This window comes from Bradyrhizobium sp. Kon10 (genome assembly GCF_055807395.1).
The window spans coordinates 111,728-227,070 of sequence record NZ_JBVVOZ010000007.1; the positions used below are offsets into that span (position 1 = coordinate 111,728).

Genomic DNA, 115,343 nt, shown 5'->3' on the forward strand with positions numbered 1-115,343 from the left:
GCTTCGCAGTATCCGGCTTTGCCGCCGCCGTCTTGCCGTCCGTTTTGCCATCCGGCTTGGTGTCGCTGCCGGCGTCTTGCTTCTTGGCGACGCGCGACTTCTTGCCACGCGCTTTCGGGGTGGCCTGCTGGTCGGCGTCGGCGGCGACCGCCGCGATCAGGGCTGTGCCGGTGCGGGTCGGCCCGGTGTAGACCAACACTGGCTCTGCCGGAGCGGGGGCCGAGGCCATCAGCTCGGAGGCCTTCATCAAGGGCGGCTGCAGCCCCGCGGTGAAGAACGTCACCTGGGCTGCGCCGCCGGTGGTCGATCCGGTGGTGCCGCCATTGGTCGCGATCAGCGCATCGTCGTCGTCGCTGGCCGGCCGCTTGCGGTGACCGCCGCACATCTCGTCGCGCAGATTCGGCGGCGAGGCGTCGACCGGCACCAGGTTTTCGACCGTGCCGAGCGAGGGACGCAGCCACGACAGCGTGTCCTGGCTGAAGCCGCGCTCGAGCAGCTGCGCCGCCTTCACCGCGCGCGCGGTGCCGGAGTTGGCGCCGAGCACCACCGCGATCAGCCGGCGGCCGTTGCGCGTGGCCGATGCGACGAGATTGTAGCCGGAGGCGCAGATGAATCCGGTCTTGAAACCGTCGGCGCCGGGGTAGCGGCCGATCAACTTGTTGAAATTGCCCGTGACGCGCCTGCCCAAGCGGATCGCCGGGATGTGCACGAAATACTCGTATTCCGGCAGGTCGCGCAGGAACGAGCGTGCGAGAATGCCGAGGTCGCGCGCGGACGTGATCTGGCCGTCGGCGGGCAGCCCGTTGGGATTGACGTAGCTCGTCTGCGTCATGCCGAGCTTCTTCGCGGTGTCGTTCATCATCGCCGAGAAGCCGTCGATCGAACCGCCGACGCCTTCGGCCAGCACCACCGCCATATCGTTGGCCGACTTGACCAGCATCATCTTCAGCGCGTTGTCGACGGTGACCTGTGTGCCCGGACGGAATCCCATTTTCGATGGCGATTGGGAGGCAGCGGTCGGCGACACCGTGACCAGCGTGTCGAGCGTGATCTTGCCGTCCTTCACCGCCTTCAGCGTCACATAGGCGGTCATGATCTTGGTGACCGACGCGGGATACCAGGGAATGGTCGCGTTCTCCGCCTGCAACACCTTGCCGCTGTCGGCTTCGATCAGAAGCAGCGCTTCGGCATCCGCCGTGCGCGGTGCGAGCAGCGCGGCGACCGCGAGGGTCGCAGCGAACAGGTTGAACAGGGATTTGCGAAGCAACGGGCGAAATGCGTGCACTATCCGATTCCGGTCCTTGGAGACCCGCCGGTTCCGGACGGCTCTCGTGATCTGATGTTCGGTTCTGAAATCCAGCGCCGCTTGCGGCGTCGCAAACCTATACCGGCTCTTGCGTCGAGAATAGGGGTTTCGGGCTGGTATTCCGCAATGAAATAGGCCGAATTTCGACGATCTTACGGGGACTTGCTAAGGGGATTCGGCCGCGGTCGCGATAGCCTCGGTCGCCGTCACGCTGGCCCGTGCATTCGCTTGTGCCTGTTCCTGCACCATGAACTGGGCCTTGGCGAGCTCGGCGAAATGGCCGCCCTTGGCCACGAGTTCATCGAAAGTTCCGCTTTCGATCACGCGTCCGTTGTCGAACACCAGGATCCGCGTGGCATTGCGGATGGTGGAGAGGCGGTGCGCGATCACGAAAGTGGTGCGGCCCTTCATCACTTCATCGAGAGCGGCATTCACCTTGGCTTCCGTGACGGCGTCGAGCGCGCTGGTCGCCTCGTCGAGGATCAAAAGCGGCGGATCCTTCAGCAGCGCGCGGGCGATCGACAGCCGCTGCCGCTCGCCGCCGGAGAGCATGCGGCCGCGCTCGCCGGCATTGGTCTCGAAGCCGCCGCTGCGTTCGATGAACTCGAGCGCCTGCGCACGCTCGGCCGCCTTGCGCATCTCGGCTTCGGTCGCGTCCGGCTTGCCGACGCGCAAATTCTCCGCGATCGAACGGTTGAACAACAGCGCTTCCTGGAACACGACGCCAATGTTCCGCCGCAACGAGGTCAGCGTGACGCCGCGCACGTCCATGCCGTCGATCCTGATGAAGCCGGATTGCGGATCGAAGGCGCGATGCAGCAGCGCGATCGCAGTCGACTTGCCGGCGCCGGTCGCGCCGACCAGCGCGATGGTCTGGCCGGGCAGGGCGGTGAAGGAGAGATCCTCGACCGCCGGCCGCTTGCCGTCATAGGAGAAGGTAACGTCGTTGAACTCGACCAGGCCGGACAGTCGTCCCGCATCGATCGCATCGGACCGGTCGTGCACCGCGGGCACGGCATCGAGCACGTTGAAGAACTCGCGCAGCCGCGGCGCTTCCATGAACACGTTGTTGATGAAGCTTACGACCTGCTCGAGCTTCTGGATCAGCAGCGTCGCAAAGCTCACGAACATCACGATCTCGCCGACGGATGTGAGCCCCTGGTCGTGCAAGGCGATGCCGAGCGTAAAAATCGCGAGCACCGTGATGGTGGTGGACGCGCGCGTGATGACGGTGACGAGCGCCCACCATGACAGCACCGGCATTTGCGCGGCGAGCAATTGGTCGGCGATGGAGCGCAAGCCCTGCACCTCGGATTCCACGCGCACGAAGCTCTGCACCAGCGCGACGTTGCCGAGCGCATCGGAGGCGCGGGCGGAGAGCTCGCTATACTGCTCTTCGACTGCCATCTGCATGCCGAACGTCCTGCGCACCACGAACGTGGTCAGCGCGGTGAAGACGATGCAGAGCACGAACAGCAGGATCGCGAGCCGCCAGTTCAGATAGAGCGACAGCGGCAGCAGCACCACGACCGACAGGATCGCGGCAAAATGCTCGCGGAAGAAGCCGAGCCAGAGCCGCCACAGCGCATCCGTGCCATTGAGCATCACCTTCATCAGCCGGCCCGAATGGGTGCCGGAGTGGAAGGTGAGCGGGAGTTGCAGGATGTGCTCGAAATAGCTCGTCAGCACTGCCTGACGCTGCCGGTGGGAGAGCCGGTCGGCCTGCCAGGCAACGAGCGCGCTGCAGGCTATCGTGAACAGGCCGAACGCCACCCACGCCATCAGGAACGGCCACGCCGAGTTCGAGCCGGCCACCGTCTTGCCGGACAGCACATCGACGATGCGGCCGAACAATACGGGCTCGGCGAATTGCGAGGCGGCAAGCAGGAGGTTGGCGAACGCCAGCAACCAGCCCAGCCGCGCCTCCTTGCCGAGCAACTCGAGAACACGGGTGTACAGTCTGAACATGGACATGCGGGCGAGGAGCTCGGGCGGATCGAACGAGATGAGCCTGTATCTTAAGCAGGGATCGCCCGCGAGATACAGCGGAAGCTCTCAGTTTTACTCAATTGATCAGCCGCCCTTCGAGCGGCGGCAGAAACCGATCGTCGAAAATGTCGCTTGCTGTGGGCCGCCTGCTGAATTTGAACACCGCCTCGACGAGCGGCGCATCCACTTTGTCACGAATCGAATGAGCTCGTTGACGTCGACCAATGCGAGCTCGCTGTCGCCTTTGGCCGCGGCCGGCGACGACGCTCTCCGCGTCAACATGAACGGCAGATGAGCGGCGGTTGCGTCATGATCACGCAGCGCCGTTCAGCTTCTGTTGGGGTTCGGGAACCCAACATGGGATGCGGTGGTTGAGAGACATGAGCCTGTCTCAAGGCACCATTGAAGGTCCCAAGGAGGGTCCAGCACATGTTTGACAGATTTTCCAAGCGTGCCGGCCGCAAGGCCGTTCTCGCCACCGCGGCGGTGCTGGCGCTGACCAGTGTCGCCCCCACCGCATCGTTTGCCGGCGGCCGCCATTGGCATGGCGGCGGCGGCGCGGCCTTCGCCGGCGCGGCGATTGCCGGCATCATCGGCACCGGGCTTGCGATCGCCGCGACCCGTGACGCCTACGCCTATGATTCGGGTCCGGGTTACTATTACGACAGCGGCCCGGCCTACTACAGCGGCCCCGGCTATGGTCCCTACTATTACGGCTCGGACTACCCTGAGCGCTATGGCGGCTACACCAAGGTCTGCTCCCACGGCCATTCCGGTTACCGCTGCTATTAGCCGATCGGCCTAACCCATCGACCAACAGGCCGTCGCGCTTGTCGCGCCGGCCTGTTTTTCGCTTCTATGCAGGCGTTAACGCGCTCTCCACGGGTTTGGAGTAGTTTTGAGGACATGAGTGATTCGCTTGAGCGGCTATATTTGGCTGTGCTCGCGGCCAGGGACCTAGATCCGGCAACGTCGCGTACTGCCCGGCTGTTTCAGCGTGGGCCCTCCAAAATGGCGAAGAAGCTCGCCGAAGAGGCCATCGAGGTCGTGATCGACGCGGTCAATGGCGACAGCCAGGCCGTGATCCGGGAAAGTGCCGATCTGCTCTATAATCTGACCGTGCTCTGGGCCTCGGCCGGCGTGCGTCCCGAAGACGTCTGGCGCGAGATGGCGCGGCGGGAGGACATGCTCGGCATCGCCGAGAAGCTACCGAAATCGGCGATGAAGCTGCCCAAAGTCGCCTCGCCACGCGTTGCCGCGAGGCGGCCTATTGTCGCCCACGAAGGCCGCACTGCGCGCAAGCGCCACTAGAAGCGGCGCAAATCGGTCCCATCTCGGCATGGACAAATCCGCCCCATGGTGCTTCATCGCGGCGCCATGCTGAAACGTATCTACGATTGGTGCATCGACGCCGCCCACAAGCCCTACGCGCTCTGGATCATGGGTGCCGTGGCTTTCGCCGAAAGCTCCTTCTTTCCCGTCCCTCCGGACGTGATGCTGATCCCGATGTCGCTGGCGCGCCCGCAGCGCGCCTGGCTCTATGCCGCGATCTGCACCGCGACATCGGTGGTGGGCGGTCTGCTCGGCTATGCCATCGGATCGCTGCTGTTTGACTCGGTCGGCCATTGGCTGATCCAGGTCTACGGGCTCGGCGACAAGGTGGATGCTTTCCGCGCCTCCTATGCGGAATGGGGCGCGGTGATCATCCTGCTCAAGGGCCTGACGCCGATTCCCTACAAGCTGGTCACCATCACCTCGGGCTTTGCCGGCTATAACCTCGGCCTCTTCATCCTGTGCTCGATCGTTGCGCGCGGTGGGCGTTTCTTCATCGTCGCCATCCTGCTCAACCGCTATGGCGACTGGATCCGGGTCAGGATCGAGAAGCATCTTGGATTGTGGGTGGCGATCGGCGCAGCGGTGCTCGTGCTGGGCTTCGTGGTGGCGGTCAAGCTGATCTAAGTCCCAATGCTTTGACGCTGGGCCGGCTTCGGTTACGGTTGCCGTCATGATGGTTCGGTCCGGCAATCCGGCGGTACGGCTGAGCAGGCTGACTTCAGCGGTGCTCCTGCTCCTGTTCGGCTCCAGCACGGCTGGATGGCCGCAATCGGCACCGCCGGCGCTTGGCGTCCAGGAGCCGGGGCCGCAGGTCGCGCCGCCGACATCGACGCCTGCACCGCCGGCGCGCGAGGACAATCCCGGGCTGATCAACGAAATGGGCAAGCTGTTCGACAAGCTGCCCTCCATCCTGCCGCCGCTCAAAAGCCCGAGCGAAACCATGAACGATTTGTCACGCCTGGCGAAGCCATCCAGCATGGTGTCGGGGCGCGTGGCCTGTCCGGCCTCGTCAAACGGCGGCCCTGACTGCAAGCAGGCCGCCGACCTGTTGTGCCAGAGCAAGGGCTACAAGGAAGGCAAGGGCCTGAATGCCGACTCCGCCGAAAAATGCTCGGCTAAGGTCCTGATCCCGGGCCGGGCCCGCAAGCCGGACGACTGCCGCACCGATACTTTCGTGACCAGCGCGCTGTGCCAGAACTGACGCGATGATTCCGCGCGCGAGCAACAAGGAGCGCCTATGAGCCGTACAGAGCAGGATTTCCTCGGACAGCGCGAGATCGCCGACGACATCTACTACGGCGTCCAGACCATCCGCGGGAAGGAGAACTTCCACATCACCGGCATTCCGATGAACCAGGAGCCTTACTTCGTGAAGGCGCTTGGTTACGTCAAGAAGGCTGCCGCCATGGCCAACCGCGACCTCGGCGCGGTGGACACAAAGATCGCCGAGGCGATCATCCTGGGCTGCGACCGTGTCATTGCCGGCGATATGATGGATCAGTTCGTCACCGACTTCATCCAGGGCGGTGCCGGCACCTCGACCAACATGAACGCTAACGAGGTGATCGCCAATCTCGCGCTGGAATCGCTTGGGTTTGCGAAGGGCGACTACCAGCACGTCAGCCCCAATGACCACGTCAATTACGGTCAGTCGACCAACGACACGTACCCGACTGCGTTTCGGCTGGCGCTGATCCTGCGGCTCGAAAGCTACATGACGGCGCTGCGGCAGCTGCAGGAGGCCTTCTTCGCCAAGGGGCGCGAGTTCGAGCGCGTGCTCAAGATGGGCCGCACGCATTTGCAGGACGCCGTGCCGATGTCGCTCGGCGCCGAATTCCGCGGCTGGGGTACCACGATGGGCGAGGAGGTCGACCGCATCTCGGAGGCGCGCGCGCTGCTGCGCGAGATCAATCTCGGCGCCACCGCGATCGGCACCTCCGTCACCGCGGCGCATGGTTATCCGAAGCTGGCGGTCCGGCATCTGAGCGCGCTGACCGGCGTCGACTTCATTCTCGCCGGCGATCTCGTCGAGGCGACCTCGGACACCGGCGCCTATGTGCAATTGTCCGGTGTGCTCAAGCGCACCGCGAGCAAGCTCACCAAGATATGCAACGACATTCGCCTGCTGGCCTCCGGTCCGCGCGCCGGCTTCAACGAGATCAACCTGCCGCAATTGCAGCCGGGCTCCTCGATCATGCCGGGCAAAGTCAACCCGGTGATCCCGGAGGTCGTCAATCAGACGAGCTTCCTCGTCATCGGCCTCGATACCACGGTCACGCTGGCCGCATCCGCCGGCCAGCTCCAGCTCAACGTGATGGAGCCGGTGATCTCGTTCGCGCTGTTCTTCTCGATCCGCACCATGGAGCGCGCCGTCAACAGCCTGCGCGAGAATTGCGTGGTCGGCATCACCGCCAACCAGGAGCACACCCGCAACATGGTGCTGAACTCGCTGGGTATCGTCACGGTGCTGAAGCCGCTGCTCGGCTACAAGCAATGCGCCGAGATCGCGCGCGAGGGCTACAAGAGCGGCAAGTCGCTGCACCAGATCGTCGTGGTCGAGCGCAAGCTGCTGACGCAGGAGACCTGGGACGAGATGTTCTCGTTCGAGCGGCTGATCAATCCGGATCTGCTTGCGTGAACACAGTGGCTCGTCATTCCGGGGCGCGCGGAAGCGCGAGCCCGGAATCCATTGTGCCATATGTGCTGGCGCCCGATGGATTCCGGGCCTGCGCCTGTCGGCGCATCCCGGAACGATGGACGACGAGTTGCGCGCGCCGCGTGTCTCGACTGGCGAATTCCGCGCGTTGGAATTGCGGTAATGACATCCGCACGGCGCCAAAACGCAATACTTGACAGTGGAAAGATTGCCTTGTTGGTATGGCTGCCAACCTGCAATGCGTCTGACCAACCAAGGATCGCTTCCCAATGTCCATGCCTGCCTTGTTCAAGGGGCGCCTCTCGATCCCAGTGATCGGTTCGCCGCTCTTCATCATCTCAGTGCCCGATCTCGTGATCGCGCAGTGCAAGGCGGGGGTGGTCGGCTCGTTTCCGTCGCTGAACGCGCGGCCGCCGGAGCTGCTGGACGAATGGCTGGCGCGGATCACCGAAGAGCTCGCGGCCTATGATCGCGCGCATCCCGACAAGCCGTCGGCGCCGTTCGCAGTCAACCAGATCGTGCACAAGTCGAACAACCGGCTCGACCAGGACATGCAGCTCTGCGCGAAGTACAAGGTGCCGATGATCATCTCCTCGCTCGGCGCCCGTGAGGAGCTCAATCAGGCGGTGCACGGTTGGGGCGGCATCGTCTTCCACGACGTGATCAACCAGAAATTCGCGCATAAGGCGATCGAGAAGGGGGCCGACGGCTTGATCCTGGTCGCCGCCGGCGCCGGCGGTCATGCCGGCACGATTTCGCCGCTCGCTTTCGTCGCCGAAACGCGAAAATGGTTTGACGGCCCGATCGCGCTCTCGGGCGCCATCGGCAACGGCAAGGCGATCCGGGCCGCGCGCATCCTCGGCGCCGACTTCGCCTATATCGGCTCGGCCTTCATTGCCACCAAGGAGGCCAACGCGGTCGAGAACTACAAGGAGATGATCGCGGGCGCGACGGCCGACGACATCGTCTATTCCAACCTGTTCACCGGCGTGCATGGCAATTACCTGAAGCCGTCCATCCTCGCCGCCGGCATGGATCCCGAAAACCTGCCGACCTCCAACCCCTCCAAGATGAATTTCGGCACCGACGCCTCCGGCGAGCGCGCCAAGCCGAAGGCCTGGAAGGAGATCTGGGGCAGTGGGCAGGGCATCGGCAGCGTCGACAAGGTCCTGCCCGCCGCCGAACTGATCGCGCGCTTCAAGAAGGAATACGACGAGGCGATCGATCCGCCGCTGTGAGCCCCGCTGTCGTCCCGGCGAAGGCCGGGACCCATAACCCCGACGGGTCGTTGCTGCGCTCGATATCAACCACGATCTCGTTTCACCAACTGCTGCCTGTGGGTATGGGTCCCGGCCTTCGCCGGGACGACACTTTTGCTGAGCTCCGAATGTGCATCACGGAGAAGCGATGACCGCCATCTACCGCGTCGACGGCAACAGCGTGATCACCAGCCCGGAAGCTGCGGGGCCGTGGGACCGGCGCATGCAGCACGGCTCGGCGCCCTCGGCGCTGGTGACGTGGGCGGCGGAACGCATTCCGACGCCGGTGCCGATGAACGTCGCGCGCGTCACGATCGACCTGATGCGTCCCGTCCCGGTGGCGCCGCTCACGATTGCCACCGCGGTGCTGCGCGAGGGCCGCAAGATCCAGCTCTGCGAAGTGAAGCTGTCGGCCGACGGCGTCCAGGTCGTCGGCGCCACCGTGCTCAAGATCAAGCGGCAGTCACACCCGCTGCCCGATAATGTCAGCGACTTGCCGGTCACCTTGCCCTCGGCCGAGGATTCGCTGGTCGAGGACGGCCACGGCGCGAGCAGTCCGTTCGCGGGCATGGTGTCGATGCGTGCCGCGCGCGGCCGCTTCGGACAGGCCGGTGCGGGCGCGATCTGGTTTCGCCTCGACCATCCGCTGGTCCAAGGCGAAGCAGTGTCGCAGGCGATGCGCGCCGTGATCGCCGCCGATTTCTCCAACGGTACCGCCTCGACGCTCGACTTCCGCGCCTGGACCTTCATCAACGCCGACCTCACGGTGAGCCTTGCGCGCCAGCCCGTCGGCGAGTGGATCCTGCTCGACGGCGAATCCTGGATCGGGCCTGACGGCGCGGGGCTGGCGATGTCGCGGCTCGCCGACCGGCAAGGCTATTTCGGTCGCGCGGTGCAGAGCCTGGTGATCGAGAAGCGCCAGGCGTGACGGCAAGCGCTGCGGTTGCTCCTGGGGCCAATTGAACGGCAGGCTTCCGCCGCCGCGGAAGTGGATGCTCGGCATCCTGCCAGTTCACGCGCCGTAGAAGATCTTGATCTCCCACAGCACCACGACGATAGCCGTGATCAACGTGACCGCGGCGACTGCACTTTCCAGGGAAGCGACTCGCATTTCACTCTCCGCTTCCCAGCCCCGTCAGCGGTCTAGTTGATTCCCGGATTCGCCGGCAATCGGGCGGCCGGGGCGGACGCGCACTCCGCCGCCCATTGTGGCGCCGGGGCCACAAACGCACCGTAAAACCCCGGGGTATTTACCCCACCATCCGGTCCCGGCCGCTCCAGAAGCTCGCGCGCAGCACCTTCTTGTCGACCTTGCCGACGCCGGTCATCGGCAGCTGCTTGACGAACTGGATCTGCTTGGGCGCATGCGCCGAGCCCTTTCGCATCCTCACCAGATCGATCAGCTCGTCCGGATCGGGCTTTGCGCCCTCGCGCGGCACGATGATCGCGGTGACCGCCTCGCCCCATTTCTCGTCCGGTATGCCGACGACAGCGACCATCGCCACGTCCGCGTGCTGCGACAGCACGTCCTCGACCTCGCGCGGAAAAATGTTGAAGCCGCCGCTGACGATCATGTCCTTCTTGCGGTCGAGGATGAACATGTAGCCGCGCTCGTCCTGGCGCGCGATGTCACCGGTGTGGACCCAACCGTTCCTGAGCGTCTCGGCCGTGATGTCGGGCCGCTTCCAATACTCCGCCATCACATGTGGCGCGCGCACGCAGATCTCGCCGGCATCGCCCGTCTTCACCTCGTGGTCGTCGTCGTCGAGGATTTTGACCTCGCAGGCCGCGATCGGGAAGCCGCAGGACAAAAACAGCTCCGGCGTTCGGGGATCGTGATCTTTTCTGCGCAACACCGAGACCGGGTAGCATTCGGTCTGGCCGTAGAGCTGCGAGAACACCGGCCCGATGCGCTCGATGGCTTCGACCAGCCGGCTCGGCGACATCGCCGAGGCGCCGTAGAGCACGAGATCGAGCGAGGAGAGATCGGTCTTGTTCAGTGCCGGATGATCGAGCAGCACGTAGATCATCGTCGGCACGAACAGCGTGAAATTGATGCGCTCGCGCGCGATCGTCGCCAGCACCGCCTCGGGATCGAAACCTTTCAGCATGTGCACGGTGCCGCCGCGCATCAGCGTTGGCAGCACTTTCGTCCCGGCGACGTGGCTGATCGGGGCGACCGTGAGATAGCGCGCAGCGTCCGGGATTTCGAAGTCGGCGAGGATCGCGGCGGCAGCTCCGGCGTTTTCGCGGTGGTAGCGCAGCGCGCCCTTGGACTTGCCGGTGGTGCCGCCGGTGTAGTTCAGCGTGGAGAGATCGTCGAGGCTTGCGAGGCACCGCGCGCCGGCATGGCCTGCGTTCTCGATCGCCTGCAGGAGATCGACGCCGTAGTCGGCCGGTCCCATGGTGAAAACCGCCTTGAGCCGGGTCGCTTGCGCAGCGAGCTCGCCGCCGCGATCGCGGAAGGCGGCGACGTCGACCACCAGCACTTCGGACTCGGAATCCTCGAGCTGAAACAGCTGGTCGGCCTGCGATCCGAGCGGGTGCAGCCACGTGACGCAGCATCGCGACAATTGCGCGGCGACGCCGGCGCACCAGGTGTCGGCGCGGTTCGCGGTGAGAAAGGCCACGCGCGCGCCGGGCTGCAAGCCGAGCCGCATGAACACGCCCTGGATGCGTCCGATCAAATCGACGGTGCCCTGGTAGCTCAGCGATCCACTGGGCCACGCGAAAGCGGTGCGGCCGGGATAGCGCGCCAGCGCCCGTAGCGTCTGCGCACAAGTCGGGGACGATGCATGGAGCGGATCGGACATATGTTTCCTCGCAGCTTTCTCATCGGCGTTGCGCGTGCCAATGTTTGTGCGCAACGCTAGCACAGGGCGGGAGGCTTGGGTGACATCCGATCGACTGCAACATGTCCGCGATCGTCTGGCCTTGCCGCTGATCGCGGCGCCGATGTTTCTGGTGTCGGGCGTCGAACTGATGGTCGCGGCCTGCCGCAACGGCGTGATCGGCAGCTTCCCCACAGTGAATTGCCGCAGCCCGGAACAACTCGACGAATGGCTTGCCGAGATCGCGACCCGCTTGCGGCAGCACGAAGATCAGACCGGACGCAAGGCCGCGCCACTCTGTCCGAATTTGATCGTGCATCGCTCCAACGCGCGGCGGGAGCAGGATCTCGCGGTGCTGCTGCGGCATAAGCCTGAGTTCGTCATCACCTCGGTCGGATCGCCCGCACCGGCGCTGAAGCCGTTGCACGAGGCCGGCGCGCTGGTGCTGGCGGATGTCGCCTCGATCCGCCACGCCGAGCGCGCGGCGGCAGCGGGCGCCGATGGACTGGTGCTGCTCACCGCGGGCGCCGGCGGACAGACCGGTTGGCTCAATCCGTTCGCCTTCGTCCGTGCGGTGCGCGCGTTCTACGACGGCATCATCGTGCTTGCCGGCGGCGTCAGCGACGGTCACGCGCTGCGCGCCGCCGAAGTGCTCGGCTGCGATCTCGGCTACATGGGCACGAAATTCATCGCGACGCGCGAGAGCATGGCGGATGATCGCCACAAGCAGATGCTGGTCGAGAGCAGCGCCGACGACATTCTGCTCACCACCGCGTTCACGGGCTTGCAGACCAGCATGCTGAGGCCGTCGATCGTCGCGGCCGGTCTCGACCCCGACGACCTTCCGCCGCGCGGCGTCATCGACATCGGCAAGGACATCGACGTCGGCGCGCGCGAGAACCGGCCAAAGCGCTGGCGCGATATCTGGAGCGGCGGGCATTCGACTTCGGGCGTGACCGACGTGATGGCGGTCGATGGTCTCGTTGCGCGAACGGCAGCTGAGTACCGCAAGGCGGCTGGGCGGTAGCGCTCTGCGCCGCCCGCCACGGTTAATCCCGCATGGCTCCGCAGCGCCGTCCTTAACGGCAGATTAACCATCGTTCGCCCAGAATCCCCTCGGGCCGCCAATCAGGACCGAGAGGGATAGGCGATGGATTTCGATTTTCTCAATTCCAAGACACAGGCTTCGCTCGACGAAATCCGGCTCCGCGTGGCGCATGCGCTGGCCCGCCACCCGCTCTGCCGCACCGTGCGCTTCGACGTGGTCAGCGTCCCCCGCACCCGTCGTGGCGGCAATTGGACCGTGACGCTGCAATCGGTCGAGCCACGTGCAGTCTGGGAAGCCTCCGAGATCGTCGCCGACATCCAGGATGCCTATGATCTCGCGCTAGCCGCCTGATTTCATTTGGTTTTTCGGGCGCTGTCGCGGTAGTCCGCGCGATTGCCGCCCCGATGGCCCGGTTAGGCCTTAATTTTCGCCCAGTTTCCGGGCAGTGATCACGTGGACTTGAAAGTTGGAAGCGGAGAGGCGTTTGTCGAGAGCCATCACCATCGTCGTGCTGACCTGCTTCCTCGTCCTCGGTGCCGCCACCACCGCCATTCTTGGCCGCGACAGCGTGCCCAGCGTCAGCCCCGAGATGATCACGCAGGCCCCGCCGCCGAAACCACTCGCCGCCAACCGCGCCGCCAAGGCCGACCGGTTGGTTCCGACGCTGGCGCTGGCCTCGGCCGCGATCGACCCGGTGCAGGTTCCGGCCGACAAGCTCTCGCAGGCCCCGCTGCTGACCGAGCCGCTGCGCCAGGCCTTTGCCGCGGCTACCCCATCCGATTTCCCGCCGGCCAAAGCGAGCGTGAACGAGGCCCCGCAGGCGCCCGCCGCCGTCGAGGCTCCGGCCAAGCCGAAGGTCGTCGCCAAACCCCAGCCGCAAAAAACCTATTCCTTGCTGTCCGACGTGCAGATCTCCGGGATCAGGGATCGCCTGAAACTGTCGTCGTCGCAGGAGTATTACTGGCCCTCGGTCGAGACCGCGCTGCGCAATGTCGTCCGCAAGATCTCGGCGAACAAGTTGTCCAACCCCAACGCGCCGGGCGTGCCGATCGATCCGAACTGCGACGAGGTCCAGCAGTTGAAGTCGGCTGCGATGCCGCTGCTGTTCCAGCTGCGTGACGACCAGAAAGAAGAAGTGCGCAAGCTCGCCCGCATCATCGGGCTGGAACAGGTCGCGCAGCAGATCTGACGCGCCCTTCCGTTAGGAACCTTCTCAACATCAGGAACATCCGGCAATCCTCAGGCGTTGCCCGCTCCGAATAGGGAGTGGACCAATGCGGGCATTGACAGCTTATTTCGTCGGTGCCGGATCGATCGTCGCCGCCATCGCCATTGGTCTCGGTGGCGGCATCGTCGCCGGCAACATCATGCATCCGATCGCGCCCAAGCAGGGGCCCGACACCAGCAAGATGGAGCGGCAAGCTACGACCGGCGCGGCCACGACAAATGCGCCATCGGAGCACGTGCAATATCTCAACGGCTCGCAGGCCTTCAGCGCGACGGTCGCGCCCGCACAGGCGCAAGGCGACGCCAAGTCTGAAGGCAGCAAGTCGGAAGGCAAGTCTGAGACGAAGCCCGACACGCAGACCAATCAGGCGAACGCCGAACCGGCGACCCCACCCACTCCGCAGACGGCCGCGGTCGAGCCGCCCAAGCCAGCACCAGCCTCGCCGCCGACGCAAGCCGCAAAGCCCGCCGAACAGCAGGCCTCCACGCAGCCCTCGTCCTCGTCCGACAACGCTTATGCCAAGGCCAGGGATTCTGACGTGAAGCGCGCCGCGTCCGAGCGGCGACGGGCGGAGCGGCGCGAGCGCTGGGCCGAGCGCCGACACTATGAGGCGCGCAATTCGCGCAGCATGCGCGATCAGCCCGATTGGGACGATGTCGCGCGCAACATCCGCGAAGATTCCGATGCGCGCGATGTTCCGAGCCGTCCGCGTGGCAGCTTTCCGCAGATCAGGCTGTTCGGTCCCGACGACGACGATTAGCGCCTGAGGGATCTCGCCCCAGCCGTATCAGCCGCCGCGCGACTCGACGACCTTGCGGCAGGAATCCGAGAGCTTCGCCTTGTTCTCGCGCAGGCAGGCATTCATCTCAGGCGGCTTGCCGACATGTTGGGCGCAGAACTTGCTGGCGTCGCCGCGGCAGGCCATCTGCTCCTGTAGGGTGGGACCGGATTGCGCTGCCGCCGGCAGGATGGCTGTGGCGAGCAGCAGGACGGCAAGAACCGAAATTTTCATGAAACACCTCTGGCAGATTCGGCTTGGGATCAAACGGGCCGAACCATGTCGCGGACGTGTGTCGCCGGTCCATGCCATGTTCATGGCACCGAGAGGCCGGCCTTCGTGCGGCGATGCCTGCCGCACCCCATCTTCATGGCATGTATCCGCGCACCGTCTTTTGCCATTGAGGCTGCACGTCGGCTGCGAGACCCGGTGATTGCACTGGGGCGCCGAACGGGAAGCAGGAGAGCGAGATGTCGAAAAGATTGCGAGCGCTGAGTGCCGGGCTGACGATCATGGCGCTGGCGGGTACCGCGATGCTGTCGCTGGGCACGGGTCCGGCCCAGGCCGCGGTCTATTGCAAGACAGTCGGCGTGCCCAAGGGGTGCGTGGTACGGCCGGACGCAACGGTGGTGGTCGCGCCGGGAGCGCCTGTCGCCGCGGCCGTGGTCGCGACCCCCGGTGTCGGCGCCCCGGGCGTCGGCGTGCGTGCCGGCACGCCGATGAATCGCGGCGGTCCGGTCAATCGCGTCGGCGTGCGCTGATATGCGTTCGATTGAATAGATTGCAGTTTTCGGGCGAAGGGATGACTTGCGAACGCCCCCCCGTCCTCCGCAGGCCAAGTCCCACCCCGGCCCCTCTCTCCGTGCGCCCCATCTGCGCGGAGAGAGAGGGCTTTTTCAGCCCACGGCCGCGTCGCTGTCGGGAAATATCTGCGGCAATTGCAGCCGCACGCGGGTACCCGTCTTGTCCGAGTTCAAAATGAGCACCGCGCCGCAGCGTGCGGCGCGGTTTCTCATGTTGCGCAAGCCTCGTGCCGTCTGGCTCGCGTCTGCGGCATTGCCCGCGTCACAACGCGCAAAACCACAGCCGTCGTCCGCAACGCTGATCACCCCGTACGGCCCCCGGCCGTCATCGAGCGTCTCGATCGTGACAGCGATGTGGCGCGCCGCGGCGTGCTTGACCGCATTGGTCACGGCCTCGTCGAGAATGCGCACGATCTGGATCACATGCCATGGCCGCAGTTCGGGATGCAGCGGCAGTCCTTGCGGCGTCGCCACGCGCCAGTCGAGCACGATGTCGTGCGGCCGCAACTGCATCGCCGCGCGCTCCCGCCAGGAGCCGAGCGCGAGCATGAGGTCGCCGCCGATGTCGTCCATGGAATCGATGACGAGCCGAAGGTCCTTCAGCGCGGCGCGCGCGGCGTCCGTGATGGTCGTGCCCTCATGCCCGCGTTCGGAGAGTGCGACGATGCTGACGAGCTGGCCGCCGAGGCCGTCATGCAGGTCGCGCATCAGCCGTGTGCGCTCGTTGGCGAGCGCGGCGGCCCGTGCCCGTTCCTGCTCCCGGGCGAAGCTTGCCTTGAGCCGCTCCTCGGCTTCGCGGACGCGCGCGACGAGCCGGCCGGCAAAACTGTCGACCTGGTTCAGCGCGCGGGCGAAGCGCCAGGTCAGTCCGGCGCCGATGGCCACCAGCATCGCCGAATAAGATAGCCGAGAGACGAAAGTACGCTCGTTGGGCATGATGTCGAACACCGAGAGCATGTCGTGGGCCCAGCAGGTCAGTACGATGGTGACCGCGCAGCCGATCGTGAAGCTTGCCGCATCCTGCCGCCGCACCACTGCCGCCGCCGTGACACCAGCCATCAGCAACAGGCAGATGCCGACCGTGGGAATGCCGAGCACCAGGAAGAGGATGCGCGGCAGCGGCGGGCCCGCAACCAATCCGACTGCGAACACGACGAGGCCCGGTACGAACAGCAGCGTTCCGTAGCGAGGCCAGCGTTGCCGGAAGAACAGCACGCCGAACACCACGATCAGCGCGCTCTCGGTCGGCGCAGACGCGAGCAGCACCGCGGCGAGCCGCGACGAGGTGGCGGGAGGCACCGGCGCTGGCAGGAAAGCCTGCACGACGCCGAGCACCATTGCTGCCGCGAGCACGCCATAAACCGGCTCGCGGCGCCGCATCAGCCACATGATGGCGAGAATCACGGCGAGGATCGATTGCCAGGCCGAGAACACCACCGGCAGCGTGACGAACAGCAGCGTGCGGGTCTCGTATGCTCCGCGCAACGCATCGTCCGGGCCGACATAGACGGTGTCGAGGAAACCTCGCAGCGGCCCCCACACCAGCAGCCGCACCGTGATGTCGTTGCTGCCCTCGCGCAGCAGCGACGACGGGATCACCGCGATCTCCGGCGTGTTGCGGTCCGGCCTGTTGGCGCTGGGATCGCGGCGGGAGTCCAGGATCGCGACGCCGTTCACCGCGACCTCCACGCCGTTGCTGAAGCGCGGCAGGAAAACCGACCAGGCCGCATCAGCCGCATCGGGCGTGAAGACGAAGCGACCCGAATAGAGCGGCGGATCAGCGAGCGAATAACGCGAGGCGGTGAAATGCGGCAGCGTCACTGGCCGCACCATGCCACCTTCTCGCAAGGAAAATTCGCTCACGGCAAAGTCGTCGGGATCGCTCGGCTGGAGCAGCCGCAGGGCGAGGATGGTGCCGATCACGATCAGCAGCTGGAGCAGCAGATACGGCACCAGGCGGGCAAGCCGCAGCCGGCGCCGCGGACGCGTGATCACGACTTTCGCGGCGATCTCGCTCACAGTTTGATCAGGCCCTGCTGCACCGCCTCGAACACCGCTTCGCCGCGCGTGTGAACCTCGAGCTTGCGATAGATGTTCTTGATATGCCCGGGCACGGTCTGGCGCGACAGGCCGAGATGGTTCGCGATCTCCGCATAGCTGAACCCCTTGGCGATGCCCCAGAGGATGTCGATCTCGCGCGGCGTGAGCCTTGCGGTGTTGAGCGCTGGCCCGGGCGGCGGCTCGGCCGGGCTCTGCGCGCTACCTTGCGTCCTGCGCACGATGAAGCGCGCGATCGAGGCCGAGATCGGCGAATGTCCGGCGACCAGATCTCGCACCGTGGTGGCGATGTCGCTCGGGAACGCGTCCTTCAGGAGGTAGCCGGTCGCCCCGACCGTGATCGCGGAGATCACGCTTTCCTCGTCGCCGAGGGCGGAGATCACCATGATTTCGGTGGCCGGAAAGCGCTGCCTGGTCTCGCGGATCAGCTCGACGCCATGGCCGTCGGGCAGCCGCAGATCGGTCAGCAGAACGCGCGGCGCCGCCTCGCCGAGCGCGCGACGGGCTTCGCCGAGCGTGCCGGCGGTGCGTACACCGTAGCCGGCCTTCACCAGCGCGTCCTGAAGACGCCAGCAGGTCGGGGCGTCGTCTTCGACGAGGAGGATGGTGATGGCCTCACCCGTCTCGCCCTGTTCGGTCATGATCAAGGTCCCGGCCGCGTGTCCCCCGCGGCGCGCGAAGCCAAGCTTAATCGCGGCGCAGAGATCGCGACAGCCATAATCATGGGGCGCCTTACTTCTGCAGGGGACGGTCACAAGGTGCGATAGCGAGGCCGCATTAACCCGACCGCGGCGCGGGGACGTGAGAGATCGTATCTGCGGGTGGGTGGCTTAGCGTCAGCGTAACCCACCAGCTTCGTCCGAGATCAGGGAAACACGGTGGATTACGCTGTCGCTAACCCACCCCTATAGGCTCTCCACCCGCGGCGGCGGATATCGCCCCGCCAATACTGATAACGGCAGGCGCCGCTCGTCCTCCGGCAGTTCCAGCCAAGCCAGCACAACCGGCCGTTTCCAGTCACCGTCGCCGAAATCCATCGCCAGCCATTTCTGCGGCTCGGGTCCCTCGAGACCGCGGACCCAGACGAAATAGCGGGGGAGGTCGTCGAGGTCCGTCTCGGTCGTGCGTCTCCTGGCCATCACATGCTCGCTACATCGACACGCGTTGCCGTCAGGATATAGGCATCGGCTTCGGTGAAGTCGAACAGGCGGTGCATGCGTGGCCCAAAGGATATGAACGAACCCGCGATCGATGGCTGGGGTGACGCCTCGGACGGGACGACGAGGCTGATCAACTTGTGGTCCTTCAACCGCGTTATCGAAGGTCGAGCCACGATGCAGGGCATTGCGACGGGTCTTCTTCAAGGAGGAATCGCCGCGGGCTGTTTCACGAAATCTCGCTGTGCGCCTGGCTTGGGGGAGCGTTGAGCGGAAGCGCGGGCCATGTGTGCGATCTCGACAATTAACGGCTCATGCGCGGATCTCGTGACGGGGTAGCCGCTTTGCGTCGCGCCACCAACAACACGATCCTCAATGACAGCTCGCTGCCTACATGGCCCGTTGCAGTGTCGAGCAGAGCGAACGGTAGTCGGCTTTGACGGCGCCCGCAAAGCGATTTCCGTAAAATTGTTGCGCGATGTCGAAAAACTTGTCGGGCGTAAACGTGGGCGCCAATTTCCTGAGCACCTTCGCAGCCGCCTTTGCTTCAGCGTTCTTGCGCTGAAGGCCGAGCGCGCAAGTCAACTCGACCCACTGCGCGGGCGCATCGCTATAGAGTTCGATCGCATTGCGGGCGGCCGCTTCCATCTTCTCGAGTTCGCCCAGTTTCCAATGACACCAGCCCGCATAGTGAAACCAGCGGTGGCTTCGGGGGTCGCGCGGGCTGATCCGAATCGCCCGCGCGATCATGCGCAGGCTGTCGGCCGGATCGGCCCCCGCAACGCGATTTGCGTTCGCCAGCAGCGCCAACCCTTGCGGATCATGGGGGCTTCGCTCCACGGCATCGTTCAGCAGTTCGAGTGCCAGGTCGATATTGCCCGCACTGTAGATGGCGGCGTCGGCGCAGTTGACCAGAACAAACGAGTTCTTGGGATCGGTCTTGCGTGCCAGGGCCGCATATTCGAGAGCGAGCACGCGCTCCCCGGCCATTCGCGTGGACGCCGACCAGGTCGCGCGCCAGGTATAAACGGCGGCGAGGAGCGATTGCGCCATGGCATAGTCGGGGTCGATGGCGAGCGCCTGCTTGAGTTCGCCGATCGCACTGAAAAGACCTTGAGCGCTGCGATTGAACAGAACATACGCATTGGCGCGCTGCAGGCGGGTCCAGGCATCCAGGTTGTTGGGGCCCGCATCGAGCGCCCGATCAAGGTCCGCCATCATCAGAGCCGGCTGAAGCTGGCCCGCAACCGCCAGAACGATCCGGTTTCGGACCGCAAAGAATTCTCCAAGCTGCTCTTCGTAGCTGTTTGCCCAGATGTGAAGCCCGGAGCGACCGTCGATCAGGCGCGCATTCACCCGGACCGATTTGCCCCTTACCTCGACGCCGCCTTCCACGAGATACCTTACGCCGAGATCCGATGCGATCGTTCGCGCGTCGATCGTGGTGCCCTTGTAGACCATGCAGGATTGACGAGCGGTGACGAACACGGCTGGAATACGCGCCAGCGCGGTCGTGGTCTCTTCGGTCAGTCCGTCCGCCATGGCGACCTTTGAGGCAGCGCCGGGGCTGAGATCGACGAACGGAATGACGGCAAGCGTTGTAGCGGTCTCGATCGGGAGAGGACGCGTCGGCTGCGGTGCTGCGGCCGTACGATGCTGACGGTTGATCTCCGCGATCCAGTGTGTCGAAAAGCCGGACTGCGCCGAAGTGCCCTTGCGCGACCTCGCCGCTATCGTCTGGTCCAGCAGCCGCTTCATCGCGGCAGAAGGCTCCCCGCGGACATTCGTGGCATACACGCGATATCGTTCGATCGCCTCCGCGAGATCTTGCCGAAGCGCAGAGCTGCGCAGGAGACAGAGGTGCGCCTCTTCATTCCCCGGAGCGAGCGCAACCTGTTTCAGTGCCACTGCCTCGAGGTGAAGCGGATCGTCATCATCTTCCATGGCGCGCAATGCGTTGGCGAAACATTCGCTCGCCGCCTCGCGCAATCTCGACCGCGACAGCGCCAGCCAGTCGGCAAATGGCCCTTGCGTCAGAGCGGTTTCCTGCAGCAACTCGCCCCGCCAGATCGACGCGGCTTGCAACGCGTCGCCACCGGCTAGCGCTGCACGGAACAGTGCGACATCGGTCAGGATTTGCTCCGGCAGGCAGACGAAAGGGTCATTGCCCCAATCGCTGGGCGATGTGACGCCGATATCTTTCCTGAGCTGAACGAGTTCCTGACGAAGGCTCGAACGTCCCTGCTGTTCGGAGCGCTTGTCCCACAGCAATGTCGCGAGCCGCGCTCGGGTCCAGCTTTCGCCGGTCTCCATGGCCAGGCACGCGAGCAGCGCGCGCGAACGCCGGCTGCGAACCTCCAGTCTGCTCCCTTCGGCGTCAAGCGCCTCGAATGGACCCAGTATGTTTATCGTTAGAGGCCGCGCCATTTGGGTTTTGCTCGTCACTGCGGTGAATAATTCATCATGCAGCCGGATTTTGCAGCAGGTCCGGCGGGCGAACTGCGAAACATTATACCTGCACCTCCCGATCCGCCGATACAATCACCGTCAAAATCGCTGCTTCGGTTATTGACGCTGATTGGCGGCGACGCTTGCCGACTCCCGGACTAGACTCATTTCGAGCCAGGAACACGCGACCACGAACACGCGAGCAGAGTGGGCGAGACTGTAGTGCTCTTTGCTTGTCGGGCCACCGGATTTTTCCGCGCACCCGATTCCAGGGGTAAATTGGGACCAGTGATGATCAATGAAATGCGGACATCGATGTCGCCGGGCAGCTCTGATTGGCTTTATTTCCATCGGCGAGCGCAATGGCTGCCCAATAGTACATCATTGAGGCGCGCGCTACGGGGGCTGGCTTCGGTCGCGGCGATATTGTCGCTCGGCTGTGGCTCCGCCTCGGCTGCCGACTACACTGCCGGAGGCGGCGTCATTACCGCGCCCTCGGGTTTTGCGACGGCGGTCGGCTCTGGGGCCACTACGCTCGGAATCAGAGCGAGCGCGTTCGGCGCAAGCGCAACCGCATTCGGTGACGATGCCACGGCGGTGGGCGCCAACAACATCGCATCCGGCGCGAGCGCAACCGCTCTTGGTGCCGGCAGTAACGCCAATGGCGCTCAGGCAACGGCGACGGGAGTGAATAGCTTTGCGGCTGGCGTCAATGCAACCTCGAACGGAGTGAGCAGCTTCGCCAATGGCGACTTCGCGACTGCGATCGGTAAGTCCAGTAGCGCCGCCGGCGTCAGCGCCACCACGTTGGGTGCATTCAGCTCGGCAACCGGTACCTTTGCGACCGCAATCGGCGAGAGCAGCATTGCGAACGGCGCCCAGGCCACCGCGCTAGGCGTAAGCAGCAACGCCGCCGGCGCCAACGCCACCGCAACCGGCGTCAACAGCACTGCCAATGGTGACTTCGCCACCGCCATCGGCAAGTCCAGCAACGCCGTCGGTGTCAGCGCAACCACCTTGGGCGCGTTCAGTTCGGCCACGGGTACGTTTGCGACCGCGATCGGCGAAAGCAGCAATGCCAACGGCATCCAGGCAACCGCGGTCGGCGTCAGCAGCATCGCCAATGGCGCCAATGCGACTGCGACCGGCGTCTTGAGCAATGCCACCGGCTTTAATGCGACAGCAACCGGCGCCAACGCCATCGCCAACGGGCAATTCGCGACCGCGACCGGCGCCGGCGCAAACGCCACTGGGGCCGCCGCGACCGCCACGGGCCTGGGCAGCACTGCGACTGGCACCTTCGCGACCGCCACCGGCTTTAACAGCAGCGCCACCGGCGATACCGCGACTGCGACCGGCGCGGGGAGCGTTGCGAACGGGACCAATGCCACAGCCACGGGAGCGGCCAGCATCGCTGTCGGCGACGCCGCCACGGCATCAGGGGCATTGAGCAATGCGCACGGCAGCAATGCAAGCGCGACCGGCACGTTCAGCAATGCGGCAGGCGATTTTTCGACCGCGACGGGCTCGAACGCCACCGCAACTGGCGCCAATGCGACCGCGACGGGTGAGTCCAGCACCGCGACGGGCGCCAGCGCAACGGCCATGGGCCAACGCAGCGTCGCAAATGGCACGACAGCGAGCGCGTATGGTCAGCAGAGCTTGGCCAACGGCGATGCCACCACCGCCCTCGGCCAAGGCAGTACCGCCAGCGCGACCGGCGCGACGGCGATCGGCCGGGGCGCCTCGGCGCTGGCAGCAAACTCGGTCGCGATCGGCGCCGGGTCGGTGGCGACGCTGGCCAACACTGTGTCGTTCGGCACGCCCGGCAACGAGCGGCGGCTGACCAACGTCGCGGCCGGCGTCAATCCGACCGATGCGGTCAATATGAGCCAACTCTCGGGCCTTACGTCAGGCTTTCAGTCTCAGGTCAGTTCGCTGCAATCGCAGATCGGCGAGAACCGCACCGAAGCGCGGCGCGGCATTGCCGCCGCGGTTGCGACCGCGAGCGCTCCGATGCCTTCGGCACCGGGCAAGACGACGTGGCAGGTTCGCGGCTCGACATTTCAGAGTGAGGCCGGATTCGGATTTGGATTTGCCCATCGTCTCAACACCAGCATGCCGCTCAGCGTTGTCGGCGGGTACGGCAACGGCGGCGGTACCCAGCACACCGCTTATGTCGGGATCGGCGGCGAGTTCTGACGGCGGGTCTGTTGTGACCAGGATTCATCGTTGCGGAAAAGCAAGCCGATGATGCGGATGGTTTCGTATTCGATGGCGTCGCCGTCTGGCTTCGCGCACGGTGGCTTCGGCGAAGGGGCTGGAACGGCGATTGCGTGGTGACGGCAACGTGGTGAATGGCAGGCAATTTGACTGGCGGGCTTTGATGTTTGCGGTCGCGCTGACCGCGGCTGCTGCCGGTCACGCGGAAACGCCTCCGCCCGGGCCAAAACCCGCGCAGATCGACCGCAACGGCGTGCTGATGCTGGTCCGCTCCTCGCTGCTCGCACTCGACCACGCCAACAAGACCGGTAATTACACCGTGCTGCGCGATATCGGCGCCCCCGGCTTTCAATCCAACACCGCAGCCCGGCTCGGCGAAATCTTTGCCAAGCTGCGCAACGACAACCTCGATCTCTCCGGTGTCGCCGTGATTGATCCGCAGCTCAATCTGCTGCCGCAGATCGAAGCCAACGGCCTGATGCATATGGCTGGATTCTTTCCCTCGGTCCCGAGCCAGGTCAATTTCGACTTGGCGTTCGCGCCGGTGAACGGCCAGTGGCGCTTGTTCGGCATCTCGGTGTCGATCGGGCAGAGCGGGCCCGCGGCGCCCGACACGCCTCCCGTTGCGCAACAGCACCCACCGACAAACGGGGCCAAGCAAGCTCACGAAAATGGAGCCAGGCCGGCAGCAAAGCCAGCGCCTGCGACCAGGCTCGCGCCGGCGGAGAAGCCAGCCGACAATCCGCCGCCCAAATAGAATGGAGGTGGTTTCCGAGCGTCCGCCCGACGCGCAAAACACCTGCATTGGCTTTCGTCGACTTGATGATTCCGGCCGCTATCTGTCGGAGCGTGATTCTGCGAATGCGCGGGAAGCCTGCAGCTGCGGGGCCGCGAGTGAACCGACGAACAATCGATTCCACACGCCCGAGAATTGAAGACGATCACCGTCAAAATTGTCGCCTCAACTATTGACGCCAATTGGTGGAGACGTCCGCCGTCGTCACGGACTATTCTGGTGCGCTCTATGAATGAGCTCACACAACGAAATAGCCGAGCCTGCTACTGTCGAAACTAATTTCGCCGTTCACGGCCGCTTGAGAAGACGACAGCAATGCGAGGATACCATGCCCACCTTCATCAGAATTGCCGCCGACATCGAGGAGCCCGCGAAGCTTCTCAGCGATGAGCTGCGTGCAGTGGCGCTATTCGGCGGCATCGGATTATTGGTGTTGCTGATCGCAGTGAGCACCGGTGTGCAAGGTGTATGGCTCTGAGATGATCGGGTGCGAGGCGCGACCAATCTGATTGGCAATTTGGGCGCAGCGCCGGATTCCAGGCTTTCGAATCACAACGAAGATCGGAGCGCGTGCCATGTTTGAAGCAAATCGCCGGATCGTCCTTCAGTCCATCGCCATCGGTGCCGGCACCTTCGCCGCCTCGCAATCCCTTGCCGCCGGACCTGACGGCCATGCAGCCGGATACGAGGTCTCCGCCGCCTCGGAAGACCTGAAGACGATTCCGCGCAAGTCCGGCGATCCCGTGGTGTTTACCGCCTCGCTCGACAAGGGGCCGATCAAGGCAACATCCGGAGGGTGGGCGCGGGAAGTCACCACACGTGGACTGCCCATCGCCACCGATATCGCCGGAGCGCATCTGTTCATGAATGCGGGCGGTGCCCGCGAGATGCATTGGCACAATTCAGCCGAGTGGGCCTATGTCGTCGATGGTCATTGCCAGGTTACCGTGGTTGACCCGGAGGGTGTCGCCGAGGTCGTCAATCTCGGGCCGGGCGATCTCTGGTACTTCCCCAAGGGCCACGGCCACGCCATCCAGACGCTCGGGCCGACGCCCTGTCACGCCATCCTCGCGTTCGACGATGGCCTGTATTCGGAACATGGCACGTTCGGCATCAGCGACTGGATGAGCCGTTACGACACAAGGGCCCTTTCGCAAGCATTCGCCGTTGCGGACGAGGCTTTCGCACAAATTCCCAAGGCAGAGACCTACATCATGCAGGGCGAGGTGCTGGCGCTCGATGGTCCGCAGGCGCGTTCGGCGCGCGAATTGGATCACTCGCGCACCCATCGCCACGCCATGATGGCTCAGAAGCCGAGAGTGAGCACGCCGGGAGGCGCACTCTATGTGGCGTCTTCCAGGGAATTTCCGATGTCGACGACGTTGACGGGAATGGTTCTAAAACTGAAGCGCGGTGCGATGCACGAACCGCATTGGCACACCGATGCCAATGAATGGCATTATGTGCTGAAGGGACGAACGCGGGTCACGCTGTTCGCGCCCGACAAGCGCGTCGCTGTGGCCGAGCTTGCGCCGGGCGAGTGTGCCTACATCCCCCGCAATTGCGGACACTCGATTCAAAACGTCGGCCCGGAGAATGCTGAAGTCGTCGGCGTGCTTGACAGCGGCACCTATCACGAAAGCTCTCTGTCGGATTGGCTGTCGAAGGCGCCGCGCCATCTGCTCGCCAACAATTTTGGCCTTGCGGAAAAGGATGTTGCCAATTTCAACAGGAAGCGGCTGGTGATTGTCCCGCCGGTCACCCCCGCCTGATTTCCGCAGGCCGCGTGAACAGTTGCCTGTTTCAGCCGAACTTGTACGGAAGCAGGCGTTCGCCAAAAGGTTCGCCTCGCCAGATCGATTGAAGGCCCGCGACGATTTCCGCCCCGTAGACGGCGTATGGAATTTCGATCGACTTCAGCCAGGGGGCGACCCACTGGTTCAGCGGCGTGCCGTCGATGCTGACCACATCGCAATCGCCAGGGATTTTCAGGCCGCGTTCGAGCGCGCTCCGGTTCACGCCATAGGCGATTTGGTCGCTCAAACAGAGAATGGCGTCTGGCGTGTGGCTGCCGCCGAAAATGCGGGTGCCGGCGTCATAGCCGACCTGGAGATGCGATCGACCTTCCCCCTCCGCCCGGATGATCCCCTCGTCGGACCAACCACGCTCCCGCAGTCTGGCCAGGAAGCCTGATAGGCGATCCCGCGATGCGGACGAGCCCAGCCGCGGAAAAACAACAGCGGGCGTTCGCCGCCCAAGATTGGCGAAATAGTCGGCCGCAGCAGCACCTGCTGCGCAATCGTCGATTCCGACGAACAGGCCGTTGCCGATCGGATTGCGGCGGCTCACGAACACCGTCGGGGCGCCGGACGCGGACAACTCGCTCAACGCCGGGCTTGGCACCGCCGCAACGAGGATATAGCCGCACACCATCTGGGCCCGCATCGCGTAGAGATATTCGTCCTGAAGTTCGGGGCGGTCGTGCGTATCGCACAGGATCATCACGTAGCCGGCCTCGCGCAGCGCAGCCTCAGTGGAGCCTGCAATGGTCGCCATGGCCGGATTGTCGAGGTTGGCCGCGATCATCGCCACAAGCTGGCTTTGGCCACGCTGGAGTGCCCGTCCCACTGGATTTGGCCGGTAGCCGACGGCCTCGATCGCGTCGAGCACCCGCGCCACCGTGGCCGGGGAGGCGCGGCGCATCTCGCCGTTGACGATCCGCGAGACGGTCGACACCGAAACGCCGGCGCGGGCCGCGACCGTGGCAAGTGAGACGTGTTCCCGCATCGGATTCCGTTCGGGCTGATTCGGTCGTCTTGTCATAGTCATCCGAAGCGGTCGCTGTCGAGTTTCTCCGGGACGGTTGCGGGACAGTTTGGAATCAGATTGACAACTTGGCAAACGTTTGCCAAAGCTGTTTTTTGAAGGAAACGTCCGCGCTGAGAATCCGGCCGAGAACGGACCCAGCGCCTATCTCGCACAGCCCGACCGGGCTTGCGCGAGCCGAGAGGAGACTGACCATGCGTGTCGTTACGCCCCTTATCGCGTCTTGTGCGCTGTCCCTGCTGGCCGTCACCGCGTTCGGCGGGCCGGCCACGGCAGAGACCACCACGCTGCGCATGACCTGGTACTCGGACGGCAACGAGGGCGAGGTCATGGCCGACCTGCTCAAGCGATTCCATGAGCAGAACAAGGACATCGAAATCGTCCTCGATCAGGTGCCCTACAAGGCGGTCAACGAGACCTTGCCGGTACAGCTGGCCTCCGGCCAAGGCCCCGATATGGCGCGTATCGTCGATATGGGCGGTCTGTCGCGCTTCGCGCTTGATCTGCGCCCCTTCCTCAAGGATCCCGCCTACTGGGAAACCAACTTCGGCCCCTTCCTCGAATGGATGCGTCCGGCGGGCGATACGCAGGCAATTCCCGGCTTCATGACCCAGCTCACCGTCACGGGTCCCTTCGTCAACAAGACCCTGTTCGAGCAGGCCGGCGTCGCGATGCCGGGCGAGAAGTCGACTTGGGAGGACTGGGCCAAGGCGGCGAAGCAGGTCGCGGACAAGGTCCAGGTGCCGTTCCCGCTGGCGCTCGACCGCTCGGGCCACCGCTTCTACGCGCTCGCGTTATCGCAAGGCACGCAGGGGTTCGGCGCGAATGGCGAGCCGCAAGTCATCGACGACGGCCTCAAACGCGCGGCGCAGCTCGTTTACGACTGGCACAAGTCCGGCGTGATGTCGAAAGAGCTGTGGGGCTCGGTCTCCGGCACGGCCTATCGCGGCGCCAACGACGAATTCAAGAACGCGCAGGTCGTCATGTATCTGTCCGGATCCTGGCAGACCGCTCAGTTCGCCAAGACCATCGACAACGCCTTCGACTGGGTGGTGGTGCCCAATCCCTGCGGCCCGGGCGGCTGCAGCAGCATGCCGGGCGGCGCCGGTCTTGTCGCTTTCAAGACGACCCAGCATCCCAGGGAAGTTGCGCGGGTCATGGAATATCTCGCCAGCGAACCGGTGCTGGCGGAGTTCTATTCGCGCTCGCTGTTCGTGCCCGGACACCTTGGGCTCGCGAAGAAAGGCATCGACTATCCGACAGCGAGCCCGGATGCGGCCGCCGCGCTGAAGGTCTTCACCGCAAGCGCTGCCCAGATTTCTCCGATCGCCTACCGCATCCAGGGCTATAGCGACAGCCGGATCATCCTCAACGCCGTCATCAGCCGTCTTGGGCAGGCGGTCTCCGGCGAGACGACGCTCGAGGATGCCTACAAGCGCATCCCCGCCGACGTCGCGCAGCAGATCGCCGAGCGCAACAAGAAGTGACGATCACTCGGTCACCGGGCCGGAGGACCAGCGCGATGTCCGACATTCCATCCATTTCTCGACCGGTGCACTGCATGGCAGCGAGCGCGCTGGCACGGCTGGGCGGCGCGGCGGTCCTGCCGGCCGGTGCGGCGTTGCGACTGCTCGATGCGCCGATGCGCTGGCTGCAGCGCATGGTCGGCGCGCGGCGCATGGCGTATGTGTTCCTGCTGCCCAACTTCGTTTTCTTCGGCCTGTTCGTGTTCCTGCCGATCGGCATCAACGTCGTGTTCTCGGTGACCGGCGGCACGGCGCTGTTTCCATCGCAACGCCCCTACGTCGGGAGCGAACAGTTCGCCTATCTGTTCGACTGCGGCTCCTATATCGATCCGGCGAGCTGCCGCGAGGACCATTTCTGGCGCGGCGTCGCCAACACCGCGAAGTTCATCGTGTTTCAGGTGACGGCGATGGTGCTGTTTTCGCTCCTCACCGCGCTTATCCTCAACATGAAGATCCGTGGACGTGGCTTTTTCCGCGCGGTCTATTTCTTTCCCGTGCTGCTGTCACCGGTGGTGGTCGCGCTGATCTGGAAATGGATCCTGCAGCGCGACGGGCTCCTCAATGCCGCGATAACCACGCTCGGCGGCCAGAAGATCCTGTTCTTCGTCGATCCCGGCTGGGCGATGTTCTGGGCGGTGTTCGTCTCGGTGTGGGCGCATATGGGTTTCTACACCCTGATCCTGCTCGCTGGCCTGCAGGCGATCCCGGCCGATCTCTACGAGGCGGCCGAAATGGACGCGACGCCGCGCTGGCGCGTGCTGCTGCGCATCACCCTGCCGCTGCTGTGGCCGAACATGATCGTCGTGATCGTGTTGGCGTTGATCAAGGGCGCGCAGACGTTCGACGAGGTGTTCGTGCTGACCGGCGGCGGTCCCGGCACCGCGACGCTGATGGTGGTGCAGTACATCTACGAGACCGGCTTCTCCAACCAGGTGCAGAATTTCGGCCTCGCCGCTGCGGCCTCTGTCGTGCTCGGCGTCGTCCTTTTCGCCCTGACACTGCTGCAATTCGCCGCCGCGCGACGCAAAGAGGTCTGAGATGGCAACCATGCGCCTTTCAAATATGCTTCGTCAGCGTCGCAACGGGCAAGGTCGGCCGCTGCATTGGACCGACATCGCGGCCTACGTCTATCTCGCGCTCGGCGTCGTCCTCATGTTCGGCCCCGTGCTGTGGCTCGTCCTGTCGTCGTTCAAGACCCAGAGTGCATTGCTGGAATTTCCGCCGTCACTGCTGCCGTTCGCACAGGTCGAAGTCGCGGTGCCCGGTCAGTCGCAGAAGCTGCCGCTGTTCCGCGCCACGCTTCCCGACGGCACGGTCCGCGAACTGGCGCAGGTTCGGCGCATTGGGCTGATCGCCCAGATGGTCGACCCCGCCGATCCGTCGCAGCAATTCCGCGTCGCGATCGACAAGCGCGAACCGGTGCGCGGCATCGCGCTCGCGACCGAGAATTACAGTGAACCGCTGCAGCGCTTCGCCTTCATGCGTTTCCTGTCCAACTCGGTGTTCGTGACGGTGGTCGCCACGCTGATCACGCTGCTGATCAATTCCATGGCGGCCTATGGGCTTGCCGTCTACCAATTCCCCGGCAAGCAGGCGGCGACCCTCGCGGTGATCGGGACGTTGATGATCCCGATGACCATCATTCTCGTGCCGGTCTATCTGGTCGTGACCGAGCTCGGCCTCGCCAACTCGCTTTGGGCGGTGATCCTGCCGGGTGCGGCGACGCCGACGGGCGTCTTCCTGCTCCGGCAATACATGCTGACCTTGCCGAAGGATCTGATCGAAGCTGCGCGGATGGACAAAGCGTCCGAGTGGCAGATCTATTGGCGCATCGTCCTGCCGCTGACCCTGCCGGCGCTCGCGGTTCTGGCGATTTTCTCGATCATGTGGCGGTGGAACGAATTCCTCTGGCCGCTCGCGGTATTGACCAAAACCGAGGTTTACACCCTCCAGATCGCGCTGAACGCGTTCCAAGGCGAACTCCAGACCCAGTGGCATTTCCTGCTCGCCATGACGGTGGTGACGCTCATTCCCGTCGCGCTCGTCTTTGTATTCCTCCAGCGCTTCATCACGACGGGCATCGGCTCGACGGGAATGAAATGACCGATCGGGGCTAACGACCATGGCTGAACTGAAGCTCACGGGCGCACGCAAATCGTTCGGCACCATCAACGTGCTGCACGGCATCGATCTCGCGGTGAAGGACGGCGAATTCGTCGTCTTTGTCGGCCCTTCCGGGTGCGGAAAATCAACGCTGCTGCGCGTCATCGCCGGCCTCGAAAACGTCACCAGCGGTGAGGTCCATATCGACGGCGAGCGCGTCACCCATCTGCCGGCCTCCGAGCGGGGGCTCGCAATGGTGTTCCAGTCCTATGCGCTTTATCCGCACATGAGCGTGCGCAAGAATATGGGCTTTGCGCTCGAGAACATGGGGCTGAAGCCTGCCGACATCGAGGAACGGGTTGAGCGTGCCGCCGCCATGCTGCGGCTCACGGACTATCTCGACCGCAAACCCAAAGCGCTGTCCGGGGGACAGCGCCAGCGCGTCGCCATCGGCCGGGCCATCGTGCGCGATCCGAAGATATTCCTGTTCGACGAGCCGTTGTCGAACCTCGACGCGGAGTTACGCGTTGCGACGCGCAAGGAGCTTGCGGCGCTGCATGCCAAGCTCGGCGGCACGATGATCTATGTCACTCACGATCAGGTCGAAGCCATGACGCTCGCCGACCGGATCGTGGTGCTCAAAGCCGGCCGGATCGAGCAGATCGGCACGCCGCTTGAACTCTACAACCGACCCGCGAACGCCTTCGTCGCCGGCTTCATCGGTTCGCCTCGCATGAACCTCCTTCCCGCTACGGTGATTTCCGACGACGGCACGTTCCGCGTCACCATCGGCGACCGCGAAGTCGTGCTGCCTCGCGCGGCATCCGGGCTCACTGCCGGGGCGGGCGTGACGCTCGGCATCCGCCCCGAGCATATCGACGTCGTGCCCGAGACGGGCATGCTCGCAATAACGGTCGATCTCGTCGAACGGCTTGGCGGTGAGACCTTCATCTATGCCTCGGCGCCCGGGCTGCCGCAGATCACGCTGCGCCAGGATGGCCAGTCGCAATTGTCCCGCGGCGATGCGGTCGCAATCCAGTTCGCCCCCGACCACCTTCACGTCTTCGACGCAACCGGCGCGGCCATCGCGCGACCCTCATAGAATCCTGAGCCTCATGAAAGCCCTGACCCACGGCCGCTTCCGCGGCCTCGACGGCCACGCCGCGCTGTTTGATCTTGCAACCGGACCGGCGGCAGCCCCGCTCGCCACACTCCGTATCGCAATCCTCGAGCGCGACATCGGCCGCGTCACCTTGCGCCGGCCTGAGGGTTATCGCCTCGATCGCGGCTGGGCGATCGCCCCGAACCGCATTGAACCGCCATTCGAGGGGCGGCTGCGCGACGATGTCACAGGTTTTGCAAATCCGGTGCCGACGGCGTGGGAGGCCGGTGGCATCGTCACTGTCGCGGCCGGCGGTCTCACCGCGCGGGTGCGACTCGATCCGTTCGGCATAGCCTGGTACCGCGATGGCGAGGACCGGCCATTCCTGCGCGACCGCCCGACCCAGGCTTATTTTCTGTCGCGCAACAACGGCGCGTTGCTGCACGCGATGGAACGGCACGAGGACGAACGCCATTACGGCCTCGGAGACAAGGCCGGTCCGCTCGATCGCACCGGCCGGCGCTTCGCCATTGATGCCGTCGATCCCTGCGGCTTCGACGCCGAGCTGTCCGACCCCCTCTACAAGATGCTGCCGTTCTTCATCGTTGATGGCGCACGCGGCGCACACGGCATCTTCTACGACAATCTCGCCCTCGGCTCGGTCGATCTCGGCTGCACGCTTGACAATTATCACGGCCTATTCCGCAGCTATCGCGCCGAGGACGGCGACCTCGATTATTACGTGCTCGCCGGCCGGACGGTGCCCGCGGTCACGCGCCGGTTTTCCTGGCTGACCGGCGGACAGGCTTTTGCGCCGCGCTGGACGCTCGGTTTTGCCATGACGACGATGACCATCGCCGACGCGCCGGATGCGGATGCACGTATCACCGGCTTCATCGAAGATTGCAGACGCCACCGCATTCGTTGCGACAGCTTTCACTTCGGCTCCGGCTATACTTCCATCGGCGACCGTCGCTACGTCTTCAACTGGAACCGCGACAAATTCCCGAATCCGTCCGCCACGATGGCGCGACTGAAGGCAGCCGGCATGCAGCCGGTCACCAACATCAAGCCCTGCCTGCTCGACGATCATCCACGGCTCGCCGAAGCCAAGGCGAGCGGCATTCTGGTCGGCGACGGCGAGACCGGCGAGCCCGCGGTGGCGCAGTTCTGGGACGGCCTCGGCTTCCACGTCGACTTCACCAACCCGAAGGGCCGGCAATGGTGGGCGAACGGCATCCGCGACGCCTTGCTCGCCTTTGGCGTAACCGCGGTGTGGAGCGACAACAACGAATTTGAGATCTGGGACGAGGATGCGGTCTGCGACGGCGACGGGCGACCGTTTCCGCAAGGGCTCGCCCGTCCCGCGCAGGCCCTGCTGATGCATAAGCTCGCCTACGAGACCCAGGCCGCGCAGGCGCCGGACAAACGGCCCTATACGATCACGCGCGCGGGCAGCGCCGGCATTGCCCGCTACGGCCAGACCTGGAGCGGCGACAACGAAACCGCCTGGAAGACGCTGCGCTACAACCTGACCCAGGGCCTCAACATGAGCCTGTCGGGGCTTTATAATATCGGCCACGACGTCGGCGGCTTTCACGGCCCTTCGCCCGGCCCGGAACTGCTCTGCCGTTTTGTCGAGTTCTGCGCGCTGTGGCCGCGCATGGTGATGAATTCCTGGAAGGCGAGCGGCATCGTCAACACGCCCTGGATGCATCCCGGTGTGATTCCACAGGTCCGATCCGCCATGGAACTCCGCCACAGCCTTATCCCCTATCTGTACACGCAGATGTGGCGCGCAGCAGTGGAAAACGTGCCGGCGGTGCGCCCGCTACTCTGGGATTTCGCCTCGGATACGACGGCAGCAGCTGTCGAGGACGCTTTCATGCTTGGCCCCGATCTCCTCGTCGCTCCGGTGCTGGAAGAGGGGGCGACGACGCGCGAGGTCTATCTGCCCGTCCATCCCGACGGCTGGTACGACTGGCATGACGGCACACCATTCGACGGCGGCCGCACCGTTACCGTGGCGGCGCCTCTTGGCCGGCTACCGGTGTTCGCACGCGCGGGCTCGATCGTTCCGATCGAAGACGAGAAAGGGCTGACGGCGATCGCATTCGGGGCGCCCCATCGTGGTGGCTTCGGCCTTCTCTATGTCGATGATGGCGAGACGGCGGACTGGCGCAAGGCGGGCATGGCGATCGAACTCCGCCTCCGCCCCGACGATGCCGGCTTCGTTCTCGATGTCAGCGGACGAGACCCGGCGCCGCCAATCCGCGTCCGCGGCGTCGGCGTGCCGAACCTGCGTCTTGCCGGCAAGGCGGAGTGACGAAGGCAAACGCACTCACATTACTACTCACCTCCTCACGTTATCAGATCACGCGTTGTCGAAAGCTTTAAGGGACGGTTGCACCGATTGCCTCAATGAGTATCTGTTCACCCATCTCAACGAGGCCCGCCAGATCATCGAGGAAGGGAGGATCGACTACAACACCAGCCGACAGACACGAGCCTCAACGGGCTCGTACCAACAGAGTTCGCACCCTCCGCGATTCCGAGTCAGTCCTTTGCTCGGCCAAGCCAGATCGCGACCGCACCGGCGAGCAACACAGCGGCCGAAATGAGCAGCGAGGCATGTGCGCCCGCAATGAACACGTTGTTGCCTCCGACCAGCGAGCCGAATAGGGCAACGCCAAGCACGCTGCCGGTCTGCCGCGTTGCGTTCAAAACGCCCGCGGCGATGCCGGATCGCGACTTCTCGACACTGCCGAGCAGCGTCGAGGTCAAGGACGGCACGAGCAAGCCGAGCCCGCCGCCGAGGATCATAAGCTGAGTGCCGATAGTCCCGTAGCTGGTGCCTGAGGCCATAGGCAGCAGCGCAACGCAGCCCGCGGCGGTGATCACACAAGCCAGTGCAATGGTTTGCGGCGCGCCGAGGCGCTCGCTGACCGATGCGGCGACGAGGTTGGTGGGCAGCACCATGCCCATCATGGGCACGAAAGCGAGGCCTGTTGCGAACGGCGACCAGCCGTTGATTTTCTGGAAGTAGAGACTGAGCACGAAGATCAGGCCGTAGAACGCGATGTTGAAGAGGAGCCCAACCAGAGCGGTCAGCGCAAACATGCGGTGGCGGAACAACGAGAGTGGCAGCATCGGTTGTCGCGCGCGCGCCTCGCGCCATACGAACAGGAGTCCGATCACGGCCGCTGCCACGAAGCCCATGATGACGAGCGGATGGCTCCAGCCGAGCATGCCGCCTTCGATCAGGGCGCCGGCCAGCGTGCCGAGGGTTGCAACGGCCGCGATCTGTCCCGGCAAATCGATCTCGCGCTGCGCGAGCCGCGGCGTCTCCTCGGCGTAACGCCAGGCAAGCCAGAGGCCGGCGGCGCCAATCGGCAGGTTGACGAGAAAGATCGCGCGCCAGCCGACCAGCGTGATCAGCGCGCCGCCGACAAACGGCCCCGAAGTCAGTGCGACGCTCGCACCTGCGGCCCAGAAGCCGACTGCGCGGCCGCGCGCCTTCGGATCGGCATAGGCATGATTGAGCAGCGTCAGCGAGTTCGGCACCAGGATCGCTGCTGCCAGGCCCTGCACGGAGCGTGCGGCGATCAGGAATATCGCCGACGGCGCCAGCGCGCAGGCGAGCGAAGCCAACGTGAAGATCGCAAAGCCCGCGATGAATATCCGTTTGGCGCCGACGCGGTCACCGAGCGCGCCGGAGGTCAATATGAAGGCCGCGAATGCGATGGTATAGGCGGTCACCACCCATTGCAGCTCGGCCACGCTACCGCCGAGCGAAGTGCCGATGCTGCTCAGCGCAGTATTGACGATCGTGATATCGAGCTGCACCACGCCAAGGCCGAGGCTCGTGGCAGCAAGTGCCAGCGCCGTCGCGAGCGGCGAACGGGATGACGTGTTGTCGGAGTGGGCTAGTTCCGGCTGCCTTGTATTGAACGAAGTGGTTTGCATTGATCACACTCAGTTGCCTGTGAGAATTTGACGGCCCAGATCAGCCCGCTTTGCGATGGTCATTCGATGCCAACCGAATATTCGGAGCCGAGGGATGATCTTTCTCCTCGTCGCGGCATGTCTTCACCGGGCCTACTGGCGTCCAGGCAACCTATGTTTCGTGATCGATCCAGTCTCGCGGAAACACTACGGTCTTGACCGAAGTATTCGTACTTGGCACTGCGTCCTTATCGGCGTACGAGACGGGCATGGACACGGGACCCAAAATCGCCCAAGTCGCAGCGCTCATCGGCGACCCTGCGCGCGCCAACATGCTGAGCGCGCTGATGGATGGCCGAACGTTGACCGCCTCGGAGCTCGCCTATGTGTCTGGCGTGGCGCCGCAGACAGCGAGTGGCCATCTTGCGAAACTTAGCGACGCGGGATTGCTCGCGCTCGCAAAGCGGGGCCGACGGCGATATTTCCGCCTGGCCTCTCCGCACGTCGCGCGCGTGCTAGAAGGTCTCATGGTCGTGGCGCAGGACGGCCCCGCCCGGCAGCGCAATCTCTGGCGCGGTGGAGAAACGCTCCGGCACGCGCGCACGTGCTATGACCACATGGCCGGCCGCATCGCCGTCGCAATCGCCGACCGGCTGGTCCAACAGTCGTTTATTCTGCTCGACGAGGATGGCGGGCAACTCACCGACGCCGGCCGGTCATTCTTCAATGAGTTGGGCGTCGATCTTCGCCTCGCCTCCAAGCGCCGGGTGTTCTGTCGCCCCTGTCTCGACTGGAGCGAGCGCCGGCCGCATCTGGCCGGGGCAGTCGGCGCCGCCATTCTTGATCACGCTCTCGAGCACGATTGGGTCGAGCACGTCAGGGATAGCCGGGCGCTCGTCGTAACCCCGGTTGGCGTTAGAGAACTCGCCACAATGTTCGGCATCGAGGGCGCACCCCCGATGGACGGTCGCGATGGGCGTGTTGGGTCACTATCCGTCCTAGCTGGGACGCGGCTTACGGATGAAATGTGAGTAGATGCTAGAGTTGCCATGGGCAGCAGGCGCGGTCCATGCGGGACTCGTCTCCACAATCGCCGACCGGAATCGAACCCGGCTCAGACTCGAAATCTTTGGAGGAGACAGGCGAGCGCTTGACGGTCTCCGCGAATTGCCGCTCCAGGAAGAGTTTGCGGGGAACCCGGCGCATCGCTGACAGAACGCGTCTGTTGCGGATGCCGCGGCAGGCGATCTGAAAGTGGACCTAAGGCTCATCGATCGGCCGACCGATTGATCAACTCGGGGCGCCAAACATTTTCGAACAGGAACAAAAGCAATTCGCTCGCGGTTGTTCATTGCGGCGTGCAGACCGCCTGAAGCAGACGTCAATCGATCAGGCGCACGATCAAGACAAAAGCGGCCTGCGGTGCGCGGCAGCTCAGGCTGGTCGCTTGGAGATCGCAGAAGCGGTCGTCGCAATCAGGTCGCAATCAGCCGGAATGGAAATCGGCGCTCAACGATTTGTACCCCCAATTTCCGGCCTTCAGCGTCCCGCCGTCCGAGAACAACGGTCGAGGTTTCAATGCGGACATTGGGCAGGGTTGACGAACACCGTACCGCAGATCGCGATCGCCTTCTTGCATGCGCTCTTGCCGGCATAGCGGGCGCTATCATTGGTGCTGCGCTGACACGCTCCCACCCCGGCGGTCGCGAGCCCAATCGCCATACGCAATTGGCACAGCTCAATGGTACGCCCGCGCGGCGGTACTATAGCGGCTTCAATCCCCAACGGGCGGTTGCCATCGCCGACCTCCGAGCGATGGCTCACAAGCGGCTGCCGCGGTTTGCACTCGAATATCTTGAGGGTGGAGCGGAGGATGAGGCCGCGCTGCTCGGTGAGCGGCGCGCCTTTGCCGATTGGCGTTTCCTGCCGCGGACTCTGGTCGATGTTTCCGGCCGCACGCTCGCAACCAGCATCCTGGGCCAATCTGCCGCCATGCCGCTTGTGGCTTCACCGACCGGCCTCAACGGCATCCTGCACGCGCATGGTGATTGCTTGCTGGCTCAGGCTTCGCAGCAGGCGGATATTCCGTTCGTCCAGAGCACGATGTCGAACGACACAATGGAAGAGGTGGCGCGGGCCGCGCCCGGCGTGCGCCATTGGTGGCAGCTCTATGTCTTTGGCGGGGACGAGATCTGGCAGGAGCTTCTGCGCCGCGCGGAGCGAGCGGGGTGCGAGGCCCTCGTGCTGACGACCAATGCCCAAATCTTCGGCGATCGCGAATGGCAGCGACGCAATCAGATCGGAAACGCCCGGCTTTCGGCGTCCGCGGCGCTCGAAAGCCTCACGCATCCGCTCTGGTTTGCCGAAAATCCGCTGTCGCTGGGACTACCAAAATTTGCCAACATCATCGACTTCGTTCCGAAGGATCAGCGCAGCTTCTTCGCGGCCTCGAACTGGGTCCGAGCGCATCAACCGACCTCGCTGAGCTGGGACACGGTTGCAAAGATACGACAGCGCTGGAACAAGCCGTTCATTCTCAAGGGCATTCTCTGTCCCGACGATGTGCGGCGCGCGCTCGATAGCGGCGCGGATGGAATCGTGCTGAGCAGCCACGGCGGGCGCCAGTTGGACTGGACGATCGCGCCGCTTGATTTGCTGCCGGTCGCACGCGAGATCGTTGGTGAAAAGATCGCGCTTTACATGTCCGGTGGTGTCCGGAGAGGAACCGACCTGCTCAAGGCTTGCGCGCTCGGCGCCGACGCAGTTTGGGTCGGGCGGGCGCTATTGTATGGGCTATGTGCGGCCGGCGCTGCAGGCGCCGCACGCGCGCTCGCGATCATCAAGGCCGAGGCATTGGACGCGATGGGCTTGTTGGGAGCAAACCGCATTGAGGAGCTTGATTCGCACCTGCTGGCGCACGCCGGGCGCGTGGCCTGACACAGCCCCTTGGGGAACCAAAGGAAGCCAGCCGCGTCAGATTCGTGCTGGCTTGCCCATTGACGCAAGAGTTCCCAGCCGCAGAACCAGCGTCGCGCTGGTCCCGATCCAATGACATGAAGTCACGGAGGCTGAACTTGGACCGGCAGATGTCCCGCGCCAGAGGACCTCGTCAGCCGGAGATCAGAGACTACGCGATCATCGGCGACTGCAGAACCGCTGCGTTGATCTCGCGGGAGGGCTCGCTTGATTGGCTGTGTCTGCCGAATTTCTCCAGCACCAGCGCATTTGCTCGCCTGCTCGACCTGAATGCAGGTCACTTCTCGATCAGGCCGTCTGCTCCCTTCGCCGTCGAACGCCGCTATTTGCCGGCGACTGCCGTGCTCGAGACAACGTTCAAGACCGACAGCGGCGTCGCTCGAGTGATTGATCTCTGCCCGATCTCGGACAGCATCGGATCGCTCCTTCCCATGCGCGAGATCTTGCGCATCGTCGAGGGCGTCGCAGGTTCCGTCGACCTGGAGATCGAATTCGCGCCGCGACTTCAGTATGGGCGTGTGCGATCCACCTTCCGCAAGATGACCGATGCCGTATGGCGCTGCGGGAGCACCAACGAGTTGCTCTTGCTCAACAGCAATGTCGAGCTCGCTGATCACGGATCGATGCTGAGCGCCAAGCTGCATACGACGGAGGGCGAGCGGGAACACTTCAGCCTCTCGTATGTCGAATGCGACGTCGGAACGATCGCTCCGGTCGGAGCACATGCCGACGCGCGTTGCGATCGCACGATCGCATGGTGGCAGGATTGGAGCCGTACCTGCAACTTTCCCGGGCGCGAGCGCGATATCGTGTTGCGAAGCGCGATAACGCTCAAACTCATGACGTTCTGTCTCTCCGGCTCTATCGTGGCTGCACCCACCACGTCCGTTCCGGAGGCGATCGGTGGCGAGCGCAATTGGGATTATCGATACTGCTGGCTGCGCGATGCAGGGTTGACCATGAGCTCGCTGGTCGATCTCGGGTTCCACGAGGAGGCCTCGACCTATTTGGGCTGGTTGTTGCACGCGACGCGTCTGACGCGGCCGAATCTTTGCAGCCTTTATGACGTTTATGGGCGCACGAACTTGCGTGTGCAGATTGCCGAGTGGCTCTCCGGCTACATGAACACGGCGCCGGTTCGCATCGGAAATGACGCAATCGAACAGCTTCAGCTCGACGTGCACGGCCAGGTGATCGCCGCAGCGCAAATCTTTGCCAACTCCGGCTGCGAACTCAGCCCATTGGAGGCGCGCATGCTGATTGGCTTTGGCGACGTCATCTGCAAGCGCTGGCGAGAGCCGGATAACGGAATTTGGGAGATTCCCGGCGCCCGCCGCCCATACACGTTCTCAAAGGCCATGTGTTGGGTGGCATTGGACAGGCTGCTGTCGCTGCATGAGCGCGGAATCATTGATCTCGGAACGCGAGAGGCCGGATTTCGGCAGACCCGTGCGGATATCGCCGATTGCATCGAAACCCGGGGCTTCAGCACCGCCCTCGACAGTTACACAGCCGAGCTTGATGGACGAGAGATGGACGCTGCGCTGCTCCTGCTCGTTTGCTTTGGCTACAAGGTCGCATCGGACACACGAATGGTTGCGACCTACAATCGGCTTCAGGACGAGCTCGGTTGCGGCGATCTCCTCTATCGATATCGTCCGGGATATGATGGCCTGAAGGGCAGGGAGGGCGCGTTTGGTCTCGTCAGCTTCTTTGCCATCGTTCACCTCGCCGAGCGCGGCCTTGTTGAGGAAGCTGTGCGCCGCTTCGATGATCTCTGCGACTTTGCCAATGATGTCGGACTGTTCGGTGAAGAAATAGAACCCGGTACCGGAAGAGCGCTCGGCAACTTTCCTCAGGCCTTCACTCATGTCGGCCTGATCTATTCCGCGCTGGCCATCGAGCGGGCACGACGGAGAACCGCCCCGTGAACGCGCCGTGGGATCTGTCACTCTGGGCGTTGATCGCAACGCTGGCAATGACCTCCATTCTGGAGGACAGCCGCGGACTCGGATTTTCCCGTCTGAGTCTTCCGTTCCTGATCGGCACGTTCTTCACGAGTCGGCGCGGACGCGCGGTGATCCTCGGCTTTGTTGTGTACACGATTGGCGGCTGGCTGTTTGCATTCGTCTATTTCCTGCTGTTCTCGAGCGTTCGGATCTACACATGGTGGTTCGGCGCGCTCGCGGGCCTCGTGCACGGCGTGTTTCTTCTGGCCTGCGCGCTTCCTCTCCTGCCCTTCGTGCATCCAAGGATGGCGTCGGAGTACCACTCCGCGAGCGCGATCCGGCAGCTCGAGCCGCCCGGATTTCTTGCCATGAACTACGGCTATCATACGCCCTTGAGCACGTTGATTGCCCAGATGGTGTATGGCGCAGCGCTCGGCGGCTTCGTGCAGGTTGCGCATTGGGTAGGCGCGTAATCAACGATACTCAGCGATAGCGCGTACGCAGCGTTCCTCGCGGACGCGGCCGGGCCAGCAGCCCAAGCGTCAGAAGTGCGGCTCCGCATGCAATGACCGGCGCGACGCGAGCGACTGCGCCGCGGACCGCGACCGCATGATTTCTGGCCTCGCTTCCAAAGCTGCCGCGGGTGCGATGCAGATCGTGGACCGGCTCCAGAAGATTGTCCCTGCGATAGGGCGCCACGGGCGTATCGGTTTCCTGTCCGGCGAAGGTCGTTCGAGCGAGATAGCGATCGAACAGCCCGGGAGCTAGCCAGTTCCCGAGAACGACTGCCAGGGTGCTCGCGCCGATCCAATATTCCCGCGCGGGCTGCACTGCTGCGCGATAGAGCGTGTCCGCGATCACCTCCGGCTGAACGGCGGGCGGCACCGGACGAGGCTGGTGCGACCGGTGGGTCCGCGCCCAATCGAATTGCGGCGTGTTGACGGCCGGCAGTTCCACGATCGTCAGTCTGATGCGAGAACCTTCATGGATCAGTTCTGTGCGAAGGGAATTCGTGAATCCGCGGATGGCATGTTTCGCGCCGCAATATGCGGATTGCAATGCGATGCCGCGATACGCCAGGGCCGAGCCGACTTGAATGATCGTGCCGCAATTACGTGGGCGCATGTGGCGCAGGGCTGCCATCGTGCCATGAACCACGCCGAGATAAGTCACCTCGGTCACGCGTCGGAATTCGTCCGGCGTCAGATCCCAGACCGGCGAAAATACGGTGACCATCGCATCGTTGATCCAGACGTCGATCGGTCCGAGGTGCCGCGCAAGGGCATCCGCCGCGGCAAAAACCTGATCCGCATCGGCAACATCCGCCGGCGCAATAAAAGCTCGGCCGCCAAGCCGCTCGACCTCGTCCTTCACCACGTTCAGGGCGTCCTCGTCGCGCGCAATCAAGCCGATTGCAGCGCCCGCCCGTGCATAACGATGTGCTGCGGCCCGTCCAACGCCGGCGGATGCGCCCGTGATCACGACCGTGCGGTTACGAAATGCAGAGGACACCAAGAACGCCATCGATGGGCCTCACGCATCGAGCCGGATGAGCGCAAGGCCTGACTGCGGATCCTTACGCTTACGCAGATGGGCGGGACTTTCCGTCACAATCACCTCAAGCGTCGGCCGAACATGCGCTTCGCCGAGATGGCCGGCCATTGCCGCACCGTCCTGCCTACCGAGCACCAGATGAACGTGAAGAGCGGCCTCGCCGGAGGGCTCCTCGGCCACGTCCCCGATGAGCGAGGCGACCTCGACCTGTTCTAGCACCGCAATCCGCTGATACTCTTTCCTGCCCCAGTTGAAATACAGCAGGACAGCGTCGCTGAAGGCGCCGATGGCGGTGAGTTGTGCCGCGCGCACCTTCTCGGCGGCAACGAAACGTTTCAGGCAATCCATGACCTCTTCACCCGTTTCCAGGATCACCGCATAGGTTCTTTGTCCGCCGGTCTCATGGAGAAGCTTGTGGCGCATCTGGAGGTCCTCCGTCGCCAAGTAAACTAGCGAGAGAACCGCGAGCAGCTTTAAAGAGTTCCTGAATCATCGAAGATGTTGAAGGCTAGGTCGAAGGTTGATTGGAACGCTCCTCGCCGAACTCTGTTTTGCGATCAAGGGGGCTTGAAATTGCTGGAATAGCTCATGGCCTCTCCTACTGCATCGGACGTCCTCGTTGAGACCTTGCTCGATTGGGGCGTCGACACCGTCTTTGGCCTTCCGGGGGACGGGATCAACGGCATCATTGAAGCGTTGCGCACGCACCAGGATCGGATCAAGTTCATTCAGGTCCGTCACGAGGAGGCCGCCGCCTTTAATGCCTGCGCTTACGCGAAGTGGACCGGACGACTTGGCGTATGCATTGCGACCTCTGGTCCCGGCGGCATTCATCTCCTCAACGGCCTCTACGACGCCAAGCTCGATGGGCAGCCGGTCCTCGCCATCACGGGATTGCAATTCCACGACCTGCTCCACACGTTCACCCAGCAGGACGTGGAACTGGACAAGCTGTTCATGGATGTTTGCGTCTACAACAGCCGCATCATGGGGCCGCAGCACGTCGAGAACGTGGTGGAACTCGCCTGCCGTACGGCGCTCGCTTATCGCGGCGTCGCGCATGTCACGGTTCCCGTCGACATGCAGTCTCAGCCGGTGAGCGCAGGCAAGCGATCGGAGCGCAATGTACCTCATCACGTCTCCGATTTGATGGCCCGCTCCGCGCAAGCGCCGAGCGATGACCAGATCGGCCGCGCCGCCGCAATCCTCAATGCGGGCAAGAAGACTGCAATCCTGGCGGGCCGCGGCGCGCTCGATGCGCGCGACCAGGTGCTCGCAGTCGCCGAGCGCCTTGGCGCGCCGGTGATCAAACCGCTGCTGGGCAAGGGCGTCATTCCCGATGACAGCCCGTTCTCGGCAGGCGGGATCGGTCTGCTCGGTACCAAACCGGCACAAGAGGCGCTGGAGACTTGCGACACGCTGCTGATTGCCGGCAGCTCGTTTCCCTACATCGAATTCTACCCCAAGCCCGGCCAGGCGCAGGCGGTGCAAATCGAACTCGACCCGATGCGAATGGGATTGCGATATCCCGTTGCGGCCGGTCTGGTCGGCGATACCGGGAAGGCGCTTCAGGCACTGTTGCCCCGGTTGGATTACCGGGAGGACCGGTCGTTCCTGGAGACGGCCCAATCCGGCATGAAGGAGTGGAGCCAGCTGATGGCCGAGCGGGGCACGAGGAGCGACAAGCCCATGAAGCCCGACGTCGTCGCCTACGAGCTCAACAGGCTCCTGTCTGACGATGCGATCGTATCGACCGACTCCGGGACGATCACCACCTGGATCGCCCGTCATCTTGTGATGCGCGGAAACATGATGTTCTCGTGCTCGGGCAATCTGGCGACCATGGCCTGCGGCTTGCCCTATGCAATCGCCGCCGCGGTCGCCCAGCCCGGCAGGCAGGTCGTGGCTTTTGTCGGTGACGGCGGCCTCACCATGTTGATGGGCGAGCTTGCGACTTGCGTCAAATACGATCTCGACGTGAAGATCGTGGTGATCAAGAACAACGCGCTCGGCCAGATCAAATGGGAGCAGATGGTCTTCCTCGGCAACCCGGAATATGTCTGCGACCTCCAGCCGATCGACTTTGCCGCCGTGGCACGCGGCTTCGGCGTCAAGGCTTTCAGTGTCGACGATCCCGCGCGCTGCGGCGAGGTGCTGCGCGAGGCGCTGAGCACGCGCGGTCCGGTCCTGATTGAGGCGGTCGTCGACCCGCACGAGCCGCCAATGCCGCCGAAGGCGACGATGAAGCAGGTCAAGAACTTCGCCGAGTCGCTCGCCCGCGGAACGCCGGCACGCGGGAAAATCGCCTGGACGGTGGCCTCGGACATCGTCCGCGAAATTACCTGACGCCGCATGGCGCCACGCGACGGCCGCCAGCCGCCCGCAAACGTGAGATGCCGCTCTCAGCGCAACGGACGGCGCCCTGCGGGCCTGCAGTGCCGCCACGCAGTCATGCGGCAGATGGCATTCGTGCGACAGAGGGAAGCTGAGGACAGTCATGCGGCAGAGGGAAGCTGATGAGCCACACTCTCGAAGTCGATCATAGCAAGTCGCGTGGTTCGCTGCGCCGTATCGAGCGGACGGCTGACGGCAGGATCGTCAGCGCGGAAACCCGCCCGCCTGCTCCCGGACAATATGAGGATCTCGGCCGCGAGCTTGCCCGCGCCGTGGATGGCGAAGTGCGGTTCGACAGCGGCGACCGAGCGCTCTACGCCACGGATGCATCGAATTACCGGCAGGTTCCGATCGGCGTCGTGATCCCGCGTTCGGCCGCGGCCATCGCCCGGACCGTCGAGCTTTGTCGCAAGTTCGAAGCGCCCATCGTGATGCGCGGCGGCGGGACGAGCCTCGCAGGCCAAGGCTGCAACGTCGCGGTGTTGATCGATTGCTCGAAATACCTCAATCGCGTGGTCGCCATCGACACCATCTCGCGCATCGCGGAAGTCGAGCCCGGCTGCATTCTGGACAATTTGCGCTCGGCTGCCGAACGCAACCACCTCACCTTCGGACCGGATCCAGCGACGCATGACCACAACACGCTCGGCGGGATGATCGGCAACAACTCCTGCGGCGTTCACTCGGTGATGGCGGGCCGGACGTCCGACAACGTCGATTCGATGGACATCCTCACCTATGATGGCGTCCGCCTCGAGGTCGGCCGTACCGGAGAGCATGAGTTCCGGCAGCATCTCGCAGCCGGCGGGCGCCGGGCGGAGATCTTCCGGCAGCTCGACGAATTTCGCAGCCGCTATCGCGATCTCATCCTGGCGAAATACCCCAAAATTCCGCGCCGGGTATCCGGCTACGAGAATCTGGATGAGCTCATGCCGGAGCGCGGGTTCAATGTTGCGCGCGCGCTCGTGGGAACCGAAGGCACATGCGCAGTCGTTCTGCGCGCCAGGCTGAATCTGGTGCTAAGCCCGCGGCAGCGCGCGCTCGTCATCATCGGGTTCGACGATGTCTATCGCGCCGCCGATGCCGTGCCCGACGTGCTGCGCTATGAGCCGATCGGGCTTGAAGGCTTCGACCGGCTGCTCGTGGAGTTCGTCCAGCGAAAGCATCTCCACCCCGAAGACATCAAGGTGCTTCCGGCAGGGGGCGGATGGCTGATTGCGGAATTCGGTGCCGATACCAGTGACGATGTGGCGGCCAAGGCCCGGCCACTGGCCGAGGAATTCGGGCGACGCGGGCGTGACGCGAAGCTGGTTGCTGATCCCCAGCAGCAGGCGAAGATCTGGGAGGTTCGCGAGGCGGCTCTGGCGGCGACTGCGCACGTACCGGACTTTCCGGAAACCCATCCTGGATGGGAGGATAGTGCGGTGAGCCGGGAAAATCTCGGACCTTATCTTCGCGAGCTCAAGGCGCTCTATCACAAGCACGGCTATGAGGCATCCGTCTATGGCCATTTCGGCGACGGGCTCGTGCATTGCCGCGTGCCGTTCGATCTGCGGACCGAGTCGGGCCTCGCCAATTGGCAGCGATTCCTCGACGAAGCTGCCGATCTCGTCGTCCGCTACGGCGGCTCGCTCTCAGGCGAGCATGGCGACGGTCAGGCGCGCGCGAGCCTCTTGGAGAAGATGTACGGGCCCGAGCTGATGCAGGCCTTCCGTGAGTTCAAGGCGATTTGGGATCCGGCCGGCAAGATGAATCCGGGAAAGGTCATCGACCCGTTCCCGCCGACATCGAATCTGCGGATCGGTCCGAATTATCAGCCGCCTGACCTGCCGACGTATTTTTCCTTCAAGGAAGACTCCAACAGCTTTGCCAAGGCGACACGCCGCTGCGTGGGCGTCGGAACCTGCCGCCGCCGCGACAGTAACAAGGGCGTCATGTGCCCGAGCTACATGGCGACCAACGAGGAGAAGCATTCGACGCGCGGTCGCGCGCGCCTGCTGTTCGAGATGCTGCATGGCGGACCGATCGACGACCTCTGGCGCAGCACCGAGGTAGAGGAGGCGCTCGATCTCTGCCTCGGTTGCAAGGGCTGCAAGAGCGACTGCCCCGTGCAGGTGGACATGGCGACCTATAAGGCGGAGTTTCGGGCGCATCACTACAAGGGTCGCCTGCGCCCGCGTGCCGCCCACTCCATGGGCCTGATCCATGAGTGGTCGCGCCTTGCCAACTCCGCGCCGTGGTTCGCCAATGCGGTCTTCCGATGGCCGGGACTCTCCGCGGTGGCCAAATGGGCGGGAGGGATTGCGCCGCAGCGCAGGATTCCGACCTACGCGCGCCAGTCGTTCGTCCAGTGGTTTCGCGCGCGTGGCGCGCGCGGAAGCGGCAAGCCGGTCATGTTGTGGCCGGACACGTTCAACAATTACTTCAGGCCTCAGACCGCGATCGCCGCCACCGAGGTTCTCGAGTCGCTCGGCTACGCCGTGACGATTCCCGACCGCATCCTGTGCTGCGGTCGGCCACTCTATGACTGGGGCATGCTCGATCGCGCCAAGAAGCTCTGGGAACGCACATTCGTCGCGCTCGCTCCCGCCATGAAGGCAGGTATGCCGATCGTCGGCCTTGAGCCGGCTTGCGTCAGCGCGTTCCGGGACGAACTGCCGAGCCTCTTCCCCGGTCACGAGCACGCCGAGCGCCTTTCGCACCAGACTCTGTTCTTCACCGAATTTCTCGATCGGCACGTTCCACATCAAGAGCTCGGCCGTGCCTCGGGCGCGGCCTTGGTTCAGTTTCACTGCCACCACCATGCGGTCCTCGAACCGGAGGCAGAGCAGCACGTTCTTGATCAAATCGGACTCAACTACGAGGTCATGAAATCCGGGTGTTGCGGGATGGCCGGGGCGTTCGGATTCGAACGCGACAAATATGACGTGTCCATCACCGCGGCCGAACGCGCCATGTTGCCCCTGATCAGGGATGCAGCCTCCAATGCGATCATTCTGGCCGATGGATTCAGTTGCCGCGAGCAGATCGAGCAGTGCACCGGCCGCAGGACGCAGCATATCGCGGAGTTGCTGGCCGATGTGGTCGCCCCAAGGGATCGATATGCGAGTTCGTCGACCTGACAAGAGCCGCAAGCGCCGGCCGGAAGCCCCTCGAGGGAAGCATACTGCGGGAAGTCCAACAGAGAGCGCGAAGGAGCGATCGTCCCCGGGCGAGACCGCGCCCAGCCACGAAGTCCATGAAGGCCGGCTGATCGAGAAGCCGGCCAAGGAAAGCGGTAAGTGAGGTCCGAAGGGAGGGCCGATCCTCCGCAGGCATCATACCAAAGGCGAGGAAAGTCTTAGGAACCTGCAATCCTGGTTGGCGTTGCCGAACCGGTTCGATGGACATCGCCATGCGACGCCGGACGTTTGTGATTTCGCTCGCGAGCTGGCTCGTCAGCACGACGTCGCTGACGCGGGCGAGGGTGATTCATGGCTCTATCCCCTGGTCTCCTTTTCCAGACTCGGCACCGGAAATCGTGCGCCCCGGTCCATGGCAGTTCTTCACGCTCGATGAAGCCCGCGCGATGGAGGCGATCGTCGACCGTATCATCCCGCCGGATCCGGAGACGCCGGGCGGCAAGGATGCGGGCTGCGCCGTCTTCATCGATCGTCAGCTCAGGGGGCCGTACGGCTCTAACCAGGGTTTGTACAGACTCGGTCCGTTCGGCAAAGGCACCAAGGAGCAGGGCGCGCAATCGGAGCTGACGCATGCCGAGCTCTATCGGAAGGCGTTGGCCGCACTTGACAAGCATTGCAAATCAACCCAGGGCGGCAAGTCCTTCGCCGAACTCGGCGCGTCCGAACAGGACGACATGCTGCGCAAGATCGAGTCCGGTGAGATCAAGTTCGAGACTGTCGATGCGCAAGGGTTTTTCTCCGCGCTGTTGAAGGATGTCCCGGAAGGCTTCTTCTCCGATCCCATCCATGGCGGCAATCGCGACATGGTCGGTTGGAAGATGATCGGCTTTCCTGGCATCCGTTATGACTATCGCGACTGGGTCCATCGTCACAACGAGCGCTATCCATATCCGCCCGTCAGCATTGCGGGTCGTGCCGACTGGACCCCAAAATCGAGAGCGTGACGAATGGCTCGCAAACTGCCGCGAAAGGACGTCGTCATCATCGGGCTCGGCTGGACCGGCGCTATCATGGCCTACGAGCTTGCCGAGGCCGGGCTCGATGTGATTGCGATCGAGCGCGGCCCCTGGCGCAACACAGCGACCGATTTTCCGCCGGGGTACGCGGCGGATGAGTTGCGCTTCCGCATTCGCCATGAACTGTTCCTCAGGCCTAACCAGACCACCTTCACCTTCCGGAACAAGACGAGCCAGACGGCACTGCCGATCCGGAACTGGGGCGCGTTCATGCCGCCGAACGGCGTCGGCGGCGGAGGGGTGCACTGGAATGCGGAGACCTGGCGCTTCTTGCCATCGGATTTCGTGCTGAAGACACACCTGACCGAGCGTTATGGCGCGGGCTTCCTGCCCGAGGATATGACGATCCAGGACTGGGCGGTGACTTACGACGAGCTCGAGCCGTATTACGACAAGTTCGAATATCTCTGCGGCACGTCCGGCCAGGCCGGCAACATCAAGGGCACGATCATGGAAGGCGGCAATCCCTTCGAGGGCCCGCGATCGCGTCCTTACCCCAATCCGCCCCAGGACCAGCCGTTCAGCCACACGCTGTTTGCCAAGGCGGCGCGCGACCTCGGCTATAAGCCGTTCCCGCAGCCATCGGGTAACATGTCGCGCCCGTACCAGAATCCGCTGGGCGTGCGCCTCGGGCCATGCACCTATTGCGGCTTCTGCGAGTGGTTCGGCTGCGGCAACTACTCAAAGGCCTCGCCGCAGACTACCATTCTGCCTGCGCTGATCCGCAACTCTAACTTCTCGGCGCGCGACAACAGCGAGGTTACGCGGATCGATCTGGACAGCTCTGGCAAACGCGCGACCGGCGTGACCTTCGTGGATACCGCGGGCGATGAATGGGAGCAGCCGGCCGATCTGGTCGTACTCTCCGCCTACACCATCTTCAATGTCCAGCTCCTGCTGCTGTCGGGCATCGGCAAGGCCTACGATCCCTCCGCCAACACGGGCGTGGTCGGCCGCAACTTCACCCACCAGACCGTGTCCGACGTCGTCAGCTTTTTCGACTCCGCAAAGTTCATCTTCAATCCGTTCATCGCCTCGGGCGCGATCGGCATGTGCATCGATGAATTCAACGGCGACAATTTCGACCACGCGGCGCATGGCTTCGTCGGAGGCGGCTATGTGGGACAGGTCCAGACCAATGGGCGGCCGATCGAGACCACGCCCGTGCCACCGGGAACGCCGCTGTGGGGCGCAGAATGGAAACAGGCGGTCAAGGAAAACTATCAGAGCGCGACCAAGCCCGGGACCGGCGTCCACGGCAGCATGTACAGCTACCGTGATGTCTATGTCGATCTCGACCCGACCTACAAGGACCGCTTCAGTCGGCCGCTGGTGCGGATCACCATGGATTTCCACGACAACGAGATCAAGCAGAACAAATTTTTGACCGACAAGTTCGCCGAGATCTTCGAGGCGATGGGCGCAAAGCAGGTCCACAAGGAATATCGCAAGGCGCCGTACGACATCACGAAATACCAGACGACACATCTCTGTGGCGGCGCGATCATGGGCAGCGATCCGAACACCAGCGCGCTCAATCGGTACCTGCAGAACTGGGATGTGCCGAATCTGTTCGTGCTCGGCGCGAGCGCATTTCCGCAAAATGCCGGCTACAACCCGACCGGAACGGTCGCCGCGCTCGCTTACTGGGCCGCCGACGCGATCCGCACAAAGTATCTCAAGAACCCTGGGCAACTGATCAATGCGTAGATCGGCCCGGCTCGGATTGACGGCACTTGTGCTTGCAGTGGGCACGGGCAAGGGCACGGGCGCTGACCTGCAGGGCTTCGCCGCCATCAACCGCGGGCGCTATCTTGCGGCGGCTGCCGATTGCGGAAGCTGTCATACGATTCCGGGTAGCAATCATCCCTTCAGCGGCGGCCGGCCGATCGAGACGCCGTTCGGCATTCTGGTATCGCCCAACATCACGCCGGATCGCGAGACCGGGATCGGCGCCTGGAGCGACGACGAGTTCGATGCGGCCGTGCGCAAGGGGCGCCGGCGCGACGGCAAGCTACTCTATCCGGCCATGCCGTTTCCGTATTTCGCACGGATGTCGCAACAAGAGGTCAAGGACATTCGCACTTATCTCGCCACCGTCGAGCCCGTCCATAATGCGGTGGCCGTGAACCAGCTGCCATTTCCGCTCAACCAGCGGGCCGTCATGATGGTCTGGGACAGGCTTTACTTCGCACCCTGGACGTTCAAGGACGAGCCATCGAAATCCAAGGAATGGAATCGTGGTGCATATCTGGTCCAGGGTCCCGGGCATTGCGGTGCCTGTCACACGCCAAAGACCTTCCTCGGCGGAGACAAGCTCTCCAAGCCCTTGCAGGGATATACCCTCCAGGGCTGGGTCGCGCCGGATATCACCAGCGGGCAGGGACCGCTTGGGCAGTGGTCGGTCGACGATCTCTCGCGATATCTTAGGACTGGCCACAACCGCTTTGCCGCCGCTGCCGGTCTGATGGGCGAAGTCGTCGAGCTCTCGACGTCGAAACTGAGCGACGACGACATCTACGCCATGGCGACCTACCTGAAGGACGTGTCGGGACCAAGGCCCGCAGCCGACAGCTCCGGCGATTCCAGCGTGCTGGCAGCGGGCGGCGCGATCTATCAGGATCTCTGTTCGGCTTGCCACAAATCGGACGGGACGGGCGTTCCCAATCTCATTCCGAACCTTGCGCAGGCTGCGACGGTCAACACGGGTGATCCCACGACGGTGTTGCGGGTGATCCTTCAGGGGGCGCAAAGTGTCGCGACCGACCGGGAGCCGACCGGTCCGGCCATGCCCGCCTTCGGCTGGCAACTCAACGACACGCAGGTCGCGGCGGTTGCGACCTATGTCCGCAACCATTGGGGCAAGGCGCCGCCGGTCAGCGCGGACGACGTCAACAAAGAGCGCAAGGCGCTTGATGCGAGAACGAACTGACGATCACGTCCGGGTCATGAAATCCATTAGGCCAAGCCAAAGGAATATCCCGAGCCAGAACAGCCCTGCGCCCGCGAACACCAATGTGAGGCCGCTCCGGTGCCGCAGCTCCATGAAGATGACCGCGACCAGGCCCGCCTTGACGGTGCCGATGCTCAGCGCCACCACGGCATTGCCGGCCCCGAGCGGCACATAGGCAAGCGTCACGGTGAGTGCGAGCAAGGCCAACAGGCCCAGCCAAGCTCCGACGAGTGGAAGCGGGGGCCGCCAATGCGTCATGACGAGGACCGCCCGGGCAAGTAGATCAGCGCGAACAGGAAGATCCAGACCACGTCGACGAAGTGCCAATACAGTGCTGCGCTATGCAGCGCCGTATGATGACGCGTCGTCGGCATCTTCCGGCAGATGATCGCAAGCGTCGCAAGCAAGCCGATGCCGATGAGCATGTGCAGGGCATGGATCGCCGTGGCGACGAAGTAGAAGATGAAGAACAGCTGGACGCTGTTGCCCAGCGGACCGCCGAACCGAAAATCGACGCCGGGGACGATGTGCTCGTCGTACTCCTTCCTGTACTCGATCCCTTTGAGCACGATGAAGACGAGCCCAAGACAGGCGGCGCCGAGCAACAGCAACGTGCTGATCCGAGCCGTCTCAGCGGAGAAGATTTCGACCGCCCATGCGACGAGAAAGCTCGAGGTCAGGAGCACAGCCGTGTTGGTTGTCCCGATCAGGATGTCGGTGTGCCGACTGCCCTCGGCGAAGCCCTGCGGAAACGCATGCCGGTAAACGAGATAAGCGAGGATCAGGCCGCCGAAGAGCAAGATCTCCGTGGCAATGAAGACCCACATGCCGAGCTCGGCGGTGTGATCGCGGTGGGGGATGGAGGCATATTGCGGTGCGAAGGCCGGGCTCTCAGGCATTTTGCGGCTCCGCGTGAAAATCCCGGTCATATTGATAGGGCGCGCGCGTGACCACCGGCTGCGTGGTGAAGTTGTGCTCGGGCGGCGGAGAGGACGTCTGCCATTCGAGCCCGGGGGCATCCCAGGGATTCGCCGGCGCGCGGGCGCCAAAGAACGCGGAGTAGCCGAGATAGAACAGCGGCATCAGGTAGGCGACGGCGAGAATCGCGGCGCCGCCCGATGACAGCACGTTCCAGACCTGAAATTCCGGAGGGTAGACGTGGTAGCGGCGGGGCATGCCTTCCGCGCCGAGGATGAATTGCGGGAAGAATGTGAGATTGAAACCGAAGAAGATCAGGACGGCCGCGGCGCGCGCCCAATATTCCGAGTACAGCCGGCCGGTTATCTTCGGCCACCAGTAATGCAAGCCGCCGAAATAGGCCGTCACCATGCCGCCGACCATGATGTAGTGGAAATGTGCCACGACGAAGTAAGTGTCCGTGGCGTGCACGTCAAAGGCGAGGCAGGCAAGGAACAGGCCCGTGAGCCCGCCGATCGTGAACAGGCCGATAAATCCCAGCGCATAGAGCATGGGCGCATCGAAGCGCAGCAGGCCTTTGTGCAGCGTTGCGGTCCAGTTGAAGACCTTGATCGCCGAGGGCACCGCGACGATGAAGCTCATGAATGAGAAGACGAGGCTTGCGATCAGCGACTGGCCGCTGACGAACATGTGATGTCCCCACACCAGGAAGCCGACCGCGGCGATGGCGAGGCTGCACCACGCCACGAACTTGTAGCCAAACACTTGCTTGCGCGAGAAGCAGGAGATCAGCTCGTTGATCACGCCCATGCCCGGCAGGATCATGATGTAGACCGCGGGATGCGAGTAGAACCAGAACAGGTGCTGGAACAGCAGTGGATCCCCGCCGATCCGCGGATCGAAAATGCCGACGCCGAAGAAGCGTTCCACTGCGATCAGCAGCAGCGTGATCGCGAGCACCGGTGTTGCCAGCACCAAGATGACGGATGTCGCGTAGAGCGACCACAGGAAGAGCGGAAGGCGATACCAGGTCAGGCCGGGAGCGCGCAGGCGGTGGATGGTGACGATGAAATTCAATCCGGTCAGGATCGATGAGAAGCCGGCAATGAAGACGCCGGCGGCCGCGACGATCACGTAACTGTTGGAATAGAGGGTCGAGAACGGCGTATAGAAAGTCCAGCCGGTGTCGACGCCGCCGGCGAGGATTGCAAACAATGTGGTGCAGCCTCCCAGCATGAAGATGTACCAGCTCATCAGGTTGAGCCGGGGGAAGGCAAGGTCGCGCGCGCCGATCATCAACGGAACGATGAAGTTGCCGAGCGTGTTCGGAATAGATGGAATGAGGAAGAACCACACCATGATGATGCCGTGCATGGTGAACAAGCGGTTGTAGATGTCGGAGCTGACGATGTCGCCCTGGGGCGTTGCAAGCTCGATCCTGATCACGGTTGCCGCTGCCCCGCCGATGAAGAAGAAGAAGATCAGGCTCGCGAAATAGAGGATTGCGATCCGCTTGTGGTCTGTGGTCAAGAACCAGGATTTCAGCGTGTAGTCGGTGGTCAGATAGCTTTTCCCGCTCATGATCGGCGTCCTGCAAGCGACTTGATGTACATTACGAGGCGCAAAAGCTGCTCTTCGCTCACCTTGCCCTCGAACGACGGCATCAGCGGCTCATAGCTCGCAACAATCTGGCTGCGCGGCAGCAGGATGGAGTCGCGGATGTATTTGTCGTCCGCAATCGCGGTGCTGCCGTCGGACAGCGGGACCGGCCGTCCATAGAGGCCCTCGAGCGGCGGCGCGCGGATCTTGCTGCCCGGGCCATGACAGCCGCTACAGCCGAGTTCGCGAAACAGCGCGCCGCCCTCGCCGGCGAGCGAGCTTGACGGCGCCTGCCGCGTGAGCCAGTTGGAGAAATCGGCCGGCTCCATGGCCACGATTTCGCCGATCATGCCTGAATGGTCGGTGCCGCAATATTCCGCGCAGAACAGATGATAGGTGCCGGGCCTGTCTACCTCGATCTCGATGTCCTGATAACGGCCGGGCACGACGTCGTGCTTGAGCCGCAGGGCAGGAATGAAGAAGCTATGGATCACGTCCTGCGAGGCCATGACCAGGCGAACCGGGCGGTTGGTCGGCACGTGCAGCGCGTTGATCTCGGCCTGGCCGCCGGGATGCTGGGTCTTCCACATCCATTGCTTCGCGACGACGAACACGACCAACTCGTCCGCCGGCGTCTTGTACATCTCGAAATACACGCTGGCGCCCCAGACGAACAGGCCGACGAAGCAGGCCAGCGATGCGGTGGTCCAGCCGACCTCCCAGTGCCAGCTCTTGGCGATGTGGTCCTCGCGGTCGATCAGGTTGCCGGCGCGATAGCGGACGCAAAACAGCGTCAGCAGGAAGAACAGAATCCCGAGCACCAGCGCGCTCGTCATCAGAAGACCCGCGAAGAGCAGGTCGACATCGCCGCTTTGTGGCGAGAGCCCGGGATGCCAGAACGGGATCCACTGACGCCACATCTAAGGCAACCTCGATCGAAGCACTCGGCGGGAGTTCATGGGGACGGCCACCCCGGCAAGCCCTTGTGCAGGAGGAGATCAACTGCGCGGTCAATCGGGATGCGAACGACCCCTCGATTGCGGTCGACCCAAGCATAGCTTCCGTCAATCTGCGCTTCGCCTTGCCGGGATTTTTGCAACGCGTCGCGGGGGGCGACCTCGAGCGGCGGGGCATTCGCGCTGAGGGCGGGACGATTTGCGGGCGTGACGCGCATCGTGGATTGCGTAAACATGAGCGGCAACAGGAGAGGCGTCACTGCGACGAAAGTCGCAAGACCGCCTGCAAGCCATCCGACCAGGCGCGCTCCGACATCCGACCGCTCATAGTCGAAGCGCTTGCTGTCCGCCATGCTGCCGTCCTCGATCGCGGCAAGACAATGCGGCACGAGGAATTGCGTTCCGGATCTAGGAACCAACCTACGACGGCGGGATTGTCGAACGACAACTCGCCGTCGGGTCGCAGCGAGAATGGTCCAGATATTCTCCCCTGTGGCGGACACCTGGTTGCGCCTGTTTCTGATCGGCGGCTTGTCGCTGGCGAGCGGCGGTACTGTCGCAGTCGTTGGTTTTGCGCGTTCGGCCTACATGACCGACACCGAAATTCGACCGCATCAGCCCGTGCCGTTCAGTCACCGCCATCATGCCGGGGAGCTAGGCATCGACTGCCGTTATTGTCACAGCAATGTCGAGGCAGGCCCGCAAGCGGGCCTTCCACCGACCGAGACCTGTATGACGTGCCATTCGGAAATCTGGACCGATGCGAAGATGCTCGAACCGGTGCGGCGCAGCCTCGCCGACGACACGCAGATCCGGTGGACGCGGGTCGCAAAGCTGCCCGACTACGTGTTCTTCCGTCACGACATCCATATCGCCAAGGGCGTCGGCTGCGAAACCTGCCACGGTCGTATCGACCAGATGGCGCTGACCTATCGGGCAAAAGCCTTCACGATGGAGTTTTGCATCGATTGCCATCGCGATCCCGCGCCGCACCTGCGTCCGCCTGATCGCATCACCGACATGGCTTGGAAGCCGCCATCTGATGCGCGCGTGAAGGGTGAGGCGATCGCCGCACACGAGGGCATCCGCCTTGGCGAGCTCACGCATTGCTACGTGTGTCACCGATGAGGAGGCGCATCGACCATCAATCCGGGAGCGCGAGCGGGCCACCATTTTGGGCCGGCATCGAGGAACTGTCGGGTGATCCGCGATTTCGAGCCTTCATTGAGGCAGAGTACCCAGCCGTTCAGCAGTTCTCGCAGACCGCGCGCCGCGAATTCTTGAAACTGATGGGCGCATCCTTTGCGCTCGCCGGGCTGACGGGCTGCGAGAAGAGTTCGTTCGTCGCGGCTCTGCCCTATGTCGATCAGCCGGCGAGCGAGACGATCGGGCTGCCGCGCTACTACGCGACAGCGGTTCTGCTCGACGGCTTCGCGCAGCCCGTGATCGCGACGAGCTATGCTGGACGGCCGACAAAGCTCGACGGCAATCCTGATCACCCGGTCACGCAAGGTCGCAGCGACGTCTTCATGCAAGGTGCGGTGCTGCAGCTTTATGATCCCGACCGCGCTGCGGCGCCGACCCGGCGCGGCGAGCCCGTGAGTTGGGCCGACGTGGAGGCGGCCGTCGGGACGCTGCGCGAGAGCTGGAGAATGGACCAGGGCGAGGGCGTGCGGCTGCTGCTCGGACCCACAACCTCGCCGACGCTGCTGCGCCAGATCGATGCCTTGCTGAAGCAGTTTCCGAAGGCCCGCGTTCATCTGCATGCGGCCGCCGGCCTCGAGGCGAGGCGGCAAATTATGGCTGCGGTGTATGGGCGGGCGTTGGACCAGCACTATGTGCTCGATGACTGCGACCTCATCGTCAGCCTCGACGACGACTTCCTGGGACCTGGACCTGATCAGGTGCGCAACGCGCTGGGCTGGTCGCGGTCACGCCGGCGGCCGGGGGATCGTCCCGGTAACCAGTTGTTGATGGCCGAGAGCGTGCCATCAGCCACGGGTGCCATGGCAGGCGAACGTTTGATTGCCGACGCGAGGCGAATGCCGGTGCTGGCCGAGGCCCTCGCAGGCGCCCTCGGAATTGCCGAGGCATCGACGCCGGAACTGACCGACCGTGAGGGCCGATGGATCGCGCGGGTCGCTTCTGCCTGCAAGGATCGAACCGGACGCTCGCTGTTCATTTCAGGCGTGAGCGCGGGTGCTGCCGCAGCGCTGTGGATGGCACGGATAAATGAGCGGCTTGGCAACGCCGGCCAAACGCTCCGATTGACTGCGCCGATCTCGGATCCGGCGAATGCTGGAACGCTGGCTGAACTGGTGTCCGATATCAACGCCGGGCGCGTCACCACGCTTATCGTGCTCGATTGCAATGCTGCCTACGCCGCACCCAGTGAGCTCGCGTGTGGCGACGCCATCAAGCGCGTCCGCTCGTCCCTGTATCTCGGCCTGCAGCGGGATGAGACTGGCGATCTCTGCGAATGGCAGCTCCCTCTAACGCACGCGCTCGAGAGCTGGAGCGACGCACGCGCGGTCGATGGCACCGCGACCATTCTCCAGCCCGTGATCGAGCCGTTTTATGACGTGAAAACCGTACATCAGATATTTGGCATGCTGCTTGGCGATATCAATCCGGCAGCCGACGCCGCGGTCCGCGAGACCTGGCAGGCGAGTTTCGGCAATGCTTTCGAGCCGCGTTGGAAGAAGGCGCTGCACGACGGTTTCGTCGAGGGTGCCGCCCCGTTTGTCATGGCGTCGCCCGTGAACAACACGATCGCGTCACCAAAGGCGGCCGGCGAACTCGATGTCGTATTCCGGCCGGATCCGACCGTCTGGGATGGCCGGTTCGCCAATATCGGCTGGCTTCAGGAACTGCCGAAGCCGCTGACGACGGTCACCTGGACCAACGTGATCGCTGTCAGTCCGGCGCTCGCGAAGCGCTTCGCTGCAGCCAATGGCGATCAAGTCGAAATCACGGTCGGCGAGCGTCGGGTGACGGGGCCGCTCTGGATCATGCCCGGTCAGGCCGACAACACAATTGCTCTCTTTCTCGGTTACGGCAGGACCCGGGCCGGGCGGGTCGGTAGCAGCCTCGGCTACGACGCCTACCGGGTCCAGTCCGGCGCCGCGCCATGGTTGACGCAAGGCAGCCTGCGCAAGCTGGAGCTCACGGCAGACCTTCCGGTGACCCAATTGCATCACCGCATGGAAGGACTTGATCTCGTCCGCGAAGTGAGTCCGGGTGGTGCCGAGAGGTCATCGTCCGAGCAGCCGAGTCTGTACGCTCCCTGGCCGGGCTCGAAAAATGCCTGGGGCATGGTCATCGACCTCGATGCCTGCATCGGCTGCAATGCCTGCGTGGCGGCTTGCACCGCCGAGAACAACGTCCCCGTCGTCGGGCCCGACCAAGTCAAGGTCGGTCGTGAAATGCACTGGCTGCGTATCGCGCGTTACTACACCGGCGACATCGCCGAGCCGCGCAGCTTCTTCCAGCCGGTGCCCTGCATGCATTGCGAGGATGCGCCTTGCGAAATGGGCTGCCCCGTCCATGCCACGACACACAGTCCCGAGGGTGTGAATCAGATGGTTTATAACCGCTGCATCGGCACGCGGACCTGCTCCAGTTACTGCCCCTACAAGGTCAGGCGCTTCAATTTCTTCGATTACCGTGCGCCTGCTGAGTCCCCCCTCCATGCCGCCGACAATCCCGATGTCACGGTACGCTCGCGGGGCGTGATGGAGAAATGCACCTATTGTACCCAGCGCATCGAAGCTGCCCACGTAGCCGCGGACAAGGAGAACCGCTCGTTACGCGACGGCGAGGTGGTGACCGCGTGCCAGCAGGCATGTCCCACCAAGGCGATCGTGTTCGGGGACATCAACGATCCGAATTCGGAGGTCTCGCGGCTCAGGCGTGATGGTCGGCACTATGTGCTACTCGAGGAACTGGGAACGCGTCCGCGCACGACCTATCTGGCGCGCTGGCGCGACGGCGACACGGGGTCGCAGCAGGGATGACCGATCGATCCGACATCCTGCCGACGCGCCAGAGCATGGGCGGCATCGCCGACCAGCTCACCGGCATTCCCCTGCATTTTCCCGCCGAGCGCCGCTGGCTGATTGCAATGATCTTTGCGAGCGCACTGCTGTTGCTGCTGATGATCTCCGTGGTCGAGCTCTTCACCCGCGGCGTCGGCATCTGGGGCATCAACATCCCCGTCAACTGGGCCTTCGCCATTCACAACTACGTCTGGTGGCTCGGCATCGGTCACGCCGGCACGCTGATTTCGGCGCTGTTGCTTCTGACTGGCAGCGAGTGGCGCAACTCGCTCAACCGCTTTGCCGAGACGATGACGCTGTTTGCCGTGGTCTGCGCCGGGATCTATCCGATCCTGCACCTCGGTCGGCCCTGGTACGTGTACTGGATGTTTCCCTATCCGGCCACCATGGGCGTCTGGCCGCAATTCCGCAGCCCGCTGGAATGGGACATCTGGGCGGTGCTGACCTATCTCACGGTCTCGCTGGCCTTCTGGTATACCGGCCTGATCCCCGACCTCGCCGCCGCGCGCGACCGCGCAACGCGCCGGGGCTGGCAGATCTTCTTCGGCGTCATCGCACTCGGATGGCGCGGTTCGGCCAAGCATTGGCTGCGTTGGTCGCAGGCCTACAGGCTGATCGCGGGTCTTGCCGTGCCGCTGGTCGTGTCCGTCCACAGCGAGGTCTCGCTGCTGTTCGCCGCGGGGCAGATCCCGGGCTGGCACTCGACGATTTTTCCGCCCTACTTCGTGCTGGGGGCGGCATTCTCCGGCTTTGCCGTCGTCTCCATCATCGCGGTGACGCTGCGATCGTGGTTCGGGCTGGAGAATCTCGTGACCGATGATCATCTTGACCTGCTGGGCAAGGTCCTGCTCGCGACCGGCCTGATGACGGCCTATGGCTATGTCTTTGAGGTGTTCGACGCGGTCTATTCGGGAGAGAAGCATGAACTGCAGACGCTGGCGGATCGTTTCGCCGGCGCCTATGCCTGGACCTATTGGGGCGCGGTGATCTTCAATTTCATTCCGCTCCAGGCGCTGTGGTGGCGCGTCGTGCGGCGAAGCGGATGGATGCTGTTGCTGATCTCGATCTCGGTCGCGATCGGAATGTGGCTCGAGCGGTACATGATCCTCGTCACCAGCCTCTATCGCGACTTTCTGGTCTCGTCCTGGAGCCACTTCACGCCGAGCTTCTGGGACTGGTCGACCTATTTCGGCACGATCGGGCTGTTCCTGGTGCCGTTCCTCATCGCGATACGCCTCATCCCCATGATCTCGATCTTCGAGACCAAGGAGCTTCTCCACGAAGAGAAAGTGGAGAAGCCGCATGGCTAAAGAGCTCTACGGCGCATTGGCCGAGTTCAAGAACCCCGAAGATCTGCTCGCGGCCGTGCGCAGGGCGCGGAAGGCCGGCTACCGCAAGCTCGACGCCTTCACGCCATTTCCGGTCGAGGGACTGGACCGCATCTTGCGGCTTCCGCGACCCAGAATTTCCTTCGTCGGCCTGATAGGAGCCATCGCGGGAGCTACGACCGCGCTCATCATGCAGTTCTACGTGAATTACGCCTACCCGCTCAATGTCGGCGGCCGGCCCGTCTATGCGATATCGGCCTTCGCCGTCGTGACCTTCGAGCTCACGATCCTGTTCTCTGCGCTATCGATGCTGGCTGCCATGCTGTGGCAGAACGGGCTGCCCCGGCTCAATTATCCCGCGTTCGGTGCCGAACGGTTCGATCGTGCCAGCAAGGACCGATTCTTTCTTTGCGTGAGCGCGAAGGACGCGATGTTCGCGCCGGGTGAGACCCTGGTGTTCCTGGGCGAGGCGGGCGCGCTTTCGGTGGAGCTCGTACCGCAATGAGCAGGTTGTGGCTCATCGCCGCGCTTGCAACTCTGCTCGCCGCCTGCGACCAGAACATGGACGTGCAGCCCCGCTATGGTGAATATTCGCGGGCGCCGCTGTTTCGCGGCAGCGTGCTGCGCCGCCCGCCCGTGAACACGGTTGCGCGTGACGCTCTCGAACGGGAGAAAGTCGCAACCACGAAGCCGGCTCTCACGCCTGAACTCCTGGCGCGGGGACGAGAGCGCTTCGGCATTTTCTGTTCGCCATGTCATGGTGGGGGCGGCGACGGCAACGGCATCATCGTTCAGCGCGGCATGCCGCGCCCGACCAGTTATCACAGCGATCGGTTGCTCGCCGCCGACGACCAGTACTTTTTCGATGTGATCACCAATGGGCATGGCGCGATGTATTCTTACGCCGCGCGGGTCCCGCCGCGGGATCGCTGGGCCATCGCGGCCTATATCCGCGCGCTTCAGCTCAGCCGCCATGCCTCGCTCGACGATGTGCCGCCGGAGGAGCGCGCCAGACTCGAGAGCGCGCCATGAAGAGCCGCGCCGGTGCACGGAGCGGCGCGGCCGTGGTGTCGGGCCTGGTCCTGATCGCCGGATTCCTGATCGATCCGCGATCGACGGTTGCCGCCTATCTCGTTGCCTGGATCGTCTGGGGTGCCATTCCGATCGGTGCGCTCGGCCTTTTCATGACCAGCTATCTGGTGCGGCGGCGGTGGACTGAGGCGCTGCATCCGGTCTTCGTCGCAAGCGCGGGCGCTCTGCCCATTGTGGCGCTCGCATTTATTCCCGTCCTTCTACTCATGAGGGTCCTCTATCCGGCCATCGCGAATGCATCGTTGCTGCCGCCGTTCAAGGCGCGCTGGTTCGTGCCGTGGTTCTTTGTGTTGCGGACGGTGGTCTACTTCGCGGTCTGGATCGGGCTTGCCCAATGGCTCCGGCGCGCCTGGCGCAATCATGAGGCAATGGTGCGCGCCGCATCGGTCGGCGCGATCGTGTGGACCCTCACCGTGTCGTTTGCCGGGATCGACTGGATGGAGCAGCTCGAACCCGATTTTCATTCCTCGATTTACGGCCTCCTCTATCTCAGCTTCGTGCTGACGGCGGCAACGGCTTTCATCATCGGCGCCGGCCTGTTGTCGATGCGGCGGATCGGGCCGAGCCGCGGCTACAGCGGCCTCTTGCTCTCGGTGCTGCTGCTCTGGTGCTATCTCCACGCCATGCAGTATATCGTGATCTGGTCGGGAAATATTCCCAATGAAGTCACCTGGTATCTGGTGCGATCGGAGAACGGCTGGCAGTTCGTTCTAGCGGCGCTTTCCTTCGGGCAATTCGTGTTTCCGTTCTGCGCGATGCTCAGTGCCAGGGTGCGATCGGACCCGCATTGGCTGCTGGCCCTGTGCGGAACGACGTTGGCGATGCGCTGGCTCGAGTCCGCGATCCTGATCCTGCCGCCCCTTCAAGGACTCGGGGTTGCAATGACCGGGGTGATGCTGATCGCCGCGGGACTCTTTCTTGGCCTGACGTTGTGGCTGGTCTTCGATATGACGCTCGAGAAAGCGGCGGCGGCGCAGCGCCGATCGCCGCTATCTGGCGGCGAACTCGCGCCGAAGCAGGAGCCCGATTAGCAGGGCGAGCACAGTGACGCTGGTCGACGCGGCGGCGAGTAGCAGGCGCCGCGCGGCAAGCGTGTAGGTGCCGCTTGCAGGATCGAAGCCGTAGCAGAGCAGATGGACTTGATCGGTCCATCGGCCGACGCGGCCCCGGCCCGCTTCGACCAGGGCAAGGCGCAGGCTGTTCGCATCGATCGCGAGCGCCGAGAGCGTACGCGAAATCCTTCCGTCGGGGGTCACCACGAAGGCGGCAGCAGGATGGGCGAATTGATCATGCTCGCGATCATAGATCGCCCGCACGCCGAAGGCGTCGGTCAATGCGCCGATATCGGGGGCTGTGCCCCGCAGGAAGAAGCTGTGCTCGGGTAGGCCGCCTCTTGTGCTGAGCTGGGCATCCCTCATCGCCCGGGCTTGCGCAACGCTGTCCTTGGGGTCGAATCCGACAACGATCAGCCGAAAGTCCGCCCCCGCTTTCAGCCCCGTATCAGCCAGGGTGTTCGAAACGATCGATATCGCCGGCCCGCAAAGCGTTTCGCAGGTGTAGTCGGCGAGAATCCAGAGCGTGGGAATTCCTCCAAGCCAGCTTTGCAGCGGTGCGCTGCGGTCGCTCAGGTCGCTCATCCCGATCTGCAAGGGAAGTTGTGCGTTGGGGCGAGGTACGGAGCCGACCTGCTCGAGCTGCGAAGCGGTCACGGCTGCCTGCGCCGGGAACGACGTGACAAAGCAAGCCAAGATCACGATGATCCATCCCGTGACCCATGCGAGGGCTTCTCGTTCAAAAATGTCTCGGGGGGCTTGGACCGGCAAAATCGGCCTCTCCGGGTGATTCCAGAAATGAACATGGACACACGGCGATGGTTCCCATTAGGGCAGCCACGGCTGCGACGCTCTTGCGGCGCCGTGGAGTACCCTCACACGCAGAAGCCTTGGCGACCGTGGACGCCTTCGCCTGAATCGGTCCACATCCCAAATTGATCCTGCCCGTACACTTCGCTCAACTTATTATCGTCGTCTCATTCGAAGCGCCCACTCAAGCAAGCCGCATTCGGGATATTCCGCAACTCTTATCGAGCGGTCTGTGGCGCCGCCTCTCAACCCTGCGCGCCTGCCTTGACCGGCATCACCTTCTTGGGATTGAGCCAGTGGTCATCTGCTCAATGCTCGCGTTTTCGAAATAGCGAAATTCGTGGTGAGCGTTTGTTTCCGGATACCAACCAAAATGTCAATAAAGCGGACGCCAGCGGTGAATGGTCCGCGAAATTTCACGCGTGTTTTCAATGCAGCCGCGAAATTTTTCCTTCAAGAGAAGGAAACGACGTGTTGCCGTAAGTCGTTGGGATGTCTGATCTTTTCAGCTTGGTGCCCCTGGCCGGAATCGAACCAGCACTCCTTGCGGAACTCGATTTTGAGTCGAGCGCGTCTACCAGTTCCGCCACAGGGGCCCTCGGTCGGTCCCGGGACGGGGCCTCGCGAAGCCGGCGGACTATAGCCATCGCGAAAGCCCGGTCAACCCGCGCCAAAGTGATCCCGGCCGTTCTCGACAGGGCTGCGGGCCGGGGTTAGAGGCTTATAGGCACGACCCATCCGGAGAGGCTGCCGTGACGAGCCAGAGTGCTGCAATACCTGCGTTTAAACCGGCCGTGGGAGCGCCTGCGCTGACCGCCGCGCTGGCCGTCACCCTGATCGCGGCGGCGACGATCGCGGGCGCCTGGTTCTTCCAGCTGGTTCTCGACATCCTGCCCTGTCCGCTCTGCCTCGAGCAGCGCTACGCTTATTATCTCGCGATCCCGCTCGGTGCGCTCACGGTGCTGGCGGCGAGGAGTGGCGCGCCGCGGCCGCTGCTGCTCGCAGGCCTGGCCATCCTCGCGCTGGCGGCGCTCGCCAATGCCGGTCTCGGGACCTACCATTCCGGCGTTGAGTGGGGTCTTTGGAAGGGGCCGACCGATTGCACCGGTCCGGTCGGCAATCTCGGCAGCGCCGGAGATCTGCTGTCGCGGCTGGACACCGTGAAGGTGGTGCGCTGCGACGAGGTGCAGTGGCGCTTCCTCGGCCTCTCGCTCGCCGGCTACAATGTGCTGATCTCGCTGCTGATGGCCGCGATCGCCGCCTGGGGCTTTGTACGGACGGCAAAGCCCAGGTAGCTAGTCTAGAGCGCGCTCGCGGCTTCGTGCTGAAAGCCGAGATAGCTCGCCGCGACCTGTTCGTTTGCGGCGATATCGCTGGCCTTGCCGCTCAGCACGAATTCGCCGAGCTCCATCACGTAAGCGCGGTCGGCGATCTTCAGCGCGGCCTGTGCATTCTGCTCGACCAGCAGCACGGAGACACCGCTGGCGCGAAGCTCTGTGACAATGCGGAAGATGTCGGCGACGATGATCGGGGCGAGGCCGAGGCTCGGCTCGTCCAGCATCAGCAGTTTCGGCTCGCCCATCAGCGCACGGCCCATCGCGAGCATCTGCTGCTCGCCGCCGGACAAGGTGCCGGCGAGCTGCTTGCGCCGCTCCTTCAGGCGCGGAAACAACGTGTAGATACGCTCGATCGAAGTCTTTGCCTTGCTTCGCTCGATGCGGAAGGCCCCGAGCTCGAGATTGTCCTCGATGTTCATGGTCACGAACAGTTCGCGGTGCTCGGGGACGAGCCCCAGGCCCATCGCGACGCGGTCTTCGATGTCGAGCCGCGCCAGATCCTGGCCTGCAAAGCTGACGCGGCCCTTCAGCGGAAAAATCCCCATGATGGCCGAGAGCAGCGTGGTCTTGCCGGCGCCGTTGGCGCCGACAATGGTGACGATCTCGTTGGCGCCGACCTCGAGCGAGACCGAGCGCACGGCCTCGACCTTGCCGTACGAGACATGCGCATCGCTGACCGACAACAAGGCGCTCATGCCGCCACTCCGAGATAGGCCTTGATCACTTCGGGGTTGGTCTTGATCGTGGCGGGCGTGCCTTCGGCGATCTTGGTGCCGAAATCGAGCACCACGATGCGGTCGGCAAGGTTCATCACAAACCCCATGTCGTGCTCGACCAGCAGCACGCTCATGCCGCCGTCGCGCAACTCGCGCAGCAGCTTGGCAAGCTGTTGCTTCTCCATGTGGCGCAGGCCGGCGGCCGGCTCGTCGAGCAGCAGCAGCATCGGATCGACGCACAGCGCGCGCGCGATCTCGACGATGCGCTGCTGGCCAAGCGACAGGCTGCCCGCGAGCTGGTGCATCTGCTCGGCAAGCCCGACCCGCTCGATCTGGCGGGCGGCCTCCGCAAGCAATTTTGCCTCGTCGGCGCGGTCGAGCCGCAGCATGGAGGAGATCGGACCGGAATGGCCGCGCAGATGCGCGCCGATCGCGACGTTCTCCAGCACGGTCATGTCGGGGACGAGCTTCACGTGCTGGAAGGTGCGGGAGATGCCGAGCTTGACGATCTCCTGCGGCGGCGCCCGGTCGACCTTGTTGCCGAGCACGGAGATCGAGCCCGAGGTGGCCGACAGCACGCCGGTGATCAGGTTGAAGGTCGTGCTCTTGCCTGCGCCGTTCGGTCCGATCAGCGCGACGATCTCGCGGGCCTGGACGTCGAAGGAGACATTGTTGACCGCAATGACGCCGCCGAATTGCTTGCGCGCTTTCTCGACCTGGAGCAGGACGCCGGATTGGCCCACTGAGCGGGTGCGCGCCTCGAGCTTCAGCGAGGTGTCCGGCTTTTTGCCGCCGGACCTTTCGGGCAGCAACGACATCAGCCAGGGCCAGACGCCGCCGGGGGCAAGCTGGAGCAGCGCCACGAGCATGATGCCGAACACGATGGTCTCGACCTGGCCGGAGCCGGGCAGGATCAGCGGCAGATAGCTCTGCAGCACCTCTTTCAGGATCACGACGATCGCCGCGCCGAGCACGCCGCCCCAGACATAACCGGCGCCGCCGACCACGGCGATGAAGAGATATTCGATGCCGGCCTGCGCGCCGAACGGCGTCGGGTTCACCGCGCGCTGGAGATGGGCATAGAGCCAGCCGGAAAGGCCGGCGAGCACCGCGGCATGGATGAACACCAGCATTTTTGCGCGCGGCGTCTGCACGCCGAACGCTTCGGCCGCGACATGTCCGCGTCGCAGTGCCCGAATGGCACGGCCGGTGCGGGAGTCCAGCAGGTTCATGGTGACGAGCGCCGAGAGGATCACGGCGACCCAGATCGCGTAATAGATCGAACCGGGTGAGAGCATCCTGAACGAGCCGATCGACAGCGGCGGAATCGCCGAGATGCCGTCATTGCGGCCGAGGAATTCCAGCTTGCTGAAGAGGTAGAACAGGCCAAGCCCCCAGGCCAGCGTGCCGAGCGGCAGATAATGGCCGGAGAGGCGGACCGTGACGAGGCCGAGCAGGACCGCCAGCAGGCCGCTCACCACCAGCGAGAGCGGCAAGGTCAGCCAGGGTGACAGACCGTAAGTCGCCGACAGCACCGCGGTGGTGTAGGCGCCGAAGCCGACAAAAGCCGCCTGGCCGAACGAGGTCAGGCCGCCGACGCCGGTGAGCAACACGAGCCCCATCGCGACCAGGGCCGTGAGGCCGATATTGTCGAGCAGCACGATCCAGAACGGCGGCATGCCCGGGACAAACGGGATCGCCGCCATCACGAGCGCGAAGATGAGAATGGGAAGCCGGTTCTGCATCTTGGCGTCAGTCCTTCTCTTCCTCGACGGCGGGGGCTGCCAGCGAACGCAGCAGCAGCACCGGAATCAACAGCATGAACACGATCACCTCCTTGTAGTTGGAGGCATAGAACGACGAGAACGCCTCGACGATGCCGACAAAGAGCGCCGCAATGGCGGTGAGCGGATAGCTGACCAGCCCGCCGATGATCGCGGCGACGAAGCCTTTCAGGCCGATCAGGAAGCCCGAGTCGTAATAGAGAGTGGTGATCGGCACGATCAAAATGCCCGAGAGCGCGCCGATCACGGACGCGAGCAAAAAGGCGATCTGCCCCGATAGCGAGGTGCGGATGCCGACGAGCCGCGCCCCGAGCCGGTTGACGGCGGTAGCCCGCAGCGCCTTGCCGTAGAGCGTCAAGCCGAAGAACAGCCACAAGCCGACGATGAAGGCGACGGTGATGCCGTAGACCGCGAGACTCTGGCCGGTGAACCGCAGCGAGCCCGCGGTGAAGGCGGCCGACAGCACGGCGGGCCCGCGCTGGCCCTCGGCGCCGAAGAACAGCAAGCCAAGTCCCTGCAGCGCCAGATGGACGCCGACCGAGGCGATCAGCAGCACCAGCACGGAGGTGTGCGCCAGCGGCTGAAACACGATGCGGTAGAGCGACAGTCCGATCAGTGCGACAATCACCAGGGACAGCGCCATGGCGACCGCGATCGGCGGCTTCTGGCCGGAGAGGTAAATGGTTACAGCCAGCACGATGGCGGGCAGCACGATGTTGGCGAGCAGGCTCCGCGCAACCAGCCGGCCATGCAGCGCCTTGCGGGCCGCGAACAGGTCGAAGGCGAAGGCGACGATGCCCATGGCCAGCGCGAGCTTGGCCGTGCCGGGCATCTGGCCCGAGGCCAGCGAGGCATAGGTCAGCGCGCCATAGGTGACGAACTCGCCCTGCGGAATCAGGATGACGCGGGTGACGGCGAACACCAACACCAGCGCCAGCCCGAGAAGCGCATAGATCGCGCCATTGGTGATGCCGTCCTGCAGCAGGAACAGCATGATGGTGGTATTCAAGACCGGACGCTCCCCCTCAAAGATTAAGGACCGTCTCCGCAATTGCGGTGGATGGTCCCTTCACAGCCATTGAAATACGCTGACGATATTTGATATGGTCCATAACAATTATCAAATATAACATCAAGGGTGGGGAACGACCCGTCCCGAATTTAGCGGGATTGCGAGCACGAGGCGATGACCGTTTCTAAAACCGCTGAAAAACTGGCCGAGGCGGCCAAGGGCCGCAAGGACCCGTCCGACGGCCCGCCCGAAGCCCTCCAGCTCGGCGAGCTGTCCGAACAGCTCGGCTATGTGCTCAAGCGCGCCCAGCTCAAGGTGTTCGAGAATTTCTTGCGCTGCGTGGCCTCGCTCCAGCTCACGCCGGCGCAGTTTTCCGTGCTGCTGCTGGTCGAGAAGAATCCGGGCCGTAACCAGACCGAGATCGCCTCCACCCTCGGCATCCTGCGCCCGAATTTCGTGGCCCTGCTCGACAATCTCGAAAGTCGCGACCTCTGCGCCCGGATCCGCTCCACCAACGACCGCCGCTCGCACATTCTGGTGCTGACCGACAAGGGCAAGGCGGTGCTGGCGCGGGCCAGGAAACTCGTCGCCACCAAGCACGAGTCGCGGCTGAACGAGCTGCTCGGGCAAGCCAACCGCGAAGCCCTGCTCGGGATGCTCTCGAAGATCGCCAACGAGTTTTGACGGGGCGCGGACCGTCGCGTCAGGCGGCGGCGATACGAGCCGGTCCGATGCGCCCCTCCGGCAACAGAAAGCGGCGTTCGATCTCGGCGGCCGGCACCGGGCGGCTGAACAGATAGCCCTGCATTTCCGTGCAGCCTTCGGCCGCGATCCGATCCCGCTGCTCGTCGGTCTCGACGCCCTCGGCCGTGGTCGTCATGCCCATGCCGCGCGCCAGCGCAACGACCGCTCTCACGATGCTCAGCGAGCCCGCGTCGTTTGCCACGCCGCTGACGAAGGAACGATCGATCTTGATCTTGTCGAACGGGAAACATTGCAGATAGGTCAGCGACGAATAGCCCGTGCCGAAATCATCCATTGCGATCCTGATACCGAGTGCGCGCAGCCGGTGCAGCGTTGCCAGCGTTGCGTCCCTGTCCTGCAGCAGCACGCTTTCCGTGATCTCGATTTCCAGCCGCCGCGGATCGAGGCGCGAGGCCGCCAGCGCGCCGACGATCACCTCGGTCAGGCCCGGATGGCGGAATTGCGCCGCCGAGATGTTGATGGCGACGTGGAGGTGGTTCGGCCACCGGCTCGCGGTGGCACAGGCCTGCCGGATCACCCATTCCCCGACCGGCACGATCAGGCCGATCTCTTCGGCGAGCGGGATGAAGTCGTTGGGTGCGACGAGGCCGCGTTGCGGATGCCGCCATCGGATCAGCGCCTCGAACCCGCTGATCTCGGGGACGTCGGCCTTGACGATCGGCTGGTAGTGCAATTCGAACTCGCCTGCCGCAAGGCCCTTCCGCAGGTCCTGCTCCAGTGCGCGGCGGCTCTGCACCTCCTGGTCCATTGACGGCTCGAAGAAGCGCTGCAGGCCGCGGCCATCGCTTTTGGCCCGATAGAGCGCAAGGTCCGCATTGTGCAGCAGCAGTTCGGGCGTCCTGCCGTCCCTGGGCGCCAGGGCGATGCCGATGCTGGCGCCCGTGACGGCCTGGTGCCCGTCAAGCTCGAACGGGACGCTCAATCGCTCGACGACGCGGCGCGCGAGCACGCCCGCTTCGGCCGAATCGGAAATCGGGGTCTGGAGAATCACGAATTCATCGCCGCCCATCCGCGCGATCGTATCGCTGTCGCGCCCGAGCTCGCGCAGGCGGCGGGCGACATCCTTCAACAGCGTGTCGCCGGCGAGATGACCCAGGGTGTCGTTGACCGCCTTGAACTTGTCGAGATCGATGTGGTGGACCGCGAACGTGCCTCCTAGCGCGAGAGCCTGCTCGAGGCGCTGGCCGAGCAGGGCTCGATTGGCAAGGTCGGTGAGCGCGTCGTGATGCGCCATGTGGGCAATCTGCAGCTCCGCCTTCCGCTGCTCGGTGATGTCTTCATGGGTCGCGACCCAGCCGAGGTCAGGCATCGGCCGGTGCCTGATCTTGAAGGTCCGCCCGTTCCGCATTTCGAGGATGCTGTCGCTGGCCTCGGCCGAAATCGCGACGTCGGTCCGCCATTTCAGATACGCCTCTCGCGGCATCGGCGGCACGCTGCCCGCCTCGAAGCGCATATCCAGGATTTCCGCGAGAGGCGTGCCCGGACGGACGCGGTCGGCCGACAGGCCATACATGTCGATGAAGTGCGTGTTGCAGACCAGCAGCCGGTGGTTGGCGTCGAAGAAGCAGAGCCCGTGCGACATGTTGTTGATCGCGGTGTCGAACTGCAAATTGCGCTGCTGCAGCCGTGCGCTGAGCTCCTCGCGCTCGGTGATGTCCTCGTGGGTCGCCATGCCGCCGCCGCCGGGCAGGGGATGGATGGTGTAGGCCATGATCCTTCCGTCGGCGAATTCCTGGACGGTGTTCTCGGTGACGACGTCGCCTTCGGTGCGCGCGCGCACATAGGCTCCGGCTTCGCCGCGGATCTTCAGGCCGAGTTTGAGCCGGTGCTCGATCAGCCCGGCGACCGGCGTGCCCGGTCGCACCTGTTCGGGCGACAGCGCGTACATCTCACGATAGCGCGGATTGCAGAAAATGACCTTGCGCTCGCTGTCGAACAGGATGATCCCGAGCCATAGGTTGTTGACGGCCGCCTCGAGCAGTTCGCCCAAGACGAACCGGTCGGCGCCGTCGCTGTCACAATTGGCCAAAGCATGATCGGCCACGCGTGCTTGCCCCCAATATCATGGGCAATTAAAGCAGCCGGCGGTGAATGACCTCCACCGAATTGCCTGTTCCCAGGGCAGGTTCCTGAAGTTGCGGCGAATGTCTGGTTAATGAAGGCCGGCAGGGCCATCGTGGAACGTCGGTACGGCCGGATTTTCAGGGATCATTAGCCATTCGGGGCGGCGCACCGGGCAGGCGATCGGGTGGAACGCCGGCGCCGATCGCGCGGCCTCAATCCACCAAAATCACCCGGATATCGTTGACGTTGGTCAGCGTCGGCCCGGGCAGCAGCAAGTCGCCCGTCGCTTCGAAGAAATTGGTCGCGTCGTTGTTGTCCAGATAGGCCTGCGGCTGAAGCGCTAGCGCCTTCATCTTCGCGAACGTGGTGGCGTCGATCAGCGCGCCGGCGGGGTCGGTGGGATGGCCGGCGCCGCCGTCGGCACCGTCGGTGTCGCCGGCCAGCGCCGCGATATCAGGTGTGTCCTTCAGGAGAGCCGCCAGCGCCAGCGCATATTCCTGGTTCGGCCCGCCGCGGCCATGGCCGCGCACGGTGACCGTGAGCTCGCCGCCGGAGAGGATCGCGATGCGCTTGCCTTGCGCGCGCGCCTGGAGCGCGAGCCTGGCGTGATCGGCGGCAACCTCGCGCGCCTCGCCCTCGAGATCGGCGCCGAGATCGATGGTCTCGTAGCCGGCGTCTTTCGCCAGCCTCACCGCGGCGTCGAGCGATTGCTTGGGGCGCGCGATCAATTCGAAATGCGCGCGCGCGAAGGCGGCATCACCCGGCTTGCAGCTTTCATTGGCGGGATATTCGAGCGCGCGGCGCACGGCATCGTCGATGTCGAGCTTGTACTTCGCCACGATCGCGCGCGCATCCGCCAGCGTGGTCGGATCGGGCACGGTGGGACCGGACGCGATCGCGGAAGGATCGTCATGCGGCACGTCGGAGATCGCGAGCGTCACGATCTCGGCCGCGTTCTGGCCGGCGCGCGCCAGCCGGCCGCCCTTGATGCGCGAAAGATGCTTGCGCACGGTGTTCACTTCGCCGATCGGCGCGCCCGAGCGCAACAGCGCCTTGTTGACCGCCTGCTTCTGCGCGAAGCTGATGCCGCGCGCCGGTGCGATCCAGTTCGCGGAGCCGCCGCCGGTGAGCAGCACCAGCAGCAGATCGTCGGGCCCGGCCTGCGCGGCCAGTTCGAGCGTGTCGGCCGCGCCCCGCAGGCCGGCTTCGTCAGGCACGGGATGGCCGGCCTCGACCACGCGGATGCGGCGCGTCGGCACGCCGTAGCCGTGGCGGGTGGTGGCGATGCCGACCAGCCGCTCCGGCGCGAGCTTGAGCGTGTCGAGATAGTGCCGCTCCGCGGCCGCGGCCATCGCGCCTGCGCCCTTGCCGGCGGCGAGGCAGATCACGTGTCCCTTCGGAGCGGGCCGCAGATGCGGCGCCAGCACCGTGTCGGGATGCGCGGCGGCAACGGCGGCGTCGTAGAGCGCGCGGAGCAGGGGACGTCGGTCGGTCATGACGATGGCCTTCAGCGAACGAGCATGTGGCGGCGATATCGCCGGCTACCTGCCTACCGCATCAGACGTGAGAGCGTAAAGCAGGGTTTGCCGTCATTCGATTGTGCAATCGCGTGATCATAATCCGCACGCAGGCAAAAGCCCCCTGCGATGTCCTCGCAGGGGGCTATCTGTCGTTGCGTATGCGGCTAGCCGCCGACGTCGGCGCTGATCACGTCGCCGAACAGATCCCACTTCTCGCCCTTGAATCTTTCGAGCTGGAGCTGGCTGATCGGCGCGAAGTCGGTCGGGGAGGTGTTGATCTGGATGCCCGGCAGCAGCACCTCGGTGCGGAAGTTCTTCAGGCTGGCGGCCTGCTTCATGACGTTCGCGCGGGTGAGATCGTCCCCGCACTGCTTCAGCACCTGGACCAGGGTCTGGGCCACGCCGTAGCCGACGATGGTGCCGTGGTCGAGCTTGTCGCCGTCCGGGAAGTATTTTGTCATGAAGGCGAGGAAGTCCTTCATGCCGGGATCATTATTCCATTCCGGATCGGACACGTCCTTCAGATAGTCGGCAGAGATGATGTCCTGCGAGTTCTCGAAGCCCGCGGGTTTGAGCACGCTGCCGACGGAGGCCGAGACGTTGTTGAGGAAGTGCAGCGGCTTCCAGCCGACCTCGGCGATCTTCTTGATCGCCTGCGCTGCGAATTTCGGCGTCGTGATATTCATGAAGACATCGGCGCCGGTCGACTTCAGCTTGACGATGTGGTTGTCGATGGTCGGCTCGGAGGTCTCGTAGCTCTCTTCCGCAACGATCATCGAGGCCGCCTTGGCACCCAGGCCGTCCTTCAGGCCCTTCACATAGTCCTTGCCGTAATCGTCGTTCTGGTAGAGCACGGCGATCTTGGCGTCCGGCTTGTTCTTCAAGAGCCACTTCGCATAGATCTGCGTCTCGCTCTGGTAGTTGGGCTGCCAGCCCATCGTCCAAGGGAAGTCTTTCGGATCGTTCCACTTGGTGGCGCCGGTCGCGACGAACAGCTGCGGCACCTTCTTCGAGTTCATGTATTTGTGGATCGCTGAATTCGGCGGCGTGCCGAGCGAATTGAAGATGAACAGCACTTCGTCGCTCTCGACCAGCTTGCGCGCCTGCTCGACCGTCTTCGGCGGCGAGTAGGCATCGTCATACGAGATGAAGTTGATCTTGCGGCCGTTGATGCCGCCTTCCTCGTTGATCTTCTTGAAATAGGCGGCCTCGGTCCGCCCGATGATGCCGTAGGCGGAGGCCGGTCCGCTGTAGGGCATGATGTTGCCGACCTTGATCTCGGTATCGGTCGCGCCGGTATCGTATTTCTTCTGGGCCGACGCGATGGTGGTCGATGCCGCAATGAGCGCGAGCGCCAGAGACGCGGCCGCAAGCTTGCCGGTGACAGCGGGCATTCCTATCTCCCTATTTTCTTGGTGTGTGTGCGTTCCTTTTTTTGTCTTCATGGTTTTTGGCGGACGCGACTGCAATTCAATACGATTTACCCGGTGTCTTCAAGAAAAAGCCCCTGCGATCCGGTCGCAGGGGCTGCTTCTTTAGTAGACATTCTCGCTGGCTTGGCTTCAGCCGCCGACGTCGCCGCTGATGACCTCGCCGAACAGCTCCCAGGTCTCGCCCTTGAAGCGCTCGAGTTGCACCTGCGAGATCGGGGCGAAGTCGGTGGGGCTGGTGTTAACCTTGATGCCGGGAAGCAGTCCGGCGGGCTCGAAATCTCTCAGGCTCGCGGCCTGCTTCATGATGTTTTCGCGAGTGAGATTGTCGCCGCAGGCCTTTAACACCTGCACGAGCCCTTGCGAGACGATGTAGCCGTACATGACCGAAGCGTCGGCGCGGTTCGCATCCGGGTAGTATTTGTCCAGGAATTCGTTCCAGGCCTTCATGCCTGGATCGTTCTTCCACTGCGGATCGGTCGGGTCCTTGAAGTATTGCGAGGAGATGATGCCCTGCGCGTTGTCGAAACCCGCCGGCTTGATCACGCTGCCGATGGATGCCGAGACGTTGTTGAGAAAATGCATGGGCTTCCAGCCGATCTCGGCGTTCTTCTTGATCGCCTGCGCCGCGAATTTCGGCGTGGTGATGTTGAAGAACACGTCGGCGCCGGTCGACTTCATCTTGACGATGTGGGAATCGATCGTCGGCTCGGATACCTCGTAGCTTTCCTCGATCACGATCATCGAGCTGGCCTTGGCGCCAAGTCCCTCCTTGAAGCCTTTCAGATAGTCCTTGCCGTAGTCGTCGTTCTGATACAGCACGGCGATCTTGCCGTCCGAATGGTTTTTCAGGATGTATTTCGCGTAGATGATGGCTTCGCTCTGGTAGTTGGGCTGCCAGCCCATGGTCCAGGGAAATTCCTTCGGGTCGTTCCACTTGGTGGCGCCCGTGGCGACGAACAGCTGCGGCACCTTCTTCGAGTTCATGTATTTCTGGATAGCGGAGTTGGGCGGCGTGCCGAGCGAGTTGAAGATCAGGAGCACCTCGTCGCTCTCCACAAGCTTCCGCGCCTGCTCGACCGTCTTCGGCGGCGAGTAGGCATCGTCATAGCTGATGAAGTTGATCTTGCGGCCGTTGATCCCGCCTTCCGCGTTGATCTTGCGGAAATAGGCTTCTTCGGTCTTGCCGATGACGCCGTAAGCCGAGGCGGGGCCGCTGTAAGGCATGATGTTGCCGATCTTGATCTCGGTGTCCGTTGCGCCGGTGTCGTATTTTTTTTGCGCCGACGCTGCCGTGGATAGGACGGCAGTCAGCGCGAGAGCAGCCGCAAGGGCCCCCAGGCGCACATGCATCGCAGGCATCTTGATCTCCCTTGGTCCGTTTCAATGTGTCGTTTTTTTTGATTGGGAGCGCTCGTTTGCGTCGCTCCTCTGCACATTGAATACCCTTCCCGCCCGGCCAGCAAGAAAAACGCCTCAATGATAATCGCAGTCGACGCAATTTGATCGATGCGGCGCGGAATATTCCGGCCGGTGAGATTCCGTCTCTCGCGGCAACTGACTGATCCTGAGTTGCGTCCCGAATCCAGCGTCACTTCAAATTGCGCTGCGGGGAAAGAACTCTAATGGCCAATCTCGCTCGAGATCACGTCGCCGAACAGCTCCCATTTTTTGCCCCTGAACCGCATCATCTGGAGCTGCTCGATCGGAGCGAAATTGTCGGGCGCGGTGTTGATCTTGATGCCGGGCAGCAGCGTATCGGGCTCGAAATCCTTCAAGGACGCGGCCTGCTTCATGATGTTGTCGCGGGTGAGGTCGTCACCGCACATTTGCAGCACCTTCACCATGGTCTGCGCGGCCGCGTAGCCGAACACCACGCCGGCATCGAGCTTGTTCGCCTTAGGGGCGTACTTCGCGACGAAGTTATAGAACCGCTTCATGCCGTCGTCGGCATTCCATTGCGGGTCGGAGCCGTCCTTGATGTAGCTCGCCGACAGGATGCCTTGTGCAATCTCGAAGCCCGCGGGCTCGATCACGCCGCCGACAGAAGCCGAGACGTTGGAGATGATGTGGATCGGATGCCAGTTGATCTCGGCCGCCTTCTTGATCGCCTGGGCGGCAAATTTCGGCGTGGTGACGCTGATGAAGACGTCGGCGCCCGCCGCCTTCAGCTTCACGACATGCTCGTCGACGGCAGGCTCCGTGGTGTCGTAGCCCTCTTCCAGCACGATCATCGAGGCCTTGGCGCCGAGGCCGTCCTTCAGCCCGTTCAAATAGTCCTTGCCGAAATCGTCGTTCTGGTAGAGCACGCCGATCTTGGCGTCGGGCTTCTCTGTCATGATGTATTTGGCATAGATCCGCGCCTCGCTGGCGTAGCTCGGCTGCCAGCCCATGGTCCAGGGATATTGCCGGGGGTCGTTCCACTTCGAGGCGCCGCTCGCCACGAACAGTTGCGGCACCTTCTTGTCGTTCATGTATTTGCGGATGGCGCCGTTGGTGGAGGTGCCGAGCGAGCCGAAGATCAGAAGCACGCCGTCGCTCTCGACCAGCTTGCGCGCCTGCTCCACCGTTTTCGGCGGCGAATAGGCATCGTCATAGGAGATGAATTTGACCTTGCGGCCGTTGATGCCGCCTTCGGCGTTGATCTTGTTGAAATAGGCGTCCTCGGTCTGGCCGATCACGGCATAGGCGGAGGCCGGGCCGCTATAGGGCATGATATTGCCGATTTTGATCTCGGTGTCGGTCGCCCCGGTGTCGTATTTCTTCTGCGCCAGCGCCGGGTTGCACATCGCAGTGCACAACGTGAATGCCGCCCAAACGGACGCAACCTGAAATCGAACGGCGATCATTGCTCTCCCACCCGCGGCTGGATCGGCCCGCATTGAACAAGATTGAAGCATGACGTCAACAAAAAGCCCCCGCGTTCGATCGCGGGGGCTTCTCGACTTTCGACTATGGCGTCAGCGCATCATTCCGGAGCGACATCGCCGTTCAGGATCTCGCCGAACTGTTCCCATCTCTCGCCCTTGAAACGCTGCATCTGGAGCTGGCTGATCGGGGCGAAGTCGCTTGGACCGGTGTTGATCTTGACACCCGGCAGCAGCGTGTCGGGAGCGAAGTCCTTCAGGCTCGCCGCCTGCTTCATCAGATTGGCGCGGGTGAGATCGTCGCCGCACTGCTCCAGCGCCTTGGCCAGCGTCTGCGCCGCACCATAGCCGTAGACGATGCTGGCATCGGTCTTGTCCGCGCCGGGCATGTACTTGTCGAGGAACTCGGACCACTTCTTCATGCCGGGGTCGTCGTTCCAGCGCGGATCGGCGCCGTCCTTGGCATAGGCCGCCGACAGCACGCCCTGCGAGGCCTCGAAGCCGGCCGGCTTCATCACGCTGCCGACCGACGCCGACACATTGGTGATGATCTGCAGCGGCTTCCAGCCGAGCTCGGCGGTCTTCTTGATGGTCTGGGCGCCGAATTTCGGGGTCGTGTAGATCATCAGCACGTCGGGATTGGCGGCCTTGATCTTGACGATGTGGCCGTCGATCGACGGCTCGGACACCTCGTAGCTCTCCTCCATGATGATGGACGAGGCCTTGGCGCCGAGGCCGTCCTTGGTGCCCTTGAGGTAGTCTTTGCCGAAATCGTCGTTCTGATAGAGGATCGCGATCTTGGCGTCGGGCTTCTCTTTCAGCAGCCATTTCGCGTAGATCTGCGCTTCGCTCTGATAGGAGGGCTGCCACCCCATGGTCCAGGGGAAGTTCTTCGGATCGTTCCACTTGGTGGCGCCGGTGGCGACGAACAACTGCGGGATCTTCTTGGCGTTCAGGTATTTCTGGATCGCGCTGTTCGAGGGCGTGCCCAGCGGGTTGAACACGGCGAGCACCTCGTCGCTCTCGACCAGCTTGCGGACCTGCTCGACCGCCTTGGGCGGTGAATAGCCGTCGTCATAGGTGACGAAGTTGATCTTGCGGCCGTTGATGCCGCCCTTGTCGTTGATCATCTTGAAATAGGCTTCTTCGGTCTTGCCGATGACGCCATAGGCCGAGGCCGGACCGCTGTACGGCATGATGTTGCCGATCTTGATCTCGGTGTCGGTCGCGCCGGTGTCGTATTTCTTCTGAGCGAGTGCTGCGCCGGAGGTGAAAGTGATGACCGCCGTTGCTGTTACCAGCGCGGCGGTTCGGAGTGTTCTTTCGAAAATCAATTTGGTCTCCTTCTTTAATGGACCGTTTTCAGTTCTTTCTGAGTCTTCCGGCGAGTTGCTGGCCCATGATCGCGACCTGCCGTGCGCCGTGCGGCACGAGGTAGATGACGAGGAACAGCAGCACGCCGAACACGGCGCCGGAGAGACCCTTCGAGATGCCCTCCGCGATGTTCGGCACGAAGATGATGAAGGCGGCGCCGACGATCGAGCCGGGCAGCCAGCCCACGCCGCCGACGACCATGCCGAGGAACAGCTGGATCGCCAGCGTGATGGTGAAGCTGTCGGGCGCGACGAACTGGACCGCGATCGCGCTGAGGCCGCCGGCGACGCCGGTGATGCCGGCCGAGACGCCAAAGGCCAGCGTCTTGTAGAGCGCGACGTTGACGCCCATGGCGGAGGCCGCGATCTCGTTGTCGCGGATCGCCATGAAGGCACGGCCCGAGCGGGAGCGCAGCAGGTTCACCGAGAAGATGTAGATCGCGAGCACGACGACGAGCGAGAAGTAATAGAGCCACATGTCCTGCGACATCGGCAGCCCGAACGGTGCGTCCGGCTTGGTGACGACGAGGCCCTGCACGCCGCCGGTCCACTTCTCGAGGAAATTCAATTTCAGCAGCTGCGGCATGGCGGTGGCGAGCGCGAAGGTGGCCAGCGCGAGGTACACGCCGGACAGCCGCAAGGCCGGCTGGCCGAACAGGAAGCCCGCGCCGAAGCAAATGACGCCCGCGACCGGCAGGCAGAGGAAATAGGGGACGTTGAACTGCTCCATCATCACCGCGGTGACATAGGCGCCGACGCCGTAGAACGCGCTCTGGCCAAGCGAGAACTGGCCCGAGCCGCCGGTCAGGATGTTCAGCGCCAGCACGGCGAGACCCAGATACAGCAACTGAGTCAGCTGGAAGATGACGAAGTTCTTCGCAAACAGCGGAACGGCGACGAGAAGCAGCAGCACCACGAGCGAGGTGCCCGTGCCCAGCGTCATGGCGCGCTTCGGAACGGCCTCGACGGCCGGGGCTTCCGTGACGACGTCTTCTACAGCGCTCATGATCAAACTCGCTTGACGATGTGCCGGCCGAACAGACCAGCGGGTTTGACGACCAGGACGGAGATGATCAGCGCGAGCGCGATCGGGAGTTTGAGTTCATTGCCGACCCCGGGGACGTAGGTGCCGACAAGGTTCTCGAAGATGCCCATCAAGAAGCCGCCGACCACGGCCCCGAACGGGCTGGTTAGTCCGCCGAGCACGGCGGCGGCGAAGCCGTAGAGCAGGATGCCGATCATCATGTTGGGTTCCAGGAACACGACGGGAGCGATCAGCATGCCGGCGATCGCGCCGATCGCAGACGCCATGCCCCAGCCGAGCGCGATCATCCAGGAGGTGTTGATGCCGACGAGGCGGGCCGATTCGGGCACCGAGGCGGCCGCCCGCATCGCGAGGCCGATCCGGGTGTACTGGAAGAAGAAGTAGAGACCGATCAGCAGCAGCAAGGTGACGCCGATCATGCCGGCCTGGTGGGTCGAGATCAGCTGGCTGCCAAGAAACGGCGAAGAGCCGAACGGGGTCGGATATTGCTTGATGGTGAAGTCCCAGATCAGGCCGGCCGAGGAGTTGATGATCGAAAACAGCGCAATGAAGCCGGCGACATTGGTGAGGATCGGGGCCTTGGCGAGCGGCTTGAACAGGATGCGCTCGATGGCAATGCCGCCGACGAAGGCGAAGACCAGCGTGAGCACGAAAGCGACCCAATAAGGAACGCCCCACTGCATCAGCTGCCAGGAGATGAAGGTCGAGAACATCGCCATCTCGCCCTGCGCGAAGTTGAGATGGTCGATGGCCTGGTAGATCATGACCACGGCGAGCGCCATGCAGGCGTAGATCGCGCCGGTGGCAATCCCAGCCAGGACCTGGTTGGTAAACAGTTCCATTGTCCCGGCTCCTCAGTAACCCAGATAGGATTTGCGGATTTCTTCGTTGTTCGCGATGTCCTTGGCATTGCCCGACATCACGATGCGGCCGGTCTCGATCACATAGGCCTGGTCGGCGAGCTCGAGCGCAAGCTGGGCGTTCTGCTCGACCACCAGAATCGACACCTTGTCCTCGCGATTGATCTTGCCGAGGATGCCGAACAGGTCGCGCACCACGAGTGGCGCCAGCCCGAAGGACGGCTCGTCGAGCAGCATCAGCCGGGGCCGCAGCATCAGCGCACGCGCGACCGCGAGCATCTGCTGTTCGCCGCCGGAGAGGGTGCCGGCCTGCTGGGTGTGCCGCTGCTTCAGGACCGGGAAATGCGCATACATGCGCTCGATGTCGGAGATGATGCCGGCATTGTCCTTGCGGGTGATGGCGCCGAGCTGGAGGTTTTCCTCCACCGTCATGGTGGTGAAGGTGCCGCGGCCCTGCGGCACATGCGCGATGCCGAACCGCACGATGCTTTCGGTGGAGCGGTTGTTCAGCGGTTTGCCGTCGAACTCGATTCCGCCGGTGGAGCGCACCATGTTGCAGATCGCGCGCAGCGTCGTGGTCTTGCCGGCGCCGTTGGCACCGAGCAGCGTGGTCAGCGAGCCTTCGCTGAGCGAGAAGGAGAGGCCATGGAGCGCCTGGACCTGGCCGTAATAGGCGCGCAGGTCCTTGACGTTGAGCAGCGTCGTCATTGGTCCTTGCTCCCGAGATAGGCCTTGATGACGTCGGGATCCACCTGCACCTGGGCGGGTGTGCCTTCCGCGAGCTTCTTGCCGAAATTTAGCGCGACGACGTGGTCGGCGATCGACATCACGAGGCCCATGTGGTGCTCGACCAGCAGCACGGTCATGTGACGGTCGTCGCGGATGCGGCGGATGAGGTCGCCGAGCACATGGACTTCCTCGTGGTTGAGGCCGCCCGCGGGCTCGTCGAGCAACAGGATCTTCGGGTCCGCCGCGAGCGCGCGCGCCAATTCGACGCGCTTCTGCGTGCCGAAGGGCAGGCCGGACACGACGCTATGGGCGACGTCCTCCAGGTCGAGATAGGCGAGGATCTCGTGCACCTTCTTGTTGACGCTGCTCTCGCTGCGGCGAATCCAGGCAAGGCGCAGCGAGTCGCTGATGATGTCGCTGGAGGTGCGGGCGTGGGTGCCGACGCGGACATTGTCCATGACCGAGAGGTTCGGAAACAGCGCCACGTTCTGGAAGGTCCGGCCAATGCCGATCTCGGCGATCCGGTGCGCAGGCCGCGTCAGGATGCTCGCGCCCTCCATCAGGATATCGCCGGACGACGGCTGGTACAGCCGGGAGAGGCAGTTGAACAGCGTGGTCTTGCCGGCGCCGTTGGGCCCGATCAATCCGAGGATCTGGCCCTTGTGCATGTCGAACGACACGCCGTTGAGCGCGACAATGCCGCCGAACACGACGCTGACGTCGCGAACCGCGAGCAGAGGCGATGTCCCCTGCGCGAGCTGTGCCTGCGTCATCTCGTCTCGCCCACGTTGTTCAGTGGGCGGAGGAGCGATGTGAACCGCTCCCGGCAATGACGAAGGCTATCTGATCCCCTCGGCCACACGCGCAACTTTTCCTCCTGACTTCAGCTTCTTGCTGTCTTGTTTTTTTGAATGCGGCATCAGACCCCCCAGTGCCGCTTCGATGTTCCTTACCATCGCAAGCAGACGCGGTCCAATGTCGTTGATCAAACGCTCTTCCGTGAAGCGGAATGCAGGCGCGCCGCAATTGAATGCGTAAGGCCCGGTTCCGTCGTTGAGCTTGAGCGCGACGCCGGCCGCGCCAATGTCGTCGTGCCAGTCGCCGACGGACATCGCAAAGCCGTACTTCGCGACGGTTTCGCCGGATCGTTCCAACCCGTCGCGCATCTTGGGCCAGCGGCTGCCGTAATGTTCGCGCAGGACACGCGACAATTCGGCGCGGTCGTCTTCGCTCAGCGCCCAGAAATAGGCGCGGCCCATCGCGCTGGTTGCAATCGGCACGCGGGAGCCGACGTCAAGTTGAACGCCGACGGTCTCGCTGCCGCGGCTCTGCCCGAAATAGATCATGCTGTGACGATCGCGGCCGCCGACGGCGACCGCTCCGCCCGTGGCGCGCATCACTTCCTCGCGAAACGGCTCGGACAAATGCCGAACACCGAGATTGGCGAGCGCCGCGTAACCGAGCGACATTGCAGCGGGCGTCAGCTGGTACTTCTCGAAGCGAGGAACCGGCGCCAGATAGCCGAGCTTGGTTAACGTATAGGTCAGCCGCGATACCGTCGGCTTGGGCAGATTCGTCCGCGACGCGATCTCCTGATTGCCGAGAAGGCCGTCATTGGGTTCGAATGCGCGCAATACGTCCAGCCCGCGGGAAAGCGCGACCACGAAATTCCGGTCGGTCGCAGTCTTCTTTCCTGTACGCTTCATCCCTGATCTGCTCTTGCGCGGAGTCGTTGACAAGCCACGTGCTTCAAAATAACCCTGCCGTCAAGATGCGGAATTAAATTCCGCACTGCGAGATTGAACAAAAATTACCCCAGGAGGGACACCGTGAGCGAAGTGGTCAAGCTTGAGCGTCATGACGAAATCGGGATCGTCACGGTCGACAGCCCTCCGGTCAACGCGCTGAGCGCCGCAGTGCGCGGCGGTATTCTGACGTGCATCAAGGCCGCGATCGCCGACCCCGCGATCAAGGGCATCGTGCTGACCTGCGCCGGCCGCACCTTTATCGCCGGTGCCGACATCACCGAATTCGGCAAGCCGCCGAAGCCGCCCGGCCTCAACGAAGTGCTGGCCGAGATGGAGAATTCGCCGAAGCCGATCGTGGCCGCGATCCACGGCACCGCCCTCGGTGGCGGCCTCGAGGTCGCGCTGGCCTGTCATTTCCGCGTGGCGGTCAAAGAGGCCAAGCTCGGCCTGCCCGAGGTCAAGCTCGGCCTGCTGCCGGGCGCCGGCGGCACCCAGCGCCTGCCGCGCGCGGTTGGGCCCGAGCTTGCCGTCAAGATGATCGTGGGCGGTGACCCGATCGGCGCGGCCGAGGCGCTGAAGCACGGCCTGATCGAGGAGATCGTCGAAGGCCCGGCCTCCGGCGGCGAAGCCTTCGTCCGCAAGCTGCTGGCCGAGAAGCGTCCGCTGCGCCGTCTGCGCGACGACGATTCCAAGATCGCGGCGGCGAAGGCCGACCGCTCGATCTTCACCAATGCGGTCGCCGCGATGACCAAGAAGTCGCGCGGCCTGGAAGCGCCGTTCGCGGCGGCCGACGCCGTCGGCTACGCCATCGACCTGCCGTTCGACGAGGGCCTGAAGAAGGAGCGCGAGGGCTTCCTCAAGCTCGTCGCCAGCGACCAGTCCAAGGCGCAGCGCTATGCCTTCTTCGCCGAGCGAGAGGCCAGCAAGATCGCGGGCGTGCCCGAGGGCACCAGGTCGCGGCCGGTGAACCGCGTCGCCATCCTCGGCGCCGGCACCATGGGCGGCGGCATCGCGATGTCGTTTGCCAATGCCGGCGTTCCCGTCACTTTGATCGAGACCGGCGAGGAGCAGCTCAAGCGCGGCATGGGCATCATGCAGAAGAACTGGGAAGCGACCGCCGCGCGCGGCGGCATCCCGGCGGATGCGCCCGCCAAGCGCATGGCGCTGATCAACGGCGTCGTCGGCATCGAGAATGTCGGCGATGCTGACCTGGTGATCGAAGCCGTGTTCGAGACCATGGCGGTCAAGAAGGAAGTGTTCGGCAAGCTCGACCAATACGTCAAGCCGGGCGCGGTGCTGGCCTCCAACACCTCCTACCTCAACATCGACGAGATCGCGAAATCGACCAAGCGTCCGCAGGACGTGCTCGGCATGCACTTCTTCTCGCCGGCCAACGTCATGAAGCTGTGCGAGATCGTGCGCGCCGACAAGACCGCGCCGGATGCGCTGGTCACCGCGGTGAGCATCGCGCGCAAGATCGCGAAGGTGCCGGCGGTGGTCGGCGTCTGCGACGGTTTTGTCGGCAACCGCATGCTGGCCCAGCGCGGCAAGCAGTCGGAAAAGCTGCTGTTCGAAGGCGCGCTGCCGCAGCAGGTCGATGCCGTCGTGACCAAATTCGGCATGCCGATGGGGCCGTTCGCGATGGGCGATCTCGCCGGCCTCGACATCGGCTGGCGCTCGCGCAAGGACCGCGGCATCAAGTCGGAGATCGCGGACGCGCTGTGCGAAGCCGGCCGCTTCGGCCAGAAGACCGGCAAGGGCTACTACAAGTATGAAGCCGGCTCGCGCTCGGCGATGCCCGATCCCGAGGTCGAGAAGCTGATCGACGAGACCTTGCTGCGTCTCGGCCGCAAGAAGCGAATCGTCAGCGACGACGAGATCCTCGAGCGCATGATGTATCCGATGATCAACGAGGGCGCGAAGATCCTGGAAGAGGGCATCGCGGCGCGCCCGTCCGACATCGACGTGGTCTGGCTCTATGGCTACGGCTGGCCGATCTACCGCGGCGGCCCGATGTTCTGGGCCGACACCGTCGGCCTCAAGCACATCGCCGATCGTCTCTCCTTCTATGCCAAGGAGACCAACGACCCCAGCCTCGAGCCCGCGCCGCTGCTGAAGAAGCTCGCAGCCGAAGGCAAGACGTTCGCCTCGCTGGCCGCGGCATCGAAGGCGGCGTGATGGGCTGCAGCCCCCACCACGTCATTCCGGGGCGATGCGCAGCATCGAACCCGGAATCTCGAGATTCCGGGTTCGCCCTCTGGGCGCCCCGGAATGACCGTCTGTGCGGCAAAACCAGCAAATGACCCATCCCGGCGAACAGTTTTATCCCGAGGGCGTGCGTTGGGACGACGCGATCGTCCAGGGCACGCTTCCCGACCTGCTGTCGAAAGCCGCCGCCGATTACGGTGCGCGCATCGCGCTCGAGTTTCGCGATCGGCCGATCAGCTACACCGAACTCGCCGCGATGGCGGAGCGCGCCGCGGCCGCCTTCCTGCGCGCCGGCTGCGATAAGAACAGTTCGGTCGCGCTGTTCCTCGGCAACACGCCCGATCATCCCGTCAACTTCTTCGGCGCGCTCAAGGCAGGCGCCCGCGTCGCGCATCTGTCGCCGCTCGACGGCGAGATCGCGCTGACGCACAAGGTCTCCGATTCCGGCTCGCGCGTGCTGGTCACCTCGAATCTCGCGGCCCTGCTGCCGACCGCGCTGAAATTGCTGGAGAAGGGGCTGGTCGATCGCCTGATCGTCTGCGAGGACGACAATTGGGGCAAGGTCGGCACACCGCAGGCTGTGATCCCCGGCGATCCCCGCATCGTCACCTTCAAGGCCTTTGTCGAGGGCGCCACCGCGCCGGCAGAGTGGCCGCAAGTCGCGGCCGACGATGTCGCGCTGCTGCAATATACCGGCGGCACCACCGGCCTGCCCAAGGGCGCGATGCTCACGCACGGCAATCTCACCTCGGCGGTGTCGATCTACGATATCTGGGGCAAGCCGTCCCGAGCCGCACGTGGCGATGTCGTCGAGCGCGTGATCGGCGTGCTGCCGCTGTTTCACATCTATGCGCTGACCGTCGTGCTGCTGTCCTCGCTCCGCCGCGGCTATCTGATCTCGCTGCATCAGCGCTTCGATGTCGAAGCCGTGATGCGCGACATCGAGGTCAAGCGCGCGACCTATTTCCCGGGCGTGCCGACGATGTGGATCGCGATCGCAGCGCTCCCCGATCTCGACAAGCGCGACTTCTCCTCGCTGGCCACCATCGGCTCCGGCGGCGCGCCCCTGCCGGTTGAAGTCGCGAGCTTCTTCGAACGCAAGGTCGGCAAGAAGCTCAAGAGCGGCTGGGGCATGACGGAGACCTGCTCGCCCGGCACCGGCCATCCGCCGGTTGGCCCCGACAAGCCCGGCTCGATCGGCCTGATGCTGCCCGGCATCGAGCTCGACGTCGTCGCCCTGGACGATCCGACCCGCGTATTGCCGCCTGGCGAAGTCGGCGAGATCCGCATCAAGGGCCCGAACGTCACGAAGGGTTACTGGAACAGGCCCGAGGGATCCGCGGAGGCCTTCGTCGACGGCCGCTTCGTCACCGGCGACATCGGCTATGTCGACACTGACGGCTATTTCTTCCTGGTCGACCGCAAGAAGGACATGATCATCTCCGGCGGCTTCAACGTCTATCCGCAGATGATCGAGCAGGCGATCTACACCCTTCCCGGCGTGCACGAGGTGATCGTGCTCGGCATTCCTGATTCGTATCGCGGCGAAGCCGCGAAAGCCTTCATCAAGCTCAGGCCCGGCGCAAAGCCGTTCTCGCTCGAGGAGCTGCGCGCGCAGCTCGCCGGCAAGCTCGGCAAGCACGAATTGCCGGCCGAAGTCGCGTTCGTCGACGACCTGCCGCGCACACCGGTCGGCAAGCTGTCGCGCCACGAATTGCGCCAGCAGCAGAAACACGACACAAAATAGGACTATCGCTCACAGGAGGATCCGATGGATCTCGCATTCACGAAAGAAGAGCAGGCGTTTCGCGAGGAGGTGCGGGAGTTCTTCCGCGGAAACGTGCCGCCCGATACGCGGCGCAAGCTGGTCGAGGGCCGTCATCTCTCCAAGGGCGAGATGGTGACGTGGTGGCGCATCCTCAACAAGAAGGGCTGGGGCGTCAGCCACTGGCCGAAGCAATATGGCGGCACCGGCTGGACCAGCGTGCAGCACTACATCTTCAACGAGGAGCTGCAGTCCTATCCTGCGCCGCAGCCGCTCGCCTTCGGCGTCAGCATGGTCGGCCCCGTCATCTACACCTTCGGCAACGAGGAGCAGAAGAAGCAGTATCTGCCGCGCATCGCCAATGTCGACGACTGGTGGTGCCAGGGGTTCTCCGAGCCCGGCTCGGGCTCCGACCTCGCTTCGCTCAAGACCAAGGCCGAGCGCAGGGGCGACAAGTGGATCATCAACGGCCAGAAGACCTGGACCACGCTGGCGCAACACGCCGACATGATCTTCTGCCTCTGCCGCACCGACGCGAGCGCCAAGAAGCAGATGGGCATCTCCTTCATCGTCTTCAGCATGAAGTCGAAGGGTGTCACCGTGCGTCCGATCCAGACCATCGACGGTGGCGTCGAGGTCAACGAAGTGTTCTTCGACGACGTTGAGGTGCCGATCGAGAATTTGATCGGCGAGGAGAACAAGGGCTGGGATTACGCCAAATTCCTGCTCGGCAATGAGCGCACCGGCATCGCGCGGGTCGGCGTCTCCAAGGAGCGGCTGCGCCGCATCCGCGATCTCGCCTCCAAGGTCGAATCCGCTGGCAAGCCGATCATCCAGGACGTCGCGTTCCGCGACAAACTCGCGGCCTGCGAGATCGAGCTGAAGGCGCTCGAGCTGACGCAATTGCGCGTCGTCGCCGACGAAGGCAAGCACGGCAAGGGCAAGCCCAATCCGGCCTCCTCGGTGCTGAAGATCAAGGGCTCAGAGATCCAGCAGACCACGACCGAGCTCCTGATGGAAGTGATCGGTCCGTTCGCCGCGCCCTACGACGTGCACGGCGACGACGGCTCCAACGAAGCCATGGACTGGACCGCCCAGATCGCGCCGAGCTATTTCAACAACCGCAAGGTCTCGATCTACGGCGGCTCCAACGAGATCCAGCGCAACATCATCGCCAAGGCGGTGCTGGGGCTCTAGGCGTCATTCCGGGGCGCGCGCAGCGCGAGCCCGGAATCCATCAGACCGCACATTCAACGGCGAGATGGATTCCGGGTCTGTCCCTTCGGGCCATCCCGGAATGACGAAACCAAACAATTCCAGGTACCAGGAAAGCTAGAACATGGATTTTGATTTGACCGAGGAGCAACGGCTTCTCAAGGACAGCATCGACGGCCTGCTGACCGATTCCTATGATTTCGAGAGCCGCAAGAAGTACATGAAGGAGAAGGGCGGCTGGAGCAAAGCCGTCTGGGGCAAGCTCGCCGAGCAGGGCCTGCTCGGGCTTCCCTTCAGCGAAGCCGAAGGCGGCTTCGGCGGCGGCGGTGTCGAGACCATGATCGTGATGGAAGCGCTCGGCAAGGCGCTGGTGCTCGAGCCTTATCTCCCGACCGTGGTGATCGGCGGCGGCTTCCTCCGCCACGCTGCAACCGATGCGCAGAAAGCCGCGCACGTGCCCGGCATTGTCGACGGCAGCAAGACGTTCGCCTTTGCCCAGCTCGAGAAGAACTCGCGCTACGATCTGTTCGACGTCGCCACGACCGCCAAGAAGAAGGGCGACGGCTGGATCATCGACGGCGAAAAATTTGTCGTGCTCAACGGCGAGAACGCCGACACGCTGATCGTCACCGCGCGCACCAGGGGCGATCGCCGCGACACCACCGGCATCGGCGTATTCCTGGTGCCTGCGAATGCCAGGGGCATCGCCAAGAAGTCCTATCCGACCCAGGACGGGCTGCACGCCGCCGACATCACCTTCACCGGCGTCGAGGTCGGCGCGGATGCGGTGCTCGGCAATCCGGACGACTCGCTCGCGCTGATCGAGCGCGTGGTGGACGAAGCCCGCATCGCGCTCTGCGCCGAGGCGGTCGGCCTGATGGACGAGTCACTCAAGACCACGGTCGAGTACATCAAGACGCGCAAGCAATTCGGCGTCGCGATCGGCTCGTTCCAGTCGCTGCAGCACCGCGCCTCCGACATGTTCGTCGCCGCCGAGCAGGCGAGGTCGATGTCGATGTTCGCGACCATGGCCGGCGATTTCGCGGACGCGCGAGAGCGTTCCAACGCGATCGCCGCGGCCAAGGTGCAGATCGGCAAGTCGGCCAAGTTCGTCGGCCAGCAGTCGATCCAGCTCCACGGCGGCATCGGCATGACCATGGAGGCGAAGATCGGCCATTACTTCAAGCGCCTCACCATGATCGAGAACACCTTCGGCGACACCGACTACCACCAGCGCCGCGTCGCGGATGGCGGCGGGTTGATCTGAGCGCCGTACGCGGGTCTCGGGCCGCACCAAGATCGCCATGCCCGGGCTTGTCCCGGGCATCCACGTCTTGGCAGCAGGAAGAACGTGGATGGCCGGGACAAGCCCGGCCATGACGGAGTCGTGAGCAGCGAATCAAGAAGGGAGCCCCACATCCATGAAAAACACCCCGTTCGATCTCACCGGTAAAGTCGCCATCGTCACCGGATCCAGCCGCGGCATCGGCCGCTCCTCCGCCGAGCTGCTGGCCAAGCTCGGCGCCAAGGTCGTGGTGTCATCGCGCAAGGCCGACGCCTGCAAGGAGGTCGCCGACGGGATCATTGCGGCCGGCGGCGATGCCGTCGTCATTCCCTGCAACATCGCGCGCAAGGCCGAGGTCGAGGCGCTGATCGCGGGCGCCACGAAGCATTACGGTAAGGTCGACATCCTCGTCTGCAACGCCGCGGTGAACCCGTATTACGGCCCGCTGCTCGACATCACCGATGAGGCCTTCGACAAGATCATGGGCTCGAACGTCAAGAGCAACATCTGGCTCTCGGCGCTGGCGATCCCGCAGATGGCGGAGCGCGGCGGCGGCTCCGTCGTCATCATCTCCTCGATCGGCGGCCTGCGCGGCTCGACCGTGATCGGCGCCTACGGCATCTCGAAAGCCGCGGACTTCGCATTGTGCCGCTCGCTGGCCGGCGAATGGGGCCCGAAGGGCGTCCGCGTCAACTGCATTGCGCCCGGCCTCGTCAAGACCGATTTCGCCCGCGCGCTGTGGGAAGACGAAGCCAACCTCAAGCGCCGTACCGCCACCACGCCGCTCCGCCGCATCGGCGAACCCGACGAAATCGCCGGCGCCGTCGCCTACCTCGCCTCCGACGCCTCCAGCTTCATGACCGGCCAGACCATCGTCATCGACGGCGGCGTCACCACGGCGGCGGTGTAATTGTAGCTCTACTTGCAATTGCAATGTTGTCGCGCTTCTCTTACGCTCCCCTGGATCGGGGTGGGGTGAAGCCACGGCAATGGTCTCGACATCGATCCGACGCGCCGCCGCGAAGAAGCTGAGAGCGAATACGACGCCGCACGAGCGGATTCTGTGGCGTGCTCTCAAGGAATTCCCGATCGAGGGCTCGCACTTCCGTCGGCAAGCACCGATCGGTCCCTACATTGTCGACTTCTTCTGTCCGGCGAAGCGGCTCATTCTGGAGATCGACGGCGGACATCACAACGAAAACGACACTGCCGAACGAGATCGTGCGCGGCAGAACTGGCTCGAGAGCGAGGGCTATCGCGTCATCCGGTTCTGGAATTCGGAGATTACGGCCGATCTGAATGCCGTGCTCGAGCGCATCTACATCGAGCTCTACGGATCGCGCGAAGCAGAAACGGTACCCCTGAAACATCGTCGAACGTAGTGTTTCAAGCGCCGCTTCTCTTACCCTCCCCTGGAGGGGGAGGGTCGACCGCGCGAAGCGCGGGCGGGGTGGGGTGAAGCCGCAAAGGCGGTATCGCCTGCGTCGACGAGACGGCTGCTGCTCAGAACTCGGAAGCACCAAGTTCGCGGATAGTCTGTCACCCCGCCCCGTCTCACATTTCGCTTCGCTCAATGCGAGCCGACCCTCCCCCTCCAGGGGAGGGTAAGCGCCTCGCGGCTTGACCTTCCTCTGCCAATCCCCTTTTCTTGGCGCGACACAACCATCCCTCACGGGACAACGCCAAGAAAACGACCCGCAAACCCCAGGAAAACGCCAAGGGTGCTTCCAATGTCTTTCGTTCTTGCCATCGACCAGGGCACCACCTCCTCGCGCGCGATTGTTTTTCGCAGCGACATTTCCATCGCGGCACGCGCGCAGGCCGAGTTTCCACAGCATTTTCCGGCTTCGGGCTGGGTCGAGCACGAGCCGGAGGACATCTGGACCTCGACCATCAACGTCTGCCGCGAAGCGATCGCGAACGCCGGCATCGGCGCAAAGGACATCGCCGCGATCGGCATCACCAACCAGCGCGAGACCACCGTGGTGTGGGACCGTGCCACCGGCCAGGCCGTGCACCGCGCCATCGTCTGGCAGGACCGCCGCACCGCCGACATCTGCGCCAAGCTGAAAGCCGACGGCCGTGAGCCCATCATCTCGCAGAAGACCGGCCTGATCATCGATCCTTATTTCTCCGGCACCAAGGTCGCATGGATCCTCGACCAGGTCCCGGGCGCGCGGGCGCGCGCGGCGCGCGGCGAGCTGATGTTCGGCACCGTCGATTGCTATTTGCTGTGGCGCCTCACCGGCGGCAAGGTGCACGCCACCGACGCCACCAACGCCTCGCGCACGCTGCTGTTCAACATCCACACCGGTCAGTGGGACGACGAGCTGCTGGAGATCATCGGCGTGCCCCGCTCGATGCTGCCCGAGGTGAAGGACTCTTCCGCCCATTTCGGCGAAAGCACGCCTGACCTGTTCGGCGGCGCCATCGCGATATCAGGCATTGCCGGCGACCAGCAGGCCGCGACCATCGGACAAGCCTGCTTCCGCCCGGGCATGATGAAGTCGACCTACGGCACCGGCTGCTTCGCGCTGCTCAACACCGGCACCACGCCGGTCGCCTCGAAAAACAAGCTGCTCACCACCATCGCCTACCAGCTCGGCGGCAAACGCACCTACGCGCTCGAAGGCTCGATCTTCGTCGCCGGCAGCGCGGTGCAATGGTTGCGCGATGGCCTCGGCATCATCAAGCATGCGGCCGAGACCGGGCCGCTTGCTGATCAGTCGGACTCCATGCAGAGCGTCTACCTCGTCCCGGCGTTCGTCGGCATGGGCGCGCCCTACTGGAATCCGCGCGTGCGCGGCGCGCTGTTCGGCCTCACCCGCAACACCGGCCCCGCCGAGCTCGCCCACGCCGCGCTGGAGAGCGTCTGCTACCAGACCTTCGATCTCTGGGCCGCGATGCGCGCCGACTGGCCGAGCTCGGAAACCGCAAGCGTCGTGTTGCGCGTCGACGGCGGCATGACCGCGTCCGACTGGACCATGCAGCGCCTCGCCGATCTGCTGGACGCCCCGGTCGATCGCCCCGTGATCCAGGAGACCACCGCGTTAGGGGCGGCGTATCTCGCCGGCCTCCAGGCCGGCGTCTATCCCGAGCCGACCAAATTCGCCGACAATTGGCGGCTGGAGCATCGCTTCAAGCCGAACATGAGCCAGGCGACACGGGAGCGCAAGCTTGCGGGGTGGGCGAGGGCGGTGAAGGGCGTGCTGGCGAGCGACGAGGGGGAGGGGTAGCGGAATCTCGTAGCCCGGATGGAGCGCAGCGCAATCCGGGACTTCTTTAGCCGCCGACTGAAGTCGCGACCGCTGAGGCCATCACGCTGACGCCGCGGTGAGCGTTGCTGAGCAAGGACGCGGTCGCAAACACCACCGTCGTCCCGGCGAAGGCCGGGACCCATACTCCGCAGAAGATGTTGTGAACGGGACTCGTCGTTCCAACGGCGCAAAACAATTTATACTCGTGGCTATGGGTCCCGGCCTTCGCCGGGACGACACTGATTGTATGGCCGCCGCTTTGGCACAAAGTGAACGAGTGCGCCCCATGATCGTCCCGGACGGCTATTCCGACGTTCCCGCCGGCAAGATCGCTGCGGTCGTCACCCATCTCGAGATGACCACGCGCCCCTCACGGCGTGACGACCCTCCCGGCGCATGGTCCCTGCGCAAGGCCGACGCGCCCGCGCTTGATTGGTACCGCGACCTGCACCGCCGCGTCGGCGAGGAGTGGCTGTGGTTTTCGCGGGCTCGCATGAACGACGCCGAGCTCGCCGCGGTCATCCAGGCCCCAGGCATCGAGGTCTACGCGTTGACCGTGAATGGAAGCGACGAAGGTCTACTTGAGATGGATTTTCGCGAGCCCAGCCAGTGCGAGCTGGTCTATTTCGGTGTCACCTCGCGCCTGATCGGGACCGGTGCCGCCCGTTTCCTGATGAACCGCGCGCTGGAGCTTGCATGGTCACGCGACGTGCGCCGCGTCTGGGTGCACACGTGCACCTTGGACCATCCATCCGCACTAGCGTTCTATCAGCGCTCCGGCTTCGTCCCGTTCCGCCGCCAGATCGAGGTGGCGGACGATCCGCGCCTCGACGGCACAGCGCCGCGCGATGCGGCGAAGCATGTGCCAATCCTCGAATAGCGAGCGCATGTCGTAGCCCGGATTGAGCGCAGCGCAATCCGGGACTCTCTCACCCGCTGACTGACTCGCGGATTACGCTGCGCTCCATCCGGGCTACACGTCTGCCTCCATCGTCATTGCGAGGAGCTCTTGCGGCGAAGCAATCCAGAGTCCCTCCGCGGAAAGATTCTGGATTGCTTCGCTGCGCTCGCAATGACGAAGTGTGAGCGTCGTCGTCCCCTCGCTAGCCGCCGAAATTCACCGCCGTCGTGTTGGCGCCGCAGACCAGCACCGCGATCCGTTCGCCGGGTGAGGGCCGATAACGGCCGGAGAGCAACGCCGCAAACGCGGCCGCGCCGCCGGGCTCGGCCACGACGCGCAAGCTCGACCACAAGGCCGCCTGGGCCTGCCGGATCGCATCGTCGGTGACCAGCACGACCTTCTCGACATGGGCCCGCGCGATCGGAAACATCAATTCGCCGACCCGGCGCGGCGCGAGACTGTCGGCGGCGAGACCGCCGGCCGGCGCATCCACCGGCGCGCCTGCCGCGAAGGCCGCATGCAGCGTTGGCGATTGCTCCGGCTCGACCGCCACGATGCGGGTCCGGCCCTGGTACCACGCCGCAATGCCGCCGATCAGGCCGCCGCCGCCGACGGCAACCAGCAGCGTATCCACGTCGGGCGCATCCTGCTCCAGCTCTAGGCCGACGCTGCCCTGTCCGAGCAGAGTCTCGGGCTGGTCATAGGCATGGACCGCAAGCGCGCCGGTGCGTGCGACATGCGCCTCGCTCGCCGCGAGCGCATCGGCATAGCGGGCTCCCGCGATCACGAGCTGCGCGCCGTAGCTCTTGATGCGCTCGGCTTTGGCCGGTGACGTGATCTCGGGGACGAAAATGCTGGCGGGGATGCCGAGTCGTTGCGCGGCATAAGCCACCGCCGCGCCGTGATTGCCGCCGGATGCCGCGACAACCCCGGTCTTCGGCACCTGCCGCAGCAGCAAATTGGCGAAGGCGCCCCGTGCCTTGAACGATCCGGAATGCTGCAGCATCTCCAGCTTGAAAATGACAGGCGCCGCCGGCAGCCCCAAGTCGGCAAGATCAGCCTGAATGAGCGGCGTGCGCCTGATGTGCGGGCGGATCACGGCCTCGGTCGCCGCGATCCGCTCCCGATTGATGTCTGATGTCGCCGTCATGATGCCGTCCTTGATAGCGCATTCGGGAGACGCTGTCCTGCTGCCGTTGCGTCCGGCGCAATGCTCCATTTCCAAGATCATGCTTGCATCGCGCCGATGAGGTCGTGGAAACTGATCGGCCGTGCCGTGTCCAACGCTTGAGAAGAGCGAGAACCATGTTCCTGATCGGCCAATATGATTCCCCCTTCGTCCGCCGTGTCGCGATCGCGCTTCGGCTTTACGGGCTCGCTTTCGAACACAGGCCGTGGTCGACATTCGGCGATGCCGACAAGATCGCGCCGTATAATCCGTTGCGCCGCGTGCCGACGCTGGTGCTCGACGACGGCGAGGCGCTGATCGAGAGCACGATCATCCTCGATTACCTCGACGAGCGCGTCGGCGCGGAAAAGGCGATGCTGCCGCGGACTGGCGCCGAGCGCCGGCGCCATCTGCGCATCTGTGCGCTCGCCTCCGGCCTCGGCGACAAGGCGGTCAGTCTGCTCTACGAGCGCGTGCTGCGGAAGGAGCAGCTTGCGCTGTGGGTCGAGCGCTGCCAGGCGCAGATCGCGGACGTCTTGACCGTGCTCGAAACCGAGCGCGCCAAGGTGACGACGCCGTACTGGCTGGGGATGCGCATCGGCCACGCCGACGTCGCGGTCGCCTGCGTCGTCCGCTTCACCCGCGAGGCCCATCCGCAGCTGTTCGATGCCACGCGCTATCCGGCGCTGAGCGCGCATGCGGCGCGTTGCGAGGCCTTGGCCCCGTTCCAGGAGATTGTGCAGCCGCTGGCGCCGCCGAAGGGGTGAGGAGGGCGTCGTCATTCCGGGGCGCGCCACTTGGCGCGAACCCGGAATCCATTGTTCTACGACACATGCTGCACAATGGATTCCGGGTTCGTGCTCCGCACGCCCCGGAATGACACCAAGCCGCGCTAACCGAACCCGGCCTTGATCAGGAACGTCAGGAAAATGCCGCCGATGATTGCGCAGGTCGCGGCGCCGATCAGCGGCGTCAGCGCGCCTTTCCGGCTGGCAGGCTCAAGCACTGCGTGTCCCGGCCGTTCCGGATCGTAAGAGACGGTGACGTTCTGACCGGGGCTCCACTGCGCCGCCGCCTTTTCCGCGACCTCGCGCAGGCCGTAGATCGCGGTGCCGTTCCAATTGATTTCGGTGCCGATGAAGTCGCGCTTGTCGATCTTGTAGGCGTAACGGAGGTCGACCTGATAACGGTAATGCAGCTTGCGGGTCGATGATTTGTTGTCGTCGTCGCTCTTGTCCTCGATGATCTCCTCGATCACCTCGCAATGGGTCACCCTGCCGGCCGCGGTCGGCCAGCGCAGGCTGGCGCTCGCAAGCCGGCGCGTCCTGACATACTCGCCGACGCAGAACACGCCGCCCAGCAGCACGATGATCGGCAGCGCGAACGCGAATAGCGGGACGCCGTTGTTGGCGTAGAGCACGTGACCGGCCAGCGAATGCGCGGTCAGGGTGGCGGCGATGAAGCCGAACACGATCGTGAACGCCACCAGCGCCGCGACGTTCTGCGCCGTGGCCGGCTCCAGCAGCGCCTCGGCCGGTTGCTTCGGATCGACATAGACGTCGACATGGGCGCCGACCGGATAGCGTCCGGCGAGCTTTGCGGCGAGCACGCGCGTGGTCATGGCGATGCCGCCGACCACGACCTTGTCGCTTTCCTGCTCCTGGCCGCCGGCGCGATAGCGGTAGCGGATGATGGGCGTGGCATCGTCCAGATCGTCCGAGACGTGCGACGCCGGCTGTTTGACCTCGGAGGCCACGATGATGCCCTCGACCTTGTCCCAGCTCCGCGCCGCCTGCATCCGGCCCCGCGTCCGGACCAGACCGAGCAGCGTCAATCCAAACAGCAGCACCGAGATCGCGGCGGCAATCTCCGTCCACATCAATTGATGGGCATCCAGCATCTGATTTCCTTGGCTCTCTCGACGGCGACCGCAATTGGTCGCAGCGAGCGCGCGTTGCGTTCACGGCCCTATGAGACGTGGGGGCAACGCGCCGCGAGAATGCGCAGCCGTGGAAGTGAGTTGGGGAACGACGCCGCCGCCCACACTCCGTCATTGCGAGCGCAGCGAAGCAATCCAGTCTGCCCCCGCGGCAAGATTCTGGATTGCTTCGCTGCGCTCGCAATGACGGGGTGGAGAGCCTCTGCCGTTCAACCGGCCAAATCTGCCAACAGGCCGAGTCTGCCAACAGCCTGAAGTCTGCGACGATGAATCAAATACAGGTGTTTTGCCCGACGGAGCAAGCGGTTTTCGGCAAGGCCGAAAAATCGTCAGGCTTTTCAACCCCATCGCTACTGTGCATGGGGTTGTTCTTCACCTTTCACTTTTTGTCGTCCCGGCGAAGGCCGGGACCCATAACCCCAGGGAGGAGTTTGGCGGAGATTTGTCGTCCGGTACTGCGATCAAGCACTCAAGATAGATCTCGCGGTATGGGTCCCGGCTTTCGCCGGGACGACAGCGGGCCTACCCCGCCCCCACGCGCTTCTTCTGCCAGACCAGATGTACCGCGCAGGTGCAGCCCGGCGGATGCGAGGAGAGGTCGTTCGCGGTCTCGTCGTTCGCCGGCGTCGCGGCGAAGGCCTTGTCGTTCGCGGTCTCTCGCGCCGGGATGTAGTTCAGGATCGGGGCCAGCCAGCGCTCGGTCTCCGCCACGCTCATGCCCTTGCGTGCGGCGTAGTCCTCGACCTGGTCGCGCTCGATCTTGCCGACGCCGAAATAATAGCTTGCGGGATTCGCAAGATACAGCCCGGACACGCTGGAGCCCGGCCACATCGCAAAGCTCTCGGTCAGTTTCACGCCGGCGGTGGCTTCCGCGTCGAGCAGCTCGAACAGCGTCGCCTTCTCGGTGTGATCGGGCTGGGCGGGATAGCCGGGCGCCGGGCGGATGCCTTGGTACTTTTCGAGGATCAGCTCGTCGATCGACAGCGCCTCGTCCGGTGCATAAGCCCAGAACTCGCGGCGCACGCGGGCATGCATGCGCTCGGCAAAGGCTTCCGCGAGGCGATCGGCCAGCGCCTTGCACAGGATCGAGGAATAGTCGTCGTTGGCCATCTTGAAGCGGTCGGCGACCACATCCTCGCCGATGCCGGCAGTGACGACGAAGCCGCCGACATAATCCGGCACGCCGCTGCCTTCAGGCGCGACGAAGTCGGACAGTGCGGCGTTGAAGCGGCCCTCGCGCTTTTCGAGCTGCTGGCGCAGCGTGTGCAGTGTCGCGATCGTCTTGGTGCGGCTCTCGTCGGCATAGAGCACGATGTCGTCGCCTTGCGCATTCGCAGGCCAGAAGCCGACGGTGGCGCGTGCCCGGAACCATTTTTCCTTGACGATCAGGTCGAGCATCTTGCGCGCATCGTCATAGAGCGAGCGCGCGACTTCGCCGACCTTGGCATCGTCGAGAATGGCGGGGAAACGGCCGGCGAGCTCCCAGGTCTGGAAGAACGGCGTCCAGTCGATATAGGGCACGAGCTCGGCGAGATCGTAGTCTTCAAAGCTCTTGATGCCGAGGAAGCTCGGCTTCACCGGTCCGTTCGCGGTGAAATCGACCGGCACGCGGTTGGCGCGGGCGGCACTCAGCTTCAGCCGTTTCTTGTCGGCCTGTGCGCGGAAATGCGCCTCGGAGATCTTTGCGTATTCGGCGCGAACGCCGGCCGCGTAAGCCTCGCGCTTCTCTGGGCTCAGCAGCGAGGACGCAACGCCGACCGCGCGGCTGGCATCGTTGACATGCACCACGGGCCCGGCGCGATAGCTCGGGTCGATCTTGACGGCGGTATGCACGCGACTCGTGGTGGCGCCGCCGATCAGCAGCGGCAGCTTGAGGCCTTCGCGTTGCAATTCGCTGGCGAAGAACGCCATCTCGTCGAGCGAAGGCGTGATCAGGCCGGACAGGCCGACGATGTCAGCCTTCTCCGCCTTCACGGTCTCGACGATCTTCGCCGCTGGCACCATCACGCCCAGATCGATCACCTCGAAATTGTTGCACTGGAGCACGATGCCGACGATGTTCTTGCCGATGTCGTGGACGTCCCCCTTCACCGTCGCCAGCACGATCTTGCCGGCGGAGCTGCTGCCCTCGGTGCCGATGCCATTGGCGAGGTTGCGCGCCTTCTCCTCCTCCATGAACGGCATCAGCCAGGCCACCGCCTGCTTCATCACGCGGGCGGATTTGACCACCTGCGGCAAGAACATCTTGCCGTCGCCGAAGAGATCGCCGACCACGTTCATGCCGGCCATCAGCGGCCCCTCGATCACGTCGAGCGGCCGCGACGATTCCTTGCGGGCTTCTTCCGTATCCTGCTCGATGAATTCGGTGATGCCGTGCACCAGCGCATGGGACAGCCGCTTGGCCACCGGCCATTCGCGCCAGGCGAGATCGGCTTCCTTGGTCTGGGTTTTGTTGCCGCGGAATTTTTCCGCGAGCGCCAGCAGGCGCTCGGAGGCGCCGGCATCGCGGTTGAGGACGACATCCTCGCAAGTTTGGCGCAATTCAGGATCGATGTCGTCATAGACGATCATCTGCCCGGCATTGACGATGCCCATGTCCATGCCGGCCTTGATGGCGTGATACAGGAACACCGAGTGCATGGCTTCGCGCACCGGCTCGTTGCCGCGGAACGAGAACGACAGGTTGGAGACGCCACCGGAGATATGCGCGCCCGGCAGGTTTTTGCGGATCCAGCGCGTCGCCTCGATGAAGTCGACGCCGTAATTGTTGTGCTCCTCGATGCCGGTCGCGATCGCGAAGATGTTCGGATCGAAGATGATGTCTTCCGGCGGGAAGCCGACGCGGTCCACCAGGATGTCGTAGGCGCGCTTGCAGATCTCGGTCTTGCGCTTGAAGGTGTCCGCTTGGCCGACTTCGTCGAACGCCATCACCACCACAGCGGCGCCATGGCGCCGCGCGATCTTCGCCTCGTGAATGAACTTCTCCTCGCCTTCCTTCATCGAGATCGAGTTCACGACCGGCTTGCCCTGGACGCATTTCAGGCCGGCCTCGATCACCGAGAATTTCGAGGAATCGACCATGACGGAAACGCGGGCGATGTCGGGCTCGGCGGCGACGAGGTTGAGGAACGTCCGCATCGCGGCTTCCGAGTCCAGAAGACCCTCGTCCATGTTGACGTCGATGATCTGCGCGCCGTTCTCGACCTGGTCGCGCGCCACCCGAAGCGCGGCGGTGTAGTCGCCGGCGGTGATCAGCTTGCGGAAGCGGGCCGAGCCGGTGACGTTGGTGCGCTCGCCGACATTCACGAAGGGGATGGCGTCGGTCAGAATGAAGGGCTCGAGGCCGGAGAGTCTCAAGCGTGGCTCGATCTCCGGCACGACGCGCGGCTTGTGCGGGGCGACGGCGGCGGCGATCGCCGCGATATGCTCCGGCGTGGTGCCGCAGCAGCCGCCGACGATGTTGACCAGACCATCACGTGCGAACTCGCCGACCAGGCGCGCCATGTACTCCGGAGTTTCGTCATACTGGCCGAATTCGTTGGGCAGGCCGGCATTGGGATAGGCACAGACCAGGGTGTCGGCGACCCGGCCGATGTCGGCGATGTGCGCGCGCAGGTCTTCCGCGCCGAGCGCGCAGTTGAAGCCGATGGTGACGGGCTTGGCATGCCGCACCGAATGCCAGAACGCTTCCGGCAACTGGCCGGACAGCAGGCGGCCGGACTTGTCGGTGATGGTGCCGGACACCATCACCGGCATGTCGATGCCGCGCTGTTCGGTGATCTCGGCGATCGCATAAAGCGCCGCCTTGGCGTTCAGCGTGTCGAAGATGGTTTCGACCAGCAGCAGGTCGACGCCGCCGTCGATCAGGCCGTTGATCTGCTCGCCATAGGACTTGCGGAGATCGTCGAAGCTGACGGCGCGGTAGCCGGGGTTGGCAACATCGGGCGAGATCGAGGCGGTGCGGTTGGTCGGCCCGAGTGCGCCGGCGACAAAGCGCGGCTTGCCGTCCTCGCGCTGCACGCGCTCGGCCGCATTGCGCGCGAGGCGGGCGCCGTCGCGCGCCATGTCGTAGACGATGTCGGCGAGATCGTAATCGGCCTGCGCGATCGATGTGGTGGAGAAGGTGTTGGTCGCGACGATGTCGGCACCGGCGCGCAGATACGCCGCATGGATATCCTCGATCGCCTGCGGCTGGGTCAGGATCAGGAGATCGTTGTTGCCGCGCAGGTCGCGATGGAAATCCTTGAAGCGCTCGCCGCGGAAGGCGGCTTCGTCGAACTGCAGGTTCTGGATCATCGTGCCCATGGCGCCGTCGAGCACGAGGATGCGCTCGCGCGCCGCGTCGAGCAGGGCAGTTCGCTTGGACGAAACGGGAATGGTCATCTTGGGTCAGGCCGCCTTCTGCGCGCTCTTGGCGCGAATGCCGAGCAAATGGCTGATCGCGAACACGAGATCGGCGCGGTTCATGGTGTAGAAATGGAAGGTGTCGACGCCGCGCTTGGCGAGCTTCTGCACCTGGCCGGCGGCAACGGTTGCCGCCACCAGCTTGCGGGTCTCGGCATCGTCGTCGAGGCCTTCGAACTTCTCCGCGAGCCAGTCCGGCACGGATGTGCCGGCGCGGGTGACGAAGGCTCTCGCCTGCTTGAAATTGTGCATCGGCATGATGCCCGGGACGATCGGGATGTTGATGCCGCGGGCGCGGACCCGGTCGAGATAGCGGAAGTAGAGGTCGTTATCGAAAAACACCTGCGTGATCGCGCGGGTTGCGCCCGCGTCGACTTTGGCCTTCAGCGTGTCGATATCGGCGTCGAAGTCGCGAGCCTCGGGGTGCTTCTCGGGGTAGGCCGAGACCGACACCTCGATGTCGCCGTGGCGCTTCTTGATCCCCGCGACCAGCGCGGCGGAGCTCTGGTAGCCGTCGGGATGGCTGGCATACGCCGTGCCGATGCCGCCGGGCGGATCGCCGCGCAGGCCGACGATGTGGCGGACGCCGACCTCGTGATAGCGGTCGACGATCTCGTCGATCTCGCCGCAGGAGGCACCGACGCAGGTCAGATGCGCGGCGGGCAGCAGCGCGGTCTCTTTCAGGATGCGCGAGATGGTGGCGTGGGTCCGCTCACGCGTCGAGCCGCCGGCGCCATAGGTCACCGAGACGAATTTCGGGTCGAGCGGGGCGAGGCGGTTGATGGTGTCCCAGAGATTCCGCTCCATCTCCTCGGTCTTGGGCGGAAAGAACTCGAAAGAGATCGCCGGCCGCTTCGAGGAAAGGTGCCCGTCTTGCCCGTCGGCTTGGGCAGGCGTCGTAAACTCGGTCATGGCACCACTCACTCCAGTTTGCAGGCGGTTAGGTAGCTTGTGAGGGCAAAGATAGGGCAAGGGAGGTTTTTTCGACAGCCCATCGGCGATGGGAAGTGGCCCACTTGCCTGATTCAGAGGCCAAATATTGCGCCGAGACAGGTTTGAGTGGGCAGGTGCTTGATATATAGAAAGTATATCTATATCAATGTTTTATATGAAATTAGGCGGCTACCGAGATTAATTATACTAGGTGGGAAGTATGAATCCGTTGTGATTTGGCTGATATCCGTCCCAACACCCCGCCTCGCCCGGACTGGCTGGAGTGCCGCACACACGCCAGACCTGCGCAGTCAGCCCATTGTCGCCGCGCGGCCCTCCATTACGTTAGCGCGTCATGATCCCGCTCTCAGTCCTCGACCTCTCCGTCGTCAGCACAGGCACCAAGCCCGCCGCGGCGCTGCGCAACAGCATTGACCTGGCGCGGCATGTCGATGGGCTCGGTTACGTCCGCTACTGGCTCGCCGAGCACCACAACCTGGCCTCGGTGGCGAGCCCCGCACCCGATGTGATGATCGGCCAGATCGCGGCGGTGACGAAGCACCTCCGCGTCGGCTCCGGCGGTGTGATGCTGCCCAACCACGCCCCGCTGGTCGTGGCCGAGCGCTTCAAGATGCTGGAGGCGCTGTTTCCCGGCCGCATCGATCTCGGCCTCGGCCGCGCGCCCGGGACCGACGGCGCCACCGCGTATGCGCTCCGTAGCCGGCTCGACCGCCGCGAGGGCGACGATTTCCTTGACCGGTTGCATGAATTGATCCTGTGGCAGACCCGCGAATTCCCCGCCGGCCACCCCTACAACAACGTCGTCGCGATGCCCGACGACACGCCGTTGCCGCCGATCTGGCTGCTCGGCTCCAGCGATTATTCGTCGGAACTGGCGGCACAAGTCGGGATGGGCTTCGCCTTCGCCCATCATTTTGCATCCCACGACGCGACCGACGCCATGATGCACTACCGCAACCGCTTTCAGCCCTCGGCCTGGCGCGCGAGCCCGCACGCGATCCTCGCCGTCGCGGCGATCACGGCGGATACCGATGAGGAAGCCGAGAAGCTCGCGAGCTCCTCCGACCTCAACCGCCTGCGCCGAGATCGCGGCCAATATCTGCTGCTGCCGAGCGTCGAGGAGGCGTTGGCCTATCCTTACACGGATTCCGAGCGCAGCTCGATTGCCCGCAATCGCTCGCGCCTGTTCGTCGGCAGCCCCGCGACGGTGCAGAAGAAGCTTCAGCCGCTGATCGACGCGAGCAGGCCGGACGAGTTGATGGTGATCACAGCGGTGTACGACCACGATGCGCGGAAAAAGTCTTATTCGCTGCTGGCGCAGGCGTTCGGGCTGGCGAGGCAGACCGCTTAGCTTAACGTTCCGCTCCAGGGGAAGTCGCGGTCAATCCTGCTGCGTCTCGCTGAAGGTCGCGCGGAACGGATGTCCCGGATAGACGCCGACGATGCGGAATTCGCGCGAAAAGAATTTCAACTCCTCGATCGCGAACGCAAGACCCTTGTCGTCGGGATGGCCGTCGACATCAGCATAAAACTGCGTGGCGAAGAAATTGCCGTCGACCATGTAGCTCTCGAGCTTGGTCATGTTGACGCCGTTGGTGGCAAAACCACCGAGCGCCTTGTAGAGCGCGGCCGGCAGGTTGCGCACCCGGAATACAAAAGTGGTGACCAGCGGGCCAGAGCCCTGCGCCGCCCATTTCGGCTCGCGCGCCAGCACCACGAAGCGCGTGGTGTTGTGGGCCTCGTCCTCGATGTCCTCGGCCAGAATGTCGAGGCCGTAGATCTGGGCGGCCAGCCGCGAGGCGATCGCGGCGACCGACTTGTCGTTGCGCTCGGAGATGTCGCGGGCGCTGCCGGCGGTGTCGGCGTGCACGATCGGCTTGATGCCGAGCTTGCGGATCACCCGCCGGCACTGGCCAAGCGCATGCACATGGCTCTCGACGCTCTTGATGTCGGCAAGCTTCGTGCCTCTCACCGCCATCAGCTGATGCCGGACCGGCAAGAACCATTCGCCGATGATGAAGAGGCCGGAAGCAGGGAGCAGGTGATGAATGTCGGCGACGCGGCCCGCAACCGAATTCTCGATCGGGATCATGCCGAGATCGGCCTCGCCTGACGAGATCGCCGACAGCGCGTCCTCGAAGGTGGCGCAGGGCAACGGCTCGGCGTCGGGATAGGCCTCGACGATGGCGATGTGGGAATTGGCCCCGGGTTCGCCCTGGAATGCGATTTTCATCTTGCTCATGCTCGGCCTTGTAGCAGCGGCTCAGGATTTGGAAAGGATGCCGCGGGCGGTCTCGAGATCCGCCGGCGTGTCGACCCCGCGGGGCACGGTATCGACGATGGTGAAGTCGATCCGCATTCCGGCCTCCAGCGCCCGGAGCTGCTCGAGCTTCTCCTGCAGCTCCAGCGGCGACGGCGGCAGCGAAACGTAGCGCTCCAGCGCGGCGCGGCGGTAGGCGTACAGACCGATATGGTGGTAGCGCGGTCCGTCGCCGGTCGGGGCGGTCGCGCGGGTGAAATAAAGTGCACGCATGCGCCGGCCTCCGAGCGAGGTTCCAATCGCTTTCACGACGCTCGGCGCGAGGTCTTCCTCCTGGGTATGGATCTGCGAGGCCAGGGTGGCGATGTCGACGGCGGGGTCTTGAAGCGGCGGCAGCACGTCGAGGATGTTGTCGATGGTGATCGTCGGGAAATCGCCCTGGAGATTGACCACGATCTCCGCCTTGCCGTCGGAATCGAGCTTCTGCATGGCCTCATGGATGCGGTCCGAGCCTGAGGGGTGCTCGGGGCGGGTCATCACGGCTTCGCCGCCGTGGGCGCTCACCACCGCGGCGATTTCCGCCGTATCGGTTGCGACTGCGACCCGGCCGATACCGGCCGCTTCGGCGCGGCGCAGCACGTGCACGATCATCGGCAGGCCCGCGATATCGGCGAGCGGCTTGCCGGGCAGGCGGGTGGCGGCCATGCGAGCCGGGATCAGCACCAGGATGCGGGGATCGGTCATGAGCTCAAGGGTCTGGTTTCAATGGACTGGAAGCGTGGCGATTTCCGCGCCGAGAAATGGGGTGGGGACGGGCTCAAAGGCGGGTCGCTTATACGGGTTGCCAGACCCCGGGCAAACCGATATCTCAATGGCAAAACTCGGGGAAACAATAAGGAACGTTTGATTCTCCCGAGGCTCGTCCTGGCGGCCGCATGGCCGCTATTTCCTTCTTGCGGTGTGGGGCCTAGCCGGAAATGGACTCTTTCGAACTGAACAAGATCCTCGGTGCCGTGCTCGGCACCTGTCTGGTTTTGCTGGTGACGAGCTTCACCGCGCAGGCGCTGTTCTCGCCAAAAATGCCGGAAAAGCCGGGCTTCGAGATTGCCGTGAAGGAAGAGGCGGGCGAAAAGGCCGGCGCTCCGGCCGCGGCAGCTCCCTCCGAGCCGATTGAAAAGCTGCTCCAGACCGCCTCCGTCGAGAAGGGCGCGGCTGCCGCCAAGAAGTGCCAGGCCTGCCACACCTTCGAAAAGGGCGGCCCGAACCGCGTCGGTCCGAACCTCTACGGCATCGTCGACGACCACCGCGGCGAAGACCGCAACGGCTTCAACTTCTCGGCCGCGATGAAGGCCAAGGGCGGCACCTGGACCATCGACGACCTCAATAAGTTCATTGCCAATCCGAAGGGCTTTATTCCCGGCACCGCGATGGGCTTCGCCGGCATCCCGAAGGACTCGGAGCGGGCCGACGTCATCGCCTACCTGAACAGCCTCTCCGACAACCCGAAGCCGCTGCCGACCGCGGCGAAGTAAGGCTCCTCGGCCATCGATCTTGGAAGTGCGGCCAGGCTGAAAAGTCTGGCCGTTTCCTTATCCGGACCTCGCGGCGTTGTTATCGGGCGTTTTGCCGCAGCGACCCGCCCCGCCGGCCCTCCAAGATGAGGAAAAAGCAACGTACTCGGTCGAAACCTCGCCTATATTGGGCACTTAAAGGGGTAACCTCCTTCCAGACAGGGATGTTGATTTGGCCATTACCCGACGCGATCTACTGCTCACCGGCACTGCCGCCGCGGCGCTTCCCGCCCTCGGTTCCGCCGCCGGCGTTCCCGTCATCGGCGCGGCCGAGGCGCAATCGGCGGGTGAGCTACCCTGGCGGCATGCTTTGTCGCTGTTTGGCGACATCAAGTACCCCGCCGATTTCAAGCGCTTCGACTACGTCAATCCCGACGCGCCAAAGGGCGGGGCGGTTCGGCAAATCCAGATCGGAACCTTCGATAATTTCAACTACGTTGTTTCGGGCGTGAAGGGCAACCTCGCAGCGCCGGTCCCGCTCATTTATGAAACGCTTGCGACCCCCTCCTTGGATGAGGTTTCGACTGGATACGGATTGCTGGCCGAAGCTGTCATCCGTCCCGACGATTCCTCGTTCGTGATCTATCGATTGCGGGCGCAGGCCAAATGGCACGACGGAAAACCCGTTACGCCCGAGGACGTGATTTACTCACTGGAGGTGCTGAAGAAGAATCATCCATTCTATTCAGCCTACTATCGGCACGTCGTGAGCACCGAGAAGATCGGCGATCGTGACATCAAATTTACATTCGATGCGCCAGGAAATCGCGAGCTCCCGCAGATCGTCGGTGAACTCGTTGTTTTGCCCAAGCATTGGTGGGAGGGGAGCGATGCGCAGGGCAAGAGGCGCGATGTTACTGCGACGACGCTGGAGGTTCCGCTGGGGTCAGGCGCATATCGAATCAAGGAGTTTGTCGCCGGTCGCAACATCGTCCTGGAGCGGATGAAGGACTATTGGGGGCGTGATCTCAACGTCAACGTAGGGCGCAATAACTTCGACGAACTGCGCTTCGAGTATTTTAGGGACGCCACCGTCGCGATCGAAGCGTTCAAGGCCGATCAGGTGGACTGGCGCACCGAAAACAGTGCGAAGAATTGGGCGACCGCTTATGAGTTTCCGGCCGTTGTCGAAAAGCGCGTGCTGTTGGAAGAATTTCCCAATCGCAGTTCCGGAATCATGCAGGCCTTTGCACCGAACCTGCGCCGCGCCAAGTTCGGCGATCCACGGGTGCGCCGGGCCTTGAACTATGCGTTCGATTTCGAAGAGATGAACAAGCAGATATTCTTCGGACAGTATAAGCGCATCAGTAGCTATTTCGATGGTATCGAGGAGCTGATGGCAACCGGCTTACCCGAAGGAAAAGAGCTCGAAATTCTTGAGCCTCTGCGCGCAGAAGTTCCGCCTGAAGTGTTCACGACCGCGTACACCAATCCGGTCGGGGGTAGCCCCGAAGCTGTGCGTGACAATTTACGCGAGGCACTGCGCTTGTTGAAAGCCGCGGGCTACGAGGTACGTGATCGAAAGCTGATCGATAGCAAGACGGGTACCCAATTCTCTCTCGAATTGCTGGCTCAGGACCCCGCCTTTGAAAGGGTCATGCTATTCTATAAGCCTTCCCTGGAGAGGCTGGGTATTGCGGTCAGTGTGCGCACAATCGATCCGACCCAGTACGAGAATCGGCTTCGCGAATGGGATTTCGATATTGTCGTTGGTTCGTGGGGGGAATCGCTGTCGCCCGGAAACGAGCAACGTGAGTCCTGGGGATCAAAAGCTGCAGATATGGCCGGCTCGCGCAACATCGTTGGCATAAAGAATCCCGCAATCGACAAGCTCATTGATCGCGTGATTTTCGCGAAGGACCGCCTCGAGCTTGTGGCCGCCACAAAGGCGCTTGATCGGGTGCTGCTGTGGAATCATTACGTCGTGCCGCAGTGGAACTATCCGAAGCAGCGAACAGCGCGCTGGGATCGCTTTGGCCGACCGACGGAGTTGCCAAAGTACGGGCAATCGGGATTCCCAACCATCTGGTGGTATGACGCAGATAAGGCGGCGCGGATCGCAAAAAAATCGTGAAGGACATTGCTCGCATGGCGCAGCTTTCACGCCGGCACGTCCTGGCACTAGGTGTCGGCGGCGCGCTCAGCACGGCTTGGCTGCGCAACGCGGCGGCGTCCGAGGGCCTCGCCGAAGTTCACGGCATCTCGGCGTTTGGCGACCTCAAATATCCCGCAGACTTTCACCATTTCGACTACGTCAATCTGGACGCTCCGAAGGGCGGGATGTTCTCGCTGATTCCGTCAACGAAGGCCTACAACCAGTCCTTTCAGACCTTCAACTCGCTCAATGCCTTCATTCTGAAGGGTGAGGGCGCCCAGGGTATGGATCTGACCTTCGTCACGCTGATGGCGCATGCGGGTGACGAGCCCGATGCGATGTATGGCTTCGCCGCGAAGTCGGTGCAGCTCTCGCCTGACAAGCTGGCTTATCGATTCACCATCCGGCCCGAGGCACGGTTTCACGATGGCTCCAAGCTGACCGCTCATGACGTCGCGTTCTCGATCAACGTGCTGAAGGACAGGGGCCATCCGCTGATCCAGATTCAGATGCGCGACGTCAAGGGCGCGCAAGCGCTGGACGACGCCAACGTGGTCGTGACCTTCGCCGAGAAGCGGGCACGTGACGTGCCGCTCTATGTGGCAGGTCTGCCGATCTTCTCGAAAGCCCATTACGCCAACCGGCCGTTCGACGAAACCACGACCGAGACGCCGCTGGGCTCTGGTCCCTACAAGGTCGGCAAGTTCGAGATCAATCGCTACATCGAGTTCGAGCGCGTCAAGGACTGGTGGGGTGCAGACCTGCCGGTCTGCCGGGGCAGCAACAATTTCGACGCGATCCGCTACGAGTTCTATCGTGACCGCGACGTCGCTTTCGAAGGCTTTACCGGAAAGAACTATTTGTATCGCGAGGAGTTCACCGCGCGCATCTGGGCCACGCGCTACGATTTTCCCGCGATCAAGGACGGCCGCGTCAAGCGCGAGCAGGTGCCGGACCAGACGCCGTCGGGCGGCCAGGGCTGGTTCATCAACACGCGGCGCGACAAGTTCAAGAACCCGAAGGTACGCGAAGCCCTGAACTGCGCGTTCGACTTCGAATGGACTAACAAGTCCATCATGTACGGCGCCTATGCGCGCACACGATCGCCGTTCCAGAATTCGGACCTCGTTGCGGAAGGCCCACCCTCGCCCGCGGAGTTGAAGCTGCTCGAGCCCTTCCGCGGCCAGGTGCCCGACGACGTGTTCGGTGAGCCGTTCGTGCCGCCGGTGTCGGACGGCTCCGGTCAGGATCGTGCGCTGTTGCGCAGAGCGCAGCAATTGCTTCAGGAGGCGCAGTTTCCGGTTAAGGATGGCAAACGGTTGTTGCCGAACGGCGAAGTGTTCGCGGTCGAGTTCCTGACTGACGAGGCCTCGTTCCAGCCGCACCACGCCTCCTTCCTCAAGAATCTCGGCGTGCTCGGCATCGAGGCCAATCTGCGTCTGATCGACGCCGTGCAATATCGTGCGCGGCTCGAGTCATTCGATTTCGACTTTGCAATCCAGCGCCTCACGATGACCGCGACGCCCGGCGACAGCTTGCGGACCTACTTCACCTCGCAAGCTGCTGCCACCAAGGGGTCTTACAATTATGCCGGCGTCGTCAGCCCCGCGCTCGACGCGCTGGTGGAAAAGGCGATGGCAGCGGAAACACGCAACGAGCTGACAATCGCGTGCCGCGCGATCGACCGCGTCTTCCGCGCGGGCCGTTACTGGGTGCCGCAATGGTATAATACCAGCCACCGGCTGGCTTATTGGGACGAATTCGGTCATCCCGCGAATCTGCCGCGTTATCCGATCTCCGACTATGCCAGCGGCGTCGGCGAACGGACCTTGTGGTGGTCCGACCGCGACAAGGCGGCGAAGCTCGAGCAGGCGAAATAATCATGAGCGCCTATATCGCCCGCCGCATCCTGCTGATGATCCCGACCTTGCTCGGGATTCTCTTCGTCTCCTTCGTCGTCGTGCAGTTCGCGCCAGGCGGCCCGGTCGAGCGCGTCATCGCGCAGCTCTCGGGCGCCGATACCGGCGGCACCTCGCGCATTTCTGGCGGCAGCGACTTCGCGCAACGCGCGCCGGGGCAGTTAGGCGCCGGCGGCGATGCCATCAATTCGAAGTATCGCGGTGCGCAGGGGCTCGACCCCGATTTCATCAAGAAGCTGGAGGTGCAGTTCGGTTTCGACAAGCCGGCACCGGAGCGATTCGCGCTGATGGTGTGGAATTTTGCCCGCTTCGACTTCGGCAAGAGCTATTTCCGCGACGTCAGCGTGCTCCAGCTCGTCAAGGAAAAGTTGCCGGTCTCGATCTCGCTCGGCATCTGGCTGACGCTGCTGACCTACCTGATCTCGATTCCACTCGGCATCCGCAAGGCGGTCAGGGACGGCACGCGGTTCGACACCTGGACGTCGAGCGTGCTCGTGCTCGGTTATGCCATTCCCGGCTTCCTGTTCGCGATCCTCCTGATCATCCTGTTTGCCGGAGGCTCGTTCTTCAACTGGTTTCCGCTGCGCGGTCTGACGTCGGACGGCTGGTCGCAATTTCCCTGGTACTGGAAGATCATCGACTATTTCTGGCATTTGACGCTGCCGCTGATCGCCATGGGACTCGGTGCGTTCACCACCATGACGTTCCTGACCAAGAACTCGTTCCTGGACGAAATCCGCAAGCAGTACGTGATGACGGCGCGCGCGAAGGGCTGCAGCGAGAACCGGGTGCTCTATGGCCACGTCTTTCGCAACGCGATGCTGATCGTCATCGCGGGCTTTCCCAGCACCTTCATTCACGCCTTCTTCTCGGGCTCGCTTCTGATCGAGACGATCTTCTCGCTGGATGGCCTGGGGCTCCTCAGCTTCGAGAGCGTGCTCAACCGCGACTACCCCGTGGTGTTCGGCACGCTCTTCATCTTTTCGCTCGTCGGCCTCGTGGTCAACCTCATCTCCGACCTGACCTATATGTGGATCGATCCGCGGATCGATTTCGAGGCGCGGGAGGTCTGATGACGCTGACCGCCCCCACGCCGATCGAAACCACCGCGAAGTCGCCGCTCGGAGATGCGGTCCCGCTCACGCGCAAGCCGTTCGTGCCATCGCCGCTGAACAGGCGGCGCTGGCAGAACTTCAAGGCGAACCGGCGCGGCTATTGGTCGTTGTGGATCTTCCTGGTCCTGTTCGTGGTGTCGCTGTTCGCCGAGCTGATCGCCAACGACCGGCCGTTCCTGATCAAATATGACGGTCATCTCTACTGGCCCGCTTTTGTCACCTATTCGGAGACGACCTTCGGCGGCGATTTCGAAACCGCAGCCGATTACCGCGATCCTTACTTGCAGAAGCTGATCAAGGACAAGGGCGGCAGCATCGTCTGGCCCTTGATCCGCTATTCGTACGACACCCACAACCTCGACCTGCCGACGCCGGCACCGTCGCCGCCGACATGGATGCTGACAGAGGAGCAGTGCAAGCCGGTCGTCGAGAAGAAAGGCCTCAAGAGCTGCCGCGACCTCGAATATAACTGGCTCGGGACCGACGATCAGGGCCGCGATGTGGTAGCGCGCCTGATCTACGGTTTCCGCATCTCGGTGCTGTTCGGACTTTGCCTGACCATTATCTCCTCCGTCGTCGGGATCGCGGCCGGCGCGGTGCAGGGCTATTTCGGCGGCTGGATCGACCTGTTGTTCCAGCGTTTCATCGAGATATGGACCGCGATCCCGTCGCTCTATCTGCTGCTGATCCTGTCCTCGGTGCTCGTTCCCGGCTTCTTCGTGCTGCTCGGCATTCTGTTGTTGTTTTCCTGGGTGTCGCTGGTCGGACTCGTGCGCGCGGAATTTTTGCGCGGGCGCAATTTCGAGTACATCCAGGCGGCGCGGGCGCTCGGGGTGTCGAACGCCGTCATCATGTTCAAGCATCTGCTGCCGAATGCGATGGTCGCGACGATGACGTTCCTGCCCTTCATCGTCTCCTCGTCGGTCATGACGCTCACGGCCCTCGATTTCCTGGGCTTCGGATTGCCGCCCGGCTCGCCGTCGCTCGGCGAGCTGCTGTCGCAGGGCAAGTCCAACGTGCAGGCACCTTGGCTCGGTTTCTCCGGCTTCTTCTCGGTGGCGATCATGCTGTCGCTTTTGATCTTCATCGGCGAAGCCGTGCGCGACGCCTTCGATCCGCGCAAGACCTTCAGGTAAGTCGATGGACGCGATCAACCAGCCCCTGCTTAGCGTGCGCGAGCTCTCGGTGGCGTTCCACCAGGGCGGCGCAACCACGCTCGCGGTCGACACGATCTCGTTCCAGATCAGGCGCGGCGAGTGCCTGGCGCTGGTTGGCGAATCCGGGTCCGGCAAATCGGTCAGTGCGCTCTCGATCCTCAAGCTGCTGCCCTATCCGAGCGCCTCGCATCCGTCGGGCAGCATCCGCTTCAAGGGTCGCGAGCTGATCGATCAGTCGGAGCGTGAGATGCGGGAGATCCGCGGCAGCGACATCTCCATCATCTTCCAGGAGCCGATGACCTCGCTCAATCCGCTGCATACGATCGAGGCGCAGATCGGCGAGATCATCCAGCTGCACAATCCGACCAGCAATGCCGAGGCGCGCAGGCGGACGCTGGAGCTGCTGACGCAGGTCGGCATCCCTGAGCCCGAAACGCGGCTGAACAGCTATCCGCACCAGCTCTCCGGCGGCCAGCGCCAGCGCGTGATGATCGCCATGGCGCTCGCCAACGAACCGGACCTGTTGATCGCGGACGAGCCGACCACGGCGCTTGACGTCACTGTGCAGGCGCAGATCCTGACGCTGCTGGCCGAGATACGCTCACGTCTCGGCATGAGCCTGCTCTTCATCACCCACGATCTCGGCATCGTGCGCCGTATCGCCGACCAGGTCTGCGTCATGAAGGGCGGCGAGATCGTGGAGCAGGGGTCGGTCGAGCAGGTCTTCAACAGCCCGAAGCATCCCTATACGCGCGATCTGCTGGCGGCGGAGCCGAAGCCCGATCCGGCGCCGCCGCAGCCGGATGCGCCATTGGTGATGTCCACCAGCGACCTGAAAGTCTGGTTTCCGATCAGGCGCGGGTTGATGCGCAAGACGGTCGGGCACATCAAGGCCGTCGACGGCGTCAGCATCGCCGTGCGCAAGGGCGAGACGCTTGGCGTCGTCGGCGAGTCCGGCTCGGGCAAGACAACGCTGGGGCTCGCATTGCTGCGGCTGATCTCATCGAACGGGCGCATCGTGTTCCTCGGAAAAGATATCCAGGGCCTGCGCTTCAAGGAGATGCGGCCGTTCCGGCGTGACATGCAGATCGTATTCCAGGACCCGTTCGGCTCGCTCAGCCCGCGCATGTCGATCGCCGACATCATCGCCGAAGGTCTGTCCGTGCATCAGCCGAAGCTCTCGCGCGAGGAGCGTGAGGAGCGCGTCGTCAAGGCGCTCGAGGACGTGGGGTTAAAGGCCGACACCCGCTACCGCTACCCCCATGAATTCTCCGGCGGCCAGCGCCAGCGCATCAGCATCGCGCGCGCCGTGGTGCTGGAGCCGGATTTCGTCGTACTGGACGAGCCGACCAGCGCGCTCGACATGCTGATCCAGGCGCAGATGGTGGACCTGTTGCGCGAATTACAGCGCAGGCGCGACCTCACCTACATGTTCATCTCGCATGATCTGCGCGTGGTCGCCTCGCTTGCCAGCCATCTGATCGTGATGCGCGGCGGCAAGGTGGTCGAGGAAGGGCAGGCGGCCGAGCTGTTCAAGAATCCGAAAACGGATTACACGCGCGCGCTGTTTGCAGCGGCGTTCAGGCTGGAGACGGAAGGAAACGGTTCGGTGGCGACGTAGGCGCCGTCAGAGCCGCTTGATCGCAACGACTTCGCTGCCCGCCTGCTTGATCCGCGCGATCGCCGGCGCGATGGCTTCGATCACCGTTGCCATGTGATGCGCATTGGCGTGAACCATGGTGCTGCCGTCGCGCACGATGGCGACATGGCCCTTCCAGAAGATCAGGTCACCACGCTGGAGCTTGCTTCGCTCATGCGGCTCCAGCGCGCGGCCGAGGCCCGCCTGCTGCATGTCGCTGTCGCGCGGACAGCCGATGCCTGCTGATGTCAGCGAGACCTGCACCAGACCCGAGCAATCGATGCCGAGGCTGCTCTTGCCGCCCCACAGATAGGGCGTGCCGACGAAGCGCTCGGCGACGGCGGCCAAATCCGGCTCGCGGTGGTCGAGCAGCACCAGATGTGCCTTCGGCACATACTTTCCGTCAGCCGTCACCGCGAAATTGCCGTCCTCCCGCACGATCGCGAGCTTCGATCCGAGCACGAGCGTGTCGGCCGGCGGCAGCTTGATCGAGGGACCGGGGAAGGCGAATGTCCGCAGCGCGCTCACCTTGTGCGTCGGCGCGGCCGCCGGCTTCATCAGCGCTGCATCGGGCAGCCAGCCGACATAGCCATCGTCGGCAAGCTGACCCCAGGCCCAGCCTTCGCGGTCGCGATCGTAGACCGTGACCCGCTCGCCGCGCAGCGCTTCCGTCATCAGCATCGCGTCCGAGGAGGGCTGCTCGCGCATTGGCGCGATCGGCTCGACCACCTCGAATTCCTCGCCGGTGACGAAGCGGTCCGCCTGCACCTTGCCTTCGAGATATTTTGCGGCGAGATCGCCCCGCGCCGGTGTCAGTCTTGGATCGTTACTTAGATCGTGTCTTGGATCATGCATAGCGCTCGCTCAGCAAGGTGTAGATGGCGCGGGCGGCCTGGCATTCGCCGCCCTCGGGCCGCGCCGGCTTCGCCGATGGCGTCCAGCCGTAGATGTCGACGTGCAGCCAGCTCTTGGCGTGTTCGACGAAGCGCTGCAAAAACAGCGCGCAAGTGATCGAGCCGGCAAAGCCGCCGGACGGCGCATTGGTGATGGTGGCCGTCTTGGAGTCCAGCCAAGCATCGTAAGGCGGCCACAGCGGCATGCGCCACAATGGATCGTTCTCCTTCACCGCGCAGCGCGCGAGGTCGGCGGCAAGCGTCTCATCATTGGTGTAAAAGGGCGGTAAATCCGGCCCCAGCGCGACCCGCGCCGCGCCCGTCAGCGTGCCCAGATCGATCAGCAGGTCGGGCTTCTCCTCGTCGGCGAGCGCCAGCGCGTCGGCGAGCACGAGGCGGCCTTCGGCGTCGGTGTTGCCGATCTCGACCGTGATGCCCTTGCGCGAGGTGAAGATGTCGAGCGGGCGGAAGGCATTGGCGGAAACCGCGTTCTCCACCGCCGGAATCAGCACGCGCAGCCGAACCTTCAGCTTCGCATCCATCACCATGCGCGCCAGCGCCAGCACATTGGCGGCACCGCCCATGTCCTTCTTCATGATCAGCATGCCGCTCGACGGCTTCAGGTCGAGCCCGCCGGTATCGAAGCAGACGCCTTTGCCGACCAGCGTCACCTTGGGATGGGCGGGGTCGCCCCAGACGATGTCGATCAGCCGCGGCGCGCGGTCCGAGGCCATGCCAACGGCGTGGATCAGGGGAAAGTTCCCGGCCTTCAAATCCTCGCCGACGATGCAAGCGAAGCTCGCGCCGAATTCGGCGGCGAGGCCTTGCGCGGCCGCGGCAAGCTCGCCCGGTCCCATGTCGTTGGCCGGCGTGTTGATGAGGTCGCGCGCCAGCATGGCGGCATCCGCGATGCGGCTGATCTCGGCGGCATCGACGCCCTCCGGCGGCACCAGCCGGACGTCGGGGCTGTCGGCCTTGCGGTAGCGGGCGAAGCGATAGCTTCCGAGCGCAAAGGCGAGCGCCGCCAGCCGCGTATCCTGCGGTGCATTGGCAAAGCGATAGCTGCCAGGCGGCAGCAGGCCGGGCAGGGCGCC

Annotated in this window: 97 protein-coding genes and 1 tRNA gene (2 of these 98 running past the window's edge); 56 read left to right on the top strand and 42 right to left on the bottom strand. The window is 63.9% G+C overall.

What is annotated here, in order from left to right:
* A protein-coding gene (locus tag AC0L2O_RS12935) for a D-alanyl-D-alanine carboxypeptidase family protein (protein ID WP_473369984.1) crosses the window boundary here: on the bottom strand, positions 1-1,285 show its 5' portion. Its footprint begins 167 nt before the window's first position; only the first 1,285 of its 1,452 coding nucleotides appear in the window; the start codon lies at positions 1,283-1,285; its stop codon lies off the left edge, out of view.
* 186 nt (positions 1,286-1,471) lie between these two features.
* On the bottom strand, positions 1,472-3,280 hold the full coding sequence (locus tag AC0L2O_RS12940) for a glucan ABC transporter ATP-binding protein/ permease (RefSeq protein ID WP_473369985.1): 1,809 nt from the start codon (positions 3,278-3,280) through the stop codon (positions 1,472-1,474).
* Positions 3,281-3,311: 31 nt separating this feature from the next.
* Here AC0L2O_RS12940 and AC0L2O_RS12945 point away from each other — a divergent pair, with 31 nt between their 5' ends.
* The 8 genes from AC0L2O_RS12945 to AC0L2O_RS12980 all read left to right on the top strand — a co-directional run bounded on the left by AC0L2O_RS12945 (position 3,312) and on the right by AC0L2O_RS12980 (position 9,473).
* Positions 3,312-3,590 (top strand): hypothetical protein, encoded by a 279-nt coding sequence (locus tag AC0L2O_RS12945; RefSeq protein WP_473369986.1) that lies wholly within the window; start codon positions 3,312-3,314, stop codon positions 3,588-3,590.
* Positions 3,591-3,724: 134 nt separating this feature from the next.
* The gene (locus tag AC0L2O_RS12950; RefSeq protein WP_369719501.1) at positions 3,725-4,087 is read left to right on the top strand and encodes a hypothetical protein; all 363 of its coding nucleotides are present in this window, start codon (positions 3,725-3,727) and stop codon (positions 4,085-4,087) included.
* A 114-nt stretch (positions 4,088-4,201) separates the two neighbouring features.
* On the top strand, positions 4,202-4,606 hold the full coding sequence (gene hisE / locus AC0L2O_RS12955) for a phosphoribosyl-ATP diphosphatase (RefSeq protein ID WP_369719500.1): 405 nt from the start codon (positions 4,202-4,204) through the stop codon (positions 4,604-4,606).
* A 45-nt stretch (positions 4,607-4,651) separates the two neighbouring features.
* The gene (locus AC0L2O_RS12960) at positions 4,652-5,254 is read left to right on the top strand and encodes a YqaA family protein (RefSeq protein ID WP_409190793.1); all 603 of its coding nucleotides are present in this window, start codon (positions 4,652-4,654) and stop codon (positions 5,252-5,254) included.
* A gap of 46 nt (positions 5,255-5,300) precedes the next feature.
* Positions 5,301-5,831, top strand: a complete 531-nt coding sequence (locus tag AC0L2O_RS12965) for a hypothetical protein (RefSeq protein WP_473369987.1) — start codon at positions 5,301-5,303, stop codon at positions 5,829-5,831.
* A gap of 36 nt (positions 5,832-5,867) precedes the next feature.
* Entirely contained in the window at positions 5,868-7,268 is a 1,401-nt protein-coding gene (locus tag AC0L2O_RS12970) for an aspartate ammonia-lyase (RefSeq protein ID WP_473369988.1), read from the top strand.
* A gap of 287 nt (positions 7,269-7,555) precedes the next feature.
* Positions 7,556-8,524 (top strand): NAD(P)H-dependent flavin oxidoreductase, encoded by a 969-nt coding sequence (locus AC0L2O_RS12975; protein WP_473369989.1) that lies wholly within the window; start codon positions 7,556-7,558, stop codon positions 8,522-8,524.
* A gap of 169 nt (positions 8,525-8,693) precedes the next feature.
* Entirely contained in the window at positions 8,694-9,473 is a 780-nt protein-coding gene (locus AC0L2O_RS12980; protein ID WP_473369990.1) for a thioesterase family protein, read from the top strand.
* Positions 9,474-9,795: 322 nt separating this feature from the next.
* Here AC0L2O_RS12980 and AC0L2O_RS12985 read toward each other — a convergent pair whose 3' ends face one another.
* Positions 9,796-11,358 (bottom strand): AMP-binding protein, encoded by a 1,563-nt coding sequence (locus tag AC0L2O_RS12985; RefSeq protein WP_473369991.1) that lies wholly within the window; start codon positions 11,356-11,358, stop codon positions 9,796-9,798.
* Between the two features lie 79 nt (positions 11,359-11,437).
* On the opposite strand from AC0L2O_RS12985, the gene AC0L2O_RS12990 reads away from it, so the two are divergent.
* The 4 genes from AC0L2O_RS12990 to AC0L2O_RS13005 all read left to right on the top strand — a co-directional run bounded on the left by AC0L2O_RS12990 (position 11,438) and on the right by AC0L2O_RS13005 (position 14,412).
* Positions 11,438-12,403 (top strand): NAD(P)H-dependent flavin oxidoreductase, encoded by a 966-nt coding sequence (locus tag AC0L2O_RS12990; RefSeq protein ID WP_473369992.1) that lies wholly within the window; start codon positions 11,438-11,440, stop codon positions 12,401-12,403.
* Between the two features lie 123 nt (positions 12,404-12,526).
* A complete protein-coding gene (locus AC0L2O_RS12995) occupies positions 12,527-12,775 on the top strand; it encodes a hypothetical protein (RefSeq protein ID WP_369719494.1) in 249 nt (82 codons plus the stop codon).
* A gap of 133 nt (positions 12,776-12,908) precedes the next feature.
* On the top strand, positions 12,909-13,613 hold the full coding sequence (locus AC0L2O_RS13000; protein WP_409190788.1) for a hypothetical protein: 705 nt from the start codon (positions 12,909-12,911) through the stop codon (positions 13,611-13,613).
* Between the two features lie 85 nt (positions 13,614-13,698).
* Positions 13,699-14,412, top strand: coding sequence for a hypothetical protein (locus AC0L2O_RS13005; RefSeq protein ID WP_473369993.1), 714 nt, complete (start codon positions 13,699-13,701; stop codon positions 14,410-14,412).
* 27 nt (positions 14,413-14,439) lie between these two features.
* On the opposite strand, the gene AC0L2O_RS13010 is transcribed toward AC0L2O_RS13005, so the two are convergent.
* The gene (locus tag AC0L2O_RS13010) at positions 14,440-14,664 is read right to left on the bottom strand and encodes a cysteine rich repeat-containing protein (RefSeq protein ID WP_409190787.1); all 225 of its coding nucleotides are present in this window, start codon (positions 14,662-14,664) and stop codon (positions 14,440-14,442) included.
* A 236-nt stretch (positions 14,665-14,900) separates the two neighbouring features.
* Here AC0L2O_RS13010 and AC0L2O_RS13015 point away from each other — a divergent pair, with 236 nt between their 5' ends.
* A complete protein-coding gene (locus AC0L2O_RS13015) occupies positions 14,901-15,191 on the top strand; it encodes a hypothetical protein (RefSeq protein WP_369719491.1) in 291 nt (96 codons plus the stop codon).
* A 135-nt stretch (positions 15,192-15,326) separates the two neighbouring features.
* Here AC0L2O_RS13015 and AC0L2O_RS13020 read toward each other — a convergent pair whose 3' ends face one another.
* The 5 genes from AC0L2O_RS13020 to AC0L2O_RS13040 form a co-directional block, all read right to left on the bottom strand.
* The gene (locus AC0L2O_RS13020; RefSeq protein WP_369719490.1) at positions 15,327-17,252 is read right to left on the bottom strand and encodes a sensor histidine kinase; all 1,926 of its coding nucleotides are present in this window, start codon (positions 17,250-17,252) and stop codon (positions 15,327-15,329) included.
* Positions 17,249-17,932 carry a response regulator gene (locus AC0L2O_RS13025; protein WP_369719489.1) on the bottom strand — a complete coding sequence of 228 codons (684 nt, stop codon included), beginning with the start codon at positions 17,930-17,932 and terminating at the stop codon, positions 17,249-17,251. Before AC0L2O_RS13025 ends, AC0L2O_RS13020 begins: the two co-directional genes overlap by 4 nt.
* Positions 17,933-18,196: 264 nt before the next feature.
* Positions 18,197-18,430 carry a hypothetical protein gene (locus tag AC0L2O_RS13030; protein ID WP_473369994.1) on the bottom strand — a complete coding sequence of 78 codons (234 nt, stop codon included), beginning with the start codon at positions 18,428-18,430 and terminating at the stop codon, positions 18,197-18,199.
* Positions 18,430-18,585, bottom strand: coding sequence for a hypothetical protein (locus AC0L2O_RS13035; protein ID WP_473369995.1), 156 nt, complete (start codon positions 18,583-18,585; stop codon positions 18,430-18,432). The genes AC0L2O_RS13030 and AC0L2O_RS13035 overlap by 1 nt, the downstream gene beginning before the upstream one ends.
* Before the next feature lie 253 nt (positions 18,586-18,838).
* Positions 18,839-19,990 (bottom strand): tetratricopeptide repeat protein, encoded by a 1,152-nt coding sequence (locus AC0L2O_RS13040; protein WP_473369996.1) that lies wholly within the window; start codon positions 19,988-19,990, stop codon positions 18,839-18,841.
* A gap of 1,290 nt (positions 19,991-21,280) precedes the next feature.
* Between AC0L2O_RS13040 and AC0L2O_RS13045 the strand changes: the two genes are divergently transcribed.
* The 4 genes from AC0L2O_RS13045 to AC0L2O_RS13060 all read left to right on the top strand — a co-directional run bounded on the left by AC0L2O_RS13045 (position 21,281) and on the right by AC0L2O_RS13060 (position 25,687).
* The gene (locus tag AC0L2O_RS13045; protein ID WP_473369997.1) at positions 21,281-23,098 is read left to right on the top strand and encodes a YadA family autotransporter adhesin; all 1,818 of its coding nucleotides are present in this window, start codon (positions 21,281-21,283) and stop codon (positions 23,096-23,098) included.
* A gap of 184 nt (positions 23,099-23,282) precedes the next feature.
* Positions 23,283-23,876, top strand: a complete 594-nt coding sequence (locus AC0L2O_RS13050; RefSeq protein ID WP_473369998.1) for a hypothetical protein — start codon at positions 23,283-23,285, stop codon at positions 23,874-23,876.
* Between the two features lie 367 nt (positions 23,877-24,243).
* A complete protein-coding gene (locus tag AC0L2O_RS13055; protein WP_473369999.1) occupies positions 24,244-24,393 on the top strand; it encodes a hypothetical protein in 150 nt (49 codons plus the stop codon).
* 97 nt (positions 24,394-24,490) lie between these two features.
* Positions 24,491-25,687 carry a cupin domain-containing protein gene (locus AC0L2O_RS13060; RefSeq protein ID WP_473370000.1) on the top strand — a complete coding sequence of 399 codons (1,197 nt, stop codon included), beginning with the start codon at positions 24,491-24,493 and terminating at the stop codon, positions 25,685-25,687.
* A gap of 31 nt (positions 25,688-25,718) precedes the next feature.
* On the opposite strand, the gene AC0L2O_RS13065 is transcribed toward AC0L2O_RS13060, so the two are convergent.
* Complete coding sequence (locus AC0L2O_RS13065; protein WP_473370001.1) at positions 25,719-26,744, bottom strand: LacI family DNA-binding transcriptional regulator; 1,026 nt, start codon at positions 26,742-26,744, stop codon at positions 25,719-25,721.
* A 191-nt stretch (positions 26,745-26,935) separates the two neighbouring features.
* Here AC0L2O_RS13065 and AC0L2O_RS13070 point away from each other — a divergent pair, with 191 nt between their 5' ends.
* From AC0L2O_RS13070 to AC0L2O_RS13090, 5 genes are all read left to right on the top strand, one after another.
* On the top strand, positions 26,936-28,228 hold the full coding sequence (locus AC0L2O_RS13070) for an ABC transporter substrate-binding protein (protein ID WP_473370002.1): 1,293 nt from the start codon (positions 26,936-26,938) through the stop codon (positions 28,226-28,228).
* Between the two features lie 74 nt (positions 28,229-28,302).
* Positions 28,303-29,304, top strand: coding sequence for a carbohydrate ABC transporter permease (locus tag AC0L2O_RS13075; RefSeq protein WP_369726545.1), 1,002 nt, complete (start codon positions 28,303-28,305; stop codon positions 29,302-29,304).
* Positions 29,305-29,314: 10 nt separating this feature from the next.
* Positions 29,315-30,370, top strand: a complete 1,056-nt coding sequence (locus AC0L2O_RS13080; protein WP_473370003.1) for a carbohydrate ABC transporter permease — start codon at positions 29,315-29,317, stop codon at positions 30,368-30,370.
* Between the two features lie 19 nt (positions 30,371-30,389).
* Positions 30,390-31,472 (top strand): ABC transporter ATP-binding protein, encoded by a 1,083-nt coding sequence (locus tag AC0L2O_RS13085; protein ID WP_473370004.1) that lies wholly within the window; start codon positions 30,390-30,392, stop codon positions 31,470-31,472.
* A 13-nt stretch (positions 31,473-31,485) separates the two neighbouring features.
* Positions 31,486-33,798 (top strand): TIM-barrel domain-containing protein, encoded by a 2,313-nt coding sequence (locus AC0L2O_RS13090; RefSeq protein ID WP_473370005.1) that lies wholly within the window; start codon positions 31,486-31,488, stop codon positions 33,796-33,798.
* A gap of 230 nt (positions 33,799-34,028) precedes the next feature.
* Here the strand turns inward: AC0L2O_RS13090 and AC0L2O_RS13095 are convergent, their stop codons facing one another.
* Positions 34,029-35,438 (bottom strand): MFS transporter, encoded by a 1,410-nt coding sequence (locus AC0L2O_RS13095; protein ID WP_473370006.1) that lies wholly within the window; start codon positions 35,436-35,438, stop codon positions 34,029-34,031.
* A 248-nt stretch (positions 35,439-35,686) separates the two neighbouring features.
* On the opposite strand from AC0L2O_RS13095, the gene AC0L2O_RS13100 reads away from it, so the two are divergent.
* The 4 genes from AC0L2O_RS13100 to AC0L2O_RS13115 all read left to right on the top strand — a co-directional run bounded on the left by AC0L2O_RS13100 (position 35,687) and on the right by AC0L2O_RS13115 (position 40,815).
* Complete coding sequence (locus tag AC0L2O_RS13100) at positions 35,687-36,448, top strand: ArsR/SmtB family transcription factor (protein WP_473370007.1); 762 nt, start codon at positions 35,687-35,689, stop codon at positions 36,446-36,448.
* A 313-nt stretch (positions 36,449-36,761) separates the two neighbouring features.
* Complete coding sequence (locus AC0L2O_RS13105; protein ID WP_473370008.1) at positions 36,762-38,354, top strand: alpha-hydroxy acid oxidase; 1,593 nt, start codon at positions 36,762-36,764, stop codon at positions 38,352-38,354.
* A 44-nt stretch (positions 38,355-38,398) separates the two neighbouring features.
* Positions 38,399-40,324, top strand: a complete 1,926-nt coding sequence (locus tag AC0L2O_RS13110; RefSeq protein WP_473370009.1) for a glycoside hydrolase family 15 protein — start codon at positions 38,399-38,401, stop codon at positions 40,322-40,324.
* Positions 40,321-40,815: a hypothetical protein gene (locus tag AC0L2O_RS13115; protein ID WP_473370010.1), complete on the top strand. Its 495-nt coding sequence runs from the start codon at positions 40,321-40,323 to the stop codon at positions 40,813-40,815. Before AC0L2O_RS13110 ends, AC0L2O_RS13115 begins: the two co-directional genes overlap by 4 nt.
* Before the next feature lie 10 nt (positions 40,816-40,825).
* Here the strand turns inward: AC0L2O_RS13115 and AC0L2O_RS13120 are convergent, their stop codons facing one another.
* A complete protein-coding gene (locus tag AC0L2O_RS13120; RefSeq protein WP_473370011.1) occupies positions 40,826-41,866 on the bottom strand; it encodes an SDR family oxidoreductase in 1,041 nt (346 codons plus the stop codon).
* Positions 41,867-41,875: 9 nt separating this feature from the next.
* Positions 41,876-42,319 (bottom strand): PPC domain-containing DNA-binding protein, encoded by a 444-nt coding sequence (locus AC0L2O_RS13125; RefSeq protein ID WP_369719473.1) that lies wholly within the window; start codon positions 42,317-42,319, stop codon positions 41,876-41,878.
* A gap of 165 nt (positions 42,320-42,484) precedes the next feature.
* On the opposite strand from AC0L2O_RS13125, the gene AC0L2O_RS13130 reads away from it, so the two are divergent.
* From AC0L2O_RS13130 to AC0L2O_RS13150, 5 genes are all read left to right on the top strand, one after another.
* A complete protein-coding gene (locus tag AC0L2O_RS13130; RefSeq protein WP_473370012.1) occupies positions 42,485-44,242 on the top strand; it encodes a thiamine pyrophosphate-dependent enzyme in 1,758 nt (585 codons plus the stop codon).
* A gap of 170 nt (positions 44,243-44,412) precedes the next feature.
* Positions 44,413-47,412 (top strand): FAD-binding and (Fe-S)-binding domain-containing protein, encoded by a 3,000-nt coding sequence (locus tag AC0L2O_RS13135; protein WP_473370013.1) that lies wholly within the window; start codon positions 44,413-44,415, stop codon positions 47,410-47,412.
* A 272-nt stretch (positions 47,413-47,684) separates the two neighbouring features.
* The gene (locus tag AC0L2O_RS13140; RefSeq protein ID WP_473370014.1) at positions 47,685-48,416 is read left to right on the top strand and encodes a gluconate 2-dehydrogenase subunit 3 family protein; all 732 of its coding nucleotides are present in this window, start codon (positions 47,685-47,687) and stop codon (positions 48,414-48,416) included.
* Between the two features lie 3 nt (positions 48,417-48,419).
* A complete protein-coding gene (locus tag AC0L2O_RS13145) occupies positions 48,420-50,198 on the top strand; it encodes a GMC family oxidoreductase (RefSeq protein ID WP_473370015.1) in 1,779 nt (592 codons plus the stop codon).
* Positions 50,191-51,420, top strand: a complete 1,230-nt coding sequence (locus AC0L2O_RS13150) for a c-type cytochrome (RefSeq protein ID WP_473370016.1) — start codon at positions 50,191-50,193, stop codon at positions 51,418-51,420. Before AC0L2O_RS13145 ends, AC0L2O_RS13150 begins: the two co-directional genes overlap by 8 nt.
* Positions 51,421-51,423: 3 nt before the next feature.
* Here AC0L2O_RS13150 and AC0L2O_RS13155 read toward each other — a convergent pair whose 3' ends face one another.
* Genes AC0L2O_RS13155 through AC0L2O_RS13175 form a run of 5 tightly spaced genes read right to left on the bottom strand, consistent with a single transcriptional unit; the run spans position 51,424 to position 55,267 of the window.
* Entirely contained in the window at positions 51,424-51,699 is a 276-nt protein-coding gene (locus AC0L2O_RS13155; protein WP_369719467.1) for a cytochrome C oxidase subunit IV family protein, read from the bottom strand.
* Positions 51,696-52,340: a cytochrome c oxidase subunit 3 gene (locus AC0L2O_RS13160; protein WP_369719466.1), complete on the bottom strand. Its 645-nt coding sequence runs from the start codon at positions 52,338-52,340 to the stop codon at positions 51,696-51,698. The genes AC0L2O_RS13155 and AC0L2O_RS13160 overlap by 4 nt, the downstream gene beginning before the upstream one ends.
* Complete coding sequence (gene ctaD / locus AC0L2O_RS13165; protein ID WP_409190761.1) at positions 52,333-53,940, bottom strand: cytochrome c oxidase subunit I; 1,608 nt, start codon at positions 53,938-53,940, stop codon at positions 52,333-52,335. Before ctaD ends, AC0L2O_RS13160 begins: the two co-directional genes overlap by 8 nt.
* Positions 53,937-54,878, bottom strand: coding sequence for a cytochrome c oxidase subunit II (coxB, locus tag AC0L2O_RS13170; protein WP_473370017.1), 942 nt, complete (start codon positions 54,876-54,878; stop codon positions 53,937-53,939). The genes ctaD and coxB overlap by 4 nt, the downstream gene beginning before the upstream one ends.
* Positions 54,879-54,913: 35 nt before the next feature.
* Positions 54,914-55,267, bottom strand: coding sequence for a hypothetical protein (locus AC0L2O_RS13175; protein WP_473370018.1), 354 nt, complete (start codon positions 55,265-55,267; stop codon positions 54,914-54,916).
* A 118-nt stretch (positions 55,268-55,385) separates the two neighbouring features.
* Between AC0L2O_RS13175 and AC0L2O_RS13180 the strand changes: the two genes are divergently transcribed.
* The 6 genes from AC0L2O_RS13180 to AC0L2O_RS13205 are packed head-to-tail and all read left to right on the top strand — an operon-like array spanning position 55,386 to position 62,423.
* The gene (locus AC0L2O_RS13180; protein WP_473370019.1) at positions 55,386-56,042 is read left to right on the top strand and encodes a cytochrome c3 family protein; all 657 of its coding nucleotides are present in this window, start codon (positions 55,386-55,388) and stop codon (positions 56,040-56,042) included.
* A complete protein-coding gene (locus AC0L2O_RS13185; protein WP_473370020.1) occupies positions 56,039-58,930 on the top strand; it encodes a TAT-variant-translocated molybdopterin oxidoreductase in 2,892 nt (963 codons plus the stop codon). Before AC0L2O_RS13180 ends, AC0L2O_RS13185 begins: the two co-directional genes overlap by 4 nt.
* Entirely contained in the window at positions 58,927-60,282 is a 1,356-nt protein-coding gene (gene nrfD, locus AC0L2O_RS13190; RefSeq protein ID WP_369719461.1) for an NrfD/PsrC family molybdoenzyme membrane anchor subunit, read from the top strand. Before AC0L2O_RS13185 ends, nrfD begins: the two co-directional genes overlap by 4 nt.
* Positions 60,275-60,805, top strand: a complete 531-nt coding sequence (locus AC0L2O_RS13195; RefSeq protein WP_473370021.1) for a DUF3341 domain-containing protein — start codon at positions 60,275-60,277, stop codon at positions 60,803-60,805. Before nrfD ends, AC0L2O_RS13195 begins: the two co-directional genes overlap by 8 nt.
* Positions 60,802-61,332, top strand: a complete 531-nt coding sequence (locus tag AC0L2O_RS13200; RefSeq protein WP_473370022.1) for a c-type cytochrome — start codon at positions 60,802-60,804, stop codon at positions 61,330-61,332. Before AC0L2O_RS13195 ends, AC0L2O_RS13200 begins: the two co-directional genes overlap by 4 nt.
* On the top strand, positions 61,329-62,423 hold the full coding sequence (locus tag AC0L2O_RS13205) for a hypothetical protein (RefSeq protein ID WP_473370023.1): 1,095 nt from the start codon (positions 61,329-61,331) through the stop codon (positions 62,421-62,423). The genes AC0L2O_RS13200 and AC0L2O_RS13205 overlap by 4 nt, the downstream gene beginning before the upstream one ends.
* Here the strand turns inward: AC0L2O_RS13205 and AC0L2O_RS13210 are convergent.
* Entirely contained in the window at positions 62,382-63,101 is a 720-nt protein-coding gene (locus tag AC0L2O_RS13210) for a thioredoxin domain-containing protein (RefSeq protein ID WP_473370024.1), read from the bottom strand. The two genes, AC0L2O_RS13205 and AC0L2O_RS13210, sit on opposite strands and share 42 nt — an antisense overlap.
* 417 nt (positions 63,102-63,518) lie before the next feature.
* Here AC0L2O_RS13210 and AC0L2O_RS13215 point away from each other — a divergent pair, with 417 nt between their 5' ends.
* Positions 63,519-63,737 (top strand): hypothetical protein, encoded by a 219-nt coding sequence (locus AC0L2O_RS13215; protein ID WP_473370025.1) that lies wholly within the window; start codon positions 63,519-63,521, stop codon positions 63,735-63,737.
* Between the two features lie 28 nt (positions 63,738-63,765).
* Here AC0L2O_RS13215 and AC0L2O_RS13220 read toward each other — a convergent pair.
* Positions 63,766-63,850 (bottom strand) — tRNA-Leu (locus AC0L2O_RS13220).
* Positions 63,851-64,006: 156 nt separating this feature from the next.
* Between AC0L2O_RS13220 and AC0L2O_RS13225 the strand changes: the two genes are divergently transcribed.
* Entirely contained in the window at positions 64,007-64,549 is a 543-nt protein-coding gene (locus AC0L2O_RS13225) for a disulfide bond formation protein B (RefSeq protein ID WP_369719456.1), read from the top strand.
* A gap of 5 nt (positions 64,550-64,554) precedes the next feature.
* Here AC0L2O_RS13225 and AC0L2O_RS13230 read toward each other — a convergent pair whose 3' ends face one another.
* From AC0L2O_RS13230 to AC0L2O_RS13240, 3 genes are read right to left on the bottom strand one after another with little or no spacing between them, the layout of a single operon-like run.
* Positions 64,555-65,286: an ABC transporter ATP-binding protein gene (locus AC0L2O_RS13230; protein WP_473370026.1), complete on the bottom strand. Its 732-nt coding sequence runs from the start codon at positions 65,284-65,286 to the stop codon at positions 64,555-64,557.
* Positions 65,283-67,052, bottom strand: coding sequence for a branched-chain amino acid ABC transporter ATP-binding protein/permease (locus AC0L2O_RS13235; RefSeq protein ID WP_473370027.1), 1,770 nt, complete (start codon positions 67,050-67,052; stop codon positions 65,283-65,285). Before AC0L2O_RS13235 ends, AC0L2O_RS13230 begins: the two co-directional genes overlap by 4 nt.
* Before the next feature lie 7 nt (positions 67,053-67,059).
* Complete coding sequence (locus AC0L2O_RS13240; protein ID WP_369719453.1) at positions 67,060-68,100, bottom strand: branched-chain amino acid ABC transporter permease; 1,041 nt, start codon at positions 68,098-68,100, stop codon at positions 67,060-67,062.
* Between the two features lie 177 nt (positions 68,101-68,277).
* On the opposite strand from AC0L2O_RS13240, the gene AC0L2O_RS13245 reads away from it, so the two are divergent.
* Entirely contained in the window at positions 68,278-68,787 is a 510-nt protein-coding gene (locus AC0L2O_RS13245; RefSeq protein WP_369719452.1) for a MarR family winged helix-turn-helix transcriptional regulator, read from the top strand.
* Between the two features lie 19 nt (positions 68,788-68,806).
* Here the strand turns inward: AC0L2O_RS13245 and AC0L2O_RS13250 are convergent, their stop codons facing one another.
* The 11 genes from AC0L2O_RS13250 to AC0L2O_RS13300 all read right to left on the bottom strand — a co-directional run bounded on the left by AC0L2O_RS13250 (position 68,807) and on the right by AC0L2O_RS13300 (position 82,462).
* Positions 68,807-70,912, bottom strand: coding sequence for a putative bifunctional diguanylate cyclase/phosphodiesterase (locus tag AC0L2O_RS13250; protein ID WP_473370028.1), 2,106 nt, complete (start codon positions 70,910-70,912; stop codon positions 68,807-68,809).
* Between the two features lie 232 nt (positions 70,913-71,144).
* Positions 71,145-72,428, bottom strand: a complete 1,284-nt coding sequence (locus AC0L2O_RS13255; protein ID WP_473370029.1) for a glycerate kinase type-2 family protein — start codon at positions 72,426-72,428, stop codon at positions 71,145-71,147.
* A 188-nt stretch (positions 72,429-72,616) separates the two neighbouring features.
* Positions 72,617-73,846 (bottom strand): ABC transporter substrate-binding protein, encoded by a 1,230-nt coding sequence (locus tag AC0L2O_RS13260; RefSeq protein WP_369719451.1) that lies wholly within the window; start codon positions 73,844-73,846, stop codon positions 72,617-72,619.
* Between the two features lie 168 nt (positions 73,847-74,014).
* Positions 74,015-75,244, bottom strand: coding sequence for an ABC transporter substrate-binding protein (locus AC0L2O_RS13265; RefSeq protein ID WP_473370030.1), 1,230 nt, complete (start codon positions 75,242-75,244; stop codon positions 74,015-74,017).
* A 260-nt stretch (positions 75,245-75,504) separates the two neighbouring features.
* A complete protein-coding gene (locus AC0L2O_RS13270; RefSeq protein ID WP_473370073.1) occupies positions 75,505-76,671 on the bottom strand; it encodes an ABC transporter substrate-binding protein in 1,167 nt (388 codons plus the stop codon).
* 179 nt (positions 76,672-76,850) lie between these two features.
* Positions 76,851-78,083: an ABC transporter substrate-binding protein gene (locus AC0L2O_RS13275; RefSeq protein ID WP_473370031.1), complete on the bottom strand. Its 1,233-nt coding sequence runs from the start codon at positions 78,081-78,083 to the stop codon at positions 76,851-76,853.
* 28 nt (positions 78,084-78,111) lie between these two features.
* Complete coding sequence (locus AC0L2O_RS13280; RefSeq protein ID WP_369719448.1) at positions 78,112-79,128, bottom strand: branched-chain amino acid ABC transporter permease; 1,017 nt, start codon at positions 79,126-79,128, stop codon at positions 78,112-78,114.
* 2 nt (positions 79,129-79,130) lie between these two features.
* Complete coding sequence (locus tag AC0L2O_RS13285; protein WP_473370032.1) at positions 79,131-80,009, bottom strand: branched-chain amino acid ABC transporter permease; 879 nt, start codon at positions 80,007-80,009, stop codon at positions 79,131-79,133.
* Between the two features lie 12 nt (positions 80,010-80,021).
* The gene (locus tag AC0L2O_RS13290; RefSeq protein WP_369719447.1) at positions 80,022-80,735 is read right to left on the bottom strand and encodes an ABC transporter ATP-binding protein; all 714 of its coding nucleotides are present in this window, start codon (positions 80,733-80,735) and stop codon (positions 80,022-80,024) included.
* Positions 80,732-81,529: an ABC transporter ATP-binding protein gene (locus AC0L2O_RS13295; protein WP_369719446.1), complete on the bottom strand. Its 798-nt coding sequence runs from the start codon at positions 81,527-81,529 to the stop codon at positions 80,732-80,734. The genes AC0L2O_RS13290 and AC0L2O_RS13295 overlap by 4 nt, the downstream gene beginning before the upstream one ends.
* 66 nt (positions 81,530-81,595) lie before the next feature.
* Positions 81,596-82,462, bottom strand: a complete 867-nt coding sequence (locus tag AC0L2O_RS13300) for an IclR family transcriptional regulator (protein WP_473370033.1) — start codon at positions 82,460-82,462, stop codon at positions 81,596-81,598.
* A 123-nt stretch (positions 82,463-82,585) separates the two neighbouring features.
* Between AC0L2O_RS13300 and AC0L2O_RS13305 the strand changes: the two genes are divergently transcribed.
* From AC0L2O_RS13305 to AC0L2O_RS13340, 8 genes are all read left to right on the top strand, one after another.
* Complete coding sequence (locus AC0L2O_RS13305; protein ID WP_473370034.1) at positions 82,586-84,682, top strand: 3-hydroxyacyl-CoA dehydrogenase NAD-binding domain-containing protein; 2,097 nt, start codon at positions 82,586-82,588, stop codon at positions 84,680-84,682.
* Between the two features lie 121 nt (positions 84,683-84,803).
* Complete coding sequence (pimA, locus tag AC0L2O_RS13310; RefSeq protein ID WP_473370035.1) at positions 84,804-86,459, top strand: dicarboxylate--CoA ligase PimA; 1,656 nt, start codon at positions 84,804-84,806, stop codon at positions 86,457-86,459.
* 24 nt (positions 86,460-86,483) lie between these two features.
* Positions 86,484-87,674: a pimeloyl-CoA dehydrogenase large subunit gene (gene pimC, locus AC0L2O_RS13315; RefSeq protein ID WP_473370036.1), complete on the top strand. Its 1,191-nt coding sequence runs from the start codon at positions 86,484-86,486 to the stop codon at positions 87,672-87,674.
* A 142-nt stretch (positions 87,675-87,816) separates the two neighbouring features.
* Entirely contained in the window at positions 87,817-88,959 is a 1,143-nt protein-coding gene (gene pimD, locus AC0L2O_RS13320) for a pimeloyl-CoA dehydrogenase small subunit (RefSeq protein ID WP_473370037.1), read from the top strand.
* A 154-nt stretch (positions 88,960-89,113) separates the two neighbouring features.
* Positions 89,114-89,887 carry an SDR family NAD(P)-dependent oxidoreductase gene (locus AC0L2O_RS13325; RefSeq protein ID WP_473370038.1) on the top strand — a complete coding sequence of 258 codons (774 nt, stop codon included), beginning with the start codon at positions 89,114-89,116 and terminating at the stop codon, positions 89,885-89,887.
* A gap of 79 nt (positions 89,888-89,966) precedes the next feature.
* A complete protein-coding gene (locus AC0L2O_RS13330; RefSeq protein WP_473370039.1) occupies positions 89,967-90,359 on the top strand; it encodes an endonuclease domain-containing protein in 393 nt (130 codons plus the stop codon).
* Between the two features lie 348 nt (positions 90,360-90,707).
* Positions 90,708-92,213: a glycerol kinase GlpK gene (glpK, locus tag AC0L2O_RS13335; protein WP_473370040.1), complete on the top strand. Its 1,506-nt coding sequence runs from the start codon at positions 90,708-90,710 to the stop codon at positions 92,211-92,213.
* Between the two features lie 307 nt (positions 92,214-92,520).
* On the top strand, positions 92,521-93,114 hold the full coding sequence (locus AC0L2O_RS13340; RefSeq protein ID WP_473370041.1) for a GNAT family N-acetyltransferase: 594 nt from the start codon (positions 92,521-92,523) through the stop codon (positions 93,112-93,114).
* A gap of 223 nt (positions 93,115-93,337) precedes the next feature.
* On the opposite strand, the gene AC0L2O_RS13345 is transcribed toward AC0L2O_RS13340, so the two are convergent.
* Positions 93,338-94,285, bottom strand: coding sequence for a threonine/serine dehydratase (locus AC0L2O_RS13345; protein WP_473370042.1), 948 nt, complete (start codon positions 94,283-94,285; stop codon positions 93,338-93,340).
* Between the two features lie 155 nt (positions 94,286-94,440).
* On the opposite strand from AC0L2O_RS13345, the gene AC0L2O_RS13350 reads away from it, so the two are divergent.
* Positions 94,441-95,070, top strand: coding sequence for a glutathione S-transferase family protein (locus AC0L2O_RS13350; protein WP_473370043.1), 630 nt, complete (start codon positions 94,441-94,443; stop codon positions 95,068-95,070).
* A 125-nt stretch (positions 95,071-95,195) separates the two neighbouring features.
* On the opposite strand, the gene AC0L2O_RS13355 is transcribed toward AC0L2O_RS13350, so the two are convergent.
* From AC0L2O_RS13355 to metF, 3 genes are all read right to left on the bottom strand, one after another.
* Positions 95,196-96,203: a DUF3592 domain-containing protein gene (locus AC0L2O_RS13355; RefSeq protein ID WP_473370044.1), complete on the bottom strand. Its 1,008-nt coding sequence runs from the start codon at positions 96,201-96,203 to the stop codon at positions 95,196-95,198.
* A gap of 561 nt (positions 96,204-96,764) precedes the next feature.
* Positions 96,765-100,625, bottom strand: a complete 3,861-nt coding sequence (gene metH / locus AC0L2O_RS13360; protein ID WP_473370045.1) for a methionine synthase — start codon at positions 100,623-100,625, stop codon at positions 96,765-96,767.
* A gap of 6 nt (positions 100,626-100,631) precedes the next feature.
* Positions 100,632-101,558 (bottom strand): methylenetetrahydrofolate reductase [NAD(P)H], encoded by a 927-nt coding sequence (gene metF / locus AC0L2O_RS13365; protein ID WP_369719431.1) that lies wholly within the window; start codon positions 101,556-101,558, stop codon positions 100,632-100,634.
* Positions 101,559-101,934: 376 nt separating this feature from the next.
* Here metF and AC0L2O_RS13370 point away from each other — a divergent pair, with 376 nt between their 5' ends.
* Positions 101,935-102,951, top strand: a complete 1,017-nt coding sequence (locus AC0L2O_RS13370; protein ID WP_473370046.1) for an LLM class flavin-dependent oxidoreductase — start codon at positions 101,935-101,937, stop codon at positions 102,949-102,951.
* Positions 102,952-102,981: 30 nt separating this feature from the next.
* Here the strand turns inward: AC0L2O_RS13370 and AC0L2O_RS13375 are convergent, their stop codons facing one another.
* Complete coding sequence (locus AC0L2O_RS13375; RefSeq protein WP_409190735.1) at positions 102,982-103,842, bottom strand: prephenate dehydratase; 861 nt, start codon at positions 103,840-103,842, stop codon at positions 102,982-102,984.
* A 21-nt stretch (positions 103,843-103,863) separates the two neighbouring features.
* A complete protein-coding gene (locus tag AC0L2O_RS13380) occupies positions 103,864-104,604 on the bottom strand; it encodes a 3-deoxy-manno-octulosonate cytidylyltransferase (RefSeq protein ID WP_473370047.1) in 741 nt (246 codons plus the stop codon).
* A 233-nt stretch (positions 104,605-104,837) separates the two neighbouring features.
* Here AC0L2O_RS13380 and AC0L2O_RS13385 point away from each other — a divergent pair, with 233 nt between their 5' ends.
* From AC0L2O_RS13385 to AC0L2O_RS13410, 6 genes are all read left to right on the top strand, one after another.
* Complete coding sequence (locus AC0L2O_RS13385) at positions 104,838-105,392, top strand: c-type cytochrome (protein WP_409190733.1); 555 nt, start codon at positions 104,838-104,840, stop codon at positions 105,390-105,392.
* Between the two features lie 211 nt (positions 105,393-105,603).
* Positions 105,604-107,505, top strand: coding sequence for an extracellular solute-binding protein (locus AC0L2O_RS13390; protein ID WP_473370048.1), 1,902 nt, complete (start codon positions 105,604-105,606; stop codon positions 107,503-107,505).
* Between the two features lie 14 nt (positions 107,506-107,519).
* On the top strand, positions 107,520-109,406 hold the full coding sequence (locus AC0L2O_RS13395; protein WP_473370049.1) for an extracellular solute-binding protein: 1,887 nt from the start codon (positions 107,520-107,522) through the stop codon (positions 109,404-109,406).
* A gap of 2 nt (positions 109,407-109,408) precedes the next feature.
* Positions 109,409-110,518: a microcin C ABC transporter permease YejB gene (locus AC0L2O_RS13400; protein ID WP_369719424.1), complete on the top strand. Its 1,110-nt coding sequence runs from the start codon at positions 109,409-109,411 to the stop codon at positions 110,516-110,518.
* Positions 110,518-111,696: an ABC transporter permease gene (locus tag AC0L2O_RS13405; protein WP_369719423.1), complete on the top strand. Its 1,179-nt coding sequence runs from the start codon at positions 110,518-110,520 to the stop codon at positions 111,694-111,696. Before AC0L2O_RS13400 ends, AC0L2O_RS13405 begins: the two co-directional genes overlap by 1 nt.
* A 4-nt stretch (positions 111,697-111,700) precedes the next feature.
* The gene (locus AC0L2O_RS13410) at positions 111,701-113,338 is read left to right on the top strand and encodes an ABC transporter ATP-binding protein (RefSeq protein ID WP_473370050.1); all 1,638 of its coding nucleotides are present in this window, start codon (positions 111,701-111,703) and stop codon (positions 113,336-113,338) included.
* 6 nt (positions 113,339-113,344) lie between these two features.
* Here AC0L2O_RS13410 and AC0L2O_RS13415 read toward each other — a convergent pair whose 3' ends face one another.
* Both AC0L2O_RS13415 and AC0L2O_RS13420 read right to left on the bottom strand, forming a co-directional pair.
* Positions 113,345-114,211 carry a C40 family peptidase gene (locus AC0L2O_RS13415; protein ID WP_473370051.1) on the bottom strand — a complete coding sequence of 289 codons (867 nt, stop codon included), beginning with the start codon at positions 114,209-114,211 and terminating at the stop codon, positions 113,345-113,347.
* Positions 114,204-115,343, bottom strand: the 3' portion of a protein-coding gene (locus AC0L2O_RS13420) for a leucyl aminopeptidase family protein (RefSeq protein WP_473370052.1). It continues 237 nt past the right edge of the window; the window shows 1,140 of its 1,377 coding nt (coding positions 238-1,377); its start codon lies off the right edge, out of view — the gene reads right to left on this strand; it ends in the stop codon at positions 114,204-114,206. Before AC0L2O_RS13420 ends, AC0L2O_RS13415 begins: the two co-directional genes overlap by 8 nt.

Bases quoted from the DNA above. Each gene is read 5' to 3' on its own strand.
- AC0L2O_RS12940 (WP_473369985.1), bottom strand. From the start codon at position 3,280: ATGTCCATGTTCAGACTGTACACCCGTGTTCTCGAGTTGCTCGGCAAG.
- AC0L2O_RS12945 (WP_473369986.1), top strand. From the start codon at position 3,312: ATGAGCCTGTATCTTAAGCAGGGATCGCCCGCGAGATACAGCGGAAGC.
- AC0L2O_RS12950 (WP_369719501.1), top strand. From the start codon at position 3,725: ATGTTTGACAGATTTTCCAAGCGTGCCGGCCGCAAGGCCGTTCTCGCC.
- hisE (WP_369719500.1), top strand. From the start codon at position 4,202: ATGAGTGATTCGCTTGAGCGGCTATATTTGGCTGTGCTCGCGGCCAGG.
- AC0L2O_RS12960 (WP_409190793.1), top strand. From the start codon at position 4,652: ATGGTGCTTCATCGCGGCGCCATGCTGAAACGTATCTACGATTGGTGC.
- AC0L2O_RS12965 (WP_473369987.1), top strand. From the start codon at position 5,301: ATGATGGTTCGGTCCGGCAATCCGGCGGTACGGCTGAGCAGGCTGACT.
- AC0L2O_RS12970 (WP_473369988.1), top strand. From the start codon at position 5,868: ATGAGCCGTACAGAGCAGGATTTCCTCGGACAGCGCGAGATCGCCGAC.
- AC0L2O_RS12975 (WP_473369989.1), top strand. From the start codon at position 7,556: ATGTCCATGCCTGCCTTGTTCAAGGGGCGCCTCTCGATCCCAGTGATC.
- AC0L2O_RS12980 (WP_473369990.1), top strand. From the start codon at position 8,694: ATGACCGCCATCTACCGCGTCGACGGCAACAGCGTGATCACCAGCCCG.
- AC0L2O_RS12985 (WP_473369991.1), bottom strand. From the start codon at position 11,358: ATGTCCGATCCGCTCCATGCATCGTCCCCGACTTGTGCGCAGACGCTA.
- AC0L2O_RS12995 (WP_369719494.1), top strand. From the start codon at position 12,527: ATGGATTTCGATTTTCTCAATTCCAAGACACAGGCTTCGCTCGACGAA.
- AC0L2O_RS13005 (WP_473369993.1), top strand. From the start codon at position 13,699: ATGCGGGCATTGACAGCTTATTTCGTCGGTGCCGGATCGATCGTCGCC.
- AC0L2O_RS13010 (WP_409190787.1), bottom strand. From the start codon at position 14,664: ATGAAAATTTCGGTTCTTGCCGTCCTGCTGCTCGCCACAGCCATCCTG.
- AC0L2O_RS13015 (WP_369719491.1), top strand. From the start codon at position 14,901: ATGTCGAAAAGATTGCGAGCGCTGAGTGCCGGGCTGACGATCATGGCG.
- AC0L2O_RS13025 (WP_369719489.1), bottom strand. From the start codon at position 17,932: ATGACCGAACAGGGCGAGACGGGTGAGGCCATCACCATCCTCCTCGTC.
- AC0L2O_RS13030 (WP_473369994.1), bottom strand. From the start codon at position 18,430: ATGGCCAGGAGACGCACGACCGAGACGGACCTCGACGACCTCCCCCGC.
- AC0L2O_RS13040 (WP_473369996.1), bottom strand. From the start codon at position 19,990: ATGGCGGACGGACTGACCGAAGAGACCACGACCGCGCTGGCGCGTATT.
- AC0L2O_RS13050 (WP_473369998.1), top strand. From the start codon at position 23,283: ATGTTTGCGGTCGCGCTGACCGCGGCTGCTGCCGGTCACGCGGAAACG.
- AC0L2O_RS13055 (WP_473369999.1), top strand. From the start codon at position 24,244: ATGCCCACCTTCATCAGAATTGCCGCCGACATCGAGGAGCCCGCGAAG.
- AC0L2O_RS13060 (WP_473370000.1), top strand. From the start codon at position 24,491: ATGTTTGAAGCAAATCGCCGGATCGTCCTTCAGTCCATCGCCATCGGT.
- AC0L2O_RS13065 (WP_473370001.1), bottom strand. From the start codon at position 26,744: ATGACTATGACAAGACGACCGAATCAGCCCGAACGGAATCCGATGCGG.
- AC0L2O_RS13070 (WP_473370002.1), top strand. From the start codon at position 26,936: ATGCGTGTCGTTACGCCCCTTATCGCGTCTTGTGCGCTGTCCCTGCTG.
- AC0L2O_RS13075 (WP_369726545.1), top strand. From the start codon at position 28,303: ATGGCAGCGAGCGCGCTGGCACGGCTGGGCGGCGCGGCGGTCCTGCCG.
- AC0L2O_RS13080 (WP_473370003.1), top strand. From the start codon at position 29,315: ATGCGCCTTTCAAATATGCTTCGTCAGCGTCGCAACGGGCAAGGTCGG.
- AC0L2O_RS13085 (WP_473370004.1), top strand. From the start codon at position 30,390: ATGGCTGAACTGAAGCTCACGGGCGCACGCAAATCGTTCGGCACCATC.
- AC0L2O_RS13090 (WP_473370005.1), top strand. From the start codon at position 31,486: ATGAAAGCCCTGACCCACGGCCGCTTCCGCGGCCTCGACGGCCACGCC.
- AC0L2O_RS13095 (WP_473370006.1), bottom strand. From the start codon at position 35,438: ATGCAAACCACTTCGTTCAATACAAGGCAGCCGGAACTAGCCCACTCC.
- AC0L2O_RS13100 (WP_473370007.1), top strand. From the start codon at position 35,687: ATGGACACGGGACCCAAAATCGCCCAAGTCGCAGCGCTCATCGGCGAC.
- AC0L2O_RS13120 (WP_473370011.1), bottom strand. From the start codon at position 41,866: ATGGCGTTCTTGGTGTCCTCTGCATTTCGTAACCGCACGGTCGTGATC.
- AC0L2O_RS13125 (WP_369719473.1), bottom strand. From the start codon at position 42,319: ATGCGCCACAAGCTTCTCCATGAGACCGGCGGACAAAGAACCTATGCG.
- AC0L2O_RS13130 (WP_473370012.1), top strand. From the start codon at position 42,485: ATGGCCTCTCCTACTGCATCGGACGTCCTCGTTGAGACCTTGCTCGAT.
- AC0L2O_RS13135 (WP_473370013.1), top strand. From the start codon at position 44,413: ATGAGCCACACTCTCGAAGTCGATCATAGCAAGTCGCGTGGTTCGCTG.
- AC0L2O_RS13140 (WP_473370014.1), top strand. From the start codon at position 47,685: ATGCGACGCCGGACGTTTGTGATTTCGCTCGCGAGCTGGCTCGTCAGC.
- AC0L2O_RS13145 (WP_473370015.1), top strand. From the start codon at position 48,420: ATGGCTCGCAAACTGCCGCGAAAGGACGTCGTCATCATCGGGCTCGGC.
- AC0L2O_RS13150 (WP_473370016.1), top strand. From the start codon at position 50,191: ATGCGTAGATCGGCCCGGCTCGGATTGACGGCACTTGTGCTTGCAGTG.
- AC0L2O_RS13155 (WP_369719467.1), bottom strand. From the start codon at position 51,699: ATGACGCATTGGCGGCCCCCGCTTCCACTCGTCGGAGCTTGGCTGGGC.
- AC0L2O_RS13160 (WP_369719466.1), bottom strand. From the start codon at position 52,340: ATGCCTGAGAGCCCGGCCTTCGCACCGCAATATGCCTCCATCCCCCAC.
- ctaD (WP_409190761.1), bottom strand. From the start codon at position 53,940: ATGAGCGGGAAAAGCTATCTGACCACCGACTACACGCTGAAATCCTGG.
- coxB (WP_473370017.1), bottom strand. From the start codon at position 54,878: ATGTGGCGTCAGTGGATCCCGTTCTGGCATCCCGGGCTCTCGCCACAA.
- AC0L2O_RS13175 (WP_473370018.1), bottom strand. From the start codon at position 55,267: ATGGCGGACAGCAAGCGCTTCGACTATGAGCGGTCGGATGTCGGAGCG.
- AC0L2O_RS13180 (WP_473370019.1), top strand. From the start codon at position 55,386: ATGGTCCAGATATTCTCCCCTGTGGCGGACACCTGGTTGCGCCTGTTT.
- AC0L2O_RS13185 (WP_473370020.1), top strand. From the start codon at position 56,039: ATGAGGAGGCGCATCGACCATCAATCCGGGAGCGCGAGCGGGCCACCA.
- nrfD (WP_369719461.1), top strand. From the start codon at position 58,927: ATGACCGATCGATCCGACATCCTGCCGACGCGCCAGAGCATGGGCGGC.
- AC0L2O_RS13195 (WP_473370021.1), top strand. From the start codon at position 60,275: ATGGCTAAAGAGCTCTACGGCGCATTGGCCGAGTTCAAGAACCCCGAA.
- AC0L2O_RS13200 (WP_473370022.1), top strand. From the start codon at position 60,802: ATGAGCAGGTTGTGGCTCATCGCCGCGCTTGCAACTCTGCTCGCCGCC.
- AC0L2O_RS13205 (WP_473370023.1), top strand. From the start codon at position 61,329: ATGAAGAGCCGCGCCGGTGCACGGAGCGGCGCGGCCGTGGTGTCGGGC.
- AC0L2O_RS13230 (WP_473370026.1), bottom strand. From the start codon at position 65,286: ATGAGCGCCTTGTTGTCGGTCAGCGATGCGCATGTCTCGTACGGCAAG.
- AC0L2O_RS13235 (WP_473370027.1), bottom strand. From the start codon at position 67,052: ATGCAGAACCGGCTTCCCATTCTCATCTTCGCGCTCGTGATGGCGGCG.
- AC0L2O_RS13245 (WP_369719452.1), top strand. From the start codon at position 68,278: ATGACCGTTTCTAAAACCGCTGAAAAACTGGCCGAGGCGGCCAAGGGC.
- AC0L2O_RS13255 (WP_473370029.1), bottom strand. From the start codon at position 72,428: ATGACCGACCGACGTCCCCTGCTCCGCGCGCTCTACGACGCCGCCGTT.
- AC0L2O_RS13260 (WP_369719451.1), bottom strand. From the start codon at position 73,846: ATGCCCGCTGTCACCGGCAAGCTTGCGGCCGCGTCTCTGGCGCTCGCG.
- AC0L2O_RS13265 (WP_473370030.1), bottom strand. From the start codon at position 75,244: ATGCCTGCGATGCATGTGCGCCTGGGGGCCCTTGCGGCTGCTCTCGCG.
- AC0L2O_RS13270 (WP_473370073.1), bottom strand. From the start codon at position 76,671: ATGTGCAACCCGGCGCTGGCGCAGAAGAAATACGACACCGGGGCGACC.
- AC0L2O_RS13280 (WP_369719448.1), bottom strand. From the start codon at position 79,128: ATGAGCGCTGTAGAAGACGTCGTCACGGAAGCCCCGGCCGTCGAGGCC.
- AC0L2O_RS13285 (WP_473370032.1), bottom strand. From the start codon at position 80,009: ATGGAACTGTTTACCAACCAGGTCCTGGCTGGGATTGCCACCGGCGCG.
- AC0L2O_RS13290 (WP_369719447.1), bottom strand. From the start codon at position 80,735: ATGACGACGCTGCTCAACGTCAAGGACCTGCGCGCCTATTACGGCCAG.
- AC0L2O_RS13295 (WP_369719446.1), bottom strand. From the start codon at position 81,529: ATGACGCAGGCACAGCTCGCGCAGGGGACATCGCCTCTGCTCGCGGTT.
- AC0L2O_RS13300 (WP_473370033.1), bottom strand. From the start codon at position 82,462: ATGAAGCGTACAGGAAAGAAGACTGCGACCGACCGGAATTTCGTGGTC.
- pimA (WP_473370035.1), top strand. From the start codon at position 84,804: ATGACCCATCCCGGCGAACAGTTTTATCCCGAGGGCGTGCGTTGGGAC.
- pimC (WP_473370036.1), top strand. From the start codon at position 86,484: ATGGATCTCGCATTCACGAAAGAAGAGCAGGCGTTTCGCGAGGAGGTG.
- pimD (WP_473370037.1), top strand. From the start codon at position 87,817: ATGGATTTTGATTTGACCGAGGAGCAACGGCTTCTCAAGGACAGCATC.
- AC0L2O_RS13325 (WP_473370038.1), top strand. From the start codon at position 89,114: ATGAAAAACACCCCGTTCGATCTCACCGGTAAAGTCGCCATCGTCACC.
- AC0L2O_RS13330 (WP_473370039.1), top strand. From the start codon at position 89,967: ATGGTCTCGACATCGATCCGACGCGCCGCCGCGAAGAAGCTGAGAGCG.
- glpK (WP_473370040.1), top strand. From the start codon at position 90,708: ATGTCTTTCGTTCTTGCCATCGACCAGGGCACCACCTCCTCGCGCGCG.
- AC0L2O_RS13340 (WP_473370041.1), top strand. From the start codon at position 92,521: ATGATCGTCCCGGACGGCTATTCCGACGTTCCCGCCGGCAAGATCGCT.
- AC0L2O_RS13345 (WP_473370042.1), bottom strand. From the start codon at position 94,285: ATGACGGCGACATCAGACATCAATCGGGAGCGGATCGCGGCGACCGAG.
- AC0L2O_RS13350 (WP_473370043.1), top strand. From the start codon at position 94,441: ATGTTCCTGATCGGCCAATATGATTCCCCCTTCGTCCGCCGTGTCGCG.
- AC0L2O_RS13355 (WP_473370044.1), bottom strand. From the start codon at position 96,203: ATGCTGGATGCCCATCAATTGATGTGGACGGAGATTGCCGCCGCGATC.
- metH (WP_473370045.1), bottom strand. From the start codon at position 100,625: ATGACCATTCCCGTTTCGTCCAAGCGAACTGCCCTGCTCGACGCGGCG.
- metF (WP_369719431.1), bottom strand. From the start codon at position 101,558: ATGACCGAGTTTACGACGCCTGCCCAAGCCGACGGGCAAGACGGGCAC.
- AC0L2O_RS13370 (WP_473370046.1), top strand. From the start codon at position 101,935: ATGATCCCGCTCTCAGTCCTCGACCTCTCCGTCGTCAGCACAGGCACC.
- AC0L2O_RS13375 (WP_409190735.1), bottom strand. From the start codon at position 103,842: ATGAGCAAGATGAAAATCGCATTCCAGGGCGAACCCGGGGCCAATTCC.
- AC0L2O_RS13380 (WP_473370047.1), bottom strand. From the start codon at position 104,604: ATGACCGATCCCCGCATCCTGGTGCTGATCCCGGCTCGCATGGCCGCC.
- AC0L2O_RS13385 (WP_409190733.1), top strand. From the start codon at position 104,838: ATGGACTCTTTCGAACTGAACAAGATCCTCGGTGCCGTGCTCGGCACC.
- AC0L2O_RS13395 (WP_473370049.1), top strand. From the start codon at position 107,520: ATGGCGCAGCTTTCACGCCGGCACGTCCTGGCACTAGGTGTCGGCGGC.
- AC0L2O_RS13400 (WP_369719424.1), top strand. From the start codon at position 109,409: ATGAGCGCCTATATCGCCCGCCGCATCCTGCTGATGATCCCGACCTTG.
- AC0L2O_RS13405 (WP_369719423.1), top strand. From the start codon at position 110,518: ATGACGCTGACCGCCCCCACGCCGATCGAAACCACCGCGAAGTCGCCG.
- AC0L2O_RS13410 (WP_473370050.1), top strand. From the start codon at position 111,701: ATGGACGCGATCAACCAGCCCCTGCTTAGCGTGCGCGAGCTCTCGGTG.
- AC0L2O_RS13415 (WP_473370051.1), bottom strand. From the start codon at position 114,211: ATGCATGATCCAAGACACGATCTAAGTAACGATCCAAGACTGACACCG.